The sequence below is a fragment of the Gordonia sp. McavH-238-E genome (genome assembly GCF_022348225.1).
Taxonomy (GTDB): Bacteria; Actinomycetota; Actinomycetes; order Mycobacteriales; family Mycobacteriaceae; genus Gordonia; species Gordonia terrae.
Genome location: NZ_JAKRFE010000008.1, coordinates 228,513 through 343,855 on the forward strand (window position 1 = coordinate 228,513; position 115,343 = coordinate 343,855).

At 67.5% G+C, this 115,343-nt stretch carries 101 protein-coding genes (2 of these 101 cut by a window edge); 48 read left to right on the plus strand and 53 right to left on the minus strand.

Annotated features, from left to right (window positions below):
• Both MHN80_RS14350 and rnhA read right to left on the minus strand, forming a co-directional pair.
• Positions 1–734 carry the 5' portion of a D-isomer specific 2-hydroxyacid dehydrogenase family protein gene (locus MHN80_RS14350; protein WP_239402397.1) on the minus strand. 178 nt of this gene lie to the left of the window's left edge, so the window shows 734 of its 912 coding nt (coding positions 1–734); the start codon lies at positions 732–734; its stop codon lies off the left edge, out of view.
• On the minus strand, positions 731–1,225 hold the full coding sequence (gene rnhA, locus MHN80_RS14355) for a ribonuclease HI (RefSeq protein WP_101819989.1): 495 nt from the start codon (positions 1,223–1,225) through the stop codon (positions 731–733). Before rnhA ends, MHN80_RS14350 begins: the two co-directional genes overlap by 4 nt.
• Positions 1,226–1,284: 59 nt before the next feature.
• Between rnhA and MHN80_RS14360 the strand changes: the two genes are divergently transcribed.
• The 4 genes from MHN80_RS14360 to MHN80_RS14375 all read left to right on the plus strand — a co-directional run bounded on the left by MHN80_RS14360 (position 1,285) and on the right by MHN80_RS14375 (position 4,443).
• Entirely contained in the window at positions 1,285–2,052 is a 768-nt protein-coding gene (locus MHN80_RS14360) for a methyltransferase domain-containing protein (RefSeq protein ID WP_239402398.1), read from the plus strand.
• A 325-nt stretch (positions 2,053–2,377) separates the two neighbouring features.
• Positions 2,378–3,643, plus strand: coding sequence for a DUF4185 domain-containing protein (locus tag MHN80_RS14365; protein ID WP_239402399.1), 1,266 nt, complete (start codon positions 2,378–2,380; stop codon positions 3,641–3,643).
• On the plus strand, positions 3,640–4,167 hold the full coding sequence (locus tag MHN80_RS14370) for a DUF1697 domain-containing protein (RefSeq protein ID WP_239402400.1): 528 nt from the start codon (positions 3,640–3,642) through the stop codon (positions 4,165–4,167). The genes MHN80_RS14365 and MHN80_RS14370 overlap by 4 nt, the downstream gene beginning before the upstream one ends.
• A gap of 102 nt (positions 4,168–4,269) precedes the next feature.
• Positions 4,270–4,443 carry a hypothetical protein gene (locus MHN80_RS14375; RefSeq protein WP_156036616.1) on the plus strand — a complete coding sequence of 58 codons (174 nt, stop codon included), beginning with the start codon at positions 4,270–4,272 and terminating at the stop codon, positions 4,441–4,443.
• Between the two features lie 14 nt (positions 4,444–4,457).
• Here the strand turns inward: MHN80_RS14375 and MHN80_RS14380 are convergent, their stop codons facing one another.
• The 4 genes from MHN80_RS14380 to MHN80_RS14395 all read right to left on the minus strand — a co-directional run bounded on the left by MHN80_RS14380 (position 4,458) and on the right by MHN80_RS14395 (position 8,132).
• On the minus strand, positions 4,458–4,934 hold the full coding sequence (locus MHN80_RS14380; protein WP_004020419.1) for a hypothetical protein: 477 nt from the start codon (positions 4,932–4,934) through the stop codon (positions 4,458–4,460).
• Positions 4,935–4,947: 13 nt separating this feature from the next.
• Positions 4,948–6,219 (minus strand): acyl-CoA dehydrogenase family protein, encoded by a 1,272-nt coding sequence (locus MHN80_RS14385; RefSeq protein ID WP_239402401.1) that lies wholly within the window; start codon positions 6,217–6,219, stop codon positions 4,948–4,950.
• A gap of 37 nt (positions 6,220–6,256) precedes the next feature.
• On the minus strand, positions 6,257–7,657 hold the full coding sequence (locus MHN80_RS14390; protein ID WP_239402479.1) for a phosphotransferase family protein: 1,401 nt from the start codon (positions 7,655–7,657) through the stop codon (positions 6,257–6,259).
• Between the two features lie 106 nt (positions 7,658–7,763).
• Positions 7,764–8,132, minus strand: a complete 369-nt coding sequence (locus tag MHN80_RS14395) for a nuclear transport factor 2 family protein (RefSeq protein WP_064570537.1) — start codon at positions 8,130–8,132, stop codon at positions 7,764–7,766.
• A 93-nt stretch (positions 8,133–8,225) separates the two neighbouring features.
• Here MHN80_RS14395 and MHN80_RS14400 point away from each other — a divergent pair, with 93 nt between their 5' ends.
• Both MHN80_RS14400 and MHN80_RS14410 read left to right on the plus strand, forming a co-directional pair.
• Positions 8,226–9,101, plus strand: a complete 876-nt coding sequence (locus tag MHN80_RS14400) for a LysR family transcriptional regulator (RefSeq protein ID WP_239402402.1) — start codon at positions 8,226–8,228, stop codon at positions 9,099–9,101.
• Between the two features lie 613 nt (positions 9,102–9,714).
• Positions 9,715–10,977 carry an HNH endonuclease signature motif containing protein gene (locus tag MHN80_RS14410; protein WP_239402403.1) on the plus strand — a complete coding sequence of 421 codons (1,263 nt, stop codon included), beginning with the start codon at positions 9,715–9,717 and terminating at the stop codon, positions 10,975–10,977.
• 135 nt (positions 10,978–11,112) lie between these two features.
• Here the strand turns inward: MHN80_RS14410 and MHN80_RS14415 are convergent, their stop codons facing one another.
• From MHN80_RS14415 to MHN80_RS14430, 4 genes are read right to left on the minus strand one after another with little or no spacing between them, the layout of a single operon-like run.
• The gene (locus MHN80_RS14415; protein WP_239402404.1) at positions 11,113–11,661 is read right to left on the minus strand and encodes a molybdenum cofactor biosysynthesis protein; all 549 of its coding nucleotides are present in this window, start codon (positions 11,659–11,661) and stop codon (positions 11,113–11,115) included.
• A gap of 16 nt (positions 11,662–11,677) precedes the next feature.
• Complete coding sequence (locus MHN80_RS14420) at positions 11,678–12,460, minus strand: hypothetical protein (protein WP_239402405.1); 783 nt, start codon at positions 12,458–12,460, stop codon at positions 11,678–11,680.
• A 16-nt stretch (positions 12,461–12,476) separates the two neighbouring features.
• Entirely contained in the window at positions 12,477–12,902 is a 426-nt protein-coding gene (locus MHN80_RS14425; RefSeq protein WP_064570540.1) for a CoA-binding protein, read from the minus strand.
• A gap of 28 nt (positions 12,903–12,930) precedes the next feature.
• Positions 12,931–13,518 (minus strand): TetR/AcrR family transcriptional regulator, encoded by a 588-nt coding sequence (locus MHN80_RS14430; RefSeq protein WP_004020429.1) that lies wholly within the window; start codon positions 13,516–13,518, stop codon positions 12,931–12,933.
• Between the two features lie 133 nt (positions 13,519–13,651).
• On the opposite strand from MHN80_RS14430, the gene MHN80_RS14435 reads away from it, so the two are divergent.
• Positions 13,652–14,785 carry a phosphotransferase family protein gene (locus MHN80_RS14435; protein WP_239402406.1) on the plus strand — a complete coding sequence of 378 codons (1,134 nt, stop codon included), beginning with the start codon at positions 13,652–13,654 and terminating at the stop codon, positions 14,783–14,785.
• A gap of 4 nt (positions 14,786–14,789) precedes the next feature.
• The gene (locus MHN80_RS14440; protein WP_239402407.1) at positions 14,790–15,935 is read left to right on the plus strand and encodes a hypothetical protein; all 1,146 of its coding nucleotides are present in this window, start codon (positions 14,790–14,792) and stop codon (positions 15,933–15,935) included.
• An 8-nt stretch (positions 15,936–15,943) separates the two neighbouring features.
• On the opposite strand, the gene MHN80_RS14445 is transcribed toward MHN80_RS14440, so the two are convergent.
• The 4 genes from MHN80_RS14445 to MHN80_RS14460 all read right to left on the minus strand — a co-directional run bounded on the left by MHN80_RS14445 (position 15,944) and on the right by MHN80_RS14460 (position 19,712).
• A complete protein-coding gene (locus tag MHN80_RS14445) occupies positions 15,944–16,612 on the minus strand; it encodes a response regulator transcription factor (protein WP_004020432.1) in 669 nt (222 codons plus the stop codon).
• Complete coding sequence (locus MHN80_RS14450; RefSeq protein WP_239402408.1) at positions 16,609–18,168, minus strand: cell wall metabolism sensor histidine kinase WalK; 1,560 nt, start codon at positions 18,166–18,168, stop codon at positions 16,609–16,611. The genes MHN80_RS14445 and MHN80_RS14450 overlap by 4 nt, the downstream gene beginning before the upstream one ends.
• The gene (locus MHN80_RS14455) at positions 18,149–18,547 is read right to left on the minus strand and encodes a hypothetical protein (RefSeq protein ID WP_239402409.1); all 399 of its coding nucleotides are present in this window, start codon (positions 18,545–18,547) and stop codon (positions 18,149–18,151) included. Before MHN80_RS14455 ends, MHN80_RS14450 begins: the two co-directional genes overlap by 20 nt.
• Positions 18,548–18,608: 61 nt before the next feature.
• Positions 18,609–19,712 (minus strand): alpha/beta hydrolase, encoded by a 1,104-nt coding sequence (locus MHN80_RS14460; RefSeq protein WP_239402480.1) that lies wholly within the window; start codon positions 19,710–19,712, stop codon positions 18,609–18,611.
• A 150-nt stretch (positions 19,713–19,862) separates the two neighbouring features.
• Here MHN80_RS14460 and MHN80_RS14465 point away from each other — a divergent pair, with 150 nt between their 5' ends.
• Positions 19,863–20,432, plus strand: a complete 570-nt coding sequence (locus MHN80_RS14465; protein ID WP_004020437.1) for a type 1 glutamine amidotransferase domain-containing protein — start codon at positions 19,863–19,865, stop codon at positions 20,430–20,432.
• Positions 20,433–20,449: 17 nt separating this feature from the next.
• Here MHN80_RS14465 and MHN80_RS14470 read toward each other — a convergent pair whose 3' ends face one another.
• Positions 20,450–21,061, minus strand: a complete 612-nt coding sequence (locus MHN80_RS14470; RefSeq protein WP_239402410.1) for a maleylpyruvate isomerase family mycothiol-dependent enzyme — start codon at positions 21,059–21,061, stop codon at positions 20,450–20,452.
• Between the two features lie 5 nt (positions 21,062–21,066).
• The gene (locus MHN80_RS14475) at positions 21,067–23,064 is read right to left on the minus strand and encodes an OPT family oligopeptide transporter (RefSeq protein ID WP_064569693.1); all 1,998 of its coding nucleotides are present in this window, start codon (positions 23,062–23,064) and stop codon (positions 21,067–21,069) included.
• A 249-nt stretch (positions 23,065–23,313) separates the two neighbouring features.
• On the opposite strand from MHN80_RS14475, the gene MHN80_RS14480 reads away from it, so the two are divergent.
• On the plus strand, positions 23,314–23,952 hold the full coding sequence (locus tag MHN80_RS14480) for a TetR/AcrR family transcriptional regulator (RefSeq protein ID WP_004020440.1): 639 nt from the start codon (positions 23,314–23,316) through the stop codon (positions 23,950–23,952).
• A gap of 3 nt (positions 23,953–23,955) precedes the next feature.
• Here the strand turns inward: MHN80_RS14480 and MHN80_RS14485 are convergent, their stop codons facing one another.
• Complete coding sequence (locus MHN80_RS14485; protein ID WP_239402411.1) at positions 23,956–25,557, minus strand: GMC oxidoreductase; 1,602 nt, start codon at positions 25,555–25,557, stop codon at positions 23,956–23,958.
• A gap of 447 nt (positions 25,558–26,004) precedes the next feature.
• Between MHN80_RS14485 and MHN80_RS14490 the strand changes: the two genes are divergently transcribed.
• Positions 26,005–26,841, plus strand: coding sequence for an SDR family oxidoreductase (locus MHN80_RS14490; RefSeq protein ID WP_239402412.1), 837 nt, complete (start codon positions 26,005–26,007; stop codon positions 26,839–26,841).
• Positions 26,842–26,863: 22 nt separating this feature from the next.
• Here the strand turns inward: MHN80_RS14490 and MHN80_RS14495 are convergent, their stop codons facing one another.
• Positions 26,864–27,292 (minus strand): DUF5313 domain-containing protein, encoded by a 429-nt coding sequence (locus tag MHN80_RS14495; protein WP_033204146.1) that lies wholly within the window; start codon positions 27,290–27,292, stop codon positions 26,864–26,866.
• Positions 27,293–27,347: 55 nt separating this feature from the next.
• On the opposite strand from MHN80_RS14495, the gene MHN80_RS14500 reads away from it, so the two are divergent.
• The 8 genes from MHN80_RS14500 (at position 27,348) to MHN80_RS14535 (ending at position 39,095) form a co-directional block, all read left to right on the plus strand.
• On the plus strand, positions 27,348–27,872 hold the full coding sequence (locus tag MHN80_RS14500) for a MarR family winged helix-turn-helix transcriptional regulator (protein ID WP_004020446.1): 525 nt from the start codon (positions 27,348–27,350) through the stop codon (positions 27,870–27,872).
• Between the two features lie 31 nt (positions 27,873–27,903).
• Positions 27,904–29,082 carry a CaiB/BaiF CoA-transferase family protein gene (locus MHN80_RS14505; RefSeq protein ID WP_004020451.1) on the plus strand — a complete coding sequence of 393 codons (1,179 nt, stop codon included), beginning with the start codon at positions 27,904–27,906 and terminating at the stop codon, positions 29,080–29,082.
• A 73-nt stretch (positions 29,083–29,155) separates the two neighbouring features.
• A complete protein-coding gene (locus MHN80_RS14510) occupies positions 29,156–30,688 on the plus strand; it encodes a catalase (RefSeq protein ID WP_004020452.1) in 1,533 nt (510 codons plus the stop codon).
• Between the two features lie 88 nt (positions 30,689–30,776).
• Entirely contained in the window at positions 30,777–32,072 is a 1,296-nt protein-coding gene (locus MHN80_RS14515) for a competence/damage-inducible protein A (protein WP_239402413.1), read from the plus strand.
• A gap of 111 nt (positions 32,073–32,183) precedes the next feature.
• The gene (locus MHN80_RS14520) at positions 32,184–33,269 is read left to right on the plus strand and encodes an IS110 family transposase (protein ID WP_239402414.1); all 1,086 of its coding nucleotides are present in this window, start codon (positions 32,184–32,186) and stop codon (positions 33,267–33,269) included.
• Between the two features lie 459 nt (positions 33,270–33,728).
• Positions 33,729–34,814, plus strand: a complete 1,086-nt coding sequence (locus tag MHN80_RS14525; protein ID WP_239402414.1) for an IS110 family transposase — start codon at positions 33,729–33,731, stop codon at positions 34,812–34,814.
• A gap of 379 nt (positions 34,815–35,193) precedes the next feature.
• Positions 35,194–36,615 carry a 3' terminal RNA ribose 2'-O-methyltransferase Hen1 gene (locus MHN80_RS14530; RefSeq protein ID WP_239402415.1) on the plus strand — a complete coding sequence of 474 codons (1,422 nt, stop codon included), beginning with the start codon at positions 35,194–35,196 and terminating at the stop codon, positions 36,613–36,615.
• Entirely contained in the window at positions 36,603–39,095 is a 2,493-nt protein-coding gene (locus MHN80_RS14535; protein WP_239402416.1) for a polynucleotide kinase-phosphatase, read from the plus strand. The genes MHN80_RS14530 and MHN80_RS14535 overlap by 13 nt, the downstream gene beginning before the upstream one ends.
• An 82-nt stretch (positions 39,096–39,177) precedes the next feature.
• On the opposite strand, the gene MHN80_RS14540 is transcribed toward MHN80_RS14535, so the two are convergent.
• The 8 genes from MHN80_RS14540 to MHN80_RS14575 all read right to left on the minus strand — a co-directional run bounded on the left by MHN80_RS14540 (position 39,178) and on the right by MHN80_RS14575 (position 50,229).
• A complete protein-coding gene (locus tag MHN80_RS14540) occupies positions 39,178–40,824 on the minus strand; it encodes an acyl-CoA synthetase (RefSeq protein ID WP_239402417.1) in 1,647 nt (548 codons plus the stop codon).
• A 392-nt stretch (positions 40,825–41,216) separates the two neighbouring features.
• A complete protein-coding gene (locus tag MHN80_RS14545) occupies positions 41,217–42,908 on the minus strand; it encodes an HNH endonuclease signature motif containing protein (protein ID WP_239402418.1) in 1,692 nt (563 codons plus the stop codon).
• A gap of 565 nt (positions 42,909–43,473) precedes the next feature.
• Positions 43,474–44,808 (minus strand): NtaA/DmoA family FMN-dependent monooxygenase, encoded by a 1,335-nt coding sequence (locus MHN80_RS14550; protein WP_239402419.1) that lies wholly within the window; start codon positions 44,806–44,808, stop codon positions 43,474–43,476.
• An 88-nt stretch (positions 44,809–44,896) separates the two neighbouring features.
• Positions 44,897–45,670, minus strand: coding sequence for an ABC transporter ATP-binding protein (locus MHN80_RS14555; RefSeq protein WP_239402420.1), 774 nt, complete (start codon positions 45,668–45,670; stop codon positions 44,897–44,899).
• Positions 45,667–46,503 carry an ABC transporter ATP-binding protein gene (locus MHN80_RS14560; protein ID WP_239402421.1) on the minus strand — a complete coding sequence of 279 codons (837 nt, stop codon included), beginning with the start codon at positions 46,501–46,503 and terminating at the stop codon, positions 45,667–45,669. Before MHN80_RS14560 ends, MHN80_RS14555 begins: the two co-directional genes overlap by 4 nt.
• Positions 46,500–48,119 carry an ABC transporter substrate-binding protein gene (locus MHN80_RS14565; RefSeq protein ID WP_239402422.1) on the minus strand — a complete coding sequence of 540 codons (1,620 nt, stop codon included), beginning with the start codon at positions 48,117–48,119 and terminating at the stop codon, positions 46,500–46,502. Before MHN80_RS14565 ends, MHN80_RS14560 begins: the two co-directional genes overlap by 4 nt.
• 63 nt (positions 48,120–48,182) lie before the next feature.
• Positions 48,183–49,085 (minus strand): ABC transporter permease, encoded by a 903-nt coding sequence (locus tag MHN80_RS14570; RefSeq protein ID WP_239402423.1) that lies wholly within the window; start codon positions 49,083–49,085, stop codon positions 48,183–48,185.
• A 1-nt stretch (position 49,086) separates the two neighbouring features.
• Positions 49,087–50,229: an ABC transporter permease gene (locus MHN80_RS14575; RefSeq protein WP_239402424.1), complete on the minus strand. Its 1,143-nt coding sequence runs from the start codon at positions 50,227–50,229 to the stop codon at positions 49,087–49,089.
• A gap of 275 nt (positions 50,230–50,504) precedes the next feature.
• Between MHN80_RS14575 and MHN80_RS14580 the strand changes: the two genes are divergently transcribed.
• The 3 genes from MHN80_RS14580 (at position 50,505) to MHN80_RS14590 (ending at position 52,466) form a co-directional block, all read left to right on the plus strand.
• A complete protein-coding gene (locus MHN80_RS14580; RefSeq protein ID WP_239402425.1) occupies positions 50,505–51,362 on the plus strand; it encodes a GntR family transcriptional regulator in 858 nt (285 codons plus the stop codon).
• Positions 51,363–51,444: 82 nt separating this feature from the next.
• Positions 51,445–51,963, plus strand: coding sequence for an NADPH-dependent FMN reductase (locus tag MHN80_RS14585; RefSeq protein WP_239402426.1), 519 nt, complete (start codon positions 51,445–51,447; stop codon positions 51,961–51,963).
• The gene (locus MHN80_RS14590; RefSeq protein ID WP_239402427.1) at positions 51,960–52,466 is read left to right on the plus strand and encodes a flavin reductase family protein; all 507 of its coding nucleotides are present in this window, start codon (positions 51,960–51,962) and stop codon (positions 52,464–52,466) included. The genes MHN80_RS14585 and MHN80_RS14590 overlap by 4 nt, the downstream gene beginning before the upstream one ends.
• A 21-nt stretch (positions 52,467–52,487) precedes the next feature.
• On the opposite strand, the gene MHN80_RS14595 is transcribed toward MHN80_RS14590, so the two are convergent.
• From MHN80_RS14595 to MHN80_RS14610, 4 genes are all read right to left on the minus strand, one after another.
• Positions 52,488–53,699, minus strand: coding sequence for a cupin domain-containing protein (locus MHN80_RS14595; RefSeq protein WP_239402428.1), 1,212 nt, complete (start codon positions 53,697–53,699; stop codon positions 52,488–52,490).
• A gap of 136 nt (positions 53,700–53,835) precedes the next feature.
• On the minus strand, positions 53,836–54,198 hold the full coding sequence (locus MHN80_RS14600; RefSeq protein WP_239402429.1) for a UBP-type zinc finger domain-containing protein: 363 nt from the start codon (positions 54,196–54,198) through the stop codon (positions 53,836–53,838).
• 94 nt (positions 54,199–54,292) lie between these two features.
• Positions 54,293–55,114 carry an alpha/beta fold hydrolase gene (locus MHN80_RS14605; protein WP_239402430.1) on the minus strand — a complete coding sequence of 274 codons (822 nt, stop codon included), beginning with the start codon at positions 55,112–55,114 and terminating at the stop codon, positions 54,293–54,295.
• A gap of 118 nt (positions 55,115–55,232) precedes the next feature.
• Complete coding sequence (locus tag MHN80_RS14610) at positions 55,233–57,125, minus strand: GAF domain-containing protein (RefSeq protein WP_239402431.1); 1,893 nt, start codon at positions 57,123–57,125, stop codon at positions 55,233–55,235.
• 10 nt (positions 57,126–57,135) lie between these two features.
• Here MHN80_RS14610 and MHN80_RS14615 point away from each other — a divergent pair, with 10 nt between their 5' ends.
• On the plus strand, positions 57,136–57,513 hold the full coding sequence (locus MHN80_RS14615) for a response regulator transcription factor (RefSeq protein ID WP_239402432.1): 378 nt from the start codon (positions 57,136–57,138) through the stop codon (positions 57,511–57,513).
• A gap of 19 nt (positions 57,514–57,532) precedes the next feature.
• On the opposite strand, the gene MHN80_RS14620 is transcribed toward MHN80_RS14615, so the two are convergent.
• From MHN80_RS14620 to MHN80_RS14640, 5 genes are all read right to left on the minus strand, one after another.
• The gene (locus tag MHN80_RS14620; protein WP_239402433.1) at positions 57,533–58,186 is read right to left on the minus strand and encodes a response regulator transcription factor; all 654 of its coding nucleotides are present in this window, start codon (positions 58,184–58,186) and stop codon (positions 57,533–57,535) included.
• Positions 58,187–58,392: 206 nt separating this feature from the next.
• Positions 58,393–59,625: a 3,4-dihydroxy-2-butanone-4-phosphate synthase gene (ribB, locus tag MHN80_RS14625; protein WP_239402434.1), complete on the minus strand. Its 1,233-nt coding sequence runs from the start codon at positions 59,623–59,625 to the stop codon at positions 58,393–58,395.
• A gap of 168 nt (positions 59,626–59,793) precedes the next feature.
• Positions 59,794–60,870, minus strand: a complete 1,077-nt coding sequence (locus MHN80_RS14630) for an acyl-CoA dehydrogenase family protein (protein ID WP_239402435.1) — start codon at positions 60,868–60,870, stop codon at positions 59,794–59,796.
• Between the two features lie 8 nt (positions 60,871–60,878).
• Entirely contained in the window at positions 60,879–62,084 is a 1,206-nt protein-coding gene (locus tag MHN80_RS14635; RefSeq protein ID WP_239402436.1) for an acyl-CoA dehydrogenase family protein, read from the minus strand.
• 64 nt (positions 62,085–62,148) lie between these two features.
• Complete coding sequence (locus MHN80_RS14640; protein WP_239402437.1) at positions 62,149–63,825, minus strand: AMP-binding protein; 1,677 nt, start codon at positions 63,823–63,825, stop codon at positions 62,149–62,151.
• Positions 63,826–63,941: 116 nt separating this feature from the next.
• On the opposite strand from MHN80_RS14640, the gene MHN80_RS14645 reads away from it, so the two are divergent.
• Complete coding sequence (locus tag MHN80_RS14645) at positions 63,942–65,261, plus strand: MFS transporter (protein ID WP_239402438.1); 1,320 nt, start codon at positions 63,942–63,944, stop codon at positions 65,259–65,261.
• A 132-nt stretch (positions 65,262–65,393) separates the two neighbouring features.
• A complete protein-coding gene (locus MHN80_RS14650; RefSeq protein ID WP_004020463.1) occupies positions 65,394–66,347 on the plus strand; it encodes a DUF808 domain-containing protein in 954 nt (317 codons plus the stop codon).
• Between the two features lie 70 nt (positions 66,348–66,417).
• Here the strand turns inward: MHN80_RS14650 and MHN80_RS14655 are convergent, their stop codons facing one another.
• From MHN80_RS14655 to MHN80_RS14680, 6 genes are all read right to left on the minus strand, one after another.
• Positions 66,418–67,200: a sulfite exporter TauE/SafE family protein gene (locus tag MHN80_RS14655; RefSeq protein ID WP_239402439.1), complete on the minus strand. Its 783-nt coding sequence runs from the start codon at positions 67,198–67,200 to the stop codon at positions 66,418–66,420.
• A 62-nt stretch (positions 67,201–67,262) separates the two neighbouring features.
• On the minus strand, positions 67,263–68,369 hold the full coding sequence (locus MHN80_RS14660) for a sn-glycerol-3-phosphate ABC transporter ATP-binding protein UgpC (RefSeq protein ID WP_238420335.1): 1,107 nt from the start codon (positions 68,367–68,369) through the stop codon (positions 67,263–67,265).
• 106 nt (positions 68,370–68,475) lie between these two features.
• Positions 68,476–69,363 (minus strand): carbohydrate ABC transporter permease, encoded by an 888-nt coding sequence (locus MHN80_RS14665; protein ID WP_239402440.1) that lies wholly within the window; start codon positions 69,361–69,363, stop codon positions 68,476–68,478.
• On the minus strand, positions 69,363–70,316 hold the full coding sequence (locus MHN80_RS14670; RefSeq protein ID WP_239402441.1) for a carbohydrate ABC transporter permease: 954 nt from the start codon (positions 70,314–70,316) through the stop codon (positions 69,363–69,365). The genes MHN80_RS14665 and MHN80_RS14670 overlap by 1 nt, the downstream gene beginning before the upstream one ends.
• Positions 70,317–70,318: 2 nt before the next feature.
• A complete protein-coding gene (locus MHN80_RS14675; RefSeq protein WP_239402442.1) occupies positions 70,319–71,677 on the minus strand; it encodes a sugar ABC transporter substrate-binding protein in 1,359 nt (452 codons plus the stop codon).
• Complete coding sequence (locus MHN80_RS14680) at positions 71,674–72,717, minus strand: sugar-binding transcriptional regulator (protein WP_239402443.1); 1,044 nt, start codon at positions 72,715–72,717, stop codon at positions 71,674–71,676. Before MHN80_RS14680 ends, MHN80_RS14675 begins: the two co-directional genes overlap by 4 nt.
• Before the next feature lie 149 nt (positions 72,718–72,866).
• Here MHN80_RS14680 and MHN80_RS14685 point away from each other — a divergent pair, with 149 nt between their 5' ends.
• From MHN80_RS14685 to MHN80_RS14700, 4 genes are all read left to right on the plus strand, one after another.
• A complete protein-coding gene (locus tag MHN80_RS14685; protein ID WP_239402481.1) occupies positions 72,867–73,931 on the plus strand; it encodes an NAD(P)-dependent alcohol dehydrogenase in 1,065 nt (354 codons plus the stop codon).
• Complete coding sequence (locus MHN80_RS14690; protein WP_239402444.1) at positions 73,928–75,403, plus strand: mannitol dehydrogenase family protein; 1,476 nt, start codon at positions 73,928–73,930, stop codon at positions 75,401–75,403. Before MHN80_RS14685 ends, MHN80_RS14690 begins: the two co-directional genes overlap by 4 nt.
• Positions 75,400–76,806: a xylulokinase gene (gene xylB / locus MHN80_RS14695; protein ID WP_239402445.1), complete on the plus strand. Its 1,407-nt coding sequence runs from the start codon at positions 75,400–75,402 to the stop codon at positions 76,804–76,806. The genes MHN80_RS14690 and xylB overlap by 4 nt, the downstream gene beginning before the upstream one ends.
• Positions 76,807–76,879: 73 nt before the next feature.
• Positions 76,880–77,653 (plus strand): trans-aconitate 2-methyltransferase, encoded by a 774-nt coding sequence (locus MHN80_RS14700; RefSeq protein ID WP_239402446.1) that lies wholly within the window; start codon positions 76,880–76,882, stop codon positions 77,651–77,653.
• A 199-nt stretch (positions 77,654–77,852) separates the two neighbouring features.
• Here MHN80_RS14700 and MHN80_RS14705 read toward each other — a convergent pair whose 3' ends face one another.
• Both MHN80_RS14705 and MHN80_RS14710 read right to left on the minus strand, forming a co-directional pair.
• Positions 77,853–78,686 carry an aldo/keto reductase gene (locus MHN80_RS14705; RefSeq protein WP_239402447.1) on the minus strand — a complete coding sequence of 278 codons (834 nt, stop codon included), beginning with the start codon at positions 78,684–78,686 and terminating at the stop codon, positions 77,853–77,855.
• A 153-nt stretch (positions 78,687–78,839) separates the two neighbouring features.
• Positions 78,840–82,262 carry a serine/threonine-protein kinase gene (locus tag MHN80_RS14710; protein ID WP_239402448.1) on the minus strand — a complete coding sequence of 1,141 codons (3,423 nt, stop codon included), beginning with the start codon at positions 82,260–82,262 and terminating at the stop codon, positions 78,840–78,842.
• 216 nt (positions 82,263–82,478) lie between these two features.
• Here MHN80_RS14710 and MHN80_RS14715 point away from each other — a divergent pair, with 216 nt between their 5' ends.
• The 5 genes from MHN80_RS14715 to MHN80_RS14735 all read left to right on the plus strand — a co-directional run bounded on the left by MHN80_RS14715 (position 82,479) and on the right by MHN80_RS14735 (position 88,909).
• Positions 82,479–82,682, plus strand: a complete 204-nt coding sequence (locus tag MHN80_RS14715) for a cold-shock protein (protein ID WP_004020476.1) — start codon at positions 82,479–82,481, stop codon at positions 82,680–82,682.
• A gap of 100 nt (positions 82,683–82,782) precedes the next feature.
• Positions 82,783–83,580: an oxygenase MpaB family protein gene (locus MHN80_RS14720; RefSeq protein ID WP_239402449.1), complete on the plus strand. Its 798-nt coding sequence runs from the start codon at positions 82,783–82,785 to the stop codon at positions 83,578–83,580.
• 72 nt (positions 83,581–83,652) lie between these two features.
• Positions 83,653–85,971 carry a glycerol-3-phosphate 1-O-acyltransferase gene (locus MHN80_RS14725; RefSeq protein WP_064571417.1) on the plus strand — a complete coding sequence of 773 codons (2,319 nt, stop codon included), beginning with the start codon at positions 83,653–83,655 and terminating at the stop codon, positions 85,969–85,971.
• A complete protein-coding gene (locus MHN80_RS14730; RefSeq protein WP_239402450.1) occupies positions 85,968–87,458 on the plus strand; it encodes an HAD-IB family hydrolase in 1,491 nt (496 codons plus the stop codon). Before MHN80_RS14725 ends, MHN80_RS14730 begins: the two co-directional genes overlap by 4 nt.
• A complete protein-coding gene (locus tag MHN80_RS14735; protein WP_239402451.1) occupies positions 87,455–88,909 on the plus strand; it encodes a wax ester/triacylglycerol synthase domain-containing protein in 1,455 nt (484 codons plus the stop codon). The genes MHN80_RS14730 and MHN80_RS14735 overlap by 4 nt, the downstream gene beginning before the upstream one ends.
• 7 nt (positions 88,910–88,916) lie before the next feature.
• Here MHN80_RS14735 and MHN80_RS14740 read toward each other — a convergent pair whose 3' ends face one another.
• Complete coding sequence (locus tag MHN80_RS14740) at positions 88,917–89,666, minus strand: FadR/GntR family transcriptional regulator (RefSeq protein ID WP_033204266.1); 750 nt, start codon at positions 89,664–89,666, stop codon at positions 88,917–88,919.
• A gap of 239 nt (positions 89,667–89,905) precedes the next feature.
• Here MHN80_RS14740 and MHN80_RS14745 point away from each other — a divergent pair, with 239 nt between their 5' ends.
• Positions 89,906–90,676 carry an enoyl-CoA hydratase-related protein gene (locus tag MHN80_RS14745; RefSeq protein WP_004020482.1) on the plus strand — a complete coding sequence of 257 codons (771 nt, stop codon included), beginning with the start codon at positions 89,906–89,908 and terminating at the stop codon, positions 90,674–90,676.
• 25 nt (positions 90,677–90,701) lie between these two features.
• Here MHN80_RS14745 and MHN80_RS14750 read toward each other — a convergent pair whose 3' ends face one another.
• Positions 90,702–91,472 carry an SDR family NAD(P)-dependent oxidoreductase gene (locus MHN80_RS14750; RefSeq protein ID WP_239402452.1) on the minus strand — a complete coding sequence of 257 codons (771 nt, stop codon included), beginning with the start codon at positions 91,470–91,472 and terminating at the stop codon, positions 90,702–90,704.
• 26 nt (positions 91,473–91,498) lie between these two features.
• Positions 91,499–92,380 carry a sugar phosphate isomerase/epimerase gene (locus MHN80_RS14755; protein ID WP_239402453.1) on the minus strand — a complete coding sequence of 294 codons (882 nt, stop codon included), beginning with the start codon at positions 92,378–92,380 and terminating at the stop codon, positions 91,499–91,501.
• Positions 92,381–92,549: 169 nt separating this feature from the next.
• Between MHN80_RS14755 and MHN80_RS14760 the strand changes: the two genes are divergently transcribed.
• From MHN80_RS14760 to MHN80_RS14775, 4 genes are all read left to right on the plus strand, one after another.
• Positions 92,550–93,929, plus strand: a complete 1,380-nt coding sequence (locus tag MHN80_RS14760) for an MFS transporter (protein WP_239402454.1) — start codon at positions 92,550–92,552, stop codon at positions 93,927–93,929.
• The gene (locus MHN80_RS14765) at positions 93,926–94,822 is read left to right on the plus strand and encodes a transketolase (protein ID WP_064571421.1); all 897 of its coding nucleotides are present in this window, start codon (positions 93,926–93,928) and stop codon (positions 94,820–94,822) included. The genes MHN80_RS14760 and MHN80_RS14765 overlap by 4 nt, the downstream gene beginning before the upstream one ends.
• Position 94,823: 1 nt before the next feature.
• A complete protein-coding gene (locus MHN80_RS14770) occupies positions 94,824–95,810 on the plus strand; it encodes a transketolase family protein (RefSeq protein ID WP_239402455.1) in 987 nt (328 codons plus the stop codon).
• Positions 95,811–95,905: 95 nt separating this feature from the next.
• Entirely contained in the window at positions 95,906–96,565 is a 660-nt protein-coding gene (locus MHN80_RS14775) for a GntR family transcriptional regulator (RefSeq protein ID WP_238420309.1), read from the plus strand.
• Positions 96,566–96,632: 67 nt separating this feature from the next.
• Here the strand turns inward: MHN80_RS14775 and MHN80_RS14780 are convergent, their stop codons facing one another.
• Positions 96,633–97,223, minus strand: a complete 591-nt coding sequence (locus MHN80_RS14780) for a TetR/AcrR family transcriptional regulator (protein ID WP_239402456.1) — start codon at positions 97,221–97,223, stop codon at positions 96,633–96,635.
• Between the two features lie 146 nt (positions 97,224–97,369).
• Here MHN80_RS14780 and MHN80_RS14785 point away from each other — a divergent pair, with 146 nt between their 5' ends.
• Positions 97,370–97,870 (plus strand): nuclear transport factor 2 family protein, encoded by a 501-nt coding sequence (locus tag MHN80_RS14785; protein WP_239402457.1) that lies wholly within the window; start codon positions 97,370–97,372, stop codon positions 97,868–97,870.
• A 62-nt stretch (positions 97,871–97,932) separates the two neighbouring features.
• Here the strand turns inward: MHN80_RS14785 and MHN80_RS14790 are convergent, their stop codons facing one another.
• Positions 97,933–101,322, minus strand: coding sequence for a pyruvate carboxylase (locus MHN80_RS14790; protein ID WP_239402458.1), 3,390 nt, complete (start codon positions 101,320–101,322; stop codon positions 97,933–97,935).
• A gap of 257 nt (positions 101,323–101,579) precedes the next feature.
• Between MHN80_RS14790 and MHN80_RS14795 the strand changes: the two genes are divergently transcribed.
• From MHN80_RS14795 to MHN80_RS14810, 4 genes are read left to right on the plus strand one after another with little or no spacing between them, the layout of a single operon-like run.
• Positions 101,580–103,331 (plus strand): PEP-utilizing enzyme, encoded by a 1,752-nt coding sequence (locus tag MHN80_RS14795; RefSeq protein WP_239402459.1) that lies wholly within the window; start codon positions 101,580–101,582, stop codon positions 103,329–103,331.
• Positions 103,331–104,287 (plus strand): TIGR03619 family F420-dependent LLM class oxidoreductase, encoded by a 957-nt coding sequence (locus MHN80_RS14800; protein WP_239402460.1) that lies wholly within the window; start codon positions 103,331–103,333, stop codon positions 104,285–104,287. Before MHN80_RS14795 ends, MHN80_RS14800 begins: the two co-directional genes overlap by 1 nt.
• Positions 104,284–105,387 carry a zinc-binding dehydrogenase gene (locus MHN80_RS14805; RefSeq protein ID WP_239402461.1) on the plus strand — a complete coding sequence of 368 codons (1,104 nt, stop codon included), beginning with the start codon at positions 104,284–104,286 and terminating at the stop codon, positions 105,385–105,387. Before MHN80_RS14800 ends, MHN80_RS14805 begins: the two co-directional genes overlap by 4 nt.
• On the plus strand, positions 105,384–106,154 hold the full coding sequence (locus MHN80_RS14810; protein ID WP_239402462.1) for an SDR family NAD(P)-dependent oxidoreductase: 771 nt from the start codon (positions 105,384–105,386) through the stop codon (positions 106,152–106,154). The genes MHN80_RS14805 and MHN80_RS14810 overlap by 4 nt, the downstream gene beginning before the upstream one ends.
• 10 nt (positions 106,155–106,164) lie before the next feature.
• Here the strand turns inward: MHN80_RS14810 and MHN80_RS14815 are convergent, their stop codons facing one another.
• Genes MHN80_RS14815 through MHN80_RS14825 form a run of 3 tightly spaced genes read right to left on the minus strand, consistent with a single transcriptional unit; the run spans position 106,165 to position 109,084 of the window.
• On the minus strand, positions 106,165–107,214 hold the full coding sequence (locus MHN80_RS14815; protein ID WP_239402463.1) for a zinc-binding dehydrogenase: 1,050 nt from the start codon (positions 107,212–107,214) through the stop codon (positions 106,165–106,167).
• An 8-nt stretch (positions 107,215–107,222) separates the two neighbouring features.
• The gene (locus MHN80_RS14820; protein WP_239402464.1) at positions 107,223–108,200 is read right to left on the minus strand and encodes a TIGR03621 family F420-dependent LLM class oxidoreductase; all 978 of its coding nucleotides are present in this window, start codon (positions 108,198–108,200) and stop codon (positions 107,223–107,225) included.
• Positions 108,197–109,084 carry a sugar phosphate isomerase/epimerase gene (locus MHN80_RS14825; RefSeq protein ID WP_239402465.1) on the minus strand — a complete coding sequence of 296 codons (888 nt, stop codon included), beginning with the start codon at positions 109,082–109,084 and terminating at the stop codon, positions 108,197–108,199. The genes MHN80_RS14820 and MHN80_RS14825 overlap by 4 nt, the downstream gene beginning before the upstream one ends.
• Before the next feature lie 92 nt (positions 109,085–109,176).
• Between MHN80_RS14825 and MHN80_RS14830 the strand changes: the two genes are divergently transcribed.
• Positions 109,177–109,695, plus strand: a complete 519-nt coding sequence (locus MHN80_RS14830) for a VOC family protein (RefSeq protein ID WP_239402466.1) — start codon at positions 109,177–109,179, stop codon at positions 109,693–109,695.
• Between the two features lie 10 nt (positions 109,696–109,705).
• On the opposite strand, the gene MHN80_RS14835 is transcribed toward MHN80_RS14830, so the two are convergent.
• Positions 109,706–110,194: a nuclear transport factor 2 family protein gene (locus tag MHN80_RS14835; protein ID WP_239402467.1), complete on the minus strand. Its 489-nt coding sequence runs from the start codon at positions 110,192–110,194 to the stop codon at positions 109,706–109,708.
• A 29-nt stretch (positions 110,195–110,223) separates the two neighbouring features.
• Complete coding sequence (locus MHN80_RS14840) at positions 110,224–111,684, minus strand: aldehyde dehydrogenase family protein (RefSeq protein ID WP_239402468.1); 1,461 nt, start codon at positions 111,682–111,684, stop codon at positions 110,224–110,226.
• A 265-nt stretch (positions 111,685–111,949) separates the two neighbouring features.
• Between MHN80_RS14840 and MHN80_RS14845 the strand changes: the two genes are divergently transcribed.
• The 3 genes in view from MHN80_RS14845 to MHN80_RS14855 are tightly spaced (at most 10 nt apart) and all read left to right on the plus strand, a layout consistent with a single transcriptional unit that may run on beyond the window.
• Positions 111,950–112,576, plus strand: coding sequence for a hypothetical protein (locus tag MHN80_RS14845; protein WP_064571432.1), 627 nt, complete (start codon positions 111,950–111,952; stop codon positions 112,574–112,576).
• The gene (locus MHN80_RS14850) at positions 112,573–115,116 is read left to right on the plus strand and encodes a putative PEP-binding protein (RefSeq protein WP_239402469.1); all 2,544 of its coding nucleotides are present in this window, start codon (positions 112,573–112,575) and stop codon (positions 115,114–115,116) included. Before MHN80_RS14845 ends, MHN80_RS14850 begins: the two co-directional genes overlap by 4 nt.
• A gap of 10 nt (positions 115,117–115,126) precedes the next feature.
• A protein-coding gene (locus MHN80_RS14855) for an acyl-CoA dehydrogenase family protein (protein WP_239402470.1) crosses the window boundary here: on the plus strand, positions 115,127–115,343 show its beginning. It continues 854 nt past the right edge of the window; the window shows 217 of its 1,071 coding nt (coding positions 1–217); the start codon lies at positions 115,127–115,129; its stop codon lies beyond the right edge, outside the window.

The window sequence follows — 115,343 nt, forward strand, 5'->3', positions numbered from 1 at the left end:
TCCGGATCGGTCACGTCGAGGGCCGCGCCCGCGATCTGGCCGTCGGCCAGCGCCCGGTACAGAGCTTCCTCGTCGACGAGCGGGCCGCGCGCGATGTTGACCACCCACGCATGGTCGGGCAGCGCCGCGAGGCTCTCGGCGTTGATCATGTGCCGGGTCTCGGGCGTCGCCGGCGCCGCCAGCACCACGTGGTCGATGGTTCCCCACAGCTCGTCCAACTCGTCGGACCGTCGGATCTCGTGCGCACCGGGCACGTCGCGGCCCGATCGGTTCACCGCGACGACGCGGGCACCGCACGCCCGGAGACGTGGGGCGAGGGAGGCACCGATCCCGCCGGCACCGACGATGGCGACGGTGGCGCCGTGCAGCGACCGGACCGCGGTGTCGATCCGTTCCTTGTCCCAGTGCCGGAGGACGGCGGTGTTGATCTGCCGGAGTCCTGCGAGGAGCAGCGCCAGCGCGTGCTCGGCGACGTTCTCGGCATAGAAGCCCGACGCGTTGGTCCAGAGCCGGCGGTCGTCGAGGATGTCGGCGGCCACGAAATCCTCGATGCCCGCGGTCTTGAGGGCCACCCATTCGACGGTGTCGGGCAGTTGCGGGAAGTCCGCGGGCGGCCCGATCCACACCAGCACCCGGGCGTCGTCGAGGCCGACGATATGTCCGCCCGCGCCCTCGATCGCCGCGACCAGGTGCTCGTCGCGGACGGGTTCGAGGGCGACGGCCACCGGGGTCATCGGGAGACCGATCGGGCCGCGGTGGTCGCCAGTTCGTCGGCGATCTCGTTGAAGTGGTCGCCGGCGTGCCCCTTCACCCAGCGCCACTCCACCTGATGCCGTTTCTCCTCCTCGACCAGACGACGCCACAGATCCGCGTTCTTGACCGGCTTGCGATCCTTCGTCTTCCACCCGTTGGCCTGCCAGCCGTTGACCCACTTCATGATCCCGTTGCGGACGTAGGTCGAGTCGGTGTAGATGATGACGGTCGACGGCCTGGTCAGCGCCGCGAGACCCTCGATGGCGGCGGTGAGTTCCATCTTGTTGTTCGTCGTGTCGGGTTCCGACCCGGAGATCCGCTTCTCGGTGCCCTTGTATCGGAGCACCGCGCCCCATCCGCCCGGGCCCGGGTTCCCTAGGCAGGCACCGTCGGTCGAGATCTCGACGACGGCCGAGCCCGATTCCGGGTCTGCGGAGGAGTCGTCGGTTGTCGGGTTCGCGGAAGCTGTCACGCACGGAAGCCTACGGCAGCTGCGATGCCCGGCAGCAGACTCACCGCTAGGGTGGACTCATGGCTGTGTGGGACCCGACACGCTATCTACAATTCGCCGACGATCGCGCGCGGCCGTTTCTCGACCTCATCGCGCAGATCCCGACCAACCCGCTGTCGGTGGTCGACCTGGGGTGCGGACCGGGCCACCTGACCAAGCACCTGCGTGCGCTCTGGCCCGCGGCCGAGATCCTGGGCATCGACGACTCGGCGGAGATGGTCGACCGGGCGATCCGGGACAACACCGACCCGCACGCCAACTACGACGCCGTCGACGTCTCGCAGTGGACGCCCCACCGGCCGGTCGACCTGATGCTCTCCAACGCGATGTTCCAGTGGGTGCCCGACCACCTCGACGTCATCGACGGTCTGCTCGGTCACCTGACCGATGGCGGCGCCTTCGCCCTGCAGGTGCCGAACAACACCGACTCGCCAACCCACGCGGCGCTCGCCGAGCTCGCCTCGACCGAGCCGTACGTCGGGGCCTTCGGCGACCTCCGGGCGCTGCCCCGGCTCGACGCCGAGATGTATCTCGACTTCTTCGCCGAGCGCGGTTACCACGTCAACGCGTGGGAGACGACCTACTTTCACGTGCTCGACGGCCAGGACCCGGTGTTCGACTGGATGTCGGGAACCGGTGCGCGTCCGTACCTCCAGGCACTTACCGGCGACCTCCGGAAGCAGTTCGTCACCGACCTCAAGAAACGTTTCGCCGAGGCCTACCCGCGCCGCGAGTGGGGCACGGTCCTGCCGTTCCGCCGAACGTTCGCCGTGGCCACTCGCCGCTGATCCGCCCCCGTCGACCCGATCCGGGACAAGCACTCCCCACTGCTCCCTGAGGAGCGCCCGTCGACCCGATCCGGGAGAAGCGACTCCCCTATTGCTCCCTGAGGAGCGCCCGGAGCTTGCGGAGGGTGCGTCACGAAGGGTCCGGCGACAGAGGTTGCGAGACCCTTCGTGACGCTCGCAAGCTCGCTCCTCAGGGAGCAGAAGGAGGGCTCGCAGGCTTGCTCCTCCCGGGTCACGCACCGGCGTCGGTTCGGCATCGACGCCGCTCCGAGCCGCCACTTCTGCAACACTGACACCACTTGTCGTTTCTTCTGGGGGTACGTCCATGCGTCCGGCCCGCCGCATCATCGCGACCGTTGCCGCTGTCGCCCTCGCGGGCGGCCTGTTGACCACCGTGTCTGTTCCGGCGAGAGCCGCGGTCTGCAACGCCACCGGCATCACCGGGGGCGATGTCGGCAGCACCGGCAGTTCCGGGTCCAGTGAGCTCGGGTGGGGCAGTCTCGACTTCGGCAGCTATCGGGCGGGTGGCAAGAAACCACAGGGCCCGCTCCCGAAGCTCACCGGTGCCAGCAAGGCCGTCTCCTGGGTGACCGGTCCGCGAAGTCCCGCACGCACCGACACCCGGTTCGGGATCACCGCCACCGACGTCGGTGTGCCGTGGGACAACGGATCCGGTCAGATCCTGATGGCCTTCGGTGACACGTGGGGCAGGTGCGCGGGACAGATGGCCTGGAAACACAACACGATGCTGCGCAGTGACGCGAACTCCGACCTGGCCAAGGGCATCCGATTCCCGAACCCCGTACCCGGGTCGGTCCGTTCGGGCGCGTCGGTGACGCCGGCGCATCCGACGTGGGCGCAACCCATGTTCAACGCCGTCGGGGTGCGCAACATCGAAGTCGGTCGGATCCCCACCGGCGGTATCTCGATCAACGGCACGCAGTTCGTCGGCTTCATGTCGATCCACCGGTGGCTGGGCCCCGGCCGGTGGAGCACGAACTACTCGGGAATCGCTGTGTCGCACAACAACGGTCAGACCTGGACGGTCGACAACAACACGCTGCGTTGGAACACCGACCTGACGATCCCGGGCGTTCCCCAGGTGACGAGGGGCCATGATCGGTTCCAGATGGGCGCCTTCCTGCGGAGCGGGGAGTACATCTACCAATACGGAACGCCCAACGGACGTTCCGGTTCAGCCCATGTGGCCCGCTTCCGTCCGGCCGACATACTGAACCTCAACCGATACCAGTACTTCCGCGGTGGCACCGCGTGGTCGCCGAATCCGGCCGACGCCGCGCCGGTCGTCGCCGGCCCGGTCAGCGAGATCTCCGTGGCCTACAACGCCTTCCTCGGCCGGTTCGTGATGCTGACCGAGCGTGCAGGGACGATCATGCTGCGCACGTCGCCGTCGCCGGTGGGCCCGTGGAGCGGAGAGCGAGTGCTCATCACCTCCAAGCAGTCCAGCGGTCTGTACACCCCCTACATCCACCCTCGATCGTCGGGCAAGAACCTGTATTTCGTCGTCTCGCGGTGGGACGACTACAACGTGATGCTGGTTCGGACCGACCTGTCGAAGGTCCGTCTGTGAGCCGCCGCATCGTGTTGATCCGCGCGGTCAATGTCGGCGGGGCGAAACTCCCGATGGCCGAATTGCGGCAGATCGCAACCGACCTCGGTGCCGAAGACGTCTCGACCTACATCGCGTCGGGCAACCTGCTCTGCACACCACCGGCCGCACCAGAGCAGTTCGACCGCGCTCTCGAAACCGCGATGGAGGATCGCTACGGATGGTTCCGGGAGGTCATCAGCCGCACGCCCGGGCAGGTCCGCGCCGCGCTCGACGCGCATCCGTTCGAGATCGCCGACGACAAGTATTCCTATGTCTACTTCCTGACCGGCCGACCGGCGCCCGACAAGGTGGCCGCGTTCGAGCGCAAGGACTTCGGCCAGGACGTCGTCCGGGTCATCGGATCCGATCTGCACATCCGCTATGCCGACGGGGCGGGGCGTTCGACGCTGACCGCACCGGCGATCGCGCGCGGTCTGGGTGTGCAGGGCACGGGACGCAATCTGCGGACCGTCCGGAAGCTGCTGGAATTGGCCGACTCCTGATCACGGCTCGGTGGCCGGCGTCTCGCCACGGGCGTAGCGTCGGTGGAGGCATCACGAGACAAAGCCGACGAACCAGACGTTCGCGTCGAGAGGAGTCCGGACATGAGTCAACCGGTCCCGCCGCCCCCGCCACCGCCGGAGCCCGTTCCCGCACCCGAGCCCATCCCCGAGCCGCCGCCGGAACCGCCGATCCCCGTGCCGACCCCGCCGCCGGCTCCCGACCCACAGCCCGCACCACCGCAGCCGGACCCACCGCCCCGCCCGACGGTGATCTGAACTGCTCCGAGCGGTCAGCCGCGTGCCAACACGCGCGCGACACGGTCGATGTCGGCGAGTTGTTCCTCGCGGGGCGCCTCCCACAGTTTCTTGGGTAGCTTCTCGAGGTCCTTGATGGCCGACTCGGCGTGATCGAGCGCCTCGGTCGATTCGTCTTCGCCGAGGTCCGCCGACGCGATCAGCCGATCGTCGAGTTCGAAAACCGCGTCGTCGAGGCGATTGCGTGCCGCGACGAGTTCGTCGTCGTGCGGGATCGCCGGGTTCGCATGGACGTCGGCGATGGCGTATCGAATTCGACGGTGCAACAGCGCTTCTCGCGTATTGTCGGTGGCCCAGCTCTCGGGTGCCCGTCCCGGTCGGCCGGGAATCAGGTCGGTGGACCGCGCGAAGGTGCGCACGCGTTTGTCCGAGTCGTACGCGAACCAGGCGGCGCCGCCGAGGATGAACAGTGCGACCACCACGGTGGCCACGATGATGATGACCGCGATCATGTGGTCAGCCTACTCAGGACGACTGCACTCCCTTGGGCGCCTTTCCCGACATGAAACCGAACAGGTATCCGGCGACGCGTCGCATCTGGATCTCATCGGCGCCCTCGGTGATCCGGTAGCGACGATGATGCCGGTAGATGTGCTCGAACGGCTCGTGCCGCGAGTAGCCGCGTCCGCCGAACACCTGCATCGCCTGATCGGCGGCATCGCAGCACAGCCGATTCGCCTGGTAGTTGCACATCGAGACCTCCGCAGACGCGGCGAACGGTCCGTAGGTGTCCATCTTCCAGGCGGTTTCGCGGATCAGGGCCCGGATCATCGCGCACCGGGTGTGCAGGTCGACGAGCGGGAACTGGATCGCCTGATTCGTCGACAGTTTCTTGCCGAAGGGCGCGCGTTCGTTGGCGTACGCCACGGCGCGATCGACGCAGTATTGGGCCGCCCCGAGACTCGACGCCGCCTGACGGATGCGGTTCTCGTTGAAGAAGTGCTGCACGACCTGCAGACCGGCTCCCTCCGCCCCGAACACCGCGGAATTCGGCACCCGGACATCCCGCAGCGAGATGTGCGCATGGTCGGTCGGCATGTTGAACGTCCACAGGTACTCCTCGACGGCGAACCCGGGGTCCTGCGGGTCGACGAGGAAGGCGGTGATCCCGCGAGCGTCTCCCGGCTGACCGCTGGTGCGGGCGAACACGATGTCGCGGTGTGCGGCATGGATGCCGGTGTTCCACGTCTTCTCGCCGTTGATGATCCAGTCATCGCCGTCGCGAACGGCGGTCGTCTCCATGTAGGTGGCATCGGACCCGTGGTCGGGTTCGGTGATGCCGAAGGCGAAGAACTTCGTGCCCGCGGCCAGTCCCTCGACCCATTCCGCCTGCTGCTCCGGGGTGCCGTACTCGAGCATGAGGAGCAGACCGATGTTGTTGCCGACGATGGCGTGCTCGTTCTGCAGATCGCAATGCAGGCCCAGCCCTTTCGACGCCAGGTGCTCGCGGATGATCGCCATCGCCAGGTTCGATCCGTCCCGGCCACCGAATTCGGACGGGAACGGGTAGCGGAAATGGCCTGCCGCATCCGCGCGACGCCGCGCCTCGCCGAGGAGCGCTTCCCACTCCTTGTTCGGCAGGCCGCCTCGCTCCCAGTCGGTTCGGGAGTCCTCACGCCGGTGGTCGAAGAATCGGATGTTGTCGTCGGTCTGCTCGAGGGGGACGATCTCGGCCTCGATGAAGGTGTCGAGTTCGGCAAGGTAGTCGCTCAGCGACTCGGGCAGGGCGAAGTCCACGATGAACCCCTCTCGGTTGGGATCGGATGTCCTGCGGTCACGGATGAGGGACCGCGAAGTACTTGGGGTTCGCCACGAGGAGCCGCGCCCGCACGTCGGCGACGACGGCGTCGCGGACCTTCTCGTCGGTCCCGTCGAGCTCTCCGGAACGAAGTGCTACACAGAGCGCCTGTTGATCGGCGATGCCGAGAGCACTCAGGCGTTGCGCACTCGCGGCTGCATCTGCGGCACCCAGCAGGACCTGCCGACGGACGACGTCGACGACATTGCCGGCCACCCTCGTGTGAAAACGCACCTGTGGTGACAGATCGGCCTGTACCGAGTCGGATCGAAGGAACTCGGCGAGCGCTTCGAGTAGTTCGACGGAGCTCGGCGATCCGTAGAGATCCTCGCTCGCGCGTGCACCCGTCGCCTCGGTCAGCGGATCGGGCACCGCCTCCGGTGCCACGAGCCCGAGGTCGAGCAGGGCGTCGAATTCCTGCTCGGCACTTCGGCGTCCGATGGCGGCCAGTTCCACCGACCGTTCGACCCCGTCGAGGTGGCGGGCGGCCTGGACCGCACAGATCAGTCCCCACTTCACGGTGGCGTAGAGCTCCCACCAGCGCAGCGCCCGGTCCGTGGGACGCCAACCCGCCTCCCGGGCGTACGCGTCGAGCAGCTCGTCTCGGCTGCCCATCCCGGCCACCGGTGTCGACCCTCCGAACCGCCACGCCTTCGCGCACAGCCAACCGAGGTCCTCGACGGGATCGCCGAGGTGGACCAGCTCCCAATCGAGCACCGCCGCAATACCTTCGGGTTCGACCAGAAGGTTGCCCAACCGGAAGTCACCGTGTACGAGGCACCGCCGCGGTGAGGGTTCGGGAGGGTTGTCGGTGAGCCACTGGGTCGCCAGTACCAGTCCGGCCGGCATGGCGTCGAACTCGCGTGGGAACAGCTCCCGGAGCCCGGCGATGGGATCGCCGAGTTCGCTGAGACCGGGCGTCTGCCGCACGTCGATCCGATGGATGCGCGCGAGGATCTCACCGCATTGAGCGACGAACCGGGCACGCGCGCCGGCATGGGAGTCGTTGCGCAGTATTCGACGTGGGATGGACTCACCATCGATGAACGTCATTGCCAGATAAGGGAACCCCAGGACATTGCCATCTTCGTCGAAGCCGGCGTCGAGGATCTCCGGCACCGGCACCCCGGCGTCGGCGGCTGCACGCAGCACCTGCGCCTCGGCTCGCAACCCGCCGTCGTCGGTGGCGGCGGGAACCGCGCGGATGATGATCGGCTCCACCTGTCCGGAACCCTCGACGAGGCCGGCGGCGTAGGTCGCCCGGCTCGCACCCGCCGGCAGCAGTCGTGCGGATTCGACCGAGAGTGAGGTACCGCGTCGGTCGGCGAGTCGGGACGCAATCGTCGCGGCGACATCGTCCGCTTCCGGTACTCCCACGCCGATCCGTCCCTTCGCGCCGTCGCCCTGGGCGGCGGTAACCGCCACCACAGCGAAGCTAGCACGGGAGCTGAATCCGGACTCAGAAATCTGGCGTCGCGGCGACTCAGTGGTCCGGCGTCTGGAACTCCGGCTGGTCGATGATGCGTACCCACGATCCATCGGATCGTCGCGCGACCACCTGAGCGCGGGCACCCGCACCGTCGCGGGGCGGTGTCGATGTGAGTGCGAGATCGTTCCCGAACATCAATGTCGGCAACGGCGGCTCCGGCACGAAGGTCGGCCGGTGCGCGAGAACCGATGCCCACAGGTCGCGGATCGCGGTCCGGCCGCGGGTGACCTCGCCGGGCGGGAAGGCCATCACTGCGTCCTCGTCGTAGAGCGAGGCGACGGCGTCGGCATCCCCGGCGTTGGAGAACTCGACGAACAGTCGAGTCAGGTCCTCGGGCGTGCGTGCGGTTTCGTGTGTGGTCATGACGACTCCTCTCGATGTGTTCGGAGTCCAGAGTCGACCCAGCCGCCCGATAAGTCCAAGTGATGGTTTGTATGGTCGATATCATTTTCACTTATGGACCTTCGCCAGCTCGAATACTTCGCAGCCATCGCCGCGGAAGGCAGCTTCACCGCGGCCGCAGCGCGCGTCCATACGACGCAGCCGAACATCAGCGCGCAGATCCGCACCCTGGAACGGGAACTCGGTGCGGCCCTCTTCGATCGCTCCGGCCGCGCTGTGCGCCTGACCGACGCCGGCCGGGAAGCGCTCCCCGCGGCCCGCCGTGCCCTTGCCGCTGCCGACGACGTCGCCCGTACCGTCGCCGAGGTCTCCGGACTCGTTCGTGGCAGCCTCTCGGTCGGGATGGTCGAAGGGTGCACCATCGCGCCCCTGTTCGCAGCGCTCGGCACCTTCCGGTCGACGCACCCGCAGATCGAACTGAGCCTGCGCGAGTCTCCATCGACCGAACTGATCGCGTCGGTGGAGGACGGACGCCTCGACGTCGCCCTGGCCGGGTACGGCGGTAGCCTGCCGCCGGGGGTCGAGTCCATGACGATCATCGCCGAACGCGTCGTCGCCGCGGTGCCCGCGAACGATCGTGCCCCCGGCCGATCAATCGACCTCGCCCTGCTCCGCGAACGGTCGCTCATCTGTCTCCCGAGCGGCGCGGGAATCCGCAGCGTGTTCGACGCGGCAGCGTCGGAGGGTAGCCCTATCCGGCCCGCGATCGAGGCGTCTTCGCCGGAGGCGATCATCGAATTGGTCTGCAGTGGACTGGGAGTCGGCATCCTGAGCGAGTCGATCGCAGCGGCCGACGACCGCGTGGTCGGGGTGCCGATCCGGGGCGTCGACAGCACCGCGCATCTCGGCTTGCTGTGGGGTTCGAAACCGTCCGCTGCTGCTGCGCGTTTCGTCGAGGTGGCCACGGATGCGTTCGGACGAGCCGACTGAGGATGGGGCGGAACCTTGCCACCCCTGAGCTCGGGCGGGTGGCCCGGGTGCCCGCGACCGGACCCGCACTCGTTCTGCCGACGAGAGCCCTGGAGAAGCGCCAGGTGTAGTACCCGGTGAGCTTGTGGACGCACAGGCGATCGATCGGGACGAGTCCGCCGATCCCGGTGTAGGGACGGTGGTGATTGTTGGTGGTGCAGCCAGTCGTCGTAGGTGGCCGCTCGGGCGGTTCGGAAGAGTAGGACTCAGCGCCGGCCCATCTGATGTGTGGCCGCGGCTCACCGTTTGACCTTGCCGCTCGCTTGTGGCCGGCGCGGGCGGGTCTTCGTGCGACCAGTCGCGGTACCGAGAGTCTCTGCGCCAGAGGGGCGTGGCCGTCGACGCCAGAGCGAATGGTTGGCATATCCCGGACATTGCTCGTGCTGCGCCTGTTGTGGATCGTGCGTCGAGTGTGCGGTGTCCACCGCCATCGGGGGTGCGCCCGAGCCGGATCTGCTACAGGTGTGACTGCAGTTCACTGCTGTTGCCGAGAAACGTACCGTCGACGAAATCGGCTACACAGCACCGGTTTCCGCAAGTACGGGTTGTGGAGAAACCTCGTAACCGAACACACATGTTCCCGTACAGTGGAGTCATGCCAGAGCTCACCACCCTTCTCGACCAGCTCATCAAGACCACCACGCCCACCGACGACCCCACGGGCAGAGCGACATTCGACGCGCTCGACACTCTCCGGCTGATTCGTAACGTCGTTGACCACCAGATCGTCACGCATGCAGCGCAACTCGACGAACTCGGAGTCGCACAGAAGGCTGGTGGGACCACCAAGAAGGTGTTGATCGAGATGGGCTACGCACCCGCCGCGGCACTACGCGCCATGCGAAGCGTCGACGCTCTCCCGACACTGCCCACCCTCGCCCGTCACGCCGCCGACGGACGCCTGTCGAGCGAAGTCACCGACGCCATCATCCGCGGCCTGATCCAGATCGACAAGCGTTTGCCGACAGCACTTTCCGACGAGGAATGCGCCACCCATGAGACAGCTTTGATCGGCCAGGGCCTGTCGGGAGCAACCCCGGCAGAAGTAGAGAAGTACGCCCGCGCCATCGGCAACACCATCGCGGACGCCACCGACACCGGCATCCCGGCCGCCGACGATCCATCGCTGAACACGGTCAACGCCCACACCACCGACGACGGACGCGTCGACATCCGCGCCGACCTCACCCAAGTGGTCGGCGAGAAGTTCCTCTCGATGATCGACGAACGATCCTGCCCGAGACCGGAACCCGACGGCTCCGAGGATCGACGCACCGCCGAGCAGCGCCGCGCCGATGCATTCGAGCTGATCCTCGATCAAGCCGCACTCGGCGCGAGCATCGACAGCGTCGGCTCTCCCCGTACGCAACTCATGGTGACCATCCCCGCCACCGGCGCCGATCCCGCCACCCTGCCGTGGACCGGGTCGGTCAGTCAGGCCGTCGCGAAACAGGTGTCCTGCGACGGGTCGCTGACCGAGATCATCCTCGACGGCGAAGGTGTACCGCTACAGATGGGCCACACCCACCGCCTGTTTTCGGCACATCTGCGCAAGGCGGTCATCGTGCGCGACCAATGCTGCATCAAATGCGGTGCACCACCGTCGCATACGCAAGTGCACCATGTGCGCCATTGGGCCGACGGCGGTCCCACCGATCTCGACAATGGTTGCCTGCTGTGCCAGCGCTGTCACACCCAAGTCCACCATCACGGCTGGGACGTCGTGATGGGCTTCGACCGACACCCCTGGCTCGTCCCACCCGCCACCATCGACCCACAACGCCGACCACTACCCGCCTACAACCGACGGACCATGCGACTCGACGACGCCGCCTGACCCAGACTCCGCCCAGCCACACTCGGCCCGCCCACACATTCGCGTAGCACCTTCCGCACCCGAGCCAGCCCGGGACCGCGTCCGTTCCTTGACAATTCCAGAGTGAAGGCCCAAGCCTCCGTCTCCACTGCCCCGCTACAACGGCTGGGCCCGACGGACCTGGTCTGCGGCGCGGGTGGCGTCGAGTTCGACATCGCTGATCAAGACCGCACGACCGAGACTGAGGGTTCCCGACGTCAGCGGCTGCGCTCGCAGGCCACCTCGGCCAATCAGAGCCTTGCGCACGCCGTCACCGGCGACGGTGTCCATCCACGAACACGGGTGCGCAGGACGCCCACCGCGGAATCGGACCGGACCCGATCCCGAATCGAGCTCGAACTCCCGGCCGCGCAGCGGATCGAGCTCGACACCGCGCACCACAACGTTGCGTCGAGCGAGAACGGGGTCGGCCTCACCCGCTGCGGCAGTCCAGGCTTCGAGCGCGAGAAACGTCACCGCCGCCTCGGTGTGGGCTCGGATCCCGAAGAAGCGGTCTCCGCGAATGCCTTTGTCCGCGACGATCTCCACGATCTCGGGCGTACGGGTCTCGACCTCGGCTGCCGGGCCGTCCTTGGGTCTGCCGAAGTAGGCGTGCTTCGGCGAGACGACGAACGTCACGATCTCGCAGGGGTATTCGTAGGTCATCGGACAATTGTTCCGGTCACGACGCGGGGGGCCCGGGTCGAACGTCGGTGACCGCCGTCGCGTCCGGCGCCTTGACCACCAAGCTCGCGGGGTCGGTGGGCTTCCCTGCGATGAGGTCGCCGATGCTCAGACCCCAACGGCCCCAGCGGTCGTCGAAACTCTTCGCCCGGGCCCGCGCCTTCTCGGTCTTGGCCGGGGTGTATCGACGGCGGGCCCAGGCCGAGTGCGGTCGGGCCAGCCGGATCGCACCCGACCAGGCGAACACCGGGATGAAGACGCCGACGATGGCCGTCGAGAACTTGCCTTTGAGCACGCACAGGATCGCGCAGGCGACGTTGATCGGAACAGTGGCCACCAGAGCGACGGGGCCGATCTCCACGTTCGCGTCGTCGAGCGGGTTGAAACCCAGCACCGCCATCCCCAGGGCGGCAACCGTCAGGGCGACCACCTGAACCGAGAGTTGGCCTTCCGGTGACCAATACACATCCTGCAGGCGGAGGATCAGCGCGAACTCGTCGAGCACCAGTGAGGCGCCGACACCGATCAGCACCGCACTGATCTCCGCACCGGGCGACGCCCCGTTGACACCCACCGAGAGGAAGGCGCCGACGATCGTCAGAATCAGACCCGGCACCATGTGGTGCACGTGCACGCCGTCCGACACGTTGTTACGGAAGGGGCCCTTACCGGCCCGGATGAGTCGGGTGATCACCCGGGTGACGATGAACGTGACGACGAACGACGCGAACAGCAGGAACAGCGGAAGTCGTTGGTGCGTGAGCTCGTCCAGGAAGTTCACCGGGGCCGCCCTGCCGTCAGCCGGGAACGATGCCGGTGCGGCGCTGCTCGATGATCAGGCAGCGATCCTCGACATACAGCAGGCCGGCGTCCTCGGCGATCGCCCGCGCCTCCGCCGATCGGATTCCGAGCTGCAGCCACAGTGCGGTCGCGCCGGCCGCGACGGCAGCACGGGCGACGTCGGCACATTCGGGCCCGGGGCGGAAGACGTCGACGAGGCCGACCTGTTCGGGGACATCGGCGAGGGTCCGATACACCTTCTCGCCGACGATCTCGCCGGCGGTGGGGTTCACCGGGATGATCCGCCAACCGCGGTTCTTCATGTACGCCGGGACCTCGTTGGCGGCCTTCGACGGATTGGCGCTGGCACCGACCACGGTGATCGCGTCGTAGGTGGACAGGATCTGTTCGACGACGTCGTCGGTGTTGCTCGGTGCGGTCATCCCACGAGTGTAGGTGGGTGCGCCGATCTCATCGTAGAACTCCGTGCACGACCAGCGCGCTGAGTTGATCGGCCCACGCGGTGTCGAACTCACGGTCGTCGAGCAGCAGTGCGTGCAACATCGCCGCTCCACCGACGACCTCGATGAGCCGATCCGGATCCACATCGGGATGCACCTCGCCGCGGTCGACGGCGGTCACCAACCGGTCACGCAATGCGCCGAACACCTCTGCGAAGCCTGCGTGCACACGCGCCGACAGTTCGGGTTCGGCAGCCATGTCCGAGATCAGGCCGGGCAGTGCAGCACGGGTCACCGGGCTGGCGAAGAGGTCGCGAGCCGCCGCGACCATGATGCGGAGGTCGGCCTCGACCTCACCGCTGGACGGAGGGAGCCGCGCCATCCGGGAGAACGCGAGATCGTGGATCAGCTCGGCCTTGCCCGACCAGCGGCGGTAGAGCGCGGTCTTCGTCGTCCCCGCGCGATCGGCGATCGCAGCCATCGTCAGTTTCCGATAGCCGACGTCGACGACCAGTTCCGCAGCGGCGTCGAGCACCGCCGAATCGATCCGGACGTCGCGGGGACGCCCCGGGACCGCTTCTCCCGTCCCGGTGCTCATCGGCCCACCCGCTCTCCGTCGGCCCCCTTGTAGTCGGGGATTTCCCGAAGTCGCTGCGAACCACGCGACCGTTCTGCTGTCATAACGCTACTCACCGTAGCGAATGTGCCGGTAACGATCACAGGGGGTGCCCATGGCCACCGAACCCGCCGTCGAACAGGTCGACCATCTGCAGCGTTCCAGCCGGGACAACGCCTCGGTCCCGGACACACTCGCGCGCTGGCTGGCCGGGCAGAGCGACACCCCCGACGCCCTGCCCGAGGTCACGGTCACCGCGAGTGGGGACAGCAACGGCATGTCGTCGGAGACGATCCCGGTGTCGGTGTCCTGGCCCGGCGAACCCACCCGGCACTGGGTGATGCGGATGGCGCCGTCGAGCGCCGACGTTCCCGTGTTCCGCTCCTACCGGATGGACCATCAATACGCGACGATGCGGCTGATCGCCCGGCTCAGTGACGTCCCGGTCCCCGCGGTACACCACCTCGAACCGAGTGGCGCCCTCCTGGGTGCGCCGTTCTTCCTGATGGACCGGTGCGAGGGCGAGGTCCCGCCCGACGTGATGCCGTACACGTTCGGCGACAACTGGTTCGGGGACGCCTCCGAGGCCGATCGCCGTCGGGCCCAGGACTCTGCGGTCGGCGTGATCGCCGACCTCCACTCCATCCCCGACGCGGCGCAGCAGTTCGGCTTCCTCGCCGACGACCTCCCCGCGGGTGACACCCCCCTTGCTCGTCTGCTCGCCTGGCTGCAGGACTGGTACGACTTCTCGGTGGAGGGGATCGGCCGTTCGCCCCTGGTCGAACGCGCGCTCGCCTGGCTCGCCGACAACTTCCCCGACGACGTCGCGCACACCGAACCCGTCCTGTCCTGGGGTGATTCGCGCATCGGCAACATGATGTTCGCCGACTTCACGGCCACGGCGGTCCTCGACTGGGAGATGGCACGTATCGGCCCGCGCGAACTCGACATCGCATGGGTGGTGTTCGCACACCGTGTCTTTCACGAGCTGGCGACGATGGCGGGCCTGCCGGGCCTGCCGGACCTACTGCGCGAGAGCGACGTCCGCGACACCTACCGGCAACGGACCGGTGTCGAACTCGGCGACCTGCGCTGGTTCTACGTCCACGCCGCCGTGCAGTGGTGTTGCGTCTTCATGCGCACCGGTGCGCGGCGCGTGCACTTCGGCGAACTCGAACGCCCCGACGACGTCGACGGCACCCTGTTCTACCACCGACCACTGCTCGAACGACTTCTCGAGGAGAACTGACCACATGAGCCGAACCGGCCTGGGACCGATGGACGAGTATCCCATTCACCAACTGCCGCAACCGATCGCATGGCCGGGTAACAGCGACCGCAACTTCTACGATCGCGCCTACCTCAACGCCCACGACCGCAGCGGCACCATCTTCCTCATCACCGGCATCGGGTACTACCCCAACCTCGGCGTGAAGGACGCGTTCGTCCTCATCCGACGACGCCGGGCCGACGGAACCGACACCCAGACCGCGGTCCACCTCGGTGACGCGATCGACGACAACCGGCTCGAGCAGCGCGTCGGCAACTACCGATTGTCCGTCGACGATCCGCTGCGCACGCTGCACCTGACCCTCGCCGAGACCGAGGGCATCGCCCTGGACCTGCACTGGGAGGGCCTGTTCGACGCCCTTCTCGAGCAACCCCACGTGATGCGACAGGGCGCGAAGGTGACCCTCGACGCGCAACGATTCGCACAGGTCGGTACCTGGCGCGGGTCGATCACCGTCGACGGCGAACAGATCGTCGTGGACCCGGCGACCTGGGTCGGCACCCGCGACCGCTCGTGGGGAATCCGGCCGGTCGGCGAGCCCGAACCGGCCGGCCGGCCGTCGGACCCGCCGTTCGAGGGCATGTGGTGGCTCTACATCCCGATGGCGTTCGACGACTTTCAGCTCGTCTTCATCATCCAGGAGGATCCCGACGGCTATCGAAGCCTCAACGACTGTTCGCGCGTCTGGAAGGACGGCCGCGTCGAGCAGCTGGGTTGGCCGAACGTCACCGTCCACTACGCGCCGGGCACCCGGATTCCGACCGGCGCAACCATCTCCACGACCGGGTCAGGCGGCTCGCCTGTGACGCTGGAGGTGGAATCGCTGCTCCCCGTACCCATCCACGTGGGCGGAGGCTACGGCGGCGACCCCGACTGGACCCACGGCGTCTGGCGCGGAGCGGACTTCACCGAACGTCTCACCTACGACATGTCCAGCACCGACATCATGGGACGCATGCCCTTCGGGGTCATCGATCACGTCGGACGCGCCGAATGCCGTGAGGCCGACGGCACCACCCGCACCGGCTGGGGACTCTTCGAGCACGGGGCCCTGGGCCGGCACGATCCGACGGGATTCGCCGACTGGCTCAGCGTCGCACCGGAGTGAGTGCCGCGCTAGTCGACGACGCGAAGCCGATAACCCATGCCGCGCACGGTCTCCAGCCGATGCGAACCGATCTTGTTGCGGAGCGCCCGTACGTAGACGTCGACCACGTTCGACGCGGGATCGAAGTCGTAGCCCCACACGTGACCGAGGATCTGCTCGCGTGACAGCACCTGATCCGGGTGCCGCAGAAACACTTCCAGCAGGGCGAACTCACGCGCGGTGAGGTCGAAGGTCTCGGTGCCCACGCGCGCTCGTCGCGACTTCAGGTCCAGACGCAGGTCCCCGGCGGACAGCAGGTTCTCCGACGCGACCGCCGAATCGTCGACGAGCCGTAACCGGATGCGGGCGAGCAACTCGGCGAACTGAAAGGGCTTGGTCATGTAGTCGTTGGCCCCACCCTCGAGCCCGTTCACCGTGTCGCTCACGCTGTCCCTGGCCGTGAGGACGACGACCGGTGTCGAGATCCCCTCGCCGCGCATGGAATACAACACGTCGAAGCCGTCCATCGCCGGGAGTCCGATGTCGAGGACGACCATGTCGAAAGCGCCGCTGCGCACTGCCTCGAGCGCGGACAGTCCGTCGGACACATGCTCGGTGCTGTAACCCGCCGCACGCAGGCCGTTGCCGATGAACGACGCGATCCGCGCGTCGTCCTCCGCGATCAAGACACGGCTCATCGCCGTTCTCCTTCTCCTGGTGCCGACGACGCTGTGTCGACGTAGGTGGTCATGTCGGGGACGGGGACAGGGACATCGATGCCGAACGTCGCACCGTGCCCGGGAACACTACGTACCCAGGCGATTCCGTGGTGTGCGTCGGCAATGGCCCGCACGATCGCGAGTCCCAGTCCGGCACCGGACGAGTGCTGGGGTGCCGACCCCGACCGTCCGCGCTGGAAGCGCTCGAAAATCCGCGCAGCGTCCTCCTGCTCGACACCCGGGCCGTCGTCGGTGATCCAGATGCACAGATGGCGCTGCGCTCCGATGCCGGCGAAGCGAGAACCCAACTGGATGACGGAGCCCTCGCGCGTATGCCGGACCGCATTCGAGGCGTACTGCAGCATCGCCTGGGTGATCCGCTCGTGATCGACGGTGCACGGGCCCTCGGCGACCTCCATGAGCAACCATTGCCGATCACCGAGCGGTTGCACCTTGGACTCGATGTCGAGCATCAGCTGCGCCGCGTCGGTCGGCCTGACCACCACGAAGTCGGGTTGCTCGGACTTCGCCAGCATGAGCAGATCCCCGACGATGCGCCCCATCCGCCCCAGCTCGCTGTCGACGAGGTCGAGCGTCTTCCGGCGTTCCTCCGGATCGTCGGGCAGGAGTTCGAGATGACCACGCACGACCGTGATGGGAGTCCGCAGCTCGTGGCCGGCATCGTCGACGAACTGACGCTGCGTCGTATAGGCGTCCTCGATCCGGTCGAGCATCGCATTGAAGGTCTGCGCCAGCGCGGCCACGTCATCACGCCCGATGACCGGCACGCGCGCGGTGAGGTCGTTCTCGCCGATCTCCGCGGCGACCATCCGCACACTCCGCACCGGCGCCAGAATCCGGCCGGCCACCAGGTACGCCACCCCGGTGGTGACGATCATGCCGGCGAGGCCCACCATCGCGAGGACCCGCATCGTACGGTCCACCAGTTCCCGACCGGGGTCGGTGTAGATGCCGACGATGAACGTCCCCGGTTGCGCCGACTCCGCGCCCGGATCCGCTGTCCCGGAGCCGACGGGCTCCAGATCGACCTTCCCCCAGCGGATCTCGCCGTGATCGGTCATCAACACGCCGGCCGGACCGGTCTGGGCCCGCAGCTCGTCGAGCACCCGGCGGCCCTCACCCGCGGCCGGCCAGGCGTTACCGGGGAGTTCCAGGATCTCGGTGTCCCCGACGACGCCGGCCATCACCTCGCCCTGCCCGGCCGACTGCCGAGAGAGAAACACCTCCAACAGCCGCGACACCGAGGTGAAGGGTTCGGTGGTCGTCGGGTCGACCCCCTCGGCCGCGAACGTCCGGAACTCGCTGGCCTCCTGTGCGACGTCGTGGTTCGCCCGGCTGTCGACGTCGCGGAGCAACAGATTGCGCGTCACCACGAACACCACCACCAGCAGCAAGAACGTCGTGAGCATGATCCAGGCCGTGATACGCCAACGCGCCGAGAGCGCGGGGCGCTGCCGCACACCCGCACTCTCGGCTGGATTCGATGCCTCGGCGTCAGTCGTCCTGGTCGTCATCGATGTCATCGTCCCAGTCGTCGCCCTGATCGTCGTCCTGGTCATCCCAGTCGTCGCTGCGATCGTCCCAGTCGTCGTCGCAGTCGTCGTCGCGCTGAGCCGATCGGGGGTCACACCAGTCGTCGTCGTCGGAGTTCAGGTTCGGCGGGACGGCCCGCTGCACCGGTGCTCCGGCGGGGATCTGCGGAACCGGCGCCGGGGCCGGCGGGGTCTGGGTCGGTGGCGTCGGGCCCTGAGGCGTTTGCGACGCGACATCGACCGACACCGAGTCGGCGGCCAGGTCGGGCTCGGGCGAACGGATGAGGAAGAAGCTGGCGGTCACGACGGCGACCGCGAGCGCACCGAGGGCGAGGGTGGCGAGTACTCGTGAGATCTTCATGTCGACGACTCTGTCGGACTCCGGTGAGCCGACCATGAGTCGAAGATGAAGGCTTTTTCATCTACGAGTCGCGGGGGTCCAGGTCGCTCAGGAACTCCTCGATCCGGGGCCACGTCTGTTCGACCGCCGCGGACCCGGCGATCAGCCCCAGATGGCTGGTCTCCACGGTGGTGAAGTCCACGCGCGGCGCCCCGGCCAGGAGTTCCACCCCGTGATGAGCAGCCGCCCAGCTGACGATCGCGTCCCGGTGACTGCCGAACAGCGCGACCGGTACCGCGACGTCGGCGAGATCGACGACGCGACCGTCGAAGTCGAGCACGCCGCCGGCGAGTTCGCCGCGCATGATGAAGTTCTCCCACATCTGTTCGGACACCTTGCCCGGGTAACCGGGCATCGTCTCCTGGAACCGGTCGATGGCCTTCATCCGCACGAGGGCGTCGGTGTCGTCGGCGTTGCGCAGGATGTAACCGGGCTTCTTCAGTTCGCGCTGCCAGGCGGTGCCCCGGTAGGCCAGGCGGACGAGCGGCGCGGGAATCCCGCCGAGTGCGCGCAGCGCCAGCTTCACCGGCGTGGTGCCGACTGGTCGCATCAGGGTCTTCACCAGCGGATACGGTGGCACCTTGGCGTAGTCGAGCGGGGTGCCGACCGCCGTCACCGAGGCCAGGGGGAGATGCGGGTTGGCCGCGGCGGTCAGCAGGCTGATGGTCCCGCCGATACTCCAGGCCAGAACGTCGACCCGCCCGGACCCCGGTGTCACCCCGGACTCGCGGCGGTCCGCTGTGCCGTAGAAGTCCGCGACGGTCGCGGCAACGGCCCCGGGGACGATGTCGTCGAAGAAGTCGGCGAACCCCAGGTGGCGGTCGGCGCGGGTCATGTCGCCGAAGTCGAGCACGTACGGAACCCGGCCGGCACCCAGCAGGAACTGCACGACGGACAGCCCCTCGGCGAGGTCGTAACACGCGGTCGACACCGCGAGCGGTGGGATCAGCAGCACCGGTCGCCGTCCGGTTCCGGCGGCAGCGACCACCTCGTCATCGGCGCCGTACCGCCGCAGTGTGCGATGCGGCCCCTCGGCGATCACCGAGTGCGGGGTCTCGTGCGACTCACCGATCTCCCCGCCACGCGCCAGATGAACCAGCGTCGCGACGCCGTCGAAGCCTCCCACCACTACCTCCCAGTCGTTGCCCGGGGACATTCAACACACCCCGGTCGGGCCGGGTCCGGGCGGGTCCGACCGTTTGGTGCACCACACCGACGGGTATCGGACCTGACGAGGCACCGCTGCCGTATGCGGTGCACAGAGGAGGTACACGCCATGGCCGAAGAACTCAACGGCACCACCATCGCATTCCTGGTCGCCCAGGAGGGCGCCGAGCAGGTCGAACTCACCGAACCATGGAAGTCGGTCGAGGCGTGCGGCGGAAAGCCCGTCCTGGTGTCCACCGACTCCGGGACCGTCCAGGCGTTCGACCACCTCGACAAGGCCGACACCTTTCCGGTCGACCTCACTCTCGAAGACGCGCGCGTGATGGACTTCGACGCGCTCGTCCTGCCCGGTGGTGTCGCCAACCCCGACTTCCTCCGCGCCTCGGAACCCGCCGTGCGGTTCGTGCGCAGCTTCTTCGAGGCAGGTAAACCGGTGGCAGCCATCTGCCATGCGCCGTGGACGCTGATCGAGGCCGATGTGGTCCGTGGGCGGACACTCACGTCCTTCCCGAGCGTGCGGACCGATGTGATCAATGCCGGCGGCACCTGGGTCGACGAGGAGGTCGTCACGTGCCGGGACGGGGACAACGTGCTGATCACCAGTCGCAAGCCCGACGACCTGGCAGCGTTCAACGCCGCGATCGTGGCCGAATTCGCCCACAGCAACGCCGCGACCTGACCCTCGCGCGTACAGCCTCAGACGAGGGTCGGCGGCTCGGATTCGCGACCGGTCAGGGTGAGCAGCACTCGCTCACCCTGGCCGATCCGTGTTGCCATCGCCGTCGTGGTGGACAGTGCTGACGCGAGCACCGGCGCCGGGAGCGGTAGGTCGGCGTCGATCGCGCGGGAGATGTCGAGGCCGTGCACCGCCAGTTCGAAGGTCCGGGTCGGCAGATAGTCGGACAGCATGATGCCGCCGAACGGTGTGGTCAGTGGCCGGTCACGTTCTCCCGCAAGTGCTCTGATGGCCTGGTCGCGGCGCTCGAGCACCCCCGCCCGTGGATCGTCCCCCAGTGCCAGGCCGGCGTCGACTCCGCGCTGCCGGACCGAGGCGGGGTCGCCGTATCCCTGGATGGACGCGAAATACGCTGCTGTCGAATCCAACTCGATGTCCGAGCCCGGCTCGGCCAGATAGCTGACCACGGTGGTCAGCGACCGACTCGCGTGTCCGACGAGCGATCTCAGCGACCACTCGCCCAGCCCGGGACCGTCCCATCGGTCGTCATCGATCAGGGCAACCAACTCCGTCAGATGCCGGGCGCCGGCCGTGAAGTCGTCGATCGCGCGCGACAGTGCCCCCTCGCTCATCTCCGTCAGTCCTTCGGTGTCCCGGCGGTGGTCGACGACGCGGTCCCGCTCGCGGTGGCGATCTTGCGGACACGGTCGTAGAGGAGTGCGATGGTCGCGGCGAAGACGATGACGCCGAGGATCTGGGCCCATCGCTCGAACCCGTCACCGACGATCGCCAGAGCCGAGTCGTCGCCGGTGGCCGCGACGATCCCGGCGAAGACCACACCGAAGAGCGCCTCGCCGACGATCAGACCGGTGGCCAGCAGAACACCCATCCGTTTCTTGTGTTCGACTGCGCCGCCGCTGCGTTCGGCCCACCGGTTGTAGTAGTGACCGATGAAGGCACCGATCGGGATCACCAGGACGACTGACATCGGCAGGTACATGCCCATGCCGACGGCCAGCGGCGGCAACCGGAATCGCCCTGCGCGACCGAGGAGTTCGTCGATCACGATCACCGCCGCGCCGATCAGCGCCCCGATACCGATGAGCCCCCAGTTCAGGTCCGCCCCCAGCACGCCCTGCGCAAGAGTCGTCAACAGGCCGGCCTGCGGTGCCGCGAGGGCATCCTCCGTCGCTCCCGGCGCTCCGACGAAACCGAAGGCGTCGTACATCAGCTGCAGGATCGGCGGGATCACGGCGGAGCCGAACAGCACGCCGATGATCAGGGCCACCTGCTGTTTCCACGGTGTCGCCCCGACCAGCTGACCGGTCTTCAGGTCCTGCAGGTTGTCGTTGGAGATCGTCGCGACGCCGAAGACCACCGCGGCGGTGAACAGCGTGTAGGCGATGAGCGCGTCGGTCTGCGACGCGTCCGCCGGCCCGAAGGTCAGCTTGACGAGCAGTGCAGCGATCAGTACCACCAGGATGCCGACACCGGAGATCGGACTGTTCGACGACCCGATGAGGCCCGCCATGTAACCACACACCGAGGCGACGGCCAGTCCGATGACGAAGACGAAGACGATGCTGACCGCGATGATCCCGGTGGCGCTGCCCTCCAGCACCGTGTCGTGGACGAAGTCCCACAGCAGCACCCCGATCGGGATGAGCAGCACGAGGATGCTGCCGCCGACGATGTTGATCGGCATGTCCCGCTCGGTGATGTCGACGGTCACCCCCTCACGGCGTGACCGCGACGAGACCATGGCCGCCCGGATTCCGCGCACGATCGGCCCGATGACCTTGATCAGGGTCCAGATGGCCGCGATGGCTATCGCACCGGCGCCGATGAGCCGCACGTCATTGGCGAAGATCGCGCTGACGGCGTCGCCGAGATCCTCCCCCGCCGTCTGCCCCTGGGTCTCGATGGGCAGCAGGACGACGTAGGAGATCACCACCCCGACGAGCATGGCGACACCGACGGTCACCCCGACGAGATGGCCGATGCCGATCAGCGACATCGACAGTCCGGCACTGAAGAGCGTTCCGCCCGTGCCGATCTTGATCGTCGCCGAGATCGAGTCGCTGAGCACCTTCAGTTTGGTGAGCAACGCGAATCCGGCGGACGCGACCGAGCCCAAGATGATCGTGCGCAGGCCCGCCTTGTTCTCGGTGGCGCCGCCGGCGGAATCGCCGACCTTCAGGACCTCGGCCGCCGCAACACCTTCGGGGTAGGGCAGATCGGATCCGGTGACCAGCGCGCGGCGCAGCGGAATGGAGTACATGACGCCGAGGATGCCGCCGATCGCGCAGACCGCCACCGTGATCCAGTAGGGGAATCCGGTCCACCACCCGATGATCACCAGACCGGGGATGACGAAGATGATCGCCGACAGCGTCCCGGCCGCGGACGCGATGGTCTGGACGATGTTGTTCTCCACCACCGAGTGGTTCGCGAAGTACCGCAGGATGCTCATCGAGATGACGGCCGCCGGGATCGCGGTGGCGAAGGTGAGACCCACCTTGAGCCCGAGGTAGACGTTGGCGGCGGTGAAGACCAGCGTGATGATCCCGCCGAGGACCGCGCCTCGGAAAGTCAGCTCACGTAGGTTCGCGGTGGCCGGAGGCGCAGTCGCCATCGTGTCCTCCCAACAGTCGGGTCCTGCGACCGATGGTCGTTCGGACGGCGGATCATCCGGGCCTTCGTCGATTCACCTTAGGTCGGGGTGTCCACTCGCGCAGGGACTTCCCGAGTAGGCGGAGGTCGGTTCGCGCGTCGGGCCGAGCCGCCGCGGTACGGGTGCGTCCGCTATGCCCGTTTCTCATCGTCGTAGAGACGGCCGGTATCGCGCCGTTTCAGACGGCTCGCGTAGGGCATCATCTAGGTCATGAGCGAAGGGAAGTCGGAGCAGTCTGCCCGCACTCGCGCGCTCCTGATCGGCGCTGCCGAGAAGCTGATCGCCCTCAACGGCGTGGCCGCCGTCTCCAGCCGCCAGATCAGCAAGGCGGCGGGTCAAGGCAACAACTACGCCGTCGGACATCACTTCGGTTCCAAGGACGATCTGCTTCGCGCGACATTGACCTCGCACAACATCCCTATCGAACGGTTGCGTCGCAGATGCCTGGCCGAGGTCGGACCCGAACCGGGGGTTCGCGACTGGCTCCGCTGTCTCGTCGGGCCGGAGGTCGAGTATCTGGCGGAACTCGGCCCGCCCAGCTACTTCGCCCGGTTCTTCGCCCAGGTGTCCAGTGACCCGTCCGCGACCGTCCTGCTCTATGAGGAGACCGCACGATCGGAAGTCCTCATGACGATCCTCGACCGGTTCTACGCCACCTTGCCGACCCTCTCCGACGACGTGCTCGAGGTGCGTAACAACCTGACGCGCCACATGATCGTCAACGCGCTGGCCGACATCGAGCGCGCGGGCGAGGCCGAGGCGGGCGCTGCATCTCGGACCTGGCAGCACCAGCGCGATCTCGTCGTCGACGCTCTGACCGGGATGTGGCTCGCCCCGGTCACCCCGTGACGGTCAGATCACCGCGCCGACGTCATGGGCGACGATCCGGTCCAGTGCCCGCTCGGCCACCGCGGCGATGGTCATCGACGGATTGCATGCCGCGGTGTTGCCCGGCATGAGCGCGCCGTCGATCACGTAGAGTCCGCGCTGGCCCTCGACCCGCCCCTCGAGGTCGCAGACCGTGCCCATGTTGGCCCCACCGAGGGCATGCCAGGTCGACGGGAACACCGCGTTGGTGTCGGTGAGGATCGCGTCGGGCCCGGCGATCCGCCGAACTGTCCGATCGATGTGCTTGGTCTGGATCTCCGAATCGCCCTCGTGCGGCCATCGGATGAGCGCGTCCCCGATCGCCGAGTCGTAGGCGATGACACCACGGCCCGAGCTCACGCCGAAGCCGACCATCATCGTGGTGCCGGCGTACACCGGCAGCGGCGGGAGGGACGCCTGGATGATGGTGAACGCACTTTTCGGGTCACTCCAGTTGGGACTGCCGAAGACGACCGGGCCGCCCTGCACCTTCCCGAAGTCGATGCTCGGACTGGTCCAGGTGTAGATCCGGTCGGCGTTGGTGCCCCATCCGTGCCCCAGACTGTCCGGCAGGTCGGGCACAGTACCCGTCGCACGCGCCTTGACGAGCAACTTGGTGGTGTTCACGCTGCCCGCCGACAGGATGAGAGTGCGCGCGATCAGCTCCTTGTGCTCCAACACTTTTCCGGACTCGTCGGTGCGTTCGACGTCGAGGGACCACCGGCCGTCGGGGCGGCGTGCGACCTGGCGCACCGTGTGCAGGGTGCGGACCTGAACGCGCCCGGTTGCCTCGGCCTCACGGATGTAGGTGACGTCGACGCTGTGCTTGCCGCCGTTGTTCACACCGATGGCGCCGTCGCCGTTGGTGTAAGCGGGTTTCATCTCGCCGCGCAATTCGGCTGCGGCGTAACCCCAGTCGATCGGCATCGGGATCTTCTCCAGCGGTAGCCCTTCGGCCCGGACCCGTTTCGCGAATTGTCGCGGCGCCAGGTACTGCGGGGACCGCACCACCGAATCGGGGGCGACCGCGACCTTCAGCATCCGCGCGACCCTCGGATAGTGCACCCGGTTCATCAGTTGCCAGTCGAGCGCGTCGGGGAAATGCTCGTTGAACACCGCCTCGCTCGGTTGCAATGTCATGCCCTGGTAGACGAGGGAACCACCGCCGAGGCCGGCCGGACACAGTGCGGTCATGTTGGCACCGGCAACCGATTCGAACAGTCCCACATAAGGTTCGACGCTCAGCGGCTTGCCGAAGAGGTTCGGGGTCGACTCATGCCACAGCATTCGCTTGTCCGGACTCGACGCACGCGGAAAGGTCTCCGAGTTCGGTCCCGTCGGCCATCGCCGGCCTCGCTCGAGCAACAGGACCGGCACTCCCGCCTGGGCGAGGCGGAGCGCCGCGACGCCGCCGCCGAATCCCGAGCCGACGATCACCACGCGATGTTCTTCGCGCGTCCGCCTGATTCGTCGCGACGGGTCGGCCGACGCCCGGCCGCCACCGTTGGCCACCGCGGCCGCCGTTCCCGCGGCGGTCACCGCTGCGGCACGAAGAAAAGTCCGTCTCGTCGGAAGTGCCCCGGTCATCGTTCTCCTGTCATCAGTGCGCGAGAAGACGCTCGACGCTTCGTAATTCGGTGATCTCGAGAGACGGGGAGGAACCGGTCGCGGTCGCAGACACCGCGGGGGGACGTGCCGGGGCGTGGCCGTCGGCACACAGGATTTGCCATGGACCGGCCGCGTGTCAAGCACCACTCCGACAACCAGGAGTGATCGGCACCATGGCCGGCGTAACCCTTGACAACCCGCTCAGTCATGTGACTGAATCGTCGGCGGGCGTGGAATGGAGCCGCAGCCGGTCGATGGCCGGTGCGCGGGCGTGGTTGCGGCGGAGCCGTTCTCACGTGGACTGGGATCATTGTGGTGGTGCGACGTCGCGCCACCGGCGAGAAAGAGGGGCGGAGTTCACCGGACGGCGATGCAGCGGCGCGTTGCTACGATGACGCGACCATTTCGTCGCGGCCGGGGAGCTCAATGTCTGATCATCTGCAGGGCAAGACCATCATCATCACCGGTGCCGGAGGAGGTTTCGGCAAGGTCATCGCGCAGATGTGTGCGGCGCAGGGCGCCCATGTCGTCGGTGTCGACATCGACGCCGACGGACTCGCCGGGGTCGTCGAGGGCATCGCCGACGCAGGCGGGTCGGCCGTCGCACACGTCGCCGATGTCACCGACATGGACCAGATGAGGAGCGCCGCGGCGTCGGCGGTGGAACGCTTCGGTGCGATCGACGTGATCGTGAACAATGCCGGGGTCATGCCGCTGGCGTTCTTCGCCGACCACGAACGTGCCTGGGAGAAATGGCACAAGGCCATCGACATCAACATCAAGGGTGTCGTGAACGGCATCTCCGCGGTCTACGACCAGATGATCGCGCAGGGCCGGGGTCAGGTGGTGAACATCGCGTCGATCTACGGCAACGGCGGATTCGAGGGCTCGGGTGTCTACAGCGCCACCAAGGCCGCGGTGACGATGCTGTCGGACTCGTTGCGCATCGAGGCCAAGGGCAAGATCAAGGTCACGACGGTCAAACCCACCGGCGTCGCCGGCACCAATCTGGCGAGCTGGATCGTCAACGACCGCGCGATCCGCGGGATCGTCGGACAGCGCGCCGCGTCGTATCGTGAGCACGTCACCGAGTTGGTGCAGGGCACCATGCCCGCCGAACTCACCGATGTCGACTCGGTGAAGTACTGGCTCATCACCCCGGAGGACCTCGCCCGGGCGGTGGTCCACGTCATCGACCAGCCGTGGGGGATCAGCCTGTCCGATGTGACGGTGCGGGCCAGCGGCGAGGACTACCTGTACTGAGCCGTGCGCCCCGGCGGCCCGACTAACGTCCCGCGCCGGGGCGGCGGCGCTCGCCCCGGTACTTGCGGTGATACTCGTCGTAGAGGTCGGAGTTCTTCTCGCGCTCGAGCTTGTTGACCAGCTCGGGATCGAGGCCGTGCTGGACCAGGCGGTGGCGCCGGTACACCCGGTTCAGCGCGATCGAGAAGAACAGGTAGGCCAGCAGGATCGGCATGGTCATCGTGATCCGGACACCCCAGTCGGCGGGGACGAAGAGCATCGGGATCAGCACGATGATGCAGGGCACCGCCCAGCGGACCACCATCCGGACGGACGCTCCGGGGCCCGCCAGATCGTCGGCCACCCAGTCGAGCATCGACTTCGGCAGACGCGCCCAGTAGGCGTACTTCACGTACTCCCAGGGATTCGGCTTGGTGCGCTGTGAGGTGGCCACCTCTCGATCGTGCACCACGTCGGGTGGTCGTCCGACGTCGCCTCCCCCACATCGGCTGGGTAATCTGACCCGCATGGGTTCGGAGATGACCGCGTCGGCCGACGACTCCCCCGGGCCGGATCCCGTCGGCACCGATCCCATCAGCACCGATCCGATCAGCGGGCTCGAAGCCGAACTCACCGACTTCTGGCGGCGGGGCCGGGTCCGCACGCGTCTGCGCGCCCGCGCCATCGACCCACGTCTCGACCCGTCGTGTTACCCGCTCATCACCGTGCTCGCCAAGCACAACTCCATGCCGATGTCGGACCTGGTCACCGCCGTCGGCATGGAGAAGTCGACGGTGACGCGTCAGATCGACGCGATCGTCCGGCTCGGGCTCGCCGAGCGGCATCCGGACCCGCGCGACGCCCGCGCCCGCGTTGTCACCCTCACCCAGCACGGTCGCGAACGCGTCGACGCGGTGCTCGCCTCGGCGATCACCGAATGGCGTGCACGGCTGGCACAGTGGGATCCCGACGACATCCGGTCGCTGACCCACCTGCTGCACCGTCTCACCGAGGCCACCAACGATCCCGAGGCCCGCGAGGGTCCTCGTTGACGGGCGTCGCACCGTCGGCGATCCTTGGCCGGTGACTCCGGACGAAGGACTGCTGCCCCTCGCGGGCATCACCGTGGTGGCGCTCGAGCAGGCTGTCGCCGCACCGCTGGCAACTCGACATCTCGCCGACCTGGGCGCCCGGGTCATCAAGGTGGAACGGGTCGGCGACGGAGACTTCGCGAGAAAGTACGACGCGGCGGTGCGCGGCGCGGTCGCCTCGCACTTCGTATGGCTCAACCGCGGCAAGGAATCGGTCGCCCTCGACCTCAAGACCGAGTCCGGGCGCGACGCGATCCGCACGCTCATCGCCGGCGCGGACGTCTTCGTCCAGAATCTCGCGCCGGGCGCGGCCGCCCGGCTCGGTCTCGGCGCCGACGCCCTGCGCGCGGACCATCCCGGACTCGTCGTCGTCGACATGTCCGGGTACGGCGACGCCGGGCCCTATCGCGACCGCAAGGCCTACGACATGCTGGTCCAGGCCGAGGCCGGCCTCATCTCGGTGACCGGGACACCCGAAGAGATGTCCAAGACCGGCATCCCCTCCTCGGACATCGCGGCCGGCATGTACGCACTCACCTCCGTGTTGTCGGCGCTGTTACGACGCGCCACCACCGGAGTCGGCGCACGGGTCTCGGTGGCGATGTTCGACGCGACGGTCGAATGGATGGGCCATCCGATGTACATGCGGCTCTACGGCGAGCGGCAGATCGCCCGTGCCGGGCTCGGGCACGCGGCGATCGTGCCCTACGACAAGTACCCGACCCAGGACGGCGACATCCTCATCGGCGTCCAGAACGACCGCGGGTGGGACGCCCTGACCCGCGTCGCACTCGACCGCCCGGATCTCGCCGACGACGCCCGCTACCGCACCAACATCGATCGCGTCTCGCGCCGAGCCGAGGTCGACGCCGTGATCAGCGCGGAGACCAAACGCTTCACCACCGACGAACTCGACCGGCGTCTCGCCGACGCGGGCATACCCGCCGCCGAGATCCGCGACCTCGCGGGTGTCGTCGACCATCCCCAGCTCGGCGAGCGCGACCGCTGGCGCGAGGTGGACACCGAGGTCGGCCCGGTCCGCGCGCTCCTGCCGCCCCTGACCTTCGACGACGTGGAACTGGCGATGGGTCCCGTCCCGGCACTCGGCCAGCACACCGAGTCGGTGCTGCGGGAATTCGGCATCGACGTGCCACCGACCCCGTCGGCGTAGGATCGGCGGAACGGACCTGCAGCCCTCGGGTCCCGTTGTTCATGCACGGATACGACGACCTCTCGGAGGCGATATGTCCGACGATTCTCTGTTCACCACCCGGGATTCGGGAGCACCGGCGGGAAGTGACGAGCACTCCCTGACGGTCGGCGCCGGCGGCCCCATCGTCCTGCACGATCACTATCTGATCGAGCAGATGGCGCAGTTCAATCGCGAGCGGATTCCCGAGCGTCAGCCACATGCCAAGGGCAGCGGCGCGTTCGGCACATTCGAGACCACGCAAGACATTTCGGCGTACACATGTGCGGCCCTGTTCCAGCCAGGCGTGAAAACCGAGATGGTGGCTCGATTCTCGACGGTCGCGGGCGAGCGCGGCAGCCCGGACACCTGGCGTGACCCGCGCGGTTTCGCGCTGAAGTTCTATACCTCCGAAGGCATCTACGACATGGTCGGCAACAACACGCCGGTCTTCTTCGTCAAGGATCCGATGAAGTTCCAGCACTTCATCCGCTCGCAGAAACGTCGCCAGGACAACAACCTTCGCGACCATGACATGCAGTGGGACTTCTGGACGCTCTCGCCGGAGTCCGCGCATCAGGTCACCTGGCTGATGGGCGACCGGGGCATTCCCAAGACCTGGCGCCACATGAACGGCTACACCTCCCACACCTATCTGTGGGTCAACGCCGAAGGCGTGAAGCATTGGGTGAAGTACCATTTCAAGTCCGATCAGGGCGTCGAGCACCTCACCCAGCACGAGGCCGACCAGATGGCCGCCGCCGACACGGATTTCCACACCCGGGACCTGTTCGAGAACATCGCCGCGGGCAATCATCCGAGCTGGACACTCAAGGTGCAGCTCATGCCGTTCGACGACGCGGTGAGCTACCGGTTCAACCCGTTCGACCTGACCAAGGTGTGGCCGCACGGCGACTACCCGCTCATCGAGGTCGGCAGGATGACCCTGCACACCAATCCGGTGGACCACCACACGCAGATCGAACAGGCGGCATTCGAACCCAACAACGTCGTGCCCGGTATCGGTTTCAGCCCCGACCGGATGCTGCTCGCGCGTGTGTTCTCGTATGCCGACGCCCACCGCCACCGGATCGGCGGCAACTACAAGCAGATCCCGGTGAACGCGCCGACCAACGAGGTGCACTCGTACTCCAAGGACGGCGCCATGCGGATCCACAACGTCCCGGACCCGGTCTACGCCCCGAATTCGAAGGGCGGGCCGTCCGCGCTCTATCCCGGACAGGGTGAGCCGCAATGGGCCGCGAACGGGGAGATCCTGCGCAGCGCCTACGTCGACCATCCCGAGGACGACGACTGGGGTCAGGCAGGCACCCTGGTTCGCGAGGTCTTCGACGACGAGCAGCGTGAACGCTTCGTGGACAACGTCGTCGGCCACCTCCTGAACGGCGTCTCCGAACCGATCCTCCAGCGGGCATTCGAGTACTGGCACCGCGTCGACCCCGACATCGGCGCGCGGATCAAGTCCGGGGTGACCGAGAAGCAGGACGAGTCCGACCCCAAGAAGGACGATCAGGCCAACCCCGCCCGCTCGTCCATGCAGGAGAAGGCCAAAGCCGAGAAGGCCTGATCCTCACGTCAGCCGACACCGTGGAACGCGTCCTCTCCCCGAGGGCGCGTTCTGCGTCGGTGGCGGACACACCACTAGGCTCGATGCCGTGAGTGTGCGCGCAGGCATCGTGGTCACCGGAACCGAGGTCCTGACCGGTCGGATCACCGACCAGAACGGCCCCTGGCTGTCCGAGGAACTCCTCGAACTCGGGGTGGACGTCGCCCACATCACGATCTGCGGCGACCGACCCGGCGACCTCACCGCCCAGCTTCGCTTCCTCGCCGAGCAGCAGGTGGATCTCATCGTCACCAGCGGCGGGCTCGGTCCCACCGCCGACGACCTGACGGTCGCAACCGTCGCGGAGTTCTGCGGCCGCGAGTTGCTCCTCGATCCCGCACTCGAGGAGCACATCGCCGCGATCATCCAGCGCTGGCGCGGGGTCGGGTTCGATGTCGACTCCGGCCCGACGCGGACAGGGATCCGCAAGCAGGCGCTCGTGCCGGTCGGTGCGGCCCCGGTGCCACCCACCGGCACCGCACCGGGTGTCGTGATCCCCGCTGCCGCCGGTGTGCCGACGATCGTCGTCCTGCCCGGCCCACCCGGCGAACTCCAGGCGATGTGGCCGACCGCGATCTCCACCGCAGCCGTGGCCGACGTCCTGTCCCGGGCCGACGACCTCCGGCAGGCCACCATCCGCGCCTACGGCCTCCTCGAAGCCGAACTCGCCGAGACGCTCCGGTCTGCCGAGACCGCTGTCCCCGACTTCGATCGACTCGAGATCACCACCTGCCTGCGGCGCGGCGAGCTCGACATGGTCACCCGGTTCGCCGCCGCGGACGCGCCGGTCTATGACGCCCTCCTGGACCTCCTCGTCGAACATCATGGGCGACAGATCTTCTCGACCGACGGTTCCACGATCGACGATCAGTTGGTCACCGCGCTGGGCGGAAGGTTGATCTCGACCGCCGAGTCGTGCACCGGCGGACTCGTCGCGGCCCGGTTGACCGACCGGCCCGGCTCGTCGGCCTACGTGATGGGCGGTGTCGTCTCGTACTCCAACGACGCCAAGTCGGATCTGCTCGATGTCCCGGCCGAGCTCATCGCCACGCACGGGGCCGTCAGCGTCGAGGTCGCCGCCGCGATGGCCGAGGGCGCGCTCACCCGGTTCGGCACCGACGTCGCGGTGTCGACCACCGGCGTGGCCGGTCCCGGCGGGGGGACCGAGACGAAGCCGGTCGGGACCGTGTGCTTCGGCGTGGCCCTCCGCGACAGGCCCACGGTCACCGTCACCCGCAGGTTCCCCGGCGACCGCGAGCGTGTCCGCTCCCTGACCACCACCGCCGCACTGCATCTCGTCGTGCGTTCACTCGCCGCCACCCCCACTGCTTTAGAGGAGCGATAGACGGTATGGGGGCCTTGGGGCCGAAGGCCTCAAGCTGCAAACACATCGTGGGTTGCTGCTGCTGAGTTCACACTCGGCGGTAGCACCACATTGCAGATCAGGAGGCCTCCGGTGATTGTTCAGGGTACAAGTGTCGGATTGGATGTTCACGCACGCTCGGTGGTCGCTCATGCCATCGATGAAGACTCCGGGATGGTGATTCGGGAGACGTTGGTCCCCGATGCGGCGACCATCGTGAGCTGGCTACAGGGCTTGGCACCGCCCGTGCGGTTGGCCTATGAGGCCGGGCCAACGGGCTTCGGACTGGCTCGGGCGATCACTGCGGCCGGGATGGAGTGTGTGGTTGCCGCTCCCTCAAAACTGCAACGACCAGCCGGGGACCGCGTCAAGACCGATGCCCGAGACGCTGCACACCTGGCGAAGTTGCTGCGCCTGGGCGAGGTGGTAGCGGTCAGTGTGCCTGAGGTGGGCACCGAAGCCGCCCGTGATCTGGTCCGCGCCCGCGAGGACGCCCGCAGCGACCTGATGCGCGCTCGGCATCGACTGTCGAAACTGCTTCTGCGCCAGGGAATCGTCTACTCAGGCGGCAAACCCTGGACCGGTGTTCATCAGCGGTGGCTGCAGCGTCAACGTTTCGAGCTGCCGCTGCTGCAGGCCGCCTTCGACAACGACCTGGACGCGGTGTTGAGCGTGACCGCACGCCGTGACCGCCTCGATGAGCTGATCGAACAGACCGCGACGACCGATCCGTGGCGGGCGGTGGTCACCCGTCTGTCGTGTCTGCGGGGTGTGTCGACGCTGACCGCGTTCGCTCTCGCGGTCGAGATCGGCGACTGGTCGAGGTTCAGTGGCGCCACGATCGGCTCCTACGCCGGGTTGGTGCCCTCGGAATACTCGACCGGCGGGACCCGCAGTCAGGGATCGATCACCAAGGCCGGTAACGCCCACGTGCGTCGGTTGCTGGTGGAGGCGGCCTGGCAGCACCGGCGCCCTTACGCCACACCCGGACAGACCATGCGCCGCCGGTGGGAGGCTGCCTCACCGGCTGCCCGCGCCCGTGGCCATGCCGGCAATCGTCGGTTGCACAAGCGTTGGCAACAGTTCGACCGCCGCAGCAAACATCCCTGCGTGGCCAACACCGCGATCGCTCGTGAGCTTGCCGGCTGGTGCTGGTCGCTGGCGGTGCTCGACGACTAACCAGCCTGACACAATCTTGGTCACCCGCCGCGACTGCGCTGTGGTGAACAGGGAACGAATCCACGGCGTCGCTATGTGCGCCAGCGCTTTTGAGTGCACGGTACGCACGTTTACATAGACCCGTCGGTCAGCGTTTTCATCTCCTGTCGAACACCGTTGAGCGGTAACCAACCCGCGTATATCAGTCCGACAACACCGTCGCGAGTAACGACCACCACACACCGCGGCGGGTGGCCAACCCCCACTACAGCCCCCCCGAAGGAGGCCAACTTCGCCATGGGACTTGACAGAGCAGCACTACATATCAGCGACGACACCCTCCGCTCCCTGAGGTGCGAGGAGCGATAGACGGTATGGGGGCCTTGGGGCCGAAGGCCTCAAGCTGCAAACACATCGTGGGTTGCTGCTGCTGAGTTCACACTCGGCGGTAGCACCACATTGCAGATCAGGAGGCCTCCGGTGATTGTTCAGGGTACAAGTGTCGGATTGGATGTTCACGCACGCTCGGTGGTCGCTCATGCCATCGATGAAGACTCCGGGATGGTGATTCGGGAGACGTTGGTCCCCGATGCGGCGACCATCGTGAGCTGGCTACAGGGCTTGGCACCGCCCGTGCGGTTGGCCTATGAGGCCGGGCCAACGGGCTTCGGACTGGCTCGGGCGATCACTGCGGCCGGGATGGAGTGTGTGGTTGCCGCTCCCTCAAAACTGCAACGACCAGCCGGGGACCGCGTCAAGACCGATGCCCGAGACGCTGCACACCTGGCGAAGTTGCTGCGCCTGGGCGAGGTGGTAGCGGTCAGTGTGCCTGAGGTGGGCACCGAAGCCGCCCGTGATCTGGTCCGCGCCCGCGAGGACGCCCGCAGCGACCTGATGCGCGCTCGGCATCGACTGTCGAAACTGCTTCTGCGCCAGGGAATCGTCTACTCAGGCGGCAAACCCTGGACCGGTGTTCATCAGCGGTGGCTGCAGCGTCAACGTTTCGAGCTGCCGCTGCTGCAGGCCGCCTTCGACAACGACCTGGACGCGGTGTTGAGCGTGACCGCACGCCGTGACCGCCTCGATGAGCTGATCGAACAGACCGCGACGACCGATCCGTGGCGGGCGGTGGTCACCCGTCTGTCGTGTCTGCGGGGTGTGTCGACGCTGACCGCGTTCGCTCTCGCGGTCGAGATCGGCGACTGGTCGAGGTTCAGTGGCGCCACGATCGGCTCCTACGCCGGGTTGGTGCCCTCGGAATACTCGACCGGCGGGACCCGCAGTCAGGGATCGATCACCAAGGCCGGTAACGCCCACGTGCGTCGGTTGCTGGTGGAGGCGGCCTGGCAGCACCGGCGCCCTTACGCCACACCCGGACAGACCATGCGCCGCCGGTGGGAGGCTGCCTCACCGGCTGCCCGCGCCCGTGGCCATGCCGGCAATCGTCGGTTGCACAAGCGTTGGCAACAGTTCGACCGCCGCAGCAAACATCCCTGCGTGGCCAACACCGCGATCGCTCGTGAGCTTGCCGGCTGGTGCTGGTCGCTGGCGGTGCTCGACGACTAACCAGCCTGACACAATCTTGGTCACCCGCCGCGACTGCGCTGTGGTGAACAGGGAACGAATCCACGGCGTCGCTATGTGCGCCAGCGCTTTTGAGTGCACGGTACGCACGTTTACATAGACCCGTCGGTCAGCGTTTTCATCTCCTGTCGAACACCGTTGAGCGGTAACCAACCCGCGTATATCAGTCCGACAACACCGTCGCGAGTAACGACCACCACACACCGCGGCGGGTGGCCAACCCCCACTACAGCCCCCCCGAAGGAGGCCAACTTCGCCATGGGACTTGACAGAGCAGCACTACATATCAGCGACGAGCCTCGAAGGGTTCCGAGGCGACAAACCTGTTTCCCGGCGAACGGCGGTCGGTCACACTGTCCTGATGCTGTTGACCATCTCCGCAGAACGTTCGTCGACCCTCGACACACCGAGCGATCTGGGCTTTCTGCTGCACAAGCATCCGGCGAAGGTGCAGCCGTTCGAGGTGTACGGGGGCACGGCGCATGTCTTCTACCCCGAGGTCGGGGACGATCGGTGCACGGCCGCGATGGTCATCGAGGTCGATCCGGTTTCCCTGGTGCGGGGGCGTTCTGGTGCGCGGGACGGGTTCGCGCTGGGGCAATACGTGAACGACCGTCCCTACGTTGCGTCGTCGTTGCTGGCGGTGGCGATGGCAAAGGTGTTCCGGTCGGCCCTGCACGGACGCTGCGCGCATCGGGAAGAACTCGCGGATTCGGAATTGGATCTGACGATCGCCCTCCCCGTGGTCCCGGGCGATCCCTACCTGTTGTGCCGGCTGTTCGAACCCATGGGATGGAGCGTCACGGCCGAGGCCATCGAGTTGGACTCCACCAGGCCCGACTGGGGTGATGCACCGCTCGTGTCGCTGACCCTCGTCGGTTCCCTTCGCCTGGCCGACGCACTGAATCACCTCTACGTCTTGCTGCCGGTGCTCGACGACGCCAAGCACTACTGGGTGGGCGACGACGAAGTGGACAAGCTCATCCGCGCCGGAGCGGGATGGCTGGCCACCCACCCGGAGAGGGAGCTGATCACCCATCGCTATCTGGTCCACCAGCGAGATCTGAAAGATGCTGCCACGCAACGGCTCGTCGAGTTGGACGACCGGCCGGTCGAGGAAGCTGCGGAGGACGCCGAACCCGACGTCTCGCGCCCGTTGGTGCGGTTGCGCCACGATGCGGTCCTCGACGTCGTGCGAGAGTTCCGGCCGACGACGATCGTCGACCTCGGGTGTGGTCCGGGAGCACTGCTCGGTGCGTTGCTCGAGTTGCGCGGCGTGACAAAGGTGATCGGCACAGACGTGTCCGACTCGTCCCTGTCGAAGGCGGCCAGGCGCCTGCATGTCGACCGGATGACCGAGCGTCAGTCCGAGCGCCTCACCTTGCTGCTGTCGTCGCTGCAGTATGAGGACGACCGACTCGCAGGTCTTGATCTGGCGATTCTCATGGAGGTCATCGAACACATCGACCCGCCCCGGCTCCCGGCGGTCGTCGACAACGTCTTCGGGACCATGCGATCTCGTCGGGTGGTCGTCACGACACCCAACAGCGAGTACAACGTGCGGTATCCGGCGCTGGTCGCCGGCGGCTTCCGACACCCCGACCACCGTTTCGAGTGGACCCGAGAAGAGTTCGGGACCTGGGCCCGCTCGGTGGGTGAATCCTACGGGTACGCCGTCGATCTCCGGTCCGTCGGCGAGTGCGATGAGGAGCTCGGGTCGCCGACGCAGATGGCCGTGTTCACCGAACTGACGACGACGGGGGGAACAGCATGGCCGAACTGAGCATTCCGGAACTGTCCCTGGTCGTCCTGGTCGGAACGAGTGGTTCCGGCAAGTCCGTCTTCGCGGCCACCCACTTCCGTCCGACCGAAGTCGTGTCGAGTGACGAGTGCCGGGCGATGATCTCGGATGACCCGAATGATCAGGCAGCGACGCCAGATGCGTTCGGCTTGCTCGAGTACATCGCGGGCAAGCGCCTCAATCGCGGCCGGCTGACCGTCGTCGACGCCACCAACGTGCAGGCATCGGCACGCCGGTCGCTGCTGGCATTGGCCAAGGATCACGATGTGCTCCCGGTGGCGATCGTCCTCGACCTTCCTGTCGCGCTCACGCTGGAGCGCAACGCTTCTCGACCGGATCGGGACTTCGGCGCCCACGTCGTCAAGCGTCAGCACGACCAGCTACGGCGGTCGCTGCGCAATCTGAAGCGTGAGGGTTTCCGCACGATCCACGTCCTGGACTCCCCAGAGGCCGTCGCGTCGGCGTCGATCGTACGGACGCGTCTGTTCAACGACCGGCGGCACGAACACGGTCCATTCGACGTGATCGGCGACGTGCACGGGTGTCGCGACGAGCTGGAAGTCCTGCTCGAACGACTGGGATACGCGGTCCGTCGCGACGACGGCCGCGCAGTGGACGCCGTGCATCCGGATGGCCGCCGAGCAGTGTTCGTCGGCGATCTGGTCGATCGCGGCCCGGACTCGGTGGGCACTCTTCGACTGGTGATGGGTATGGTCGCCGGCGGAAACGCCCTGTGCGTATCGGGAAACCATGAGGCGAAACTCGTTCGAGCACTGGGTCGTGGGAACGTCAAGGCCACCCACGGCCTCCAGGAGACCTTGGACCAGCTCGCGGGCGAGGACGATGCATTCGTCGCCGAGGTGCGCCGGTTCTGCGACGGCCTCGTCGCCCATTACGTGCTCGACGACGGCAGACTCGTCGTCGCACATGCAGGACTCGCGGAGAAGTACCACGGCCGGGCGTCCGGCCGGGTGCGGGCGTTCGCCTTGTACGGCGACACCAGCGGCGAGACCGACGAGTTCGGCCTGCCCATCCGTTACCCGTGGGCCGACGAATATCGCGGTGCGGCAACGGTCTTGTACGGGCACACGCCGGTGCCGGATACCCAGTGGATCAACAACACGATGTGCTTGGACACGGGGTGCGTTTTCGGGGGAAAGCTCACGGCCCTGCGATACCCCGAGCGAGAGGTGGTGTCGGTACCCGCACGGTCGACGTACTACGGGCCCGTTCGCCCCCTGGCCCCGCCGTCGCGTCGCCCGGAGGTGCTGGCACTGAGCGACGTCCTCGGGCATCGCGTCATCGACACCCACCTCCTGGGCCGCGTCTCCGTGCGCGACGAGACCGCCGCGGGCGCACTGGAAGTGATGAGCAGGTTCGCGATCCCACCGGCGGAGCTGCTGTACCTGCCGCCGACGATGTCGCCGGTGGACAGTTCGTCGCGCGACGGATTCCTGGAGCACCCGGATCAGGCGTTCGACCACTACGCAAAGCACTCGGTCGCTCGGGTCATCTGCGAGGAGAAGCACATGGGGTCCCGCGCTGTCATCCGGGTGGCGCGCGACGGGTCCGGCTCCGTTCATTCGCGAACCGGACGCGCCTTCTTCGCCGATCGACGGCAGACGGCAGTGCTGTCGCGGATCGCCGAGGCCGTCGCCGCCGCCGGTTTGTGGGCGGAACTCGACACCACCCACCTCCTCGTCGACGCCGAGGTACTGCCGTGGATTGCGAAGGCAGAGGCGATGATTCGTGGTCAGTACGCCAGGGTCGGCGCCGCGGCGACGTCCGCGTTGCCGGCCACGATCGACGTACTGACGGCTGCGGAGGCGCGAGGCGCGGACGTCGGCGATCTACTCGCGAGGACCCGGATGCGCGCCGTGAACGCCGGCCTCTTCGTCGACTCCTATCGCCACCACGTTCAACCGATCGCCTCACCGTTGGGTGTGCAGGTGGCGCCCTTCCAGGTCCTCGCCGGGGATGCCGCGACGTATGAGACCCGAGACCACCAGTGGCACCTCGACATCGCCGACCGCCTGGTCGCGGCGGACCCGGAACTCTTCCGGACCACCCGTCGCCTCGTCGTGGAGACCACTGCGGAGTCGTCTCGCGCGGCCGGCGTGACCTGGTGGGAGGACCTCACCGAGAGCGGCGGCGAGGGCATGGTCGTCAAGCCGCTCGGCAATCTCGTGCGCGGACCCAAGGGCCTCGTACAGCCGGGGCTGAAGGTCCGCGGGCGCGAGTACCTGCGGATCATCTACGGTCCCGACTACACCGATCCGTCGACACTGTCCCGTCTCAAGAACCGCAACCTCCGCCTGAAACGGTCGATGGCGCTGCGCGAGTACGCGCTGGGACTCGAAGCACTCCACCGAGCAGCGGCCGGAGAGCCCGTGTGGCGCGTCCACCAGTGCGTGTTCGGCGTCCTCGCAATGGAGTCGGAGGCCGTCGACCCGCGGCTCTGACCCCCTGCTCCCTGAGGTGTGAGGAGCGCAAGCGGTCACACCTCTGCTCCCTGAGGAGCGAGCTTGCGAGCGTCACGAAGGGTCAGAGCGGCCCGGTGGGAAGGTGACGGCGGACCAGCTTGCCGGTGGGGTTGCGCGGCAGCTCGTCGATGAAGACGATGTCGCGCGGCACCTTGTACCGGGCCAGGTGACCCTTGACGTGGGCCTTGATGTCCTCGGGCGTCGGGTTGGCGTGTTCGGCGACGACGATAAAGGCGCGCAGGCGTTTTCCGTACTCGTCGTCGTCGACACCGATGACCGCGACATCGTCGATGTCGGGATGGCGGCCGAGGAGGTTCTCGACCTCGAGCGGGTAGACGTTCTCGCCGCCGGACACGATCATGTCATCGTCGCGGCCGTCGATGTGGAGGAGGCCGTGCTCGTCGAACCGGGCCATGTCGCCGGTGGACATGTAACCGTCGATGATCTCCTTGTTGCGTCCGTCGGTGTACCCCTCGAACGGGGCGCCGTTGCGCACGAACAACCTTCCGCGCACGTTGGTTCCGGAGATCCGCTTGCCGTCGTCGTCGAATAGTGCCAACCGGCTGGTGACCGGCGCGCGACCCACCGTGCCCGGCGCCAGGCGGAGCTCCTTCGGTTGCGCGACCGTCGCGATCGCCACCTCGGTCGAGCCGTACAGGTTGTAGAGCACGTCGCCGAAGGTGTCCTGCACTGCTTCCGAAAGTGTCGGCGACAGTGCGGAACCCGCGAGCACGATGATCTTCAGCGAGGACAGATCGTATTTGCCGATGACGTCGGGGCCGAGTGCGACCATGCGATGCAACATGGTCGGGACCGCGACCAGGACTTCCGCCCTGTGCTCGGAGATGGCGGCGAGGGTCTTCTCGGCGTCGAACCGGCGCATCACCACCGTCTTGTTGCCGAGCGCGGTCCCCACACCCCACAGCGCGAAGCCGGTCGAGTGGAAGATCGGCGACACGATCACCATGGAACTGCGTTGCGGAATCGGGATACGGTCCAGGAGAAGAGCACTGGCGAACGGTGACATCTTCGACCGCTGAGCACCCTTCGGCAGGCCGGTGGTACCGCTGGTGAGGATGACCAGCCCGCCCCACTCGGCCGGTTCGGGCGGGGTGGACGTGTCGCCTCCGGAGACGATGTCGTCGAGGGTCCGGACGGCGTCGCCGATCGGGCGGTTGCCGTCGATCCAGGTGACGATGCGCAGGGTGTCGGCGGGCAGGGAGTCGGCGAGGTCGGTGAACTCCTCGTCGTAGAGCATCGCGACGATCTTCTCGCGTTCAGCGACCTCGGCGAACTGGGTCTTGCCGAAGCCGGTGTTCATCATCGCCAGGCGGAACCCGGCCTTGCCCGCCGCGCTCATGGTGGTCAACAGGCCACGATGGTCCCGCGCGATGACACCGATGACCGCTCCGGGCTTGATCCCCGACGACAGCAGGTGGTTCGCGAGCGCGTTGGCGTGTGCGTTCAGTTCACCGAAGGTGAGCTCGCCGTGTTCGTCGGCGACGGCGCCGGCCTCGGGATACTCATCGGCACCGTGCGCGACCGCCGCGGCGCACGGGCCGATGATCTTGGCTCGCTTGACCGTGGTCAGCAGCTCTTTGGGTTTGGTCGGATCCACCAGACCCGACCGCCTCAGGACCTTGAACGCGCCGAACGCGTCCTGCGCCGATTCGACCACCGTGCCGACTGCACCGGTCACCGAGACCATGTCCACCCCACCTTTCGCGGCTGCGCCGCGTTGTCACTCACTTCGGGTCGGCTGCGCGCTCGACGCAGCTCCGATCATTTTCGTCACCAGCCGCGATACATGTGCAGGATATGGGCGACGCCGCCGAGCGATGTCCGTTTCTCCCACATCGGTTGTCGCGCCGCACTGTTCACCGCATCTCGCACACGGGTCGCCGCTCACGCCCCTGATGCGGGGTCGGCCGAACGGCGAACTCGTGGCGACAGGCTACCAAGTCTGACAACCCGCGTCATCAGATCGGGGTCTTCGGACGATTTCCAGAACCATCGGTGTCACGTGCGCAGCCATGACCACGCACGGACGGACGGCACCCGGCCGGCTTTCCCGTGTCGAAGCCCTCACTCCCTCTCGGGTCAGTAGGGCGGTGGGTCGAGGCGGTCGAGTTCTTCGCGGGCTCGCTTGTTGCGGGCGCGTTCTTGTCGCCGACGGGCCAGTTTGGCGTCCAGTCGGCTGTTCGTGCGCTCCGGGTTGTCGGAGGCGATGACGCGTGGGGTGGGTGGGGCTTGGACGGCTTGTTCGAATCGGATACGCCGTAGGTTGGGGAAGGTGTCTTCGAGCGTTTCGGCGTCCCCGGGCAGGGTGACCCCTTCGGGGGTCTCGTATTCGGTGACCAGGCGTCCGTCGTCGTCGCGGTACTGAACGTCGACCCAGTCCCCGTGGGTCTTCAAGAGGTGACTGGGGCGGCATTTGGTGTTGAGGTTCTCACTCGACGTCGCCCCACCGCGGGCGGGGTCGGTGTGGTCGTATTCGGTGACGTGGTCGAGATCGCAGGCGAACGCTGAACGGGTGCAGCCGGGTTCGGTGCAGTAGCCGTCCCGCACTCGCACGAAGTCGGCGCACGACGTGGTCGGCCGGTATCCGTTGCCGGGGTGCGTTGCCGGATAGACCACCGAGACACTCGCGGTGGTCTCGACGGGCCGATCGGGTTCGGCTGCGTCCGTTCCGTTTTCGCCGTGTACACCGGTCGTGGCGTCGTCGGCACGGGTGTCCTCGGCTGGTGCCGGGCGCTGGGCGGTCCGCCGCTGGTCATCGTCATTGATGCTGGGGGCCACGTAGGTGGGTTGGGTGCGGGCGGGGGTGACCGGGGTGAGGGTGGCGTCGGGGCGGGCAGCGAGGTCACGGACATGCTCATCGCTGATGATGCCGTGCTCGTCGAGAAACCCCACCCCGGGCGCCCCGGCCAGGGTCGCAGCATCGGTGACCACATGAATCACGACCTCGGCGCGGATCGCGTCGAGGACACTCTGCGGGTCCGGAATGTCGGCGGTGCACGGCTGTTCATCGTCGCACTGGCACTCGAATGCCGTGCGGGTCAACAGAGCGAACATCGCATCAGATCGCCGTATCCCCTGGGTGCGGCCATCCCGCTTACAGACGGCATCAGCGAGGACGGCGACGGCTTTGGCCGAGATCCGGACATTCTCCGCCGACATCACCGCGGTGAGTTCGGCGGTGCCGTCGGGCAGTTCGTGGGTCCACACCCCACGCTGATCCATGGCGTCTTTGCGTCGTTGGCGTACCGCGTCGGGGTCGTGGCGGAAGACGAGGCGGTCGACCATGTCTCGTAGTCGCGCCCGGTCCCACACACCTTGGCGGCGGCGCACAGTATCGGCGATCTCGGCATCCAACGCGGGGGTGATGGGATCATCGGCGGGGATCAGCTCGGTGCGGGAGATGACCAACCGGATCTGCCACTGCGACAGGATCCCGTCACGCAGGGTGTCAGCAACCTCGGGGAGCCGGTCGCGTAGCGCGATGGCCTCGTCGATGAGGGTTTCGGCGTGGCGTCGCGACACCCCGGCTTGGCGGGCGATGCGGGCGGCGCAGTCGGCATGGCCGTCCATCACGAACCCCTGCGCGCTGGTGGTGATCAGGCGGTCGGTCATCGCCGCGATCGTCTGATAGCGGTGCCAGGCGAGGTAGGACTCGCCGCGTCGGGTGGCGTCGAGGCCGGCCATCAACATGACCATGTCGGTCTCGGCGGCTTGGGCAGGATCGACTCCGGCGATGTACTCGCCTGGTAGATCGGTCCACGCCTTCACCACGCCCCCCGACGCCTCTTCTGTCACCCTCTGCGAGCTGGGTGATCTGTCACCAACCAATGTAGACCCGACCACCGACAAGTCCGGATGAGTCACCACAGCGGGCGATGTCGTCGTAGACGAAACAGTTTCTGGGCGTAGCGGTATGGTGCCGTCCGGGTTGGCGGTGACTGAGTCCCTCTGGTCGCCAGGTGGTTTCGACACGGCGACTCGCCTAGCGGCTCGTTGCCGGCTCAACCAGCGGAGGGCGGGCGGCGGCTCGATCGGCGGGAGGGGGCGGTTCAAGCAGAGGGAGGGGGTGTGGTCGACAGGTGGCTTCGACTCGGCTCCTCGCTTCGCTCGGTGCCGGCTCAACCAGCAGTAGGGGTAGCGCCTCGATCAGCGGGAGGGAGCGGCTCAACCACCAGTAGGGGTGGCGCCTCGATCAGCGGGAGGGGGCGGCTCAACCAGCAGTAGGGGGTGGCGCCTCGATCAGCGGGAGGGGACCTGCTCAACCGGCAGAGGGGCGCGGGGCACGTCGGGCCGCCCGCGGAGCGGCCCGACGTGCTGCGTCCTCGGATCGGTCGACTCAGAAGGCGGTGAGGTTCTCCTTCAGGGTCGAACCGGTGTACTCCTCCCGGATGAGGCCGCGCCGGCGGAGTTCGGGTGCGAGACCGTCGGAGACCAGTGCCAGGTTCATGCGGGTCGTCGGCAGGTAGAACAGGAATCCGTCACCGCCCGCCTCCTCCATGATCTCCCCCATCTTCGCCGCGACCGTCGCCGGCGATCCGATGAGGCCCATGTCCTTGACCTGGAAGCTCTTCGACACCACCTCACGCAGGGTCTTGTCCTCGTGGCCGTCGAAGAGACCGGCGATGGAGGTGAATTCGCCGTTCTGCCGCGACAGGTCGATGTCGCCGACGAGGGTGTCCGGATGGATCGCGCCGAAGTCGATACGCCCACCCGAGGTGTACGACATGTTCCACAGGTTGTACTCGATTGCCTTGTCCGAGGAGCGGAACGCCTGTGCCGCCTCGTAGTTCGCCTGGGCCTCGGCATCCGTGGCGGCGATGGTCGGCGTGGCGATGAACAGGAACTTCACGTCGTCGGGATTGCGTCCCTCGGCGGCGATCCGCGCGCGCATGTCCGCGCGATAGGTCTTCGCCGCCGCGCCGTCCTTGACGATGGCGATCTGGGTGTCGTCGTATCGGGCGGCGAGGACCCGGCCCATCTCCGAACTGCCCGCGGAGCATATCGGGACGGTGCGTTGCGGCCCCGGAATCGTGTTGAGCGGTCCGCGGCACTTGAAGTACTTGCCCACGAACTCGATCGGGTTCACCTTGGTGTGGTCGGCATAGACACCCGCGACCGGATCGGCGATGACCGCGCCGTCCTCCCATGAATTCTGTAGCGCCTTGACGACGTCGATCCACTCCATCGCCATGTCGTAGCGTTCGTCGTGCTCGAGGTGCCGCTCGTAGCCGAAGTTCTGCGCCACCCGGTCGGTGACGCTGGTGACCACGTTCATCCCCACGCGACCCTCGGTGAGATGGTCGAGGGTGGTGAAGGCGCGGGCCGCGAGGAACGGCGGGTACTGGATCGTCGACACCGTGGGCACGATGCCGATGTGCTTGGTCGCCTGGGTCATCAGCGGAACGAGTGGCAGCGGATCGTTCTTCGGTGCCATGAACCCGCGACGCAACGACGTCTCGGCGGACTGGTTGTAGGAGTCCTCGACCATCGAGGTGTCCTCGATGAGGATGTAGTCGAATCCGGCGCGCTCGAGGCTTGTGGCCATGTCGACGTAGATCCCCGGCTTCATCCAGTCGGTGGCGTTGGTGCCGGTCCACGGACCGTCACCGTTCGTCGGACTCCACGGATGGATGCCGAAACCGTCGCCGAGGAACCAACCCATATGGAACATGATCAAACTCCTTGTTGTGAGGTGGTGCTGAATTCGTTGCGGCACAACCGTGTAGGGTCTGCGTGCCGATGATCCGAGACCGGTCGGGTCAGGCGACGGCTTCCATCGCCCGGTAGGCCCCGACCAGGGATTTGGTGTAACCGTTCGACGGCCGGTTCAGGATCGCCGAGGTCTCTCCTGATTCGACGACCTTGCCGCTGTTCATGACCAGCAGGTCGTCGGTGATGAAGGCGGTGGCGGGCAGCCCGTGCGAGATGAACACCAAACCGAGTGAGTGCGTCTGGACGTAGCGCTTCAGCAGATTGAGCACCACGGCCTGTGCCGACACGTCGAGTGCACTGACCGCCTCGTCGCACACCAGGATGTCGGGTTGCACGACGAGCGCCCGGGCTATCGACAACCGCTGCCGCTGACCTCCCGACAGCTGGTGGGGATACCTGTCGACGAGATCGGGGTCTATCCCGAGTTCGCCGACGATCGCCTCGACCGCGGCGTCGGCCGCCGTCGAGTCGAGCCCGCCGAGGATCTGGGCCGGGCGTCGGATGGCCTCACGAACCCGCCTGCGCGGATCGAACGTCGTGGTGGTGTCCTGGGCCACGAGTTGCACTTTGCGCCGGTACTCCAACCGGCCGGGACGCCGCTCGAGAAGCCGCGACAGGTCGCGGCCGTCGACGAGCACCTGACCCGACGTCGGCTGCGCCAGTCCGACGATCAGGGTGCCGAGAGTCGACTTCCCGGAGCCACTCTCGCCGACGATCCCGGTCGCCCTGCCGGCCTCGAGCGTGGTGGTCACGCCGCCCAACGCCGTCACCCCGCGGCCGTACCGCTTGTGCACATCGCACACCTCGATGATGGTGCTCATGCCGCGTCCTCCTCGACCATCACCGTCTCCAACGTCGGAAGCGATTCGAGCTGAGCAGAACTCAGGGTCGGCATGCATTCCAGCAGGCCTCGGGTGTACGGATGGGTCGCATGGTCGAGGTCGCGCGCCGCGATCGCCTCGACGATGTCGCCACCGCGCATCACCAACACCTTGTCGGCGAAGCGGCGCGCCAACGCGATGTCGTGCGTGATGAACACCAGCGAGGCACCGCTGTCGAGGGTCAGCCCGGTCATCAGTTCCATCACCGAGACCGCGAGCGAGGCGTCGAGCGCACTCGTCGGCTCGTCGGCGATGAGCAGCTCGGGTTCGGACGCGAGGGCGATCGCCATCATCACGCGCTGCCGCATGCCACCGGACAGCTGCCCCGGCAACGCCGACAGCACGCGTCGCGGGTCGACGATCCCGACCTGCGCCAGCCGTTCCGCCGCGACCGCGGCGCGAGCCGAGCGCGACTTGTACTGCGACCTCGGCAGAATCGCCGTCAGCTGACTACCGACCGACCAGATCGGGTCGAGCGAACTCATCGCGTCCTGGAAGATCATCGAGATGCCCTGTCTACGACGAGGAATGCGTCGCGGCGTCTCGTCGAGCAGTGCGCGCCCCGACAACGAGAGCGTTGTCGCCGACACCTCGCCCACACCCGGCGGGATGAACCCGCCGAGGGCGTTGGCAATGCTCGACTTGCCCGAGCCCGATTCGCCGACGATGGCCACGCGCTCGGCCGTGCCGACGGTGAACGACGCGGGATGAACTCTCTCCACCCCGCCGTACCGAATGGTCAGGTCGACGACGTCCAGCACCGGCGCGGTCATGGCTGCAACTCCGAGTAGTCGATCACGCTGTCGGTGCGGAACGCGTAACCTTCGACGCCGTTGGCGAATGCGTTCAGCGGTTGCACGTATCCGATGTAGACGGTGGGCATCTGATCCTGTAGGACGCGTTCGGCCTCATTCCATTTGGCCCATGCAGGCGCACCGAGCGGATCGCCGGCCGCGTTGCCCTCGGCCACTGCGGTGTTCATCGGTGCGTAGTCGAAGTCCGGCCAGTTGATCGGCGACCCCGGAGTGTAGAACAGGGACAAGACGTACGGCGGCGACTGGACGACAGCGTAGTCGCGGCCCATCGACGCCTGGAAGGACTTGTTGGCGAGACCTTCCTGGAACACCGCCGAATTGACCTCGTTGATCGTGATGTCGAAGCCGGCGGCGCGGGCTGCCGTCTGGATCTGGACGGCGGCTTCCTTCAGATCCGGCACCGCGTTGTTGACAGTGAGCTCGAAGGCCACCGGGGTCGTGATCCCGGCGTCACGCAGAATCTGCTGTGCCCGTTGCGGATCGGTGGTGTTGCTCCGCAACCCGGAATCGTTGTAGTCCGGCAGGGTGTCGTTCAGGATCGACGAGATCGGCCCCAGCCGGCCCTTGTACACGTCTTTCATGATCGCGTCGTAGGGAACCGCATACGAGAACGCACGGCGGACGTCGACGTTGTCGAACGGAGCCATGGAGGTGGTCAGCGGAACGTAGACGTAGGCATTGCTCGGGACCGTGAAGATCTGTGCCGCGTTCGCGTCACGGAGCGCGACCTGGTCTGCCGGCCGCAGTTGCGTCGCGATCGACGCATCCCCACTGCGGACGAGGTTGGATCGCTGGCCGGCATCGGCGACGACGCGCTGGACGACTCGTTTGACGCCGGGCTCGCCGAGAGCGTATCCCGGGTTGGCCTCGTAGACCATCTGCTGGCCCGGTGTGTAACTGACCAGCTTGTACGCGCCGAAGCCGAAGTCGGCGTTGGTCTTCGAGTACTCGACGCCATACGGGTCCTCGGGCGTGGCGTTTGCCTCGAGGACGTCGGAGTCGTAGATGCTGTACGGCGCATTGGACAGCAGCGACAACAACGTGAAGCCGTACGACGGGTCGTCGATGGAGATCGTCACCGTGGCCTCGTCGACCTTCCGCACCTGATCCGGCGAGGTGATGACCGGCGCGCTGACGAACCCGACGATGCTGGTCTCCACCTCGAACTTGCGCTTCATCGAGAAGATCACGTCGTCGGCGTCGAGGGTGTTGCCCGCGGCGCTCTGTGCGTCGGTGTTCAGGTGGAATGTGTAGACCCGGCCGTCGGGGCTGACGTCGTAGCTGCGCGCGAGAACCGGCTCGAACTCGAACAGCTCCTGATGCGCGGCGAGACCGTCGGACCCGGACACGTAGGGGTTACGGATGAGCGTGGCGCCGGTGTTGAGGAAGAACTCCGCGGACTCGTATCCCGTCGCGCTCGTCTCGTAGCTGAAGCTCGGCGGTTGCGCGGCGGTCACGATGACCACGCCGCCCTCCGCGGAGTCCGACGACGAGCCGCCACCGCACGCGCTGATCGTCAACGCCGTGGCGACGGCGAGCGCGGTACCGCTCACCAGGGTGGATAGACGTCTCATGGGAATCGGGTACTCCATTTCTGACTGGGGTAGAGAGGTTTCTGATCTGATCCGGGATGTCGGTCACGTACGCCGGCGTCGCGACACGAAACTGGTCACCTTCGCTGCCGCCCACACCGAGAACGCCAGTGCGAGAACGGGGAACAGCGCAGGCCACCATCGGCCGACGGCGGCGTCGGCGGCACCGTCGGCGAGCATGTTTCCCCACTCGGCGGCGGGGACCGGGATTCCGACGCCGAGGAAGCCGAGGCCGGCGCAGAAGATGATCGCCATCCCGAAGATCGCCGAGGCGTTCTCGAGCACGGGCGCGCAGGCGTTGGGGATGACGTGCCGCACGAGGATGCGCGACTCGGACTCACCGCTCATCCGCGCGGCGGTGACGAATCCATCTGAGCGAGTGCGCAACACCTCGGATCGCATCAACCGGCCCTGGAACGGCATCATCACCAACGCGAGTGCCAACGCGATCACGACCGAGTTGCGCCCGAAGAAGGACACGATCACCAGGCCGCCGATCATCACCGGCATCGCCTGCACCAGGTCGATGGTGCGGCCGAGCGTCGCGGCGAGAACTCCGAGTACTCCCCCGCGCGAGCCGTACATCCCGGCGAGGGTCCCGATCGCGATCCCGACCCCGGTCGCGAGTGCGGTGACGCCGACCGCGATCAGCACGTCCAGTCGGAACGCGGTCAGGGTTCGCGACAGAACGTCGAAACCGTTGGAATCCGTACCGAACCAGTGTTCCGCCGACGGCGCCGTCGAGGGCGTGCCGACGACCATCGTCGCCGACTGCGGCGCGAGCATCGGACCGAAGAGGGCCAGCAGCAACACGATTGCGAACGGGATGAGCGGTGCGTACTCGCGGAGTCGGGTGACCCCGCGCCCGGCCGTCCGGCTGGTCGGTGGGGTCACCACGCCACCCGTGGCGGGTTCGGTCGCGGTGTCGGCGAGGGGTGCCATGACCATGTCAGATCTCCTGATCTCGAGAGTCCCGGCGGCGGGAGTCGAGGAGGCCGGTGGCCACCTCGGTGAGGAAGTAGACGATCAGGCACAGGGCCGCGATGACCACCAGGAAGGACCTGAGGGCGTAGACGTCGGACGCACGCACCGCGTCGACGGCGTACTGCCCGAGTCCACCGAGTCCGAAGAGGGATTCGAGGACCACCGCGCCGCCGAGCAACAGGCCGAAGATCATGCCGAGCATCGCAACCGCGGACGGAAGGGCGCGCCGATAGATGCTGAGGATCACCACACGCCGAGGTGCACCCGATGCGATCCGGAAACGGGTTGCGGCGTCGTCGATCTCGGTGTCCAGACCCAGAACGAGGGACTTGAGCAGGATGGCCGAGTGCGAGACCACCATGACGGCCACCGGGAGGATGAGATGGGAGGCATACGAGTTGGCGGCCGCGGTGTCACCGGCGATCAGTGCGTCGAGGACCGGGAAGCCGGTCACCTCCGCCGGGGGCATGAGGATCGGGTCGAGTCGCCCGGACGGAGCCGGGACCCAGGCCAGGGTCGCGAAGAACACGAACAGGAAGAGGATGCCGACCACATACTCGGGAATCGCGCCGGCCGAACTCGCATAGGAGCGGAGCACTCTGGCGAACCGGTGGGTCGGATTCGTCACGATCACATACGACATCGGCAGGCTGATCAGGCAGGCGAAGAACAGACCCGTGCCGATCAGCTCGAGCGTTGCGGGTACCCGGGTGGCCATGTCCTCGGCAACCGGCCGCCCGGTCGCGATCGAACTGCCGAGGTCCAGACTGAAAAACGACGACAGATACGACCCGAACTGGGAGACGAGAGAACCGTTGAGCCCGTACTCCTCTCGTGCCGACTCGAGGGCGGCTCCGGTGAGTCGCCCGCCGGACGCCGAGACCAATGGGTCGCCGGGGATCAGCTGCACGAGGAAGAACGCCGCCACCACGAAGATGAGGAAGTTGACGATCGCCCGGGAGGCGGCGCGGCCGATCCAGGCGAACTCGGCGAGTCTGGCCGTGACGGCATGGCCCCGCGACGCCGGTGGTCCGGTGGTCCCGGAGCTGCCGTCGACGGTTGTTGTCAATGCGAGTCGTGTGTCGACCCTGCTTGTTTGGATGGTCACCCGATCCCTCCCACTGGAGCTCGATCTGTTGGTTCCAGATCTTGTGGGTGGTTTGTTTCCAAACCCGCGTCGCGGCGTGACTGATCAATTGCGCGGGTTCACATTCGCCGGACCACGAGCGTCGTCGCAGGTCACACGGTCAGGCGGCGGGACGCTCGTCGATTTCGCGCCGATTGTGACGCCCGCTACTTACAGATGCGAGTGTCGAGAAACCTCCTAGACTCACTGGTCATCGGCTTCGCTTACCCGCTGACACAGATCGAAGGTGACCCGTCATGACCTCACCGCCATCCCACCATCCGCGCTCGCGCGGCGGGTCCGCTCGTGGACGACAGGTCTCGTCGCGACGCGTGCGCGACCTCGTGCTGGCCTCCATCCGGAACGGGACGATCGACATCGATGCGCAGCTCGTCGAGGAAGACCTGATGGTCATGTTCAACTCGAGCCGGGGATCGGTCCGCGCCGCACTGAACGACCTCAGCGAGGCCGGCGTCGTGATCAGGCGACCACGCGTCGGCACGCGGGTGAGCAGGCGTGACCTCGGGGTGGCCCTGGCCGACATCTCCGACACCGGCGGCGAGCAGGTCGAGATCCAGGTGACCGACCAGTGCATCGTGCCCACGTTCCCGCTCATCAGGTCGCGGCTCGGGATCGACGACGACGTCGTCCGCCTCGTCGAGAACTCCTTCATCGCCCGCGGCGAGATCATCGGGATGCGCAGTGCGTACTTCTCCCCACGGTTCAGCGCCGATCCCAACCTGCTTGGCGGTAAACCGATCTCGATGGCTCGCACCCTCGCCGAGTTCTTCGGTGTCGCGCCCGGAGGTGCGACGGTGTCGATCGGGGCCGAGAACGCCGACGAGCGCACGGCCCGACTCCTCGATGTCCGGCCGGGAGAGACCCTGCTGTCGCGGGAGATCCTCTACTCCACGGCCGACGGCGCGCCGCTGGAGATCGTGTTCGATCGTTTCCGTGCCGACCGGATCCGGTTCGAGTCGTACATCCACACCACCGATGTGACCTGGTGTCCCGCCCCGGATTCGACTCCGCCGGCACAGGAATCGTCCACCGGCACCTCGATCGCGCAGCATCCGGCGGGCTCGCCACCCGGTCCGATCGCGCAATCTGGGTGAAATGATCGGTTGACGGTCCGGCAATCTCCCCCGAGCACGCTGCACTCGAACGCAATTCACGCGACATTCGAAGGGGAGCATCGTGATCGTTTCCGTGGTGGCAGGTAATCCGAAACCTGCATCCAGGACCTTGGCCGCCGCCGAACTGCTGGCGTCGACACTGACCGGGAAGGCCCCCGATCATGTGATCGACGTGGTGAACCTGGGTGCCGGACTGCTGAGTTGGGGCGATGCATCGGTGTCGCAGGCCGTCGAGACGGTCGCCGGGAGTGACCTGGTGGTGTTCGCCTCCCCGACTTTCAAGGCGACCTACACCGGGTTGCTCAAGCTGTTCCTCGACCAGTTCTCCACCGGTGACGGGCTCCAGGACGTCACGGCGATCCCGTTGATGCTGGGCGCGGGACCCGCCCATTACCTGGCTCCGGAACTCCTGCTCAAGCCGGTCCTCGTCGAGTTGGGTGCGATCGTGCCGGCAGCGGGGCTCTACGTCGTGGACAAGCTGCACGACGACGCCGATGCCTTCACGCCCTGGATCGATCGATGGGGTTCGGTCGTGCTGTCGTCGGCGAACAACACCCCGGTCGCGGCGGGCGACCGATGAGCACCACCGTCACCCCCGCCGGCGAACTACAGCCCGCCGATCTGCGAACGGCGTTCGGTGCGTTCCCCACTGGAGTCGTCGCACTCGCCGCCGTCGCCGACTCGACGCCGACGGTCCTCGTCGCGTCGTCGTTCGCGGTGGGTGTGTCCCAGGACCCACCACTGGTCATGTTCGCCGTCCAGCAGACCTCCACCACCTGGCCCATCCTTCGCGACCTGCCCGCTCTGGGCGTCTCCGTGCTGGGCGAGACCCACACCGACGTGATCCGGCAACTGTCCGCCAAGGACAGGGCACAGCGCTTCGCCGGCGTCGCCACCACCGTGTTGCCCAGCGGTGCACTGCTTCTCGACGACGCGCCGGTTCACTTCGAGTGCGCGGTCGAGGGCTCACACGTCGCGGGTGACCACGACATCGTCGTCCTGCGCGTCACCGGCCTGGCCAACGATCACTCGAAGCAACCGATCGTGTTCCACCGGTCCGCGTTCGCGCGGTTGAGTGCGTGAGGCGCGGGCGGGGCGAAAGCGCTACTGCAGCGGCGTGATGCCCTGTGTGCCTTGTGGGAAGGTGGCCAGGGTGGCTTCGCCGATGTTGAGGTGCTGGGAGAGCAGCTTGGGCGGGACATGGCTGAGCCACTGGGCGAGAGAGACTTCCTCGTACTTGTCGGCCCGGAACACCTCGAGGAACTGCAGCACGTCGTCGCCGGTGTTCTCGACATAGTGGCCGTAGTTGCGGCGGACGACGCCGACGTCGCCGGGCCGGAAATCCGTGGTGTTGGCGTGGGGGCCGTTGTTGAACACCGTCATTCGTGCCGAGCCGCGAAGGTAGTACTGCCATTCGTCGGCGTTGGGATGCCAATGCAGCTCCCGCATCGAACCCGGTTCGATGGTGACCAGTGCGGCCGCGACGGTACTCGACAGCGGGAAGTTGGTGCTGTCGGCGATCTGGATGCTGCCGCCGCTGTTCTCGATCAGCGGCGTGGAACGCGACAACCGGAAGATCACCGGCTCGTCGGCACCCCACTCGACGCCGGCCGCGTCTTGGTCGGCGGCCAGCTCACCGGGTTCCTCACCCGGGAAGATCCACAGGTTGTGCAGCGGGATGTCGGCGAAGACCTCCTGTGCCACACCGAAGTTCTTGGCCAGAACCTCCGGCGGGGTGTGGGCGAACCACTCGGTCAGCAGCAGCGTGTTGCTCTCGGACTGGTCGCCGTCGTCGAACGCCAGCACGAACTCGGCGCCGTCGGGACCCAGCCCCTGCAGGGAGTGCGGGGTGCCGGCCGGGAAGAACCAGAGATCGCCTTCTTCGACGTCTTCAACGCTGGGCCGGCCGGATCGGCTGATGGTGGTCACCCGGCACCTGCCACGCGTCATCACCGCCCACTCCGCGGTCTGATGCCAGTGCAGCTCACGGATGCCGCCGGGCTCGAGGTACATGTTGACCCCGGCGATCTCGTCGGAGATCGCGAAGTCCTGCTTGGTCAGCTCGCGCGCCCAACCGCCGGCCTGGATGCGGCGCGAGGAGATGTTGAACGACGACCAGAAGAACGGTTGCGTGCTGACATCGGTTGCGGGCGGGTCGATCTGGTTGGGGAACTGACTGTCGATGGCCGGGTTGCGCGGCCCACGCATCTCCACGCTACGCGGATGTTCGACCGTGTTGATCCTGCCTTCCGGCGGCAGATCGGGGTTGCCCACGGTGGGGGTCTCGTGGCCGATGGCGGTCTCTGAAGTATTCATTGGTGTGCTCCGGTTGGTCTGGGCCGACGTGCGGCAGGTGAGGTCACCCGCGGGCACTCACATGCGAGGCGTTGGTTCGGTGGAGTCGTCTGCGAGAAAACGACATGGGCTGTTCGAAGCGCTGCGGTCGGCCGACTCAGCCGGAGTTGGCCTGGTTGAGCTGAGCGATCCAGTCGCCGGGAACCCGTTCGCGTGGGCCGGGCACGGTTTGGTCGCGAGGGTGTGCGGTCGGCTCGGTCAGTGCCGGTCCGGTGAACATCTCCTCGGTGGCGAAGTCGTAGAACCAGTCCTCGCCGGGTTCGTAGCTCTGGATGATCGCGTGCCCGGTGTGTGCGGCGTGACCGCTGGCGTGGCGGTTCAGCGACTCATCGCAGCAGCCGACGTGACCGCACTCGGCGCAGCGTCGTAGGTGAAACCACCACGATCCCGAGGCTTCGCAGTCAGCGCATCCGGGGCCGCTCGGCGGGATGGACGTGTTGATGGATTTGTCGATCGTCATCGGGAGAGTCCGTTCGTAGGCACCCCGGTCGGCCGGGTTTCGCGGGAAACCGGACCGGCGGGGCGAGGGGGACCCCGCCGGTCCGGAGCGTGGGTCACTCAGCGATGAACGCGAGAATGTCGGCGTCGAGAGCCTGCTGGTAGTCGCCGTAGATGCCGTGCGGGGCACCGGGGTACACCTTGAGCGTGCCGTTGCTCACCAGCTTGATCGCCTTGTCCGCAGCAGCCACGATCGGCACGATCTGATCGTCGTCACCCTGAGCGATCAGGATCGGGACGTCGAGGGCCTTGAGGTCCTCGGTCTGATCCGTTTCCGAGAATGCCTTGACGCAGTCATAGGCCGCGGAGAGGTTGACGAGCATGCCCTGGCGCCAGAAGTCGTCTTTCGCACCCTGAGACACCTGCGCGCCGTCACGGTTCGCCCCGTAGAAGGTCTCGGCGAGATCCTGGTAGAACTGCGACCGGTCGGTGAGCACACCCTTGCGGATGCCGTCGAAGACCTCGATCGGGGTGCCCTCCGGGTTGTCGGGGGTCTGCACCATCAGCGGCGGAACCGCTCCGGCGGTGATGATCTTCGCAACGCGGCCCTTGCCGTACTTCGCCGCGTACCGGACGACCTCCCCGCCGCCGGTCGAGTGGCCGATCAGGACCAGATCGTGCAGGTCGAGGGCGTCGACGAGCTCGGCGAGGTCCTTGGCGTAGGTGTCCATGTCGTTGCCGGAGCCGGTCTTCGACGAACGGCCGTGCCCCCGGCGGTCGTGCGCGATCGCCCGGTAGCCGGCATCGGCGAGCAGCTTCAGCTCGACCTGCCAGGCATCCGACGACAGCGGCCAGCCGTGGCTCAGCAGCACGGGCCGTCCGGTGCCCTGCTCGGTGTAGTAGATCTCGGTGCCATCGGTGGTGGTGATGTACGGCATGGTGTGTCCTCCTGGTCGGTGACTGTTGTCTGACCACAAGACTCGTCTGTGCCGGCGACGATGTCGTCGATGCTGACCACCATTTCGCCTGGACGCTGACCGGTGGGCTCACTACCGGCTAGCTGGTAGTGGACGCGGCCGCCGCTCCGGTCAGCGGTATCTCGGCGCGCACGGTGGTGCCGACGCCGGCCGGGCTGTCGACGCCGAAGGTGCCCTCGACCGCCTCGACCCGGTCACGAAGTCCGATGAGTCCAGAACCCCTGTCCGGCAACGCTCCTCCGACCCCATCGTCGGCGACCGACAGAACCAGCACGCCGTCCTCGACGTGTGCGGCGATGTCCACCCCGGACGCCTGGGCGTACTTCGCGGTGTTCGTCAACGATTCGGCCACCACGTAGTAGGCCGTGACCTCGACCGGTTCCGACAATCGCCCGCTCACCGAGATCTGTAGCGACACCGGTACCGGCGACCGGCGGGCCAGTGTCTTCAGGGCGGGCGCCAGACCGCCGCGAGACAGGATCGCCGGGTGGATACCGCGGGACAGTTCCTGCAGATCGGTGTGGATCTGCGACAGCGAGTCCACCGCCGTGTCGAGCTTGTCCCGGAGATCCGTCTGCTCGATCGGGATGGTGGCCTGCGCCGCACGCAGATCCATACCCAGGGACACGATGCGCTGCTGGGCGCCGTCGTGCAGGTCTCGCTCGATGGCGCGGCGCGCCTGGTCGGCCGCGGCGATGACACGTGCGCGCGAACGGTTCAGCGCGGCACGCGATTCGCTGTTGTAGACCGCTCTGGCCACCAGATCGGCGAAGTCGGACAACCGCAGCCGCAGGTCCGGTGGAGCCGACCGATGGGTCACACCGACGATGACCGCGCCCCAGGGGCTGTCGTCGACGGTGATCGGCACCCCGATCCCCGAGCTGATACCCCGACGTTTGAGCCGGTCCCCGATGGGCCCGGTCGCCCTCGAGTAGTCCAGCGTCGCCACCTCACCGGTCTCGAAGACCATGGTGGAGATGTTGCTGCCACCGAGCGGGATGCGCTCGCCCACAACGAGTCCGTCGAGTCCTGCGGCTGCCTCGTCATCGCGTGCGGAGAGAACCTCGCACTCGTCCTCGCCGGTGAAGTGCACCAGGGTGACGTGTTCGACGCCGAGTTCGTCGGCCAGCTCGTCGGTGACGGCGTGGAACACCTCGCTCAGATCGGCACGGCTGGCCACCAAGGTGGCCACGCGGCGCAGCGCCGCCTGCCTGCGGGCCATCGAGATGATCTGGTCGTACAGGACTTCGCGGTCACGGGCAGCGGCGAGCAGTGCCTCGAGGTTGGGCACCATCCGACGGATGCGGCGTCGATCGGCATCGGTGATGCCTGTGGGCACCATCAGTGAGCCGATGACGCGGTCATCATCGCGCAAGAGGATGCACTCCTGATGGACGCCGCAGTCGACGTCGGCGTCGCCGAGTATCGCTCCCGGCGGCGGCAACTCGAGCACCTCGGACAGGCGCGCGCTCGCCGCGGCCAGCGCCTCCGATGGGTCCGCCGCACGCAGCACCGTACGGGCCAGCGAGGCCGAGAGGTCGGCTTCCCGGCGGCGCTGGTCGGACTCCAGCGCCCGGAGCCGCGACTGGCCCACCAGCAGATTGGTGAGCAGCGCGAGGATGGAGAACACCACCACCGCGGGAGCGACGCTGCCGCTGCCCTCGAGCGCGTGGAACCACACGTAGGCAGCAGCACTGGCCACCGACGTCGCGAGCGCCAGCCAGAAGCCCCAACTGGCCGAGACGACCAGGACGCCGAACAGGAAGACTGCGCCGAACGCGTTCTCCGGCGAGAACTGCTTCAGCCAGTGCACCACCAGCGCCTCGCCCGCGATCAACACCGCGGCCGTGATCACACCCCATTTCAACGGCGGCGACGTGGGACGGAGTACGACCGCGGCGATGCGCTCCCACAATGGGGCGCGCTCGATGTTCCGGCTAGCGGGAATGACCCGCCCATCGATTTCTGACACGCTCGACAGTATGGAACCCCCACGCTTGCGCTGCCTCATCGTCGATGACAGCGCCGCCTTCCGCACCTCAGCCCGCGGGATGCTCGAAGCCGGCGGGATCACGGTGGTCGGAACCGCTTCGACCCTCGCCGAGGCGCTGCACGAGACCGCATCGACCCATCCCGACGTCGCACTCGTCGACATCGATCTCGGCGGCGAGAGCGGCTTCGACGTGGCCGAGGCACTGCACGCCTCGACCGGCGGGTCACCGCCCGCGGTGGTGCTCGTCTCCACCCATGACGAAGACGAGTTCGCCGACATGATCGACGCCAGTTCGGCTGTCGGCTTCGTGCCGAAGTTCGCGCTCTCCGCGGATCGCGTCCGGGCCGCGCTCGCCGAGACGAGCTGATCGCGGCGGAGCCGCTTCGTCAGGTGGTGGCGTCGAGGAACACGATGACGGCACGCACCCGGCGGTGATCGTCCGGCGTCTCCGACAGGTCCAGCTTGGTCAGGATGCTGCGGACGTGCTTCTCGACGGTGCCCTCGGTGATCCACAGCCGGCGCCCGATCCCCGCGTTCGACAACCCCTCGGCCATCAGCGTCAGCACCTCGCGCTCGCGCGCGCTCAGCGCCTCGAGCGGGTCGTCTCTGCGCCGCGCCGCGACGAGCTCGTGGACCAGTGCCGGATCCATTACCGACGCCCCGTTGGCGATCCGCTGCACGGTGTCGACGAAATCGTTAACATCGGTGACCCGGCTCTTCAACAGGTAGCCGATTCCCTTGCCGCCCTCCAGGAGTTCCAGGGCGTGCTCGACGTCGACATGCGCGGACAGCAACAGGATGCCGATCTCGGGATACTCGCGACGTATCCGCAGCGCGGCGTCGAGCCCCTCGGCGGTGTGCCCGGGCGGCATCCGGATGTCGACCACCGCGAGGTCGGGCCGGTGATCGGTGACGACCGCCAGGAGTTCCTCGGCGTCGCCGGCCTGCCCGACGACCTCCATCCCCGCGGTCGTCAGCAGACTCGCCACACCCTCCCTCAGCAGCACATCGTCGTCTGCGAGCGCAACACGTAGCGTCATCTCAGAGCGACGCGCTCTCGTTGCCGGTCCCCCGCGCGGGACCGGAGTTCAGCGGGCACGAACGAACCAACCTCATGGCGCACACCTCTCCACACGACGCGCAGCACCGAGCCGGCGCACTCGCCGTACTCTATCCAACGCCCGGCGTCGGCGGCGGCGCGTGGACCACCCGCTCGCACGATCGTGGTCGACGCGTTCCCGAGTCGCTAGGACACACTCCCCATGAGATGTCCCAACCGGTGCCGTTTGGCGTCCAGGTAGCGGACGTTCGCCGGCATCACGCCGACGACCAGCGGCACCCGGGCGGTGACCTCGACCCCGGCGGAGGTCAGTCCGCGGACCTTGTCGGGGTTGTTCGTCATCAGACGGGCACGCGTCACGCCGAGGTCGGTGAGAATGGCTGCCGCGGCGCCGTACTCGCGTGCGTCCACCGGCTCGTCGAGCTCGATGTTCGCCTCGACGGTGTCGAATCCCTGATCCTGCAGCCGGTATGCCGCCAGTTTCTTCAGGAGACCGATGCCCCGGCCCTCATGGCCGCGCAGGTACACCACCACGCCCCCGTCGCGGCTGACCCGCTCGAGCGCCGCGTCGAGCTGGGGCCCGCATTCGCAGCGCTGCGACGCGAACGACTCCCCGGTCAGGCATTCCGAGTGAACCCGGACCAGGACGGGGTCGTCGGCCGGACCCGTTCCGCTGATGCCATCGCTCACGAGGGCGATGTGTTCGGCACCGGTCTCGGTGTCGAGGTAGCCGATCGCGCGGAAGTCCCCGGTCGGAGTCGGTAGGACTGTCTCCGCGCCGCGACGGACTCGCGGCGCCGTTGTCCAGCGTCGCGCATCATGCACGCGTCGGTAATTGGTGAGTTCCTCGATGGTCAGCACCGGCAGTCCCATCCGCGAACCCATATCCGCCACTTGCGGATATCGCATCATCGAACCGTCGTCGGCCACGAGTTCGGCGATGACCCCGACGGGTGCGATGTCGGCGAGCGCACACAGATCGACCGCTGCCTCGGTGTGCCCGGGACGTTCGAGCACGCCCCCGGGGCGGGCCCGCAGGGGCAGGATGTGTCCGGGGCGGGTGAGATCGCGCGGCCCGGTCGACGCGGCGGCCAGCGTCCGCAGGGTCCGCGCGCGGTCGGCCGCCGAGATCCCCGTCGAGACACCCTGCGCCGCATCGACGCTCACCGCGTAGGCAGTGGTCTTCGGGTCTTCGTTGTTCGTCACCATCGGCGGCAGTTCGAGCATGTCCGCTCGCTCCGACGTCATCGGCGCGCACAACAGCCCGGAGGTGTTGCGCACCGTCCATGCGGTCCACTCGGTGGTGACGCGGTCGGCGGCCAGGATGACGTCACCCTCGTTCTCCCGGTCCGCCGCATCCGTCACCAGGACCGGCCGGCCGGCGCGCAGGGCATCGACCGCGTTCTCGATGGCGTTCATCAGATCTCCTCCACGTGTGGCGACTACTCCGGTCATTCGACATCGTCCTCGTGTCGATACGGAGACCCGCTCGTGGCAGACGGATTTCGCGGCTCGCCGCCGCGGCTTCCGCAGGTCAGCGAAGACGATCCCGATGATTGCGCCGCTCCGGGCCGACGCCGCGGCGCATCACACCGACGCCGCCCGGGCCCGTTCGATCATCGCGTGCGCGACGGTGTCGACGTGCACGGCGTGGTCCTGGAACAGCAGTTGATCGGTCTTGGCCCGCCGGAAGTGATGATGCAGCGGGTGCTCCCACGTGAACCCGATGCCGCCGTGGATCTGGATGGCCTCCTCGGCGGCGAACATCGCGGCGCGCCCGGCGAGCACCCGCGCCGACGCGGCCCGCTCGGCCAGATCGGCATCGTCGAAACGGTCGGCGTCCGCGACGTCGAGCACCGCCGCCTCGGCCAACTCGGTGGCCACCAACATGTCGACGAGGCGATGCTTGAGCGCCTGGAACGACCCGATGGTCCGGCCGAACTGTTGCCGCGTCTTCGCGTAGTCGACCGTCATCTCGAGGCACTGGCGGGCGATCCCCACCTGCTCGGCGGCCAGCGCGATCATCATCAGCGAGCGCGCCCGGCCCAGGCGTTTCGCGAGCTGCGGACCCGACACCCGGGCCGCTTCCGCGCCCGCGAACTCGACGCAGGCGAACTCCCGTGTGAGATCGAGGCTTTCGCGCACATCGCGGCGGACTCCGGCAGCGCCGCCCTCCACGACACCCAGCTCCACCCCCGATGCGCTGTGCGCCACGACCACCAGCACGTCGGCCGACGCGGCGTCGAGGACGACGTCCTGACGACCGTTCAGGAGGAGCGTGCCCCGCTCGGAGAGTTCGGCGTCGATCGACGAGGACACGACCGCGGAACCGCAGACGAGCGCCGCACGACGCTCACCGGTCACGATGGCCGGCAGGTGTGCTCGCCGGCCCTCGTCGTCGGCGGCGTGGAGCAGGGTGAGGCCGGCCATGATCACCGACGAGAGATAGGGCGAGGAACCGAGACGGCGACCGTGGGCGGTCATCACGACCGACGCGTCCTTCAACCCGTATCCGGCCCCGCCCAGGTCCTCGGGGAACGGGATCTCGGTCAGGCCGAGCTCCCGAATCGACGACCAGAGATCCTGTGCGGGAGCGTGATCCGACCACGCATCGGTGAGGGCAGCCTGTAGATCGCGCTGCTCCACGGTGAGTTCGATGGGCATGTGTACTCCTAGCGGGGTTCGCGCGGCAGTCCGAGGCCGCGTTCGCCGATGATGTTCCGTTGGATCTCGTCCGAGCCGCCCGCGATGCGGTAGCCGGGTGCGCCGAGTAGATGCTCCGACCATGCGAAGGTGTCGGGTTCACCGGTGTCGGCGATGATCCGGTCGCCGAGAAACGATGCTGCCGCGTCGCCGACGCGCTTCAGGTTCTGCGTCCACACGAGTTTCCCGATGGAACCCTCGACTCCCGGGACGGCACCGGCGCGCTCACGTTCGGCGTAGCGCGCCACCATCAGTGCCGCTGCCCGTTCGTAGATCGCGGCGTCCCCGAGGCGCTGCCGGACAAGCGGGTCGTCGGACAGCCCGAGACGGTCGACGAGACGAGCGAGATCGACGCTGTTGCCACCGGCACTGACGATTCCGGCGCTGGAGTTCCGTTCGAAACCGAGTGTGGTGAGCGCGACCTTCCATCCGTCGCCCTCGGCACCGACCCGCAGGGAATCCGGCAGCTCGACATCGGACAGGAAGACCTCGTTGAATGTCGATCCGCCGGACATCTGCCGGATCGGCCGGATCTCGACGCCGGGCGTGTCCATCGGCACCATGAATGCGGTCATGCCCTTGTGTTTCGGCACCGACCGGTCGGACCGGGCGATGAGCAGACCCCACTCCGAGAATTGCGCGCCGGAGCTCCACACCTTCTGGCCGTCGATCCGCCAGGTGTCCCCGGTACGCACCGCTTTCGTCGACAACCCGGCGAGGTCCGAACCCGCTCCGGGTTCGGAGAACAGCTGGCAGCACAGCTCGTCCGCGCGCAGGAACGGGCGGACGAACCGTTGCCGCTGCTCCTCGGTGCCCAGCGCGTGCAGGGTTGGCGCGACCAATTCCACTGTCACCAAGACATTCTCATGGCGTTCGGGAGTCTGGTACCCGCGTTCGAGATTCACATAGACGCGTTCATGACCCGCTGTCAGGCCCGGGCCGCCCCAGTCCGGGCCCCAGGTGATCGCGCCGAAGCCCGCGTCCACGCGTCGTGCCTGCCAGGCCCGGGCCGCGTCGATCAGCGCGCGTTCCTCGTCGTGGGTCCGGTTGTGGAAGATGGCGTAGTTCGGTTCGTGCTCCTGTGCAGCCCGCGCCGGGAGTTCCGCGTCGAGCCAGGCCCGTGCCTGGGTTTCGTAGTCGTCGAGCGTGATCGCGCCCGGCATCGTGGTCGTCATTCTCGTTGTCCCTGTCCTGCTCGGTCTGGCGGTCGTACTCGGAGTTGCTCTGACGCAGCGCTTCTCATCTCTCGTGTGCAGCGGAGATGGTCACGGCCTGCATCTGTGGCGGTGTGATCGTGCGGTCGCGCGTCCAGTCGCGGAGGGCGAATTTCTGGATCTTCCCGCTCGCCGTCTTCGGCAGGGAATCGACGACGAAGATGCTCTCCGGGACCTTCTGCATCGCGATTCCTCTCGCGGAGAGGAACTCCCGTACCTCCTCGAGCGTGAGATCGACGGCGTCCCGGGTGACGACGAAGGCGCACCCACGCTCTCCGGTCCGGGGATCCGGCCCGGCGACGACCGCGATCTCGGTGACGGCGGGGTGTTCGCTCAGTTCGTTCTCGACATCATGCGTGCTGATCTTCTCGCCGGACCGGTTGATGATGTCCTTGATCCGGCCGACGATGTGGATGCCGCCCTGGGCGTCGAAGTAGGCGAGATCCCCGCTGCGGAAGAACCCGTCGGCGGTGAAGGCCTCCTCGTTCAGCGAGGCGTCGAGGTATCCGAGGCAGGTGTCGGGTCCGCGCCAGAACACCTCCCCGACGACGCCGGTCGCAGCGCTGCCCCCGGCACCGTCGGACACGATGACCTCGGTCGGGGCCAGCACGCGTCCATCCGTGCCGGTCCGCAGGTACGGATCATCCGATCTGTTCGCCGACGTCACCGAGGGTCCCTCCGTGGCCCCGTACATCCGCGTGACGGTGCCGAGCACCTCGGTCGCCCGGGTCACCAGCGAGTCCGGGATGTCGGCGCCCCCGCAGATGATGTACCGCACCGACGGGGTCCGGACGCCCCGCACGGTGGCGGCCTCGAGCAGGCCCCGCAGGAACGGCGTCGCGAAGATCATGAAGCTCGCGTTGTTCTCGAGCACCCTGGTCAACGCGACTTCGGGGTCCCACACGTCCTGCAGCACCACCGGCGCACCGAGCAGGAACGGCAGGGTCAGGGCACAGTTCACCCCGGTCACGTGCGTCACCGGTGACGGGTTGAACACGACGTCGCGCTCGTTGAGCCCGAACGTCTCGATCATCGAGCTGTTCTCGAAGACCAGCGTGTTGTGACTGTGCAACGCCCCCTTCGGGTCCGCGGTCGTTCCCGACGTGTACAGCAGCAGACAGACGTCGTCGGGATCGGCGCGGGGCAGCGCGCGCACGGTCTCGATCATCTCCGGCGTCGCGGAGTCAATCAGCGACGTGAGGTCGACAGCCCCGGCGTCCGAGGTCGCGCATCCGGTCGTCACCACCAGCTCGAGTTCCGGAAGTTGCTGCCGCAGAGAGGCATACATGGCGTCGTGATCGAAGCTCCGGTGCGTTCCGGGAACGAAGGCGGCCTTGGTTCGTGCCTGGCCCAGGATGAAACCGACCTCGCGCTCGCGATAGATCGGCACGATCGGGTTCGCGACGCCGCGAACCCGGTGGATCGCATGGAATACGACGACCGCGTCGGCGGAGTTCGGGAGCTGGAAGGACACCACGTCCCCCGGTCGGACGCCACGGTCGTACAGCGCGGCCGCGAGACGCAGGGACTCGCGCTCGACGTCGGCGAACGTCAGTCGCCGGTCACCGTCGATGATCGCGACGACGTCCGGATACAGCGCGGCCGCGCGCTCGACGAAGTGGTCGACGGTCTTGTCCCGCCAGTGGCCCGCCGCCCGGTACTGCTCGGCGAGGTCGGGATGTGGAGAGTGCGTGGGACGCATGGTGTTTCCTCTGGGAACTCTTGCCGATTGCTCGTGTCGCGTTCTAGAGTAACCCACGTCTCACTAAATATGTACATATTAGTGCTCCCAGTGCCCTCCCCTCAGAAAGAGACCCCATGGCAACCCAGGATCAACGGAGCAGGCGTGCGGTGATCGCCGCCGGCGTCGGAACGGTGGTCGAGTACTACGACCTGACGGTGTACGCATACCTCGCGGTGGTGGTCAGCCCGCTGTTCTTCCCGAGCGACGACCCGACCGCGTCCCTGCTGTCGAGCCTCGCGGTGTTCGCGTCGGCGTACCTCATGCGGCCGATCGGCGGCATCTTCTTCGGCCGCCTCGGCGACCGCTTCGGCCGCAAACGCGCGCTGCTGGTGTCGGTCATCCTGATGGGTGTGGGCACCACGCTGATGGCCCTGCTGCCGACGTACGCCGCGGTCGGGGTCCTCGCGCCGATCCTGCTGGTCATCGCCCGGCTGCTCCAGGGCTTCTCCGCCGGCGGCGAGCTCGGTGGTGCGCTCACCTACGTCTACGAGGTCGTCGGGCCGAAGCGCCGTGGCCTGGGCGGATCGATCGTCGCGCTGGGATCGAACAGCGGCTTCGCGCTCGCCGCGATCGTCGTGGCGACGACGTCCGCCCTGACCTCCGAGGCACAGATGGACAGCTGGGGCTGGCGGGTCCCGTTCGTCGCCGGACTTCCGCTGCTGCTGCTCTGCCTGTGGCTCCGAACCCGCATCGAGGACTCGCCGGAGTTCACCAAGACCGCCGAGCGCCGCGAACTCCCGAAGGCACCGCTGCGAGAACTGTTGCGCAGCCAGCCGATCCAGGTCCTGCAGGTCCTCGGTCTCGGCATCGCACAGAACGCCACCGGGTACATGGTGCTCACCTACATCGGCATCCATCTCGTGCGTGAGGGCGGTTACAGCCAGACCGCGGTCACCTGGACCGCCGCCGGCGTCATCGTGTTCGTCGCGTCGTGTATGCCGATCGCGGGACTCCTGGTGGACCGCTTCGGAAGTCGACCCGTCCTCATCGCCGGCCTGCTGACCGCGGCCACTCTCGCCTACCCCGCGATGGCCCTGATGACCGGCCACGGCCTCGCGGTCGCGGCCCTCGCCTTCGCGGTGTTCGCGCTGTGCACCCCGCTGATCCAGGTCGCCACCGCACCGCTGTTCCCGTCCTTGTTCGACACGAAGGTCCGTCTGACCGGCGTGGCGCTCGGCTTCAACCTCTCGACGGTCCTGGCCGGCGGCACCGCCGCGTACATCGCCACGTGGCTGATCGACCGCACGGGCAACTCACTCGCGCCCGCCTACTTCCTCATCGGCGCCAGCGCGATCGGACTGCTGACGCTGATGACGATCCGGCGGAAGGCACGGGCCCTCGGGGACGCCACCGACGCCACCGGCGACGCAGTGGCTGCCCCCGCCCGTTCCTGACCCGAACGGCGCCATCCGGTACCTGAGGGGCGAATCCGACGAAACGGACGCGGGCCGCCACCAAGCGTGTGGTCCGCGTCCGTGTGGGCATACTGTTCGAGAACTCGATCCCCTCGAACCCCGGAGGTTCCCGTGGCCAGTGGTCTCGTCGCCTTGCTCGACGACATCGTGACCCTCACCCGGGCCGCCGCGGCGTCCCTGGACGACATCGGTGCGGCGGCCGGCAAGGCCAGCGTCAAGGCGGCGGGCGTGGTGGTCGACGACACTGCCGTCACGCCCCGTTACGTCCACGGTTTCACCCCCGACCGGGAGCTTCCGATCGTGCGGAAGATCGCCATCGGATCGATCCGCAACAAGCTGCTCATCATCCTGCCGGTCGCGATGATCCTGAGTCAGTTCCTCCCCGGCGCCCTTCCCTACCTGCTGATCGCCGGCGGCCTCTTCCTGTGCTTCGAGGGCGCCGAGAAGGTATGGGAGGCCATCGGCGGCGGCCACCACGCCGAGGAGCAGACCGCCGGTGAAGCCGGGCCCGAGTTCGAGAAGACGATGGTCAGCGGCGCGATCCGCACCGATCTGATCCTGTCCGCGGAGATCATGGTCATCTCGCTGTCGTCGGTCGAGTCCGAACCCTTCTGGACACGCCTGGCCGTCCTCGTGGTCGTCGCCGTCCTGATCACGGCGCTCGTCTACGGCGTCGTGGCGATCATCGTGAAGATGGACGACGTCGGTCTGGCACTGGCGCAGCGCGAGTCACCCCTGCTCCAGAAGACCGGTCGTGGTCTCGTCCGCGCCATGCCCACGATCATGTCGACGCTGACGGTCGTCGGCATCGCGGCGATGCTCTGGGTGGGCGGTCACATCCTGATCGTCAACGTCGGCGAAGCCGGTTTCCACTGGCCGGCGGACCGCCTCCACGACGTCGAGCACTGGTTCGGCGAACTTGTCCACGGCGGGTTCGGCTCCGTCCTCTCGTGGACGGCGGGCACCGTGTTGTCCGCCGTCGTCGGCCTCGTCGTCGGTGCGGTGATCGTGGCGATCCTGCACGTCATCCCGCGCCGGAAGAAAGACGCCGCCCCCGCGCACTGACCCCCGCACCCGTCGACCGTGCGTCGTCTTCCGTCGACTGGGCGTCGTTGTCCGTCGACTGGGCGCCTGATCACGCGAGCAGGCGCCAGAGGCCTATCAGTCCGACGACGACGATAACCCCGCGAAGCGCGCGGGGTGAGAGCCGACGTCCGTATCTGGCGCCCAGGAAGCCACCAGCCAACGAGCCGATCGCGATGGCCGCTGCCGCCCACCAGTCGATCCGGTCGAACGCCACAAGCGTGTACGTGACGGCGGCGACAACGTTGACGACCAGGCTCAGCAGGTTCTTCGCGGCGTTCATCCGTTGGAGGTGATCGGGCACGATCACCCCGAGGACGCCCATCAGGAGGATGCCCTGCGCAGCGGTGAAGTACCCGCCGTAGACGCCGACGGCGAATGTCCCGACGGTCATCGCGGCGATCCGCACGGGACCGAGATGCGGGGGTGTGAGATCACCGCCGTGAGTGGAGCGACCACCCACCCATTTCTGGATGTAGGGCTGCGCGACGACGAGAATCAGCGCGGCGACGAGCAGGACCGGGACGACCGTCTCGAACACCGTCTCGGGCAGGTGGAGCAGGAGCCAGCAGCCGATGATCGCGCCGGTGAACGACGCCGGCATCTGCCAGCGGAGACGCGTCCACTGCCCCTCGAGTTCACGCCGATAACCCCACGTACCCGACACCCCGCCGGCCACCAGACCGATCGCATTGGACATGGTCGCGGTCACCGGCGGAACCCCGAAAGCGACCAGCGTCGGAAACGTGATGAGCGTCCCGCTTCCGACGAGGGCGTTGATGGCTCCCGCCCCGACGCCGGCGACGAGCACGGCGGCCAGTTCCCAGATGGTCACAGTCTCCGAGAGTGCCCTCCGGGAGATTCGGCGGGTTCACCGGGGTGGCTTCGAGCCTTCTGTCAGTTGAGGCGGTCGCCACTGGATGGGTCGAACAGGTGCACCGCGCTGTCGGACTGGCGCAGGCGGATGCCCTCGCCCCGCTTGGCGGGTGCCCGCTCGGCCGACCGCGCGACCATCACCATCGGGTCGCCGTCGAGGTTGCGCACCGAGTCGTCGGCGAGGTTGGCGTAGATGTAGCTCTCGCTGCCGAGCTCCTCCAGGAGAGCGACATCGGCGTTGAGGCCGGTGCCGTTGTCCGACAGCGTGAGGTGCTCCGGACGGATGCCCACGACGACCGAGTCGAGCCCGGAACGACGCAGGGCCGCCTGCGCTTCGGCGTCGATGTCCACGGCAGCACCCGACACGGTGATCACGCCGTCGACGACCGGTGCGACGAAGAGGTTCATGCCCGGAGATCCGATGAACCCCGCCACGAACGAGTTCACCGGTCGGTCGTAGAGTTCCGTCGGCGTGGAGAACTGCTGCAGGACACCGTTCTTGAGCACCGCAACGCGGTCGCCCATCGTCATCGCCTCGACCTGGTCGTGTGTGACATAAACCGTCGTGGTGCCCAGGCGCCGCTGCAGGGCTGCGATCTGGGTGCGGGTCTGGACACGGAGTTTGGCGTCGAGGTTCGACAGCGGCTCGTCCATGCAGAAGACCTGGGGTTCGCGAACGATGGCGCGGCCCATGGCGACGCGCTGCCGTTGTCCGCCAGAGAGTTTGGCGGGCTTGCGATCCAGGAAGTCGGTCAGATCCAGCAATCGGGCCGCCTCGGCGACCTTGCGCTTGCGCTCCTCGGCCGGCACACCGCGCATCTTGAGCGCGAAGCCCATGTTCTCGCCGACGGTCTTGTTCGGGTACAGCGCGTAGTTCTGGAAGACCATCGCGATGTCCCGGTCCTTCGGGGCGACGCCGACCATGTTGTCCCCGCCGATCCGGATCTGGCCGGAATCGATCTCCTCGAGACCGGCGAGCATCCGCAGCGCCGTCGACTTTCCGGACCCGGATGGCCCGACGAGGACCACGAACTCGCCGTCGGCGATGTCCAGGTCCAGCGAGTCGACGGCGAGCTTGTCCGCGCCGGGGTAGACGCAGCAGGCCTTGTCGTAGGTGATGGAAGCCATGATGTTCTCCGGTTTCTACAAAGGTGTTGTGCGAGTGCGTGTCAGAGGGGACGGGTCACTTGATTGCGCCGCGCTGGGACCGATGGCGCGATACCGAACTGAGCTGTCACTTGATCGCGCCGAACGAGAGACCGCGGACGAGCTTGTTCTGGGCGATCCAGCCGCAGATGACGACCGGGAGCGCGGCGAGCACGGAAGCCGCGGACAGCTGCGCCCAGTACAGGCCCTGACCGGACATGAAGCCGGTCAGGAACACCGGCATCGTCTGCGCGTTGACCGCGGTCATGTTGACGGCGAAGAAGAACTCGTTCCAGGAGAAGATCACGCAGATCAGTGCTGTCGCTGCAATTCCCGGCGAGATCAGCGGGAGGATCACCTCGCGCACCGAGGTCCAGAGACTCGCGCCGTCGATGCTGGCGGCCTCGAGCAGTTCCCCGGGCACCTCGAGGAAGAACGAGCGCATCATCCACACGGCGATCGGGAGGTTCATGGCCGTGTACAGGATGATGAGGGTCCAGATGTTGTCGAGCATCCCGATCTCGCCGACGATCACGTAGAGGGGGATGATCGCGGCGACGATCGGCAGCATCTTGGTGCTGATGAAGAAGAACAGCGCGTCCTTGGTCTTGCGTACCGGCCGGAGTGACAGTGCGAACGCCGCGGGCACGCCGAGCAACAGCACCAGGATCGTCGAGACGATGGTCGCGAACACCGAGTTCAGCAGGGGTGTACCGATTCCCGCGTCGAAGACGTCCCGGAACTGCTGCAGTGTCGGCTCGAAGAAGAAGGTCGGCGGGTTCGTCGCCGCGTCGCTCTCCTGCTTGAACGCGGTCAGCACCATCCACAGCACCGGGAAGAAGAAGCCGATCGCGAGGATCCAGGTCACCGCGGTCAGCGCCGCTTGACGTGGTTGTCGACGACGTCGGATCTCGGTGCCGGGCTTCCCGTCTGGTTGCCCGGCCGACGTACGGTCGGAGCGGATGTCGGTGGTCATCAGGCCGGCTCCTCTGTCCCGGTGAATGATTTGAAGATCAGGCGTAGAGCGAGCGTGGCGACGACGATCGTGCCGATCACGGTGACCACGCCCATCGCCGCAGCCTGGCCGATGTCGAAGCCGAGGAACGCGCGCTGGTAGATGTAGTACGACAGATTCGAACTGGATACTCCCGGGCCGCCGGAGGTCATCATGTACACCGCGTCGAAGGTGTTGACCAGGTAGATCGCGCCGAGCACCGCACCGAGTTCGATGAAGCGACGCAGGTGCGGCAGCGTCAGTTCCCGGAAGAGCCGGAAGCTGGTGGCGCCGTCGACGCGCGCCGCCTCTTGGATGTCACGGGGCATCGACTGCAGACCCGCGAGGATCAGCAGCATCATGAAAGGCGTCCACTGCCAGACCAGTTCGGCCATCACGCTCATCAGCGGGAACTCCGACAGCCAGTCGGTCTCGATGCCGAACGGACTCAGGGCCCAGTTGACGAGACCGTTGGTCGGCGACAGCAGGCTGGTCTTCCACAGCAGCGCGGCCGCCACCGGGGTGACGAGGAACGGAGTGATCAGCAACGTGCGGACCACCCCGCGGCCGAGGAACTTCCGGTCGAGCAGCAGCGCGAAGAGCAGGCCCAGGAGCACCGAGATCAGTACGGTGCCGACGATCAACAGGATCGTGTTCACGGTCACCCGCCAGAACTGGCTGTCGCCGAAGACCGCGACGTAGTTGTCGAGGCCGACGAATGCTCGCGAGTCCGGGCGCACCAGGTTCCACGACTGCGTGGAGTAGTACAGCGTGAACACGAAGGGGATCTGGGTGACCACGATCAGGAAGATCAGGGCGGGGAGAAGCGGACCACGTCGGCGCCATCCCTCGGCACGCGTGACGTGATCGCGCGAGGACTTCAGCGGCGCCTTCGACGCGGTGTCGGGTGGCGGAGTGGAGACTGCGGTGGCCATGATCACTGCTCCCTCTGGTAGGACTTGCCGACGACCTGGGCGTACTCCTGCGCCTGCGCGAGCGCGTCGTCGACGCTGATCTGGCCGGCGATCGCTGCCGAGATCTGCTGGCTCACCCGGGTTCCGAGATCCTGGAACTCGGGGATGGCGAGGAACTGGACTCCGGTGTAGGGCACCGGCTCCAGGGTCGGCTTCAGCTGGTTCGCCGCACGCATCGCGCTCAGCGTCTGCTCGGCGAACGGGGCGGCGAGTTCCTTGTAGGCCGGCAGCTCGTACGTGGACAGGCGGCTGCCCGGCGGTACGTGACTGGGCCCCAGGGTCTCCGAGACGTACTCGATGTAGCTCTTGCTGGTCATCCACCGGATGAACTTCCACGCCTCGTCCTGGTGCTTGCTGCTGGTGGGGATGCCCAGTGACCAGGTGTAGAGCCAGCCGTTGTCGCCCTTGGCCATACTCGGGGCGGGCAGGTAGCCGACGTCACCCGCGATCGACGAGGTGTCCGGGCTCTCCAGCACCGACACCGCGGACGTCGCGTCGTACCACATCGCAACCTGGCCCTGCGACAACAGGTTTCCACATTCCTGGAACCCGGACGATGCCGCGCCGGCCTCACCGTGGTTCCGGACCGTGTCGACGTAGAACTTCACCGCTGCGGCCACCTCGGGACTGTCCAGCTGCGCATTCCAGTCCTCGTCGTACCAGCGTCCGCCGAACGCGTTGATCACGGTGTTCAGCGGGGCGAGCACCTCGCCCCAGCCGGGCTTGCCGCGCAGGCAGATCCCCGCCGTACGCTCGTTGTCGAGTTTCGCCGCCGCTTCGGCGACCTGGGGCCACGTCGGCTGAGGCGGCAATGACACCCCGGCCTCGGCGAACAGCTTCTTGTTGTACATCAGGAATGACGACTCGCCGTAGAACGGCGCCGAGTACATCGAACCGTCGTGGGACAGAGCCGTCTTCAGCGTCGGGATGAAGTCGTCGGCGTCGTAGTCGGGATCGGCGTCCATGTACGGGGTCAGGTTCACGAGCCAGCCGTACTCGCCCCACATCGGGGTCTCGTAGTTGCTGATCATCACGACGTCGAATTCACCGCCGCCGGTGGCCACCGATGCGGTGATCTTGGCGCGCGCCTCGTTCTCGGAGAGGGTCACGAACCGCACCGTGACGCCGGGATTCTGCTCCTCGAACTGTGTGGACAGCTTCACCGCGTCCTGCATCTGCGAGTTGGAGACCATCGCGACGGTGATCTCGCGACCTCCGCCGCCGGTGAGTGAACCCGCGCCGGAGCAGCCGGTGAGCACCAGCGCCACGGTCGCGATCATCGCACCCAGCGCCCATCGCACTCGCTGTCGGGAGAACGTCATTGTTCGCCTTTCTCTTGCATCACAAGCCATTCGGCGGTCTCCACATCGGTGACGAGAATGGTGGCGTAACCACCACGCAGCGCGCCGAGGATGGATTCGCGACGGTGTGTCCCACCGGACACGAGGATCGAGGTCGGGCAGGCACGGACCGCGTCGAGTGACACCGAGACGGTCCGGTCGACGAGGCTGGAGGGGACGGCGCCGCCGTTCGCGTCGTAGAAGCGTCCGCCGATCTCCCCGACCGCGCCGAGGTCGAGCAGTTCGTCGAGGACGACCGCGTCGATGAACGAGCCCTCGAACAGAGTTGTCGAGGTCGACACCGAGCCGACACCGAACAACATCACCTGCGCACCGCGCGCCGCCGAGAGTGCCTGCGAGAGGATCGAATCACGGTTCACGGCTGTGACCGTCTCCGGGTCGACGTAGAGCGGTGCGACCAGCCGCAGCGGTCGGGCATGGAGCCGTTCGGAGAATCGCGAGAGCGCGTGGTCGACGCCGGTGTGGTACTCGACGGAGGTCATCGAGCCGTCCATCTGCACGACCCGCTGACACGAGGCGGACGCAGCCATGGCGTCGGCGACGGCCACTTGTTCGGGCCCCCAGGTGAATCCGAAGGTGTCCGTCGGCTGTATCCGTCGGGTCAGCACCGACGCCCCCGCTCGACCGAGCGCGGCGTTGCCGGTGGTGGTGCCGTCGGCGACCTCGTCGATGACGAGGACCTCGTCGAGCCCCAGGGTCTCCTCGACCGCGCGTTCCAGATCGGTGTGGATGGATGCCGACAGGTGCGCCGGGGCCGATACCGACACCTGCACGAGACCCTGCGCCCGGGCACGGGCGACGAGCCGCCCGGCGGTTGGGCGCGAGACACCGAGACGGCCCGCGATCTCGGCCTGGGTCAGGCCCTCGAGGTGGTACATGGTCGCGGCGCGGACGAGGAGACGCAGGTCCTGGCCGGAGTCGCCACCGCCGCGCGGCGTGGCCACACGCGGCACGGCAGGGGTCTCCCCCTCCGCGCCGATCGCCGACTTTCGAGGTGCCATCCGAGGGTGCCCCTTCACGTCCATTCGCCGTCACCACCGAGCCGTGGTGGTGAGCATCTGCTCACTGGCGGTCAATGTGCTCAATAAGCTAGCATCTGGGTGTGACCCACGCAACAGTCGATTGCCGCTTATTGCGCATACCGGACGACATGCGCGCCGGCGTACTGCATCCCGACCTGACGGTGACCACCGAACGTCGCCGGTCACCCGAACCCGGAGCCGGCGACGTCACGGTGGCCGTTCGCGCAGTGGGCGTATGCGGCTCGGACACCCACTACCTCCGCCACGGACGGATCGGTGAGTACGTGGTCCGCGATCCGCTCGTCCTCGGCCACGAAGCCGCCGGAGTGATCGTCGCCGTCGGGAACGGCGTCGACCGGGCTCGGATCGGCGAGCGGGTCTCGATCGAGCCGCAACGTCCCGACCCGACCACGCCGGAGAGCAAACGCGGTGACTATCACCTGTGCCCGCGGATGCGGTTCTACGCGACACCCCCGGTCGACGGCGCTTTCGCCGAATTCGTCACCATCGGAGCCGATTTCGCTCATCCGGTACCTCCTGAGGTCTCGGACGAGGCGGCCGCCCTCTTCGAGCCCCTCTCGGTGGGCATCGCCGCCATGCGCAAGGCCGAGGTCGCAGCTGGCGGCTCCGTGCTGATCGCCGGCGCCGGACCGATCGGCCTGATGGTCGCCCAGGTCGCGCGGGCGTCCGGTCTCGCGCGCATCGTCGTGAGCGAGCCGGACGAGCAACGCCGTCTGCGCGCACGGGATTTCGGCGCGACGACGGTGATCACACCCGGCACGGAGATCGAACGGGTGGATGCGTTCGTCGACGCGAGCGGAGTCGCCGGCGCGGTCCGGGAAGGCCTGTCGCGGGTTCGTCCCGGCGGACGTGTGATCCTGGTCGGCATGGGCGCCGACACCATGGAACTCCCGATCTCGCTCATCCAGAATCGCGAATTGGTCGTGACCGGGGTGTTCCGCTACGCCAACACGTGGCCGACCGCACTGGCCCTGGCCCGGACGGGAGCAGTGGATCTCGATGCCATGGTGACCGCGCGGTTCGGCCTCGACGAACTGACGGACGCGCTCAACGCCGATCGCGTTCCCGGGAACATCAAAGCGGTGGTCTACCCGGCCATCTCGCGCTACGAACCGAACTCGGACGACGACGCCGAGACCGTCACGACCCGGCCGGAGGGAACCCGCCGATGAGCACATCGCTGACCGACGAGACGTTGCCGCGGCTCGGTGGCGTCGACACGCCCGCGTTCGATCGCGCGGCGGTGACCCCGGGGATCGTCCACTTCGGTGTCGGCGCCTTTCATCGCGCGCACCAGGCGATGTACCTCGACCGCCTTCTCGCCGCCGACCCGTCGGCGAACGACTGGGGCATCTGCGGGGTCGGTGTCCGCACCGCCGACGCCGCAATGCGGGACGCCCTCGTCCCACAGGACGGACTGTTCACCCTCACCCTCAAGCATCCCGACGGCGCCGTGGAGACCTCGGTCGTCGGCTCGATCGTCGACTATCTGTACGCACCGGACGATCCCGAGAAGGTGATCGACCGGTTGAGTGACCCGGCGACGCGGATCGTCTCATTGACCGTCACCGAGGGCGGCTACAACTTCTCACCGTCGACCGGCGAGTTCGACGCCACGAACCCGGACATCGTCGCCGACCTCGAGGCGAGTGCGCCGCCACGCACCGTGTTCGGACTGGTGACCGAAGCTCTGGCTCGACGCCGCGAACGCGGGACACCGTCGTTCACGGTGATGTCCTGCGACAACATCGAGGGCAACGGCCACATGGCCCGTTCGACCTTTCTCGCCTACGCCCGGTTGCGCGACCCGGAACTCGCGGGGTGGATCGAGGACAACACGCGCTTCCCGAACTCGATGGTCGATCGGATCACCCCGGCGACGCCGCCCGACCTGGCCGACGAGGTCGAGGATCGCACCGGCATCGTCGACAACTGGCCGGTCGTCGCCGAACCGTTCACCCAATGGGTCCTCGAGGACGACTTCGCGATGGGACGTCCGGCGCTGGAGAAGGTGGGGGTCCAGGTCGTCGACGACGTGACCCCCTACGAGCTGATGAAACTGCGACTGCTCAACGCCGGCCACCAGGCGCTGTGCTACTTCGGTTATCTGCTCGGGTACCGCTACGTCCACGACGCCGCATCCGACCCCGACATCCGTACTCTGCTGCGTCGCTACATGACCGAAGAGGGAGCGACCACGCTCCGCCCCCTCCCCGGCGTGGACGTCGACACCTACATCGACACCCTGCTCGAACGATTCGCCAACCCCGCGATTGCCGACACCATCGCCCGCCTCTGCCAGGACTCGTCCGACCGCATCCCGAAGTGGCTGGTGCCGGTCATCCGCGAGCGCCTCGAGCAGGATCAGCGAAGCGACCTGGCCGCCGCGGTCGTGGCGAGCTGGACCCGGTACGCCGAGGGCGTCGACGAGGCAGGCGACCCGATCGACGTCGTCGATCCCCTCGCGGCCGATCTCGTTCCGCGCGCGCAGCGCTCACGGACCGATCCCCTCGCTTTCGTCGCCGATCCCGAACTGTTCGGCGCTCTCGCGGAGAAACCGTTGTTCACGGAGCCGTACCTGTCCGCGCTGGAGTCGTTGCGCAGCAGGGGCGCTCGTGCCACGCTCGTCGGTCTGCTCGCATGACGACGCTGGTCGCCGGGATCGATTCGTCGACGCAGTCGTGCAAGGTCGTCGTGTGCGATGCCGCCACCGGACGGGTGGTGCGCGCCGGGCAGGCACCACATCCTCCCGGGACCGAGGTGCACCCGGATCACTGGTGGGACGCACTGTGTTCGGCGGCGAGCGAGGCCGGCGGGCTCGAGGACGTCGCGGCGGTCTCGGTCGCGGGCCAGCAGCACGGCATGGTGTGCCTGGACGAGGCGGGGCGCGTCGTCCGAGACGCGTTGCTGTGGAACGACACCCGCTCCGCACCGAGCGCGACCGCCCTCGTCGCCGAACTGGGCGGCCCGCAATCCTGGGCACGCTCGGTCGGTGTGGTACCGGTGGCATCGATCACCGCGACCAAGCTCCGCTGGCTGGCAGACCACGAGCCCGAGCACGCCGACGCCACCGCGGCGGTCTGCCTACCCCATGACTGGCTCACCTGGCGCCTGCGCGGGAGCACCGACATCGGTCAACTGACCACCGACCGAAGCGACGCCTCGGGAACGGGTTACTTCAGCGCGGCGCGCGATGAGTACCGAGTCGATCTGCTGGAGAGGGCGTTTCGAGGTCGACGGCCACTGCTCCCCCGCGTACTCGGCCCCGCAGAGCGAGCCGGGACCACCCCGTCGGGGACCGTCGTGGGCGCGGGGGCCGGTGACAACGCCTCGGCCGCACTGGGATTGCATGCCGGGCCCGGAGATGCGGTCGTGTCCCTCGGGACGTCGGGCGTGGTCAGTGCGGTCGGCGACGTGGCGCCGGATGACCCGTCAGGTCTGGTGGCCGGGTTCGCCGACGCGACGGGGCGTCACCTGCCGCTGGTCTGCACGCTCAACGGCGCCCCGGTGCTGTCGGCGACCGCGACGATGCTCGGCGTGGACCTGGCCGAGTTCGCGCGGTTGGCGATGTCGGCCGAGCCGGGCGCGGGTGGCGTCACGATGGTGCCGTACCTCGCCGGCGAACGGTCGCCGAACCTTCCCCAGGCGACCGGCACACTGGCGGGCCTGACCTCCGCCAATTTCACGCCGGCCTCGATCGCGCGAGCCGCCGTCGAAGGTCTCGTCTCGTCGCTGGTCTTCTGCCGCGAGCAGATCGAGGGGCAGGGCGTCGGGGTCGATCGGGTGTTGCTCACCGGGGGTGGCGCGAAATCGGCAGCGGTCCGCGAGATCGCGCCGGGCCTGTTCGGCGGCGAGGTCGTCGTACCCGCCGACGGCGAACACGTGGCGCTCGGTGCGGCGCGTCAAGCAACCTGGGCGCTGACCGGCGAACTCCCCGTGTGGGAGTCTCCGACCCACACGCTCACCGGACCACCCACTCCCGAGGTGTACGCCCGATACCGCGAGGCCGCGCGGATGGTCGCGCACGCGCACGGGTCGTCCGGCTGATACGCCGAAGTCGCGCGCCGAGCGGTCGCACCGGGGACAATGACCCGCAGGTCGGACAACCGAGGAGTGCGCGATGGTCGATTGGGACGGCGAGCGTTACGCGGACGTGAGCGCGTTGCAGCGCATGGTCGCCGAGGACTCGATCGGGGATCTGGAACTCGCCGGCACCGAGCGACTCCTGGATGTCGGATGCGGCGACGGCTTCATCACGATGCTGCTGGCCGATCGGCTTCCGTCGGGAACTGTTGTGGGCGTCGACGCTTCGCGGCGGATGATCGAACGCGCGCTGGACCGTGTGCCGGCCGACAACCTGCGAGTCCAGTTCCACGTCGACGACGTCCTCGCCCTGCCGTTCGACGACGACTTCGACATCGCGGTGTCGTTCAACGCCCTCCACTGGGTCCACGACCAGGGCGCCGCGCTACGCGGAATCGCCCGAAGCCTCGTCGACGGCGGTCGGGCCGTGCTGCAGATGGTCTGCGCGACGGACCGACCCAGCATCGAAGACGTCGCCATGGAAGTCGCGGCGCAACCGGAGTGGCAGCGCCACTTCGACGGCTTCGACGCGCCGTACGTCCATGTGGAGCCACCTCGGTTCGGGGAACTGGCCACCGACGCCGACTTCATCGTCGACGACCTGACGGTGAAAGACCTGAACTGGCGGTTCGACTCGGTCGACGACTTCCGCGCCTGGTTCGCGGTCGGGGCGTCGGACTGGACGAGCCGGTTGCCGGACGGCGCGGTCGATGACTTCGTCGATGCCGTCGTCGATCGCTACACCGACGTCGTCGGTGAACCCGCACTGTTCCGCTTCAGCCAGTTACGCGCCTCGCTGACCAGGCCGTAGCGCGAAAGCAACGCCCCCACCCGCCCCGCTCTGCTCCCTGAGGAGCGCCCGGAGATTGCGGAGGGCGCGTCACGAAGGGTCCGGTGACCGAGCCGACGGACCCTTCGTGACGCTCGCAAGCTCGCTCCTCAGGGAGCCTCCTCAGGGAGCAGGACATGCCACCCGACGACAAACGGTGCACGGTCGACGGAGCGTCAGGTCACTCCGGAACGTAGTTGAACGTGTCGGGGTCGGGGCCGATGCGTTCGTCGTTGTTCAGGCGGTCGATCTGGGCGACCTCGGCGTCGGAGAGTTCGAAGTCGAACAGGGCGAAGTTCTCCTCGACGCGCTTGCGGGTGACCGACTTCGGGAAGACGATGTCACCGCGCTGGATGTGCCACCGCAGGGTGACCTGCGCCGGCGACCGGCCCTTGGCCTTGGCGATCTCGGCGATGACCGCGTCGTCGGTCACCTTGCCCTGCGCGATCGGCGACCACGCCTCGGTGGCGATCTTGTGCTCGGAGTTGAACGCACGCAACGGGTTCTGCGAGAGGTACGGATGCACCTCGATCTGGTTCACCGCGGGCACGACGTCGGCCTCGTCGAAGAGACGCTGCAGATGAGCCTGCTGGAAGTTCGACACGCCGATTGCGCGCGCCTTGCCGTCGGCATAGGCCTTCTCGAGGGCCTTCCAGGTCTGGACGTAGTCGCCCACCTCGGGCAGCGGCCAGTGGATCAGGAACAGGTCGATCTGTTCGACGCCGAGGTCGGCCAACGTGCCGTCCAGCGCCTTCAGCGCGGCGTCGTGATCGTGGAAGCCGTTGTTCAGTTTGCTGGTGATGAAGATGTCGTCACGAGGAATGCCGGAATCGCGGACCGCCTCACCGACGCCCTTCTCGTTCCCGTACATCTCAGCGGTGTCGATGTGCCGGTAACCGACCTCGAACGCCGTCAGAGTTGCCTCGCGCGTGTCCTCCGGCGGAATCTGAAAGACTCCGAAACCCAACTGCGGGATGGTGACTCCGTTGTTGAGGGTGATGGTGGGGACTGTCATGAGCACTTGTCCTCTCGTAGGGGTCTGGAGACGTCGGTCGCGCAGGTCTCCGCTACGACCTGTTCGGGACGCCCGACATCGGGCGCCCGGCCGCGGCCACGTTCAGGTTCAAGTCGATCCGGCGGTCCCGGTATTCCCCATGGGTCGTCGGCCCTACGTCTCGTCGCCGATCACACGGTCGAGGAAGTCAGGGGACACCGACCCCGCCACTGCACGCTCACCTGCGCGGACACCGGAGGCGACGTGTTCGACGAGCCGCCGGAACTCATCGCCGCCGTCCAACGGATATCGCACCAGCCCGGCCGCGGCGCACTGCTCCAGCACCGTCACGGTGAGGTCATACGCCTCGTCGAACCGTCCCGCAGCCCCGAGGCACACGGCGAGCAGTCGTTGCGCACGCAGCAGAGCTCGCCGCCGTCCGGTCCCGGTCAGAGCGTCCACCCACCGTTGCGCCCGCCCGCACGCGGCGTCCGCCGCGCCCGGGTCGTCGTCGGAGTCCAGCGACAATCGGATCGCGGTCTCGGCGTCGAGTTGCGCGACGATCGCGGCGATGCCCTGACGCGGCACATCCGCGCCGGGATCGACGCGGGGCACGATGGGCAACCGGGTCGGGAGGCGCCGCGTCACCTGCTCGTTCTCGGCGAGGGCACGGAGTCGTGGGGTGCCCAGACGCTGGGCCACGTGCACGGCTTCATCCAGATACCGCGCCGCGGTGTCCTGATCGCCGCGGCACAAAGCCACTCGCGCTCCAACGAGGTGGCGCGCCTCGATCATGTCGACGACCCCCTCGGCCGCCCCGATCAGAAAGCTCTCGTCCAGCAGACGCTCGGTTTCCTCCAGTTGGCCGCGTTCGTAGAGGATCTCGGCGAGTAGAGCGCACGCGAGCCGGGCGCCCTGCGACTGTGTCGGAGAACCGCGTTCTCGTGACAGCCGGAGTCCGGTACGAAAACACGCTTCGGCGCGGTCGAGGTCGAGCTGCTCGAAGAAGGCGAGCCCGTCGAGCCCGTAGCCGTACATCACCGCGTACGGACCGGTGTTGCGTTGATGCGCCGGGATCGCACGTTGTTGCCAGCGATGGGCTTCATCGAAGTCGAATCGCATGGTGGCGCCGAGAGTTCCGACATTGTGGATGGCCGACACGAGGAACGGGGACAATCCCTCCAGGTCCTCGGCGAGGCTCGCCACGTGTTCGTCGAGCCCGTCCAGACGGTCGGAGATGGCACGTACGCACGCGTCGGCGATATCCGCTTCGCGGCGAATCCCCGCGGCCGCATCCGATCGCGGCAATCGTTCGAGGGCTATCCGGACCCGTTCGAGAGACGACTCCGCCAGCGCGGCCCGGTGCAGGAGGAGGTTCGCCCAGGCGAGCTGCAGTTGCAGGATCGGATTGGCCGCGACCGTCACCGGCGGCAGCTTCTCGATCAGTGTGAGCAGGGTGGTCATCCGTGAATGCTCGATGAGCGACCGGCCGTCGGTCTCGACCAGTTCGACGGCGCGATCGGCATCACCGGCGGCGAGCGCGTGGTCAACGGCCTCGGTGAGCATGCCGTGCCGGGCGAACCACTCCGAGGCCTTGCGATGAAGCGGTGTGATCAGTTGCGGCTCATCGCGTTCGAGCCTCCGACGGAGGAATTCGACGAAGAGCGAGTGGAACCGGAACCACTCACCGGCTTGGTCCACCCGGGTGAGGAAGAGGTCTCGGACCTCCACCTCCTCGAGCACGGCCTGCCCTCGGGGCTCGCCACTCAGGGTCGTCGCGAGGTCGGCGCAGATCCGTTCCGGCAACGACACTTTCAGGAGGAATTGCAGAATCTCCGGTTCCAGGACCCCGAGAACGTTCTCGGCCAGGAAGTCACCGATCGCATGATGCCGTCCGGAGATGTCACCGATCAGCTCGGACGGCTCGCCGGATCTGCGCAGGGAGACACACGCCAGCTGGAGTGCGGCCACCCATCCGTCGGTGGACGACCACAGTTCGGCGACCTGATCGGCGCGAAGGTCCAGCCCGGCGACGTCACGAAGGAATCGCTCGGCCTCGTCGGCATCGAAACACAGTGCCGACATGTCGATCTCGATGATCTCGTCGTGCACTTGCAGGCGACTCACCGGAAGGCCGGCCCGGGTCCGGCTGGTCACGATCACCTGCAGGTGGTGACATCCGTGCTCGAGCAGATAGTCCATTGCTCCGATGACCGCCGCGTCCGTGACCCGATGCCAGTCGTCGATGACGAGCGCGATCCGCCGTCCTCGCGCGTGGACATCGTTGATCAGAGACGTCAGCACGTACTCGTCGGCGCGGTCGCCGTGTTCTTCGACCACCGCCGCGAGATCCCCGACCGTGTCCGGGTCCGCCCGGCCGAGCGCCTCGATGAGGTCGGCGAGGAACCTCGCCAGGCCGTCGTCGCTGTCGTCGACCGTCAGCCAGGCCACCGGTACGCCGTCCTCCGCGAGCTTCTCGGCCCACTGCGCAGCGACCGTGGTCTTCCCGTAGCCGGTGGGTGCGTGGATGAGCGTGAGTCGTCGCAACTTGCCGTCTCGCAGGGTTTCCAGCAGCCGAGACCTGGCGACCTGTGCCCGCGGCCGAACGGGCGCCCGGAACTTCGTCGACGGCATGGGCAGATTCATCGTCGTGCGTCGCCGCTGCGGAGTGGTCGGCGTCGCGGGCCCCATGGCCCCTGCGGGCAGCGCCATCTCGTCGAGCGGAACCCCGAGCATTCTCTGCGCGTTCCGCAGTTCCTCACCGAGCGCCAGTGCGGAGTCGGGGCGGTCTTCGGGTTCGCGCGCCATCGCGTGTTCGATACAACCGGACACCTCTGCGGGAAACCCGGCGGCCGCGAGGTCCGGGACCCCCTCGCTCGCCACTCGGAGGAAGTGCGCGACGACCTGCTCTCCGCTGCGTCGCTCGAAGGCGGCATGCCCGGTCAGTGCGCAGAACAGGGTCGCGCCGAGCCCGTAGACGTCAGAGGTCACCGAGGGAGCGGCGCCCGCGAGCAGCTCGGGTGCGGTGAAGGCCGGCGACCCGGTGACCAGGTCGGCATCGGTCTCGAAGCCCCCGCTGATGCGTGCGATCCCGAAGTCTGTCAGCTGGGGTTCGCCGTACTCGGTGATGAGGATGTTCCCCGGTTTGATGTCGCGATGCAGTGTGCCCGCACGGTGCGCGGTCTCGAGGGCGCCGGCCACCTTGATCCCCATGCGCAGGATCTCGCGCCACCCGAGAGGGCCGTCCTTGCGAATGCGCACGTCGAGCGACGCGTGGGGGTGATATTGCATCACGATGAACGGAAAGCCCTCGGGCGTCGAACCCACCTCGAGGATGTTGACGATGTTCGGGTGACCGGAGAGACGGCCCATGGCGCGCTGCTCGCGAACGAATCGCTCGAGGTTCTCCTTGTCGAGGTGATCCGTCAGCACCTTCACCGCGACGTCGCGGTCGAGAGCCGGTTGCCGACAGCGGTACACCGCTCCGTAACCGCCACGCCCGATCTCGACCGGGTCGGCGAAACCCGCACCCACCAATTCACCTGCGACGTCGCGAACGGCATCGCGCTGTGTGGTCAACGGATCGTTCTCGACCATGATCTGCCTCGATCGCGTGTCGATCGGCTGCTGCCCTGTCCAGCGTACTCAGGCATGCGTCGGGAGCGGGGCTTTCGTTACCAGAGCGGAGTGCCCCCGGACCGAGCGGCCACACCAATTCGGCCCCTGCGTTTCCCAACCGTCGACATCTGTGACAGAGTTGACGCGCAGCCATCGGTCTTGGTGGTTGCTCACTGAAGAAAGAAGTACAGCAGTATGGCACAGGGAACCGTCAAGTGGTTCAACGGCGAAAAGGGCTTCGGCTTCATCGCTCCCGACGACCAGGGCGCAGACGTCTTCGTCCACTACTCCTCGATCACCGGTAGCGGCTTCCGCAACCTCGAGGAGAACCAGCGTGTCGAATTCGACGTGGAGCAGGGTGCCAAGGGCCCCCAGGCTACCAACGTCAGCGCGCTCTGAGCTCCTGACTTTCGCGAAACGCCCCACTCGGCCATCAGGTCGGACGGGGCGTTTCGTCGTCTCCGGGGTGTAGACGCAATCTGATAACGTTCGTATTCAGATGTCGGTCTGGTACGGACGGGAGACGAGCGTGTCGCTCGACGAGAACTCATTGCTCTGGCGCTACGTGGGCGACCGCCGGTTCGTCATGGCGATCTGCCGGGCCGTGTCCCTGCAGATGTTGCACCCGTCGATAGCCGCCGCCACCCACGAATTCTCGACGGTCCAGAATCGGGTGTACGTCCACAAACGGCGAACGACTCCCTGCATCATCCGGTCGGCATACGAAGACGACTTCGACGCCGTGCGACGAATCCGGTACAGCCACGACCACTTTCACGGTCGACGCCCCGACGGCCGGCGTTACCACGCACTCAACCCGGAGGTCTTCCTCTTCGAGCACGCGACATACGTCGATGCGCTGTTCACCTGTGTCGACGTGTTCTTCGACGGACTCGACCCCGACGACCGCGAGCAGCTGTACGCCGAGACCTGCGAGTGGTACGGCCGATACGGAATCTCCACTCGCACGCTGCCGACGACGCTGAGCGACTTCCGGGACTACTTCACCGAGGCGCTGGCCACCGAACTCGATCCCGACCCGGGTCTGGGGTGGTACCGGGAGCAGCTGCTTCGGCCCGACTATTGGTATTTCCGCGCACTTCCGACGCCCGCTGTGCGCGCCATCCAGCATCCCGTGGCCGCCGGGCACCTGGGACTGACGCCGTCGCGGTCCGACCGGCGCGTTCTCGCGACCACCGCGTCGATGCTGAGGACCGCAGACAGGGTCGCCCCGGCACACAACATCTGGCCGGGCGAGGTGCGCGCCAAAGTCCTCGCGGCACGTCGACCGTCCTGACGAAAACCCGCCCTCCCCGATGTAGTCCACGTCACAATGAGGCGTGGTACGGCCCGAGGAGACGTGAGGGTGATGCAGGTGACCGATCCCGTGGTGGTGCTGACCAAGGCCCGAACATCAAGCGAGATGCGGGCGGTACGCGAGTGGACCGCGGCGAACTACCCGGATGCGACGATCTCCCGGTCGGCGGACATCGATTTCGACACGATGGCGCCGGAGACCCTGCTCGTACCGGTCCGAGCGGTCTGGCTGCCCGCGGTCCGGCAGGGCGAGCGGCGGGTCACGCTCGGCGACGTGCTGGTGCTGTCGAATCCTCGACGCCCGCTCGGCGCGGTTCAACCGCTCATCCGCAGGAGACGGCCGGACAGTCTCCGCGTCGTCGCCGGCGCGCCCGCGACGATCGAGGAACTCCGTACCCGATACGCCCATCATCAGGCTCAGGGTGAACCGTTCGCCCAGTTCGTCCTGTTCCAGGCGTCGGTCTCGGCCGAGCGGGCCGAACGTCAGATCGTCGGTGACCGCTACAAGGTCCCCCGGCTCGTCGCCGAGCAGATCAGCAGCTCGTCGCGATTCCAGACGTCCGCGGCGAAACTCGCCGCCGAACTGGGCCGGCCCACCGACGCGGTGGTCGCCGAGGCCACCGACAAACTCTCCACCTTCGTCGCCACGCAGAGCCGCCTCATGGACGACGTGTTCTCGGCGACCTTCAACCGGTTGCACGAGCGGGCCTGGAACGTCACCGTCGACGTGGAGAACCTCAACACCCTGCGCACCCTCAACAAGTCGACCGGCCTGATCTTCCTGCCGTCGCACCGGTCCTACGTCGATCCGCTCGTCCTCGCCAAGGTGTTGCGCACCAACGATTTCCCACCGAATCTCGTCCTGGGTGGAAACAATCTGTCGTTCTGGCCGGTGGGGCCGGTCGCGCGCCGCGCCGGCATGATCTTCATCCGGCGGAAGTTCGGCGCGGACCCGGTCTACAAGTTCGCCATGCGCTCCTACCTCGCCTACATCGTCGAGAAGCGCTTCAATCTGGAGTGGTACATCGAAGGAGGCCGCAGCCGGACCGGCAAGCTGCGGAAGCCGAAACTCGGCCTGCTCACCTATGTCGTCGATGCCGTGGGCCAACTCGACGAGGCCGACGTGACGATCGTGCCGACGTCGATCGTGTACGACCAGCTCCAGGAGATCGGTGCGATGGCGGCCGAGGATGCCGGTGGCACAAAGAAACCCGAGGGAGTGGGGTGGCTGCTGCGCTACGCGAAGGCGCAGCGCGCCTATCTGGGCGAGGCGCGGGTCCGATTCGGCACGCCCATCTCGCTGCGGACCGCTCTCGACGACGCCGGCGAAGGGCGCTCCCGACTGGAGAAGGTCGCGTTCCGGGTGATGGACGAGATCAACTCGGCCACCCCGATCTCGGCCACCTCGCTGGCCGGCTTCGCGCTCCTCGGCGCCCAGGACCGGGCCTACACCCTCGCGGAGATCGAGAACATCCTGGCGCCTCTGCTCGACTACATCCGCCGGCGCGAGTTGCCCGGGCCGGATCCGGCACTGTGTCGCGGGGTCGGGCTGACCCAGACGCTTCGGGTCCTCGCCGGGAACGGCGTCGTGAGTTGTTACGAGGGCGGGTCCGAGCCGGTGTGGTCCATCGTGCCTGACAACCATGCGGTCGCCGCCTACTACCGCAACGGTGCGCTGCACCATTTCGTCGACCGGGCGATCGTCGAGGTCGCCATGCTCGCCGTGGCCGACGGGGAGGTCCGGGCCGATGATGTCCCGCCCGGCGAGGCCCCGATCGGGTACGACGAGGCGGCCGACGGTCCGGTCGCCGACGAGGGCCTGCTCGCCGCGTCGCAACGCGAGGCCCTGCGGATTCGGGACCTGCTCAAGTTCGAGTTCTTCTTTCCGCCGAAAGTCGAGTTCCTGCACCGCCTCGGCCTCGAACTGGACCTGCTCGCCCCGGGTTGGCGTGCCGTCACCCCGACCCAGGAGTGGACCTACGAGGTCTTGCACGGGCATACCGGCGGCCTGCTGGCCCGACGCACACTGCAGCCGTTCTTCGACGCCCAACTGGTGTTCGCAACCAAGCTCGTGGAGCTCGGCACGGCGTCGCGCGACAAGGACGAGCTGATCACCGACTGCCTGGGCCTGGGCCGTCAACTGTCGCTGCAAGGCGTTGTGCGCAGCAAGGATTCGGTCTCCAAGGACATCTACGACGGGTGCTACCAGCTCGCCGACAACCGCAATCTGATCCACGGCGAGAACATCACCGATCTCGCGGCCGCCCGGCACGACTGGCTCGACGAGGTCGAGGCGATGCGCGAGCGACTGGCCCGGATCGCCTCGATCGAGGACATCCAACCCGCTGTGTGGGCGGAGGCCACGCCGTGAGTGCCTTCACCGACCGCATGCGGGCCATCCGGTCCGCGCCCACCGGCAAGAAGGTCGCCGCCCTCTTCGACTACGACGGCACCTTGATCGAGGGATTCTCCGCGGCCGCCATCATGCGGGCACGGTTGCGGAGCATGGAATTCGGGCTGGGCGAGCTCGCCGACTTCCTCGTCATCGGTCTGCGCGGCGTCGTGTCCGAGCAGGACTACGCGGAGGTGCTCGATGCCACGCGGCCCACCTTCGCCGGCAAGACGTACGCCGAGATGATCGAGTTCGGCGAACACCTCTTCAAGTACGAGACGGCGGCCAAGTTGCGGCCGCAGATGTGGCAGATCCTGCGCGCGCACCGGGAGATGGGCCACACGATCGTCATCGCATCCTCGGCCACCCGATTCCAGATCGAGCCCATCGCACGGGAGATCGAGGCCGACTTCGCGCTGGCCACCGACGTCGAGGTCGTCGACGGGGTGGTCACCGGCAACATCCGGGGACGCCCGCTCTGGGGGCCCGGAAAGGCCGCAGCGGTGCGGACTCTCGCTCGCGAGCACGGCATCGACCTCAGCGCCTCGTTCGCCTACAGCGACGGCAACGAGGACATCCCCTACCTCGAATCGGTGGGCAACCCGGCGGCCGTCTCACCACGTCGAATCCTGCGGGCGGAGGCCGAGACCCGCGGGTGGCCGATCATCGACCTGAAGAACCCCACGTACAACCGGCTCGGGATGCTGGCCAGGACCGGTGCCTTCTACAGCTCGTTCCTCGCATCCGCCGCGGTGGGCGTCACGACCGGGCTCGTCCGGCGCGACCCCTCCGCCCTGGTCGAGGCGCTGCCGACCGGCACCGACGTCGGACTGTCCCTGGCCGGGATCCACGTACAGGTCCTCGAAGGGGGTGAGTACCTCACGTCGGCGCGTCCCTGTGTGTTCCTCTTCAACCACCAGTCGAAACTCGACCTGCCGGTGATGATCAACCTGGTCCGGTCCGAGGCGACCGGCGTGGCCAAGAAGGAAGTGCAACGGGTGCCGGTCGTCGGGCCGATCCTGCAGCAGGCCGGGCTGGTGTTCATCGATCGCGCCGACCCCGGCCGCGCGATCGAACAACTGGCACCGGCGGTGAGAGCGCTGCGAGACGAGGGGATGTCCCTGGTGGTGGCACCCGAGGGCACCCGGTCCCCCACTCCCCGCGTGGGCCGGTTCAAGAAGGGTCCCTTCCACATCGCCATGCAGGCGGGTGTGCCGATCGTCCCGGTGGTCCTCCGCAACACCGGTGAGTTGATGTGGCGCGGTGCGCAACTCATCCGCCCGGGCACCGTCGAGGTGATGGTTCTGCCGCCGGTGCACACCAGCGACTGGTCGCCTGCCGAGATCGGCGACCGCGCCGAAGAGGTGCGGCAGATGTATGTCAGCGCCCTGGCGGATTGGCCCCTGGATTTCTTCGCCGACGACGCCCGGCCACCGACCGAGGTCCCCGAGGAGAGGCAGCTGTGAGCGACGAGACCGACCTGACCGACGGCGTCGACCGCCCGCTGGACTGGGCGAACGAGCCACACATGAGCTCGGTGGACACCATCATGTGGCGCGGCGACACCGACCGGCGCATGCGCGGGACCATCTGCATGCTCGAGGTGTACGACTGCGCGCCCGACTGGGACCGGCTCGTGGCCGCGCACGAATGGGGAAGCCGGATGGCGCCACGATTCCGGCAGCGCGTCGTCGACTCGCCGTTCGGTACCGGTACGCCCAGCTGGGCCGTCGACCCGGATTTCGACCTGCATTACCATCTGCGCCGAATCCGATTGGGCGGCAACGGAAGCATGCGCGAGCTGCTTGTCACCTGTGAACAGCTCGCGATGACCGCACTGGACGCGGCACGCCCGCCGTGGGAGGGCACGCTGATCGAAGGGCTTCCCGACGGCAGGGCCGCGTATTTCCTCAAAGCCCACCATGCACTCACCGACGGCATGGGGGCCATCATCGGACTCGCACAGCTGCATTCACCCACCCGCGAACACAATCCGGGCAAACCCCAGCCGCCGAGTCCCGACCCGGTGAACATCACCGCCGTCGACCTGCTCCGACGGCAGCTGGGCGAGGAGATCCGTCGGATCCCCCATCGCCTGGACACGACCTTCCGCGGAGTCCGCGCCCTGCAGCATCCCCGGCAGGCATTGAGTTCTGTGCTGCGATATGGGCGTTCGGTCCCCCGCGTGGCCGGTCTGGTCAGCCCCCCGGGTTCACCGCTCCTCGCACACCGGAGTCTGTCGTGGCGTTTCAGCGCATTCGAGGTCCCGTTCACCGACCTCAAGGCGGCCGCCACGGCGACCCGCGCGTCGATCAACGACGTGTATCTGGCCGGGCTCGTCGGTGGCTTCCGCCTGTATCACGAGAAGATGGGCACCCCGATCGAGACGATGCCGGTGGCCATCCCGATCTCGGTGCGTCGTCCGGAGGACCCGGCGGGCGGAAACCGCATCGCGGTGGGACGACTCGCCGGGCCGGTGGGGATCGCCGACCCGTTCGAGCGTGTGCTCACCATCCGTGAACAGGTACGCGTCGCCCGGCACGAACCGGCAGTCGACATCTTCAACACCCTCGGGTCGGTCATGGCGTGGCTCCCCGGTTCGGTTCTCATGCAGTTCAGCGGCACGACCAGCCAGAACGACCTACAGGCCAGCAACGTACCGGGTATCCCGTGGGACACCTACGTGGCCGGCGCCAAGGTGGAGCGGATGTTCCCCTTCGGCCCGCTCCCCGGCTGCGCGATGATGGCGACGATGATCACCCACAACGGGACGGCTTGTCTCGGAATCAATTCCGACGGGGCCGCGGTCACCGACCTCGAGTTGTTCGCGGACTGCCTCGTCGCCGGATTCGGCGAGGTGCTCGCGCTGGCCGCCGACGACGAGGTGGTGCCGGGGACCCTCCGGCGGGTGGTGTGACCGAAACTCAGATCTGCCACCGAACCGGGCGGGAGATGATGTCGCGGAGCCGGCGGCGGTAGTATCGCGCGGACTCCTGGTTGAACACATCCATGGCGGCCGCCGTCGCCTCGACGTCGCGAGCGCGCATGGCGTCGAGGATGTCCTGCTGGAGTTCGAAGGCCGCGAGCCGGGTCGCGATGGGGTGTTCGACGGGTTCGGCGTCGCGGACGAGCAGCCACAGTGTCTCCATCACGACCCGCAGGGCGGGATTGCCCGCAGCCTCGTAGACACCGCGCTGGAAGGCCGCGTTGTTCTCCTGGAAGTTGTCGTGGTCCTCGGGGTGCTCGCGCATCCGGTCCAGCGCGGCCTGCATCGCATCGAGTTGATCGTCAGTGACATTCTCCGCCGCCGCGCGCGCGACCATCGGTTCGAGCATCAGCCGTACGTCGATGACATCGCTGATGTTCGCGCCGTTGATCTGCAGGAAGAGCTTCATGATGTTGCCGAGGGAATCGAGTTCGGGCCGCTTGGCGATGGGGCCACCACCGATCCCGGCCTTGATCGTCACCAGGTCGCGACTCTCGAGCAGCCGCAACGCCTCGCGCACCGTCGTCCGGGCCACCCCGTACTCGGTGACCATCTCCTTCTCGGTGGGCAGCCGTTGGCCCTCGACGATGCCGCCACCGAGAATCTCGTCGGCCACCATGTTGGCCACCTTCGCGGACATCTTCTGTCCACGAGGCTGACGGGTGTCGGGCTCGTCGGCGACGGTCATGGGTCTCCCGTGGGTGCGCAGGTCGGTCGGTGTCGATACCTTACCGACCTCGGCGTCCGGCGGTTCGCGAACAAGCCGGTTGCCCGAACTCCGTGACTCCTTCGCATAAACTCTGTACATATTTAAGGCGCTTCGATACCGTGGAGCCGATCACGATCTGTTCGCGCCCGCCGCCCGTGCGCACCGCCGCCGCGAGCGAGCGATCAATCGGCGCGGCTCAGGAGAGGTAGGCACACGAGATGGCGACAACCACTGCATCAGAGCATCTCTCGGTCACGATGCGCGAGCCCGGCGTCGCGTGTGTCGAGCTGGCCCGCGGCAAGGTGAACGCCGTGGACGGCCAGATGTACGACGACATCGCCGCCACCTTCGACGCCCTGTCCGACGATCAGGAGGTCCGCGCGATCGTCCTGACCGGGCGCGGCCGGATCTTCTGCGCGGGCAACGACATCAACGAGTTCCGCACGATGTCCACGATCAGCGGTGACATCGCCATGCGACGTGCCCGGCGCGCGCTGTTCAGCATCCGCGACTGCCATCTGCCCGTCGTCGCGGCGGTCAACGGCCCCGCCCTGGGAAGCGGTTTCGGCTTTGTCGCCCTGTCGGATCTCGTCGTCGCCTCCGAGCGGGCCACGTTCGGACTTCCCGAGATGAATGTCGGCGTCCTCGGCGGTGGTCGCTTCACCGCACGGATGCTGCCCCAGCAGGCGATGCGCCGGATGTTCCTCACGGCCGAGCCCGCCGATGCGACGACGCTGGCACGGTGGGGTGCCCCGATCGAGGTCGTCGCGCACGAGGAACTGATGGAGATCGCCACCGCGCGCGCCCGTTCGATCGCGGCGAAGAGCCGGCACGCCATCGTGCTGGCCAAGCAGTCGCTGAACGGATGTGAGGACCTCGACATCCGGCGCGGCTACGAGCTCGAACAGTCGTTCACCGTCCGGCTCTCCGAACATCCGGATTCCAAGGCGGCCGTCGAAGCACAGGTCGCCGGCCTGGCCAAGGGCTGATCACGACGACCTGTGCTACCGAGCGTCAGTGCATGTGGCTTCCGCCGTTGATGTCGATCGTGGTGCCGGTGAGGTAAGCAGCGTCCTCGGAGCTGAGGAAGGTGATGACCGAGGCGACCTCGCGAGTGGTGGCAACGCGGCCCAGCGGAATGCTCGCGGCGATCGCCGCCTCCTGCTCGGAGGTGCTGCCGACCCGGATCGCGGTGTCTGCTGCGCCCGGCGCGACCGCGTTGACGGTCACTCCGCAGTCGCCGAGCTCGCGCGCGAGGCTCTTGGTGAAGCCGAGGACCGCGGCCTTGGCCGACGAGTAGGGAACCTTGCCGAAGACGCCGCCGCCACGCTCGGCCGACACCGACGACATGTTGACGATCCGCCCCCATCCGTTCTCGATCATGTCCGGCAGGAATGCCTTCGTGACGAGGTAGGTGCCGGTGGCGTTGACGGCCATCACCTTGTTCCACAGGTCGACCGTGGTCTCGAGGAACGGGACGGGTGAGGTGATGCCCGCGATGTTGGCGAGCGCGCCGATCGGGGGCAGCGCTCCCGAAGCGACCTCGGCCGCGATGGCCTCATGGGCTCGTCCGACCGAGGACTCGTCGGCGACGTCGATGGCGGTGCCGAACGCGGGAACGTCGTAGGCGTTGCCGATCTCGGCGGCGACCTTGGCCGAGCTCTCGCCGTCGAGATCGAGAACGACGATGGCCCAGCCTTCCTCGGCATAGCGCGCGGCAGTCGCGCGACCCAGTCCGGATTCGGATGCGGCGCCGGTGATGACGGCGGTGCGCTTGATGGTCATGGTGAATCTCCTTGCTGTAGCGATGTTCAGGTGCCGGCGGGGTGCAGGTTCAGAAGCGATTCGATGGTGTCGGCCGCCGCGGCGGCTGCCGATGCGCGCGCGCCCTCGGGCACGTCGTGCGTCTCCAGTTCGAGGGTGAAGTGACCGTCGAAGGCATTGCGTTGCAACGCGAGCAAGCCCTGCGCGAAGTCGACCTCGCCCCGCCCGATGCTGAGATTGATGTTGCCTGGCATCAAGGGGTCGGGCAGATCGGAGACGAGTCCTCGGGTCGCGTCGCGGAGATGGACGTGGGCGGTGCGGTCACCGTACGCGTCGATCGTCTCGGTCAGCCCCGCTCCGGAGGCGACGACGTGGCTGAAGTCCACGACGTGACGGACCCGGCTCCCGTCCAGCCGGGCCGCAAGGGCCAGCGCGCGTTCGGCCGTGCAGCACAACCGATGTATGTGCAGGGACTCGGTCCACAACTCGACCCCGTAGTCCTCGGCGGTCTCGGCGGCCTCGGCGAGCCGGCCGGCCACCCGGTCGAGATCGGCGGTGAGCGTCTCGACCGGTTCTTGCGACAACGCTCCGTTCGGCAGGACCAGGGCAGTCGCTCCCACCGCGGCGGCGAGCGTCAACAGTTCATGGAGATGTGCGCGGGAGGCGTCCAGTTCGCTCGTCGAAGCCGGGCGATTCAGGTCGCCGATGTCGGCGTTGATCGAGCGCACGCCGAGTCCGCTGTCCCGAACTGTCCGGGCGACTCGAGATCGCACCTGCTCATCGAGCGCGAGCGGGACGTGCTCGCACACCGTCGGTAGAGAACCGAGATCGACTTCACGAAACCCCAGTTCGGCGATGGTGCCGAGGGCTCGGCTCAGCTCTTGTCGACGAAACGTGATCGTCGAACAACCAAGTCGTGGGTGGCGCATTTCCTGCCTCCTTGATCGTGATGCGGACCACACTAAGCGTCAACCTGCAAACAGTCAACCGCCAACCGTTGACTGTTGACAATGAAAGTGTGTCGGGTCACACTCGTGGTTGTTGCGGCCCAACGCTCACTGAGAAACTTGACCCATCTACTCGAAGGAGGGGTGCGCGATGACGACAGCGGCACTCCAGATGCGCGGCCCGATCGAGGGCACGCCGGACGCAAAACGCGTCGCCGTCGGCTCCTCGGTCGGCGCCGTGATCGAGACCTACGACTTCATCGGCTTCGGTACGGCTGCAGCGCTGTACTTCGGCACTGCGTTCTTCCCCGGACAGAGTTCGGTGGCCGGCACGCTCGCGGCATTTGCCACGCTCGGCGTCGGGTTCGCCGCCCGCCCCATCGGCGGCATCATCGGCGGGCACCTCGGTGACCGCGTCGGGCGTAAACCCGTCCTCGTCGCCTCGCTGATCGTGATGGGCCTGGCGACCTTCGTGATCGGCCTGCTCCCGACCTACGCCCAGGTCGGCGTGATCGCCCCGATCCTCCTGGTCATCGTGCGGATCGTGCAGGGCCTCGCCTTCGGCGCCGAATGGGGTGGCGCGATTCTGATGAGTTACGAACACGCGCCATGGCGCTCGAAGGGCAAGTACACCGGCATCGTGCAGGCCGGCTTCCCCGTCGGATTGCTGCTGGCCAATCTGGTGTTCCTCGGCAGCGTCCACCTCGGTGGCGACTGGGCCTGGCGGGTGCCGTTCCTGGCCAGCATCGTGCTGGTCGCGGTCGGGCTGATCATCCGGGCCAAGGTCCCCGAATCCCCGGTGTTCGAGGAGGTCAAGGACTCCGGCCGGGTCGAGAAGTCCCCGGTCATCGAGTCCATCAAGCGCGATTGGCGAGACATCCTGCGCGGCATCGGACTTCGCGTCGCCGAAACCGCCGGTTACGCGGTGTCGATCACCTACATGATCTCGTACCTGCACAGCGAGGAACTCGCCACCAAGAGCGAGACCCTGACGTCTCTGTGTATCGCCTCTGCGATCGGTGTGGGGGCCACCGTCGGGTGGGCGACACTGACCGACAAGGTCGGTCGGCGTCCCGTCTACATCGGCGTCTGCGCGTTCGCCGTACTCTTCGCGATCCCGATGTTCCTGCTGGTCAACACAGGCTTGATCTTGTTCATCGCGGCGACGATCGTCCTGTCCTATGCGGTCTGCCAGAACGCTCTTGCCGGTGCGCAGGGCGCGTGGTTCCCCGAACTGTTCGACGCCGCGCGCCGCGCCTCGGGAGCCTCCCTCGCCTACCAGATCTCGGCCATGGTCTCCGGCTTCACGCCCTTCATCACGACCCTGCTCTTCATCTGGCTCGGGTGGGTCGGACCCGCCCTGTTGTTCGCCTCCTACGCTGCGATCGGGCTCGTCGCCGCGCTGATGACCCGCGAGACGTGGGGCCCCGAACAGCGCCGCCTGGTCGCCGACGCGCACCGCAATGCAGCTGAACACGACCATGTCGACGAACGCCCTTCTGTCTCCCATCCCACCAAGGAACTGCTGTGACTGTCACCTCCCACACCGCCGTCGACATCGAGATCGACCCCACCGACCGCCTCGCCGAGGTCACCGACTTCGCCTACCGGATGCGCCACCATGTCATCGACATGGGTGAGGTCCAGGGGCAGGGATATGTCGGCCAGGCGCTCGGCGCCGCCGACATCCTCGCGACCGTCTATGCGAGCCAGCTCCGACACCGCCCGACCGACCCCCACTGGGCCGAACGCGACCGCTTCTTGCTGTCCACCGGGCATTACGCCATCGGCCTCTATGCCGCACTCGCCGCGGCGGGGATCATCGAGACCGACGAACTCCTCACCTACGCCGCCGACGACTCCCGTCTTCCCATGTCCGGGATGGCCTCGTACACACCGGGAATGGAGATCTCCGGGGGCTCGCTGGGCCACGGATTGACCGTGGCGGTCGGCATGGCCCTCGGCTTGCGCCACCAGAACTCGGAATCCCGCATCTTCAACTTCCTGTCCGACGGCGAACTCGACGAAGGGTCGACGTGGGAGGCCGCGATGGGCGCCCATCACCATCAGCTGGGCAACCTCATCGCGATGGTCGACATGAACGCGCTGCAGGCCGACGGCCCGACGGCCGGGATTCTGAACATCGAACCGGTCGAACAGAAATGGGAAGCTGCCGGCTGGTACGTACGCCGGGTCAACGGCAACGATCCGGTCGCACTCCTCGACGCGTTCGACGACGTGGCATCCCGGGCCACCCCGCGCGGGACACCGTCGATCGTCATCTGCGACACCAAGGTCGGTTATGGCGCGACAATCCTCGAGGATCGCGAGAAGGCGCACTTCATGCGGATCGAGGAGCACGAGTGGCAGATCTGCCGAGACCAACTGACCGAACGCTTCTCATCGAACATCACGAAGGCCTGACATGACCACCACCGCACCGAAACTCAAGACCTCGGCGATGATCGCCTCGTTCGTCGACCCCGGCCAGCGCACCGTCACGGCGCCGTTCGGCCATGCGCTCGTCCGCGCCGCGGAGGCCGACCCGCGGATCGTCGGCCTCAGTGCCGACCTCGCCAAGTACACCGACATGCACATCCTCGCCCAGGCGATGCCGGACCGCTTCTTCCAGATGGGCATGGCCGAGCAACTCCTGTTCGGCGCCGCGGCCGGTATGGCCGAGACAGGACTCATCCCGTTCGCGTCGACCTACTCGGTCTTCGCCGCACGCCGCGCCTACGACTTCCTGTGCTTGGACATCGCCGAGCCGAACCTGAACGTCAACATCGTCGGCGGATTACCCGGCCTCACAACGGGTTACGGTCCGAGTCATCAGGCCACCGAGGACATGGCGATCTTTCGCGGCATGCCGAACCTGACGATCGTCGACCCGTGTGACTCGGTCGACCTGGAACAGGCCGTCCCGCAACTGGCGGCGGCGCCCGGGCCGTCGTATCTCCGCCTGCTGCGCGGCAAGGTGGCCACCGTTCTCGACGAGTACGATTACACCTTCGAACTCGGCAAGGCCAAGGTGCTTCGTCCCGGCAACGACGTCGTGTTCATCTCCTCGGGGTTGATGACCATGCGTGCATTGCAAGCCGCCGAACAGCTCGAACGGCACAACGTGGACGTGAGCGTCGTCCACACGCCGACCATCAAACCGTTCGACTCCGAGACCGTGCTCGGGGAACTGGCGAAGGGTCGCCGCGCCTACACGCTGGAGAACCACACGCGCGTGGGTGGGTTGTTCGAGACCGTCGCCTCGGCGATCGTCGAGCGCGGACTGGGCGTCCAGGTCGGGGCCATCGCGTTGCCCGACGAGTTCCTCGACGCCGGCGCGCTGCCGACCCTGCACCACCGGTACGGCCTGTCCACCGCCAGCATCGAGGCACGCGTTCTCGCCGAACTCTGACCGACGACCGCCATCGCCCTTCTGGGCACGCCATGCACGTACACTCATGTCAACAAACAGCAGTCAACACCCTTGTTGTCGACAGGAGGACGGTGATGGCAGACCAGAAGGGCGCCCTGCTGGGTCTGCAGCGGACCAATCTGCGGGAGCAGGCCGTCGCAGCTCTGCGCACCGCCATCACCAGGGGGGAGCTCCGGCCCCGCAGCTCCCTCGTCGAGACCGAGTTGTCCGAGCGCCTGGGTATCAGTCGCGGGACGCTGCGCGAGGCGATGCGTCAGCTACAACAGGAGGGCCTGGTGGTGTCGGGCCCGCGCGGCCGGCTCTCCGTGCGCAGCCTCGATCAGAAAGAGATCCGCGACATCTTCGCGGTCCGCGCCGCTCTCGAGGAACTCGCAGCCGTCCAGCTCGCCGCCCGGTCCGATCGGGGTCTCGTCGCAGAAGAACTGCGAGAAACCCTGTCGCGCATGGCCAGTGCGGGAGCCGACAATCTCGACGAGCGAATCGAGGCCGACCTCGACTTCCACCGCACGATGTGCCGCCTCACCGGCAACGAGACGCTCGTGCACTCGTGGACGTCTCTCGAGGGTTCGATCCGGATGTCCATCATGTACGCCGGGACTGATCGAGCGCTCGGCAACATGGACACCGATCGCCACATGGCGGTGGTCGACGCGATCGACAGCGGAGACACGGCGGCGGCCCGACAGACGGTTGCCGATCACATGAACTGGGCGGCGGACAACCTGGTGCGGTGACCGGGCCACCGGTGCCAACCGTCAGCCCTACCTCGAGATCCTGAGGCGCATCGCGCCCCTCAGCCGATCACGCCTGCTGCAGCAGCGTCGAGGCGATCGTCGCCAGGCCTTTCACCGCGGCGGTGGCGTCGCGGTGCCACTGCGCTTGCACGACTGCGCCGTCGACCGCCACTCCGAGGGCTTGTGCTGTCCGGTTGCGGTTCGCACCCGGCGGAAGAGTCGCTTTGATGGCGGCGATCATGTCTGCCTTGTGGTGAGCGGTGACGGCATACACCTCGGGTAGATCGGCCCCGATCTCGTTGACACTGTTGATGAAAGCGCAACCGCGGAAGGAGTCCGCGGTGAGCCACTCCTCGATCGCCGACACCACCGCGGGGCGGCGACGATTGCCGGCAGCATGGCGATCGAGCGCGCCGACGAACCACTCCATCCAGCGTCGATGTCGCAGATCCAGAAACGCCAGGATCAGTGCGTCCTTACTCGGAAAGTGTCGATAGAAGGTCACCTTGGTGACCCCCGCCTCGGCGATCACCTTGTCGATGCCGGTCGCCCGGATGCCGTCGCGATAGAACAGCCGGTACGCGGTGGCCAGTATCCGTTCCCGAGCCGGGAGGGTCGGCACATCGATGTCCGGATCCAGTGTTTCGGCGATACTCACGCCACCATCGTAGACAGATCTGTCCACAGTCTCCAGCGCCCGGGTGGACAAGTCTGTCTACATGGCCTACGGTCTTGTCATGTAGACAGGTTCGTCTACATGAGCAGGACGCCCCCCACACACACAGACTTCGACAGGAAACGACCATGACCTCACCCATCTCGACCTCCACGACAACCACCACGAAGCCGCCGGTCCCACCATTCACCGACGAGTCGGCCGCCACGAAGGCCCGGCTCGCCGAGGACGCCTGGAACAACCGGGATCCACAGATCGTGGCGCAGGGATACTCCATCGACAGCGTCTGGCGTAATCGGTCGGTCTTCGTGACCGGCCGGGATCAGATCATCGAGTTCCTGAGCCACAAGTGGGACCGCGAGCACGAGTACCGACTCATCAAAGAACTGTGGGCGCACAGCGACGAGCGCATCGCCGTCCGCTTCGCCTACGAGTACCACGACGATTCGGGCCAGTGGTTTCGCGCCTACGGCAACGAGAACTGGCTGTACAACGAACATGGCCTGATGACTCACCGTCACGCGAGCATCAATGACGTGCGCATCGACGCCGGTGAGCGAAAGTTCTTCTGGGACCGCAATGCACCGCGCCCCGCCGATCACCCGAGCTTGTCCGACCTCGGCCTCTGACCACGGGGCCCGCACCAGGGGTGCCGGTGCAGGCCCGGAATCGCGTCCAGCGCGGGCGGGTATCAAGAGGCGGCCAGCGTCAGAAGCAGGTCACCACCCTCGACCTCGGCCGAGCCCGACACCGTGACCCGTTGCACCACGCCGGAACACGGTGCGGTGATCGTCGCCTCCATCTTCATGGCCTCGATGGTCCCGACCGGCTCGCCGCGTCGTAGCTCGTCGCCTTCCTTCACGGCGAGCGTCACCACGCCCGCGAAGGGCGCGGCGAGGTGTCCCGGATCGCTGCGGTCGGCCTTCTCCGCCGCCCGCGTCGTCGACTCCACGGACCGATCCCGAACCCGCACCGGCCGAAGCTGTCCGTTGAGGATGCACAGCACGTTGCGCATCCCCGACTCGTCCGCATCGGAGATAGCCTCGAGCCCGATGAGCAGCTCGACGCCCTTCTCCAGTTCGACGCGGTGCTCCTCGTCCTGGCGGAGTCCGTAGAAGAACTGGTTCGTCGACAGGCGCGAGGTGTCACCGAAAGTCCGCCGATGCTCGAGGTATTCGCGATCCGGCGCCGGGAAGAGCAACCGGTTGAGGGCGCTGCGACGTTGCGCCGACGTCCCGGCGAGAGCCCGGAGGTCGTCGTCGGTGAGTTCCTGCGCCGGACGCGGGTCCGCCCGGCCCTCCAACGCGCGCGTGCGCAGCGGCTCCGGCCAACCGCCCGCCGGTTCGCCCAGGTCTCCGCGCAGGAACTCGAGGACCGAGTCCGGGATGTCGTAGGCCGTGGGGTCGGCGGCGAACTCCGCGGCGCTCGCACCGGCCCCGACGAGCGCGAGCGCCAGGTCGCCCACAACCTTCGACGAGGGCGTCACCTTGATGAGCCGGCCCAGGGCGGCGTCGGCACCGGCATAGGCGGCCTCGACGTCCTCGAACCGGTCCGCCAGCCCCAGAGACAGCGCCTGTTGCCGCAGGTTGGAGAGCTGGCCGCCGGGGATCTCGTGTGCATAGACCCGACCCGTCGGCGCAGGCAGGCCGGTGTCGAACGGCGCGTACGCGGCCCGGACCGCGGCCCAGTACGGTTCCAGCGCGCACGTCGCACCGAGGTCGATCCCCGTGTCGCGGTCGGTGTGCCGGGTCGCGGCGACGATCGCCGACAGCGGAGGTTGACTGGTCGTCCCGGCGAGGGGGGCGCTGGCCCCGTCCACGGCGTCGACGCCGGCCTCCCACGCCGCGAGGTACGTCGCGAGCTGGCCGCCTGCGGTGTCGTGCGTGTGCAGATGTACCGGTAGGTCGAATCGAGACCGCAACGCGCGCACCAACGTTGCTGCGGCGGCGGGGCGTAGCAGGCCGGCCATGTCCTTGACGGCCAGCACATGGGCACCCGCCTCGACGATCCGCTCGGCCAGGGCGAGGTAGTAGTCCAGCGTGTACAGGGTCTCGCCCGGATCACCGAGATCGCCCGTGTAGGACATCGCGACCTCCGCGACGCCGGTCCCCGTCTCGCGCACCGCGTCGATCGCCGGGCGCATCGCGTCGACGTTGTTCAGGGCGTCGAAGATCCGGAAGACGTCGACGCCGGTGGCTGCCGCCTCTCGGACGAACGCATCGCTGACCTGCTGGGGATAGGGCGTGTAGCCCACCGTGTTCTTGCCGCGCAGCAGCATCTGCAGACAGATGTTGGGCATCTCTTCCCGGAGGGCGGCCAGACGCTCCCAGGGGTCCTCCTTCAGGAACCGCAGTGCGACGTCGAAGGTGGCGCCGCCCCACGCCTCGACCGACCACAGCTGCGGGGTCATCCGCGCGACGTACGGTGCGACCGTCAGCAGGTCCCGGGTGCGGACACGGGTGGCCAGCAGCGACTGGTGGGCGTCCCGAAAGGTGGTGTCGGTCAACGCCAGAGCGTTCGACGCGCGCAGTTCCGCGGCGAAGGCCTCGGGCCCCAGTCTGCGCAGGCGGTCGCGGGATCCTTCCGGCGGGGTGACCGACAGGTCGACGACCGGCAGCTTGTCGGAGGGATACACCGTCGAGGGACGCTCGCCGTTGGGCCGGTTCACCGTGATGTCGGCGAGGTAGCGGAGGATTCGGGTGCCGCGGTCGGCCGACGCATGCTGGTCGAGGAGGTCCGGCCGGGACTCGATGAACGACGTGGTCACCCGCCATTCGCCGAAGTCCTCGTCGGCCAGGACCGCCTGCAGGAACGGGATGTTGGTGGCGACCCCGCGCACCCGGAACTCGGCGATCGCCCGTTGGGCGCGCGCCCTGGCGGTGGCGAGATCCCGCCCGCGGCAGGTCAGTTTCACCAGCATCGAGTCGAAGTGTGAACCGATCTCGGAGCCGAGTCCGACGCTGCCGTCGAGTCGCACCCCGGAGCCCCCCGGGGTGCGGTAGGCGGTGATCCGGCCGGTGTCGGGCCGGAATCCGTCGGTGACATCCTCGGTGGTGATCCGGCACTGCACGGCGGCTCCGCGGATCTCGATCGTCTCCTGGGCGAGCCCGAGGTCCGCGAGAGTCGCGCCCGATGCGATCTGCATCTGGGCCGCAACGAGGTCGACGTCGGTGATCTCCTCGGTGATCGTGTGCTCCACCTGGATTCGCGGGTTCATCTCGATGAAGACGTGGCGGCCGTCGGCACCGAGCAGGAATTCCACCGTGCCGGCACAGGTGTAGCCGATGTGACGGGCGAAAGCGACCGCGTCGGAGCAGATCCGGTCCCGGACTTCCGGGTCGAGCCGGGGCGCCGGCGCCACCTCGACGACCTTCTGATGACGCCGCTGCAGCGAGCAGTCCCGCTCGTACAGGTGGATGACGTCGCCCGCGGCGTCGGCCAGGATCTGCACCTCGATGTGCCGGGCGTCGACCACCGCACGCTCCAGGAACACCGTTCCGTCACCGAAAGCCGTCGTCGCCTCCCGCGATGCGGCCTCGATCGCCGCGCGGAGACCCTCGGGCCGGTCGACCCGGCGCATGCCCCGACCACCCCCGCCGGCCACCGCCTTGACGAACAGGGGGAACCCGATCTCCTCGCCCGCCGCCACCAACTGGTCCACATCCCTCGACGGCGCCGAGGAGGCCAGCACCGGCAGGCCCGCCGCCGCGGCGGCGGCCACGGCCCGCGACTTGTCGCCCGCCAGCTCCAGTACGTCGGCGGACGGCCCGACGAACGTGATCCCCTGAGCCGCACACGCGCGCGCCAGAGCGGGATTCTCCGACAGGAAGCCGTACCCCGGGTAGACGGCGTCGGCGCCGGCTGCGACCGCGGTGCGGACCACCTCGTCGACCGAGAGGTAGGCGCGTACGGGATGTCCGCGCTCACCGATCTCGTAGGATTCGAACGCCTTCGCCCGGTGCACCGAGTTGCGATCCTCGTGGGGGTAGACAGCGACGGTCGTCGCACCGAGTTCGACCGCCGCGCGGAACGCCCGCACCGCGATCTCGCCCCGATTCGCCACCAGCACCTTCTCGAACATGGGTTTTCCTTTCTGTCACCGGATGCGCCGGGGAGAACCACGTGGAAGGACGGGCGGCGCCGGGAAAGTCTGTGACCCAGATCTCCGGGGTCTGCACGCACCATACTAGATACACCGTCAAGTTACTGATTGAGCGTGTACGCGCGACTCATGCGTCCAAACAGCTGCGAAATATCTCTGTACATGTTTCCATCAGCGTCAGCTTTCTATAGTGTGACTTGACATACACATCTCGTCACCTCGATCGAGGAGGAACCATGAGTGATCAGCCTGCGGGACCGGTCGACATCGACCGCTGGATCACCGACTGGGAGTTCAGCAGCCGCTACCCCGTCTACACCCGGGCCAATGCGGGCGAGGTCCTTCCGGACCCGTCGAGTCCCCTGAACGTCACGATGGTCTGGAACAAGGGCCTCAACATCGGGTGGCGCGAGGGTTACACCAAGCACCTCGGCACGCACCTGCCGGAGGAGATCGACGAGGTCATGCCGGAGATCATCGGCAACTTCGGCGGCTATCACTACACGAACTTCTCGATGACCGAGCTGAACGGTGCCCGCCTCCCGGGGCTGACCGTGCCCGTGTGGAACAGCCTGTGGGTCGGCGATCACCCCGACATCCCCGAGTACCAGCCCAAGCCCGGCGACGAGAACGCCGAACTGACCGCGGGCCTCGCGGAGAAGACCGCCTGGGCGCTCACCACCGACACCTTCCCGGAGGCGGAGGAGGCGAAGCGCCGGGCCGACGCCGCACGTGAGCAGCGCCCCGACTTCGCTTCCCTGTCCGACGCCGAACTCGTCGAACACGCGAGGTCGCTGCTGCCCGACCTCATCTACTGCTACGCCTACCACCCCGTCACCACGACACTGTCGACGATGGGCCCGGCCGTCGCCGGCGAACTGCTCGCGAGCATCGGTGAGGCCGACAAGCTGGGTGACCTGCTCAGCGGCCTGGGCGGTGTCGACTCGGCTGCACCGTCGTACGCGATGTGGAAGCTCGGACGCCTCGTTGCGGGCTCGGCCGAACTGACCGAGATCTTCGACGCCGGGCTGTCGTCGGTGCTGGAGACCATCGCGTCCAGCGAGTCCGCCGACGCCAAGGAGTTCCGGGACCAGTTCGACGACTTCCTCCACCGGTACGGGTCCCGCGCACCCAACGAATGGGACATCCGTTCCGACAGCTGGGAGACGAAACCCGTTCTCGCCCTGATGGCGATCAACGGAATGCGCAACAGCCCGGCCGAGGCCGACCCCGAACTCATCCTCCGCCGCAATCAGGAGAAGCGCGTCGCTCTCACCGCCGAGCTCGCCGAGAAGATGCCCGATGCGGAGACGAAGACGGCATTCCTGAACGCGGCGAAGTCCATCACCAAGTTCATGCCCTGGCGCGAGCGGACCAAGACCGCCTGCGTCAAGATCATGGGCGAGATGCGCGGCGCGCTCTACGAACTCGGCTCCCGGATGGTCGAGCGCGGCGTGATGGACGACCACCACGACATCACGATGATCGTCGACGACGAACTGGAGCAGTTCGTCGCCGACCCGGAGTCCTTCGCCGCCACCATCACAGAGCGTCGCGATCAGTACCTCGCGCTGTTCGATCTGCAACCGCCGTTCTTCCTGTTCGAACCGCTCCCGCTGTCGCAGTGGCCCCGCCGCACCGGGCAGCGGGTGGAGCCTGCGGTTCCCGGCGACGTCCTCACCGGCGTCGGCGGCGCTCCCGGGGTGGCTCGAGGACGCGCCCGCATCCTGCACGACCCCTATGAGGCCGAACAGCTGGAGGAGGGCGACATCCTGGTCGCGCCGCAGACAGACCCGGCGTGGACACCGCTGTTCGTGTTCGCGGGCGGGGTCGTCGTCAACGTCGGCGCCACCATCACACACTCCTCCATCGTGTGCCGCGAACTCGGAATCCCCTGTGCCGTATCGGTGCAGGACGCCACCGCCCGCATCACGGACGGCGCGATGATCGAGGTCGACGGCACCACCGGCCAGGTCACCATCCTCTGATGGCGACCGTCGGCCTCGCACTGCCCCAGCTCGGTGAACACGTCGATGTCGCGGCGGTGCGCGACTTCGCGGTGGCCGCCGAGGAACTCGGCTTCACCGGCCTGTGGGCGCAGGAACACCTCTTCTACTCCGAGCAGAACAGCTCCGTGTACGGCGGACGCCACACCACCTCGGTGCACCCGGCCTACCGGTCGGTGCTCGGGGCCACCGAACTGATGGCCTTCGCCGCCGCCTGCACGGATCGAACCCTGATCGGCAGCAGCATCCTGGTCGCCGGGTATCACCGGCCCGTCGAACTCGCCCAGCGGTTGGCCACCCTCGACCTGCTCTCCGGCGGACGCCTCGTCGCGGGGCTCGGCGTCGGCTGGTCCGACGAGGAACATCGCCTCATGGACGTCGATCCCCGGACCCGGGGGCGTCGGATGGACGAGCTGGTGCGCGCCGTCCAGGCGTGTTGGGGTCCCGACCCGGTGGAGTTCGCCGGTGACTTCTTCGAGATCCCGAGGTCGACGGTGCGCCCGAAACCGGTCCAGACTCCCCACCCGCCGCTGCTGTCCGGGTTACGCTCGGAACGTGGTCTCGCCCGCACCGCAGCGCTTTTCGACATCTGGAACCCCAGCAGCGGAACGGCCGATGCACTGCGCGAGCAGCTCGACGCCATGGCCGCACAGCGCCCGGCCGACCGGGCGCCGGTGCGGTTGTACCTGCGTTCCTACCTCCAGCGCCCCACCGACCCGGTGGGTTCGGGAGGCCAGGGACTCGACGGCGTCGCCGCCGACCTCGAGACCGCGGTTGCGGTGGGTGCCGACCACTTCATCATCGAATGCAATTTCTCCGACGACATCCGGTCGTCGGACGACTGGGCCGCGATGCCCGAACGACTCGCGCCGCTGATCCGGCTCGCGAACGACGCGACCGGCCCGGCCGCCCGGGAGCAGAAGGAGAACGCATCATGAAAGCCGCCGTCTTCGAAGGCGATTCGCCGACACTGACCGTCGAGGAGATCCCGCGTCCGACGCCGCGCCGCGGTGAGATCCTGCTCAAGGTCACCGCATGCGGGGTCTGCCATACCGACCTGCACGTGCTGAAGTCCGAGGTGAGGTTCCCGGCCCCGGCGGTTCTCGGGCACGAGGTGTCCGGTGTCGTCGAAGCACTCGGCGACGGCGTCGACACGCTGGCCGTCGGCGATCGCGTCGTCTGCAGCTTCATCATGCCGTGCGGCGAGTGTCGGCACTGTGCGCGCGGAATGGACGACCTCTGCGAGAAGTTCTTCGCGCACAACCGTCTCAACGGAACGCTCTACGACGGCGAGACCCGCCTCCAGCGCGACGACGGCAGCCCGCTGGCGATGTACTCGATGGGTGGGTTGGCCGAGTACTGCGTGGTCCCCGCCTCGGACGCCTTCGTCGTCCCCGACGGCGTCGGACTCGGTGAGGTGTCGATCCTCGGGTGCAGTTCGTTCACCGCACTCGGTGCGGTCAACAACGCCGAACTCCATCTGGCCGACCGGATCGCCGTCGTGGCGGCCGGCGGTGTGGGTTCCTCGATCGTGCAGTTCGCCGCCGCCGCGGGCGTCGCGCAGATCATCGCGATCGACGTCAACGACGACAAGCTCAAGGCCGTGGCGGCGCTCGGTGCCACCCACACGGTCAACTCACGCGACACCGACGTCGTCGAGGAGGTCCGCGCGCTGACCGACGGCCACGGTGTCGACGTCGCGTTCGAGGCACTGGGACACCCGAGCACCTTCGCGACCGCACTCGACATCCTCGACGACGGCGGTCGCGCCGTCGTCGTCGGTATCGCACCCGCCGGTTCGCCGGGCGAGATCGACCTGGCCCGGCTCGTCCGGCGCAGCCTGCAGATCCGCGGTTCGTACGGCGCCAAGGCTCGCCGGGACATGCCCGCCCTGCTGCGCATGGTGGCCGCCGGGATCGTCGAACCCGAGCGGGTGATCACCCGTCGTTACCGCCTCGACCAGGTGGACGAGGCCTACCAGGCGCTGGCCCGCGGCGAGATCGTCGGCCGCGCGATCATCGAGATGGGCTCCGAGTGAGCGACTCCGTCGCGGTCGTCACCGGCGCCGGGTCGGGTATCGGACGGGCGGTGACCGAACTGCTCGTCGAACGCGGCGGTTCCGTCGTGGCGGTGGACACCTCCGCGGAGGCCCTCGCCAGGTTCGACGACCATCCGCAGATCGTCCCTGTCGTCGGGGACGTCACGTCTGCCGACGACAACCGGCATGCCGTCGAGACCGCCGAGCAGAGGTTCGGCCGTCTCGACGCGCTCATCCTCAACGCCGGGGTGCCGGCCTCCGGGTCGATCGAAACCCTCGACCTCGACGTCTTCGACCGATCCCTCGACGTGAACCTGCGGTCGGTGGTTCTCGGTGTGCGCGAGTCGATTCCGGCCTTTCGTCGGAGCGGGGGAGGTTCGGTCGTGGTGACGGCGTCGGCGACAGCCCTCGGCGGTGAACCGAACCGGTGGCCCTATGCGGCGGCCAAGGCCGGCGTGGTGAACCTCGCGAGGTCCCTGGCCATCGACCTCGCCGGCGACCGCATCCGCGTCAACACCGTGTGCCCCGGCCCCATCGAGACCGGCATGACGCGGCGGATCGCGGTGAACACCCCCGAGCGCTATGAGTCACTACGACGCATGGTGCCGCTGCAACGATGGGGAACCGCCGATGAGGTCGCCGAGGTCATCGCCTTCCTCGCCTCTCCACTGGCCTCGTTCGTCACCGGTACGACGATCCCGGTGGACGGCGGGGCCACCTGCGGAAGCGGTCAGACGGTCCCGCCCCGCGTGGACGTGCCCGTCTGACCGCTCCGACTCAACGACGTGGATCGACGAGTACCTTCGTGTGCGAGCTGCGGCCCGAATCGAGTTCGGCGAACATCGATTCGAGGTCGCCGAGGCCGATGGTGCCGGTGTGCAGCGACGCCAGATCGATCCGCCCCTCCGCCACCAGGGTCATGGCACCGATGAAGTCCGAGTGCGTGTAGGCGAGCGATCCGATCACGGTGAGTTCGCGGCTCTGCCAATCCCCGTAACTCACCGAGGAGTCGGTCCCCGGATAGCCGAGCAACGCCAGCGTCCCGCCGCGTCGGACGAGTTCCGCACTCGGCTGCAGCAGCGACGCCACGCCCGAGCATTCGAAGACGATGTCGGCTCCGAGACCGTCGGTCAGCTCGGTCAGTCGGTCGCCGAGGCTCTCCGGGGCCAGGACGTCGGTGAACCCGAGCGCGGTCGCGGCCTCTCGCCGTGCGGGAGACGGTTCGGACACGAGGATCCGGCCCGCGCCGGCAGCTCGTGCGTGCTGGGCGGTGAGCAGACCGATGGGTCCCGCGCCCTGGATCACCACGGTCGCACCCAGCGGCACCCGGGCCCGCCGCACTGCGTGATAGGTGACCGTGGCCGGCTCCATCAGAGCGGCCTCGACATCCGACAGGGCGTCGGGTACCGGTATCGCACGTCGCGCGGAGACCCGCAGGCGATCCGCGAACCCACCGTGTGCCGCCGCGCCCGGCGAGATGCCGTTGGCCTCTGCGAACGCGAGATCGCAGTTGTCGGCATGCCCGGCACGGCACTGGGCACAGATGCCGCATGCGGGGCCGACCCCGGCGATCACCCGTTGCCCGGGCCGCAGGTGCGTGACACCGGAACCCACCGCCGACACCGTGCCCATCCACTCGTGTCCGAACACCGCAGGCGGCAGGCCCGCCGACTGGTAGCCGTGGGTGTCGGTGGCGCAGATGCCGCAGAATCCGATGTCGACGATGACCTCGCCTGCGCCGGGCTCCGCATCGGTCTCCGGGGTCGTCTCGAGCACTCCGGGCTCGGGCACGTGGACGTAGCGGGCAGACCCTGCCGTGACCGTCATTCGATGTCTCACTTTCCTGTCATGCGTTCGACGACCGGGGCGAACTCCTCGAACGCGCGATCACCGATCGTGAAATAGGAGAAACCGAATTCCTCCCGGCGTTGTTCCAACTGCTCGCAGATGTCGTCGACCGATCCGACGAGGGCGTGCGGGAACGACCGCAGTTCGGTGGAGGTGAAGCCGGTGCGCTCGATCAACGATTCCTCGGTGACGTCCGTGGCGCCCTCGATGGCCACGAAGTAGGCGCCGGTCTCCAGCTCGATCTGTGGCATCCGGTCGCCCGCCCCGGCCCGGACCCATTCGAGCTTCTTGTGGGTCTCGTCGACCGTGGACGTCGCCACACTGTCCGAACCGAGCTTTCCGGAACGGTTGTTGAAGTTGATGCTGACGATATCGGCGGTCGCCCCCGCCAGGGTCAGGACCCGCCGAGCACCACCACCGATCATGATGGGCGGCACCGTCTCCGGCACCGGCAGCGGCTCGAATCCGGTGGCCCGCACACCGCCCCGGTCGACGTCGATGGTCTCGCCGGCGAACTGCTGCCGACACAGTTCGACGGTCGCGGCGAGCCGGTCGATCCGCTCACCGGCAGACGGGAACGGCACACCCATCGCCTCGTACTCGGCGCCCAACCATCCCGCACCGAGACCCACCTCGATCCGCCCCGGCGCGAACATCGCCAGGGTCGCAGCCTCTTTCGCGAGAACCACCGGTTCGTGGTAGCTGGTGCAGAACATCCGGCACCCGATCACCAGGTCGTCGGTCACCTCCGCCGCGATGGCCATGCTCGCGATCGGAGCGAGGGTGACCGGACGATGCGCAGTCGGATCGAGCGCGGGACCCGGACCGATGTAGTGGTCCGAGACGTGGAGGGCCGAGTATCCGAGCGCCTCGGCCCTCTTGGCGGTCTCACGCCATTGGGCACCGGTGCCCGATCTATACACCTGCGCGGCGAAGCGGAAGGGTTTCTTCACATGCGTTGTCATGAGGGTACTTTCGTATCGTCGGGGTCGGCGACTGCGGATGGTGCTGTTGTCGTCAGAGGTGTGCCCGTCGGCACCCGGGAGAGCAGGCGGCGCGTCGCCGAACCGAGCTCCATCGCCCACCGGCGGGGATCCGCGTCGCCGCGTGCGGACGGGACCTCCACGCTGACCGGCGTGTCGCGTCCGAGGATGCTTGCGAGTCGCAGCAGCGGCAACGCGCCCGCACCGGGTGCCAGTCGGTTCCCACGCGCTTCGGCGATGGCGGCGTTGTCGTTACGCGCCGGCCCGGTGACGCGGGCATCGCACAACTGCCAGTAGGGAATCCGCTCGTTGCGGACGCCGGCTTCGAGTTCGGTCACATCGCCACCCGCACGCGACCAGTGCAGCGCATCGAGGAGGAGCCCGGCCGACGACCTCGCCGAGGTGTGCTCGATCATCTTCCGGCCGGCACGGAGATCGCGTACCGCGGTGAAGACCATGGGTTCGAGACAACAGCGCAGACCGTGATCGGCAGCCGCATCGGACAGCGCGGCGAGATTGTCCGCGGCCCGGTTGCGATCGTCGTCGAGCACGGTGGCGATCACGAAGCGCGCTCTCAGGGCCGCGCCCGCGAACAAGACCGGCCCCCAGTCACTTCGGGACGATCCCGGATGCAGTTTGACCACCTCGACATCGAGCACCTCGAGACCGTGATCGTCGAGTGCGAGCAGAGTGTCGGCGAGGAGGCGCGACCCCTCGGCGAGCTGGTGTCCGCGGCCGCCCGACCGGTCGGACACCCGCACACCGACCGCGTCGAATCCGCCGGCCGCGGCGTACTCGACGAACCTCGGCGGCGGGACCGCGAGCGCCGACAACGACGCGAGCGAGACGACCGGGTTCACGCTCATCGCGGCACCTCCTAGTTACTTTATTTTGACTAGTGTTACATGGATCATACTAGCGTTCGCCGTTCTGCTGTCCACCTCGACGAGGAGTCCTCATGTCCCCCACCCTCGGCGCGATCGCACAGATCGCCTACGTGGTCGACGACGTCGCCACCGCTGCACAGCGCTTCTCGGCACGGACCGGCGCCGGCCCGTTCTTCCTGCGTCGCAACATCATCGAGGTCGCCTACGGGCCCGCAGGCGAGGGAGGCGAGTTCGATCATTCGTCGGCCTACGGCCAGTGGGGCGCCGTTCAGGTCGAGCTCGTCGAAGTCCACTCGGCGGCACCGGCAGAGTTCGCGGCAACCACCTCCGGACGAGGGCGGGTCCATCACGTGGCAACACTGGTGCCCTCATTCGACGATGAGCAGGCGCGGCTCACCGACCTCGGGCACCCCGCACTGCTGACCGCGACGACGCCCAGCGGAAACTCGTTCGCATTCCACGACACTCGCGCCGAGTTCGGCCATCTCGTGGAGATCTACGAGCCGGCGGCGTCGATCGTCGCGCTGTACGCGAAGGTCGCCGCGGCCGCGAACGGGTGGGACGGGCGTCGAGCCGTGCGGGACTTCTGAGAGACCGCGCTCAGAAAACCGCGGCCTCGACCTCGAGCAGTTCGGCCGCGCGTTCGCGGGCCATGGTCAACACCTGCGGGTTGCCCGAGTTCCACAGCACGGTCAGGCGTTTGACACAGATCCGCCACTCGCCGTCCACCCGGACCACATCGTCGGTGTAGTAACCGCCGATCGTGAACACGGCGTCACCCGCGGTGTTCGGCAGCACGTGTTCGGCACGGACATAGGTCACCACCCGGCCGGTGCCGGCGGCCGGATCGACATCGATGTCGAAGTTGGACATGAAGTGCTGGGACGCCGCGAGACCGGGGAACAGCATGCGGCCCCGCTGAACCCAGTCGTCGGCGCGGAAGTGGCCGGCGTTGCCCGCGCGGTAACTGGAATAGTCGATGTCGATCTCGTCGGTGAACACCGAGCGGTACAGCGCCCAGTCGCGCAGGTCGATGCCCCGCGCGAAACGCGCCAGCAGAGACGTCAGCGCCTCGTGATCAGAGGTCATGGGTGAGTCCTTTTCCTGTGGTGTGCGCACTAGGCGGGCATCTGCAGCGAGATCTTCTCGAAGTACTCTTCGAGGCCGTCGAGCCCGAGCTCACGGCCGATGCCCGACTTCTTCATGCCCCCGAACGGAGCCATCGGGTTGAATCGACCTCCGTTGATCGCCACCTGCCCGGTCCGCAGCCGGCGCGCGATCGACACGGCCGCGTCGTCGTCGGCCGCGAACACCGCACCCGACAGCCCGTAGTCGGAGTCGTTCGCGATCGCCACCGCCTCGTTCACGTCCGAGTACTCGAGCACGGTCAACACCGGGCCGAAGACCTCCTCGCGGGCGATGTCCGCGGAATTGTCGACGCCGCTCACCACGGTCGGCCGCACGAAGTAGCCGCCGGACAGGGTGTCGTCGAGACCCGGGACCTCGCCCGGTCCGCCGACCAGAACCCGCGCGCCGTTCGGCAGCGAGTCGAGGAATCCGAGGACGACCCGTTGCTGGGCCGCCGACGCCATCGGGCCGACGTCGTTCGAGGGGTCGAGGGGGTCGCCGACGGTCATCGCGCCGACGAGCTCGGCCAGGCGCTCCTCGACCGCGGCGATGTCGTCGCGGGCGACGATCAGCCGGGTCGTGGCGGCACATGTCTGCCCGTTGTTGACGAAGCAGCCGCGGACCGCGGCCGCCAAAGCCGTGTCGAGATCGGCGCCCGGCGCCACGATGAACGCCGACTTGCCGCCCAACTCGAGCGTGACTTTCTTGATTCCGGTTGCAGCCAGCTCGGCAACCTTCGCGCCCGCGCCCGTCGATCCGGTCAGGCTCACGAGGTCAACTCCCGGATTGGTGGCCAGCCGCTGTCCCACCGTCCGCCCCGGACCGGACACCACGTTCAGCACACCGGCCGGCAGACCGATGGCGTCGGCGATGTCGGCGACGACGAAGGCCGCGAGCGGCGCCACGCTGCTCGGTTTGACGACCGCCGTGCAACCGGCCGCGAGCGCAGGCGCGACCTTGGCCGCGAGTTGATAGAGCGGATAGTTCCACGGGGTGATCGCACCGACGACCCCGGCCGGCACGCGGAGAATCCGGGAGTTGCCCCGGCGCTCTTCGAGGGGCAGCGCCTCGAGGGCGTCGGCCATGGTCCGGAAGACAGTGACCCCGAGGCCCACCTGCACGCTCCGCGAGCGACCGATGGGTGTGCCCACCTCCCGCGTCATCATCGTCGCGAGATGGTCTTCGCGTGCCGCGAGCTCGTCGGCGAACGTGCGGAGGATCGCGGCTCGTTCGGGGACCGGAACCGTCGACCACGAATCGAACGCGACGTTCGCCGCCTCCACCGCGTCGTCACAGTCGGCGGTGTCGCCGTCGGGCACATGCGCCAGCGTCGCGCCGGTCGCGGCCTCGCGCACCTCGATCCGCGCCTCCGAGACCGACGGCACCCACTTGCCGCCGATGTACAGCTCGTCCCGGTCCTCGACCGTCGTGGCCTCGTTCGTGCTGGTCATCCCGCCGGACCCCTTCCTGCCACCCGTACTCTCGACAGTGGTGGCGATCACATCGACGACAGTAGCGCCCTAAGCGTATGCGGTGTCAAGTAAGTAGCCTCCTACCCTAACTCTGTTCACAGTTTGGCCAACTTTCTTGACATGAACTACTATTTGGGTAACTTATGAGCAGCGTCACAACACCGGCGGTCGCGCCGTCCTGTCACAACGCACCGGTATCAGCCCCGTCCCGGCCCGGGACCCGATCTTCGTCTGCAGGAGCATCATGAACGACCTGGCGATCAACCTCTCGGCACCGACGACCGCAACGGACGAGCTGGTGGGGCTCGTGATCAAGGGCATGTACCGGGGTCCGGTGAATCCTGTGATGCAGGAGGTCATCGACGCGGGTCATGCCGTCGCGAAGGGGCCCATGGTGATGCCGACTCCCGCCGGCATCGCCGAGGCCGGTCGGCTCGTCCGACTCCCCGAGGGTGGCGATCAGGAGCAGGCGATGATGGACTTCTTGCGCGCGTTCCTCCCGGTCAACCGCAGGCTCCGCGAGCTGTGCACCGCGTGGCAGTGCCGGCCCGACGGGTCCGCGAACGACCACTCCGACGCGCAGTACGACGCCCGGATCCGAGACCAGCTCGACGACATCCACACCGAGGTGTCCAAGCTCCTGCGTCGCTCGGGCAAGGCCGCCCCCGAGCTGCTCGACCACCGCGACCGTCTCCGCGTCGCGCTCGAACGCTTCGACGACGGGGACACCGCGTCCCTGACCTCTCCGCTCACCGACGGCTATCACACCGTGTGGATGTGGCTGCATCAGCACGTGCTCATGCTGCTCGGCCTCACCCGCGCACAGGACGAGGCCCTCGAAGAGGAGCTCGTCGCGGGCGCGGCCGGATGACCCTCTCCGACAGCGCGGTGCACACCCTCACCCGGATCGCGGTACCCCACGGTCAGGGACGGGCACGTGGTCTCGGCGCGGCGGAACTCGGCGTCCACGGGGTCGAGATGGACAACCTCGTCGGTCTCGGCCTCCCGGTCGTGCCCGGCCTGACGATCCCGGTCGGGGCGGGCGAAGAGCTCGCCACCCGGGAGACCGCCGGGGTCGCCATCGACCTGTTGGAGAAGCTCGCCGTTCGCGGCATCTGGCCCGCGGTCCGCACCGAGCGGCGCCCCATGCTGATGCACCTGAGATGCAGTGCGGCGGTGCCGGTGTCGGCTCTTCCGCCGGCCATCTCGGTGATCGGCTTGTCCCCGCGCAACGTCGACGCCCTCGTCGACGTGATCGGCCGTGATCGCGACATCTACGACTCGTGGGCCGAGACGCTCCGGTTCATCGCGGAGAACGCACTCGGCGTCGACGCCGACGACCTCGACGACGTGGTCGACGATCATTCCGACAGCCGCGCACGCGTTCCGGCTCTGCTCGATCTCATCGTGGACGCGACGGGGGTCGCCTTCCCGGCCGACCCGGCCGAACAGCTCGGGCTCGCCGCCAAGGCGATGCTGACCCGGTGGGCGTCACCGCGCGGGCAACGGGCGCGTAAGGCGTTGTCGCTTCCCGACGATCTCGGCATCGCGCTTCACCTCCGCGCCCTTCGTCTGGGTTCATGGAACGAGTCGGGCTATGGATCGGCGGTCAGCCGTGACCTCGAGACCGGCAAGTACTCCCCGAGTGGGGTGTTCCACCTCGGCGTGCGCCGCACCGATCCCGAGCCCGGCCCCGGTGAGCCGCTGGGCGCGATGCCCGGTGGCACGGCCATCCTCGACCAGATCTTCGCCACGCTCGAACCTCATCTGCGCGGCGTCGCGCAGGTCGAGTTCGAGGTTCGCGACCGCCAGCTGGCACTGCTCAGTGCTGGTGCTGTCGAACACCCCGGACCCCGGGCGATCACCACTCTCGCCGTCGATCTCGTCAACGACCATGCCATCGGCCGTCGCGAGGCCGTCGCGATGCTCGACCCGGACCTGATGCAGGACCTCCTCCATCCGCAGATCAAGCTGACCGGTGGCGAACAGCTCGTCGCGCGTGGCCTGCCCGCGTCGCCGGGCGCGGCGACCGGCGAGATCGCACTCAGCGCCGACACCGCGCTGCAGTGGGCTGCGCAGGGCCGCAACGTGATCCTGGTGGCTTCCGAGACCAGCCCGGCCGACGTCCCCGCACTTCTCGCGGCCACTGCGGTCCTGACCTCGAACGGTGGACTGGCGTCGCATGCGGCCGTCGTCGCGCGAGGCGCCGGGCGTCCGGCGGTCTGCGGCGCCACCGACCTGCGCATCGATCGTGCTGCCGGGACGGTGACGAACGGTGACCTGACACTCACCGAGGGTGAGGTGGTGTCCCTCAACGGACGCACCGGTCACGTCTACCGCGGCGCGGTCACCATCCGCCCCGCCGAACCCTCGGCCGAGCTCGACCGGTTGCTCGGCTGGGCCGACGACATCCGCCGTCTCGGAGTGCGCGCCAATGCCGACAACGCCGAGGACGCAGCGACCGCGTTCCGCCTGGGCGCCGAGGGAATCGGCCTGTGCCGCACCGAGCATCAGTTCCTGGGCGACCAGCTACCGCTCGTCCAGCGACTCGTGCTCGCGGAATCCGACGCCGAGGAACTCGACGCCATCGCGGCCCTGACCGCCGCGCAGCAGGCCGACTTCACCGAGCTGCTGCGCGTCGTCGGGGACCGGCCCATCACCGTCCGGCTGCTCGACGCGCCACTCCACGAGTTCCTTCCCGCCGACGGCGACTACCGCGACGAGGCGCAGGCGCGACGTGCCGCTGACGCTCACGAGTCCAATCCGATGCTCGGTCTCCGCGGCGTGCGGTTCGCGATGGTTCAGAAGCGTCTGTATCCCGCTCAGGCAGAGGCGCTGTTCCGCGCCTGGGTCAGCGTGCACGCCGACGGATTGACCCCGCAGTTGGAGGTCATGATCCCACTGGTGTCGCTGCCGGGCGAGCTCTCGCGCGCGATCGCGCAGGTGCACGAGGCGGCGGCCGCGGTGACCGCCGACACCGGGGTGATGGTGCCCTACAAGGTGGGCAGCATGGTCGAGACGCCACGCGCGGCGCTCCTCGCCGGGTCACTCGCCGAGGACGCCGACTTCCTGTCCTTCGGCACCAACGACCTCACCCAGCTCACCTACGGCTTCTCGCGCGACGATGTCGAGAAGTCCATGCTGACGCACTATCTCGAGCACGGCCTGCTCTCCGACAGTCCGTTCGCGGTCCTCGACCCCGACGGGGTCGGCGCCCTCGTGTCCCGGGCGGTGTTGCTCGCCCGCAGTACCAAACCCGACATCAAACTCGGGGTGTGCGGTGAGCACGGCGGTGACCCGTCGTCGATCGACTTCCTGAACTCGGTCGGCCTGCACTATGTGTCGTGCTCACCTCGACGGGTCCCGGTGGCCCGTCTGGCCGCCGCCCGTGCGGTGCTGACCGCTGACTGAGAGGTTCACCATGACAACCGAACTCGACGACCTGAGATCGGCGGTCCGCGACGCCGTCGATTCCCTGGGCGGACCGTCGGTGTGTCGTGACCTGGCGCCGGACGGCCCGGGCTGGGATGGACGCTCGTGGTCGCTGCTCGCCGAGCAGATCGGTGTCGCCGCCCTCGGACTGCCCGAGGAGTGCGGTGGACTCGGTGGTCTGCCCGAGCTTCTCGTCGTGGCCGAGG

Bases quoted from the DNA above. Each gene is read 5' to 3' on its own strand.
- xylB (WP_239402445.1), top strand. From the start codon at position 75,400: ATGACGACGCTGGTCGCCGGGATCGATTCGTCGACGCAGTCGTGCAAG.
- MHN80_RS14600 (WP_239402429.1), bottom strand. From the start codon at position 54,198: ATGACGATCGACAAATCCATCAACACGTCCATCCCGCCGAGCGGCCCC.
- MHN80_RS14850 (WP_239402469.1), top strand. From the start codon at position 112,573: ATGACCCTCTCCGACAGCGCGGTGCACACCCTCACCCGGATCGCGGTA.
- MHN80_RS14440 (WP_239402407.1), top strand. From the start codon at position 14,790: ATGAGCCGAACCGGCCTGGGACCGATGGACGAGTATCCCATTCACCAA.
- MHN80_RS14800 (WP_239402460.1), top strand. From the start codon at position 103,331: ATGGCGACCGTCGGCCTCGCACTGCCCCAGCTCGGTGAACACGTCGAT.
- MHN80_RS14725 (WP_064571417.1), top strand. From the start codon at position 83,653: ATGCAGGTGACCGATCCCGTGGTGGTGCTGACCAAGGCCCGAACATCA.
- MHN80_RS14500 (WP_004020446.1), top strand. From the start codon at position 27,348: ATGGGTTCGGAGATGACCGCGTCGGCCGACGACTCCCCCGGGCCGGAT.
- MHN80_RS14475 (WP_064569693.1), bottom strand. From the start codon at position 23,064: ATGGCGACTGCGCCTCCGGCCACCGCGAACCTACGTGAGCTGACTTTC.
- MHN80_RS14490 (WP_239402412.1), top strand. From the start codon at position 26,005: ATGTCTGATCATCTGCAGGGCAAGACCATCATCATCACCGGTGCCGGA.
- MHN80_RS14590 (WP_239402427.1), top strand. From the start codon at position 51,960: ATGAGCACCACCGTCACCCCCGCCGGCGAACTACAGCCCGCCGATCTG.
- MHN80_RS14815 (WP_239402463.1), bottom strand. From the start codon at position 107,214: ATGACGGTCACGGCAGGGTCTGCCCGCTACGTCCACGTGCCCGAGCCC.
- MHN80_RS14630 (WP_239402435.1), bottom strand. From the start codon at position 60,870: ATGCCCATCGAACTCACCGTGGAGCAGCGCGATCTACAGGCTGCCCTC.
- MHN80_RS14360 (WP_239402398.1), top strand. From the start codon at position 1,285: ATGGCTGTGTGGGACCCGACACGCTATCTACAATTCGCCGACGATCGC.
- MHN80_RS14645 (WP_239402438.1), top strand. From the start codon at position 63,942: ATGGCAACCCAGGATCAACGGAGCAGGCGTGCGGTGATCGCCGCCGGC.
- MHN80_RS14530 (WP_239402415.1), top strand. From the start codon at position 35,194: ATGCTGTTGACCATCTCCGCAGAACGTTCGTCGACCCTCGACACACCG.
- MHN80_RS14710 (WP_239402448.1), bottom strand. From the start codon at position 82,262: ATGGTCGAGAACGATCCGTTGACCACACAGCGCGATGCCGTTCGCGAC.
- MHN80_RS14560 (WP_239402421.1), bottom strand. From the start codon at position 46,503: ATGACCGCGCCGGTGCTGGACGTCGTCGACCTGACCATTCGGTACGGC.
- MHN80_RS14485 (WP_239402411.1), bottom strand. From the start codon at position 25,557: ATGACCGGGGCACTTCCGACGAGACGGACTTTTCTTCGTGCCGCAGCG.
- MHN80_RS14375 (WP_156036616.1), top strand. From the start codon at position 4,270: ATGAGTCAACCGGTCCCGCCGCCCCCGCCACCGCCGGAGCCCGTTCCC.
- MHN80_RS14535 (WP_239402416.1), top strand. From the start codon at position 36,603: ATGGCCGAACTGAGCATTCCGGAACTGTCCCTGGTCGTCCTGGTCGGA.
- MHN80_RS14555 (WP_239402420.1), bottom strand. From the start codon at position 45,670: ATGAGCACCATCATCGAGGTGTGCGATGTGCACAAGCGGTACGGCCGC.
- MHN80_RS14825 (WP_239402465.1), bottom strand. From the start codon at position 109,084: ATGAGCGTGAACCCGGTCGTCTCGCTCGCGTCGTTGTCGGCGCTCGCG.
- MHN80_RS14830 (WP_239402466.1), top strand. From the start codon at position 109,177: ATGTCCCCCACCCTCGGCGCGATCGCACAGATCGCCTACGTGGTCGAC.
- MHN80_RS14640 (WP_239402437.1), bottom strand. From the start codon at position 63,825: ATGCGTCCCACGCACTCTCCACATCCCGACCTCGCCGAGCAGTACCGG.
- MHN80_RS14570 (WP_239402423.1), bottom strand. From the start codon at position 49,085: ATGGTCATGGCACCCCTCGCCGACACCGCGACCGAACCCGCCACGGGT.
- MHN80_RS14835 (WP_239402467.1), bottom strand. From the start codon at position 110,194: ATGACCTCTGATCACGAGGCGCTGACGTCTCTGCTGGCGCGTTTCGCG.
- MHN80_RS14605 (WP_239402430.1), bottom strand. From the start codon at position 55,114: ATGCCGTACATCACCACCACCGATGGCACCGAGATCTACTACACCGAG.
- MHN80_RS14750 (WP_239402452.1), bottom strand. From the start codon at position 91,472: ATGACCATCAAGCGCACCGCCGTCATCACCGGCGCCGCATCCGAATCC.
- MHN80_RS14550 (WP_239402419.1), bottom strand. From the start codon at position 44,808: ATGTTCCATATGGGTTGGTTCCTCGGCGACGGTTTCGGCATCCATCCG.
- MHN80_RS14470 (WP_239402410.1), bottom strand. From the start codon at position 21,061: ATGAGCGAGGGGGCACTGTCGCGCGCGATCGACGACTTCACGGCCGGC.
- MHN80_RS14675 (WP_239402442.1), bottom strand. From the start codon at position 71,677: ATGACGTTCTCCCGACAGCGAGTGCGATGGGCGCTGGGTGCGATGATC.
- MHN80_RS14680 (WP_239402443.1), bottom strand. From the start codon at position 72,717: ATGGCACCTCGAAAGTCGGCGATCGGCGCGGAGGGGGAGACCCCTGCC.
- MHN80_RS14660 (WP_238420335.1), bottom strand. From the start codon at position 68,369: ATGGCTTCCATCACCTACGACAAGGCCTGCTGCGTCTACCCCGGCGCG.
- MHN80_RS14595 (WP_239402428.1), bottom strand. From the start codon at position 53,699: ATGAATACTTCAGAGACCGCCATCGGCCACGAGACCCCCACCGTGGGC.
- MHN80_RS14565 (WP_239402422.1), bottom strand. From the start codon at position 48,119: ATGAGACGTCTATCCACCCTGGTGAGCGGTACCGCGCTCGCCGTCGCC.
- MHN80_RS14700 (WP_239402446.1), top strand. From the start codon at position 76,880: ATGGTCGATTGGGACGGCGAGCGTTACGCGGACGTGAGCGCGTTGCAG.
- MHN80_RS14445 (WP_004020432.1), bottom strand. From the start codon at position 16,612: ATGAGCCGTGTCTTGATCGCGGAGGACGACGCGCGGATCGCGTCGTTC.
- MHN80_RS14415 (WP_239402404.1), bottom strand. From the start codon at position 11,661: ATGACCTACGAATACCCCTGCGAGATCGTGACGTTCGTCGTCTCGCCG.
- MHN80_RS14620 (WP_239402433.1), bottom strand. From the start codon at position 58,186: ATGACGCTACGTGTTGCGCTCGCAGACGACGATGTGCTGCTGAGGGAG.
- MHN80_RS14795 (WP_239402459.1), top strand. From the start codon at position 101,580: ATGAGTGATCAGCCTGCGGGACCGGTCGACATCGACCGCTGGATCACC.
- MHN80_RS14760 (WP_239402454.1), top strand. From the start codon at position 92,550: ATGACGACAGCGGCACTCCAGATGCGCGGCCCGATCGAGGGCACGCCG.
- MHN80_RS14820 (WP_239402464.1), bottom strand. From the start codon at position 108,200: ATGACAACGCATGTGAAGAAACCCTTCCGCTTCGCCGCGCAGGTGTAT.
- MHN80_RS14395 (WP_064570537.1), bottom strand. From the start codon at position 8,132: ATGACCACACACGAAACCGCACGCACGCCCGAGGACCTGACTCGACTG.
- MHN80_RS14635 (WP_239402436.1), bottom strand. From the start codon at position 62,084: ATGACGACCACGATGCCGGGCGCGATCACGCTCGACGACTACGAAACC.
- MHN80_RS14840 (WP_239402468.1), bottom strand. From the start codon at position 111,684: ATGACCAGCACGAACGAGGCCACGACGGTCGAGGACCGGGACGAGCTG.
- MHN80_RS14790 (WP_239402458.1), bottom strand. From the start codon at position 101,322: ATGTTCGAGAAGGTGCTGGTGGCGAATCGGGGCGAGATCGCGGTGCGG.
- MHN80_RS14705 (WP_239402447.1), bottom strand. From the start codon at position 78,686: ATGACAGTCCCCACCATCACCCTCAACAACGGAGTCACCATCCCGCAG.
- MHN80_RS14805 (WP_239402461.1), top strand. From the start codon at position 104,284: ATGAAAGCCGCCGTCTTCGAAGGCGATTCGCCGACACTGACCGTCGAG.
- MHN80_RS14465 (WP_004020437.1), top strand. From the start codon at position 19,863: ATGGCCGAAGAACTCAACGGCACCACCATCGCATTCCTGGTCGCCCAG.
- MHN80_RS14615 (WP_239402432.1), top strand. From the start codon at position 57,136: ATGGAACCCCCACGCTTGCGCTGCCTCATCGTCGATGACAGCGCCGCC.
- MHN80_RS14480 (WP_004020440.1), top strand. From the start codon at position 23,314: ATGAGCGAAGGGAAGTCGGAGCAGTCTGCCCGCACTCGCGCGCTCCTG.
- MHN80_RS14580 (WP_239402425.1), top strand. From the start codon at position 50,505: ATGACCTCACCGCCATCCCACCATCCGCGCTCGCGCGGCGGGTCCGCT.
- MHN80_RS14755 (WP_239402453.1), bottom strand. From the start codon at position 92,380: ATGCGCCACCCACGACTTGGTTGTTCGACGATCACGTTTCGTCGACAA.
- MHN80_RS14425 (WP_064570540.1), bottom strand. From the start codon at position 12,902: ATGACCGCACCGAGCAACACCGACGACGTCGTCGAACAGATCCTGTCC.
- MHN80_RS14435 (WP_239402406.1), top strand. From the start codon at position 13,652: ATGGCCACCGAACCCGCCGTCGAACAGGTCGACCATCTGCAGCGTTCC.
- MHN80_RS14775 (WP_238420309.1), top strand. From the start codon at position 95,906: ATGGCAGACCAGAAGGGCGCCCTGCTGGGTCTGCAGCGGACCAATCTG.
- MHN80_RS14365 (WP_239402399.1), top strand. From the start codon at position 2,378: ATGCGTCCGGCCCGCCGCATCATCGCGACCGTTGCCGCTGTCGCCCTC.
- MHN80_RS14690 (WP_239402444.1), top strand. From the start codon at position 73,928: ATGAGCACATCGCTGACCGACGAGACGTTGCCGCGGCTCGGTGGCGTC.
- MHN80_RS14455 (WP_239402409.1), bottom strand. From the start codon at position 18,547: ATGAAGATCTCACGAGTACTCGCCACCCTCGCCCTCGGTGCGCTCGCG.
- MHN80_RS14740 (WP_033204266.1), bottom strand. From the start codon at position 89,666: ATGACCGTCGCCGACGAGCCCGACACCCGTCAGCCTCGTGGACAGAAG.
- MHN80_RS14845 (WP_064571432.1), top strand. From the start codon at position 111,950: ATGAACGACCTGGCGATCAACCTCTCGGCACCGACGACCGCAACGGAC.
- MHN80_RS14670 (WP_239402441.1), bottom strand. From the start codon at position 70,316: ATGGCCACCGCAGTCTCCACTCCGCCACCCGACACCGCGTCGAAGGCG.
- MHN80_RS14540 (WP_239402417.1), bottom strand. From the start codon at position 40,824: ATGGTCTCGGTGACCGGTGCAGTCGGCACGGTGGTCGAATCGGCGCAG.
- MHN80_RS14770 (WP_239402455.1), top strand. From the start codon at position 94,824: ATGACCACCACCGCACCGAAACTCAAGACCTCGGCGATGATCGCCTCG.
- ribB (WP_239402434.1), bottom strand. From the start codon at position 59,625: ATGAACGCCATCGAGAACGCGGTCGATGCCCTGCGCGCCGGCCGGCCG.
- MHN80_RS14510 (WP_004020452.1), top strand. From the start codon at position 29,156: ATGTCCGACGATTCTCTGTTCACCACCCGGGATTCGGGAGCACCGGCG.
- MHN80_RS14450 (WP_239402408.1), bottom strand. From the start codon at position 18,168: ATGACGACCAGGACGACTGACGCCGAGGCATCGAATCCAGCCGAGAGT.
- MHN80_RS14720 (WP_239402449.1), top strand. From the start codon at position 82,783: ATGTCGGTCTGGTACGGACGGGAGACGAGCGTGTCGCTCGACGAGAAC.
- MHN80_RS14685 (WP_239402481.1), top strand. From the start codon at position 72,867: ATGCGCGCCGGCGTACTGCATCCCGACCTGACGGTGACCACCGAACGT.
- MHN80_RS14665 (WP_239402440.1), bottom strand. From the start codon at position 69,363: ATGACCACCGACATCCGCTCCGACCGTACGTCGGCCGGGCAACCAGAC.
- MHN80_RS14380 (WP_004020419.1), bottom strand. From the start codon at position 4,934: ATGATCGCGGTCATCATCATCGTGGCCACCGTGGTGGTCGCACTGTTC.
- MHN80_RS14410 (WP_239402403.1), top strand. From the start codon at position 9,715: ATGTTCCCGTACAGTGGAGTCATGCCAGAGCTCACCACCCTTCTCGAC.
- MHN80_RS14430 (WP_004020429.1), bottom strand. From the start codon at position 13,518: ATGAGCACCGGGACGGGAGAAGCGGTCCCGGGGCGTCCCCGCGACGTC.
- MHN80_RS14715 (WP_004020476.1), top strand. From the start codon at position 82,479: ATGGCACAGGGAACCGTCAAGTGGTTCAACGGCGAAAAGGGCTTCGGC.
- MHN80_RS14745 (WP_004020482.1), top strand. From the start codon at position 89,906: ATGGCGACAACCACTGCATCAGAGCATCTCTCGGTCACGATGCGCGAG.
- MHN80_RS14400 (WP_239402402.1), top strand. From the start codon at position 8,226: ATGGACCTTCGCCAGCTCGAATACTTCGCAGCCATCGCCGCGGAAGGC.
- MHN80_RS14785 (WP_239402457.1), top strand. From the start codon at position 97,370: ATGACCTCACCCATCTCGACCTCCACGACAACCACCACGAAGCCGCCG.